The organism is Allobosea sp. MMO-172 (assembly GCF_037147855.1).
Taxonomy (GTDB): domain Bacteria; phylum Pseudomonadota; class Alphaproteobacteria; order Rhizobiales; family Beijerinckiaceae; genus Allobosea.
Genome location: NZ_JBBCUM010000010.1, coordinates 56108 through 171450, shown reverse-complemented (window position 1 = coordinate 171450; position 115343 = coordinate 56108). Strand labels below are relative to the sequence as shown.

Below are 115343 nucleotides of genomic sequence, written 5' to 3'. Positions count from 1 at the left end.
GGTGGTCTCGTCCTCGGTGACGATGCCGGGGCCGTTGATCCGGCTGCCGGCGGGCAGCGCGGTACGGTCATGGGCTTCCGCCTCAACGCGGCGGCCGAGGCCGGCATCGAAAACCGAGCGACGGCCTTGCGCCAGCGCATCGCGCGTCTGCGAAACCGGCGCCACCGGGGCGACGGCCTCCTGCGGCGTGTGGGCATTGACCGACCAGACCGTGATCTCGGCGGCGAGCCCCTTCACGGTGCGCCCGAACAGGTTGGCGTATTCGTGCTCGAAGCGCTGGAGGATGACGGCCGGGTCGGCAGCACGCGCTTCCTCAGGGGTCAGCGTGACCGGGATTTCCCAGCCCTGGCCGGCATAGCGCATATAGATCTTGTATTCGGCCTCGATCGCCCCGGACCAGCCGCAGGAGCGCACCACCCGCGTCGCTTCCTCCTCCATCTCGCCGAAGAGTTTCGTGACGCGCGCGGTGTCGAACTGGGCCAGCCGCATGAACAGCGTGCGGTTGGCCTCGAAGCTGAACGGCGCCCTGAGGAAGCCGATGGCCGAGCCGACACCGGCGCCGGGCGGCACGAGGCATCTGATGATGCCGAGCTTCTCGCAGAGGCGGCCGGCATGGAGCGGAGCCGCGCCGCCGAAGGCAATCATCGTGTATTCCGACAGGTCTTCGCCGTTCTCGACGGCGTGCACGCGCGCGGCATTGGCCATATTCTCGTCGACGACCTCCGCCACGCCCCAGGCGCTTTCCTCCGCCGCCATGCCGAGCCTGCCGCCGATCTCGGCTTCCAGCGCCCTGGCCGACTGATCGGCGAAGAGCGGGATCGTGCCGGCCGCGAAATTGTCCGGGTCGATCTTGCCGAGGATGACGTCGGCATCGGTCACGGCCGGGCGCTTGCCACCGCGGCCATAGCAGGCCGGGCCGGGCTCGGAGCCCGCGCTTTCCGGCCCGACGCGGATCTGCTTCATCGAGTCGACATGGGCGAGGCTGCCGCCGCCGGCCCCGATCTCAACCATGTCGATCACGGGGATCGAGATCGGCATGCCGGAGCCTTTCTTGAAGCGATAGGTCCGGGCGACCTCGAAGACGCGGGCGGTCTTCGGCGTGTAGTTCTTGATCAGGCAGATCTTGGCGGTGGTGCCGCCCATGTCGAAGGACAGCACCTTCTTCAGGCCGTGCCGCGCGGCGATGTCGGCAGCGAAGACCGCGCCGCCGGCCGGGCCGGATTCGACGAGGCGAACCGGGAATTCCGAGGCGCTTTCCAGCGAGATGATGCCGCCGCCGGAATGCATCAGGAAGATCGGGCAGGCCGCGCCTTCCGCCGCGAGCCGCCCCTTCAGCCGGACGAGGTAGCTCTTCATCAGCGGCTTGATATAGGCGTTGGCGATCGTCGTGTTGAAGCGCTCGTATTCCCGCATCTGGGGCGAGACTTCCGAGGAAAGCGAGACCATCGCGCCCGGCAGGCGCTCGGCCAGCACGTCGAGGATCAGGCGCTCATGCGCGTCGTTGACATAGGAATGCAGCAGCCCGACCGCGACGCTCTCGTAGCCGGCTTCGCGCAGTTCATCGACCAGGGTTTCGACGGCGGCGCGATCCAGCGGGACCAGAATCTTGCCGCGCGCATCCATGCGCTCCTTGACCGTGTAGCGCCGGTTACGCGGCAGGAGCGGCTCCGGCAGCGTCAGATTGAGATCATATTGCTCGAAACGGCTCTCGGTCCGCATCTCGATGACATCGCGGAAGCCTTCGGTGGTGATGAGCGCGGTCTTGGCGCCGCGCCGCTCGATCAGCGCATTGGTCGCCAGCGTCGTGCCGTGGATGATCTGCCCGATCGCGGAAGCGGCGATGCCGGCCTTCTCGCAGACGCGGTGCATGCCCTCGATGATCGCATCCTCGGGCGCGGCGTAAGTCGTCAGGACCTTTGTGGAGAACCGCTGCCCGCCCTGCTCGAGCACGACATCCGTGAAGGTTCCCCCGATATCGACGCCCAGGCGGGCCCCGAGAATGGACATGGCTTACGCGCCTCCGTTGTCTGAGGCGGCGAGGATGGAGCGCGGTGTCGATGTCGTCGAATTATTATTTTCTATGTAATTCGATAAGAAGGATTTATCGCCTTGGCCGACAGGCGGAAGCTCATACGGATCGCCGCGCATCACCCTGATGATGGCGCGCGGCCCTCTCGCCGGCGAGCTCGGCCGCCCGCTTCAGCAGGAAGCTGGCCGGCGTATGGGCATAGGAGGCCGTGAAGATCAGGGCGCTCGGTTTCCATTCATAGGGAAATTCCACCAGCTCCCCGGTATCGAGGAGCTTCTCGACGAGCGTGCGCGACATCGGCGCGATGCCGAGGCCATCGATGGTCATCTGCAGGCTGGCCGCGAGACTGCTCGACGGCACGATCCGGACCGGCCTCTCCCAGTTGTCGCGGAAATGCGCGGAGAGCTCGACGAAATGGCGGGTATTGCGCGCATGGGTCAGGATCGTATGCGAGGCCATCGTCGAGAGGTCGGAGCCGGTGAGCCCGAGCCGCGGCGAGGCCACCCAGAGATAAGGCACGGACCCCAGCTCGACATTGGTGATGTTGAAGTTCGAGATCGGGCCGTTCAGCAAGCACAGGTCGAGCGATCGTGAAACCAGCTCCTCGCGCAGGTTGATCGTCAGGTCGACCCGGAGCTCGACATCGACATTCGGGAAGACCTGCCTGAGATCGAGCAGATAGTCGCGCAGCCAGGTCTGGGCGATGAGCTCGGCGACGCCGAGCCTGAGGATGCCGATCTGCTGGTCGGAGCGGATCGATTGCTGGGAGAATTCCTCGGAGGCCTGCAGCACGCGCTCGGCCTGCCCCAGCAGCGAATGGCCGATCGGCGTCAGGGCGACCGAGCCGGAATCGCGATGGAACAGCCTGACGCCCAGCACGGATTCGAGCTGCGAGATGCGCACGGAGATATTGGGCTGCGTCGTGTTCAGGCGCTCGGCCGTCGCCCGGAAGCTGCCGAGCTTGGCCACCCAGACAAAGCTTTCGAGCTGCTTCAGCGTCCAGTTCGGCATTCGCCCCGCCTCTCAGACAAGCAATTTTTGGGCCGCATGGCAGTCCAATAAACAAAATCTATCGCAACAACAGATAATTTCAATTGGATGCTATCGCGATTACGCGCTCGACTGACCCTTAGCCGTCGATCGGGCTTCGGCACGGCTCGGCTCCTAAAGGCGCACGGCTTTCGCCGCAGCGCGATAAGAACGAGGGGAACCATGAACCGCAGAGCTCTGATCGCGTCCGCCGCCCTTGCCCTGAGCCTCGGGCTCGCCGCTCCCGCCTCCGCCCAGACCAGCTGGACGATGGCCTCGGGCTATCCCGAAAGCAGCTTCTTCACCCAGAACATCCGGCAGATGATCAAGGAGATCGAGGAGAAGAGCGGCGGCAAGCTCAAGATCGACCTGCGCTCGAACGACAGCCTGATCAAGCTCGACGCAGTGAAGCGCGCCGTGCAGTCCGGCCAGATCCAGATCGGCGAGATCCGTCTCGGCGTCTACGGCAACGAAGGCGCGATGTACAATCTCGACAACATCCCCGGCGTCGCCACGACCTATGACCAGGCGACCAAGCTGACCGAGGCGCAGGCGCCGTTCTTCGATGCGCTGTTCAAGAAGAACGGCATGCGCGCCATCACCTATGTCGCCTGGCCGGGCCAGGGCTTCTACACCAAGGCGCCGCTGAAGGGGCTCGCCGACCTCAAGGGCCAGAAGCTGCGCATCTATTCCAAGCAGACCCAGATCATGGGCGAGAAGCTCGGCATGGAAGCGCTGATCCTGCCCTTCGCCGAAGTGCCGCAGGCCTTCTCGACCGGCATGATCCAGTCGCTCTGGACCAGCGCGCAGACAGGCACCGACGTGCAGATCTGGGATTACGTCAAGAACTTCACCTATACCGGCACGATGCACAACAAGAACGCGATCCTCGTCAACGAGCGCGCGTTCCGCCAGCTCGACGCGGCGACGCAGAAGGTGGTGACCGAAGCCGGCGAGGCCGCGACCAAGCGCGGCTGGGAATTGTCCAAGAAGGCGGCCGAGGAGCGCGAGAGCGTGCTCAAGGGCCATGGCGTGGCCATCGCCCAGTCGCCGAAGGACATCCTCGACGCCATCGAGGTCGCCGGCAAGGGCATGGTCGCCGACTGGCTCGGCAGCGCCACGGCCGAGGAGAAAGCCGTCTACGAAACCTATCAGAAGAGCCTGAAGTAACGGCCTCCGCCTGCCACTTTTTCAAGACCCATGGCTAGCGGAGTGACCGGTGATACGCGGAGTTCTCGACAGGTTCTATGAGGCGTGCGGCTATGTCGCCGCCGCCTTCATGATCGGCATCGGGCTGGCCATCGTCGCCCAGATCGTCAGCCGCATGCGCGGCGTCACGCTCGACGCCACCGAGGCAGCCGGGTTGTGCCTGGCAGCCTCGACCTTCTTCGGCCTTGCCCACACCTTCCGGCGCGGCGGGCATGTCCGGATCAACCTGATCGTCGATCGCTTGCCGCAGCGCTGGCGGCATGGCGTCGAGATCTTCAATTGCCTGCTCGGCACGGTGGTCGTTTCGTTCCTCGCCTGGCATGTGGCGTCGCTCGCGCTGCAATCGCGCGAATTCAACGATGTCAGCCCCGGCCTGCTGGCCATGCCGTTCTGGATTCCGCAGACCGGCGTCGCCATCGGCATCGCCGCCTTGGCGATCGCCTTCATCGACGAACTCGTCTGGCTCCTGACCGGCGGCAAGCCCCGCTACGAGGCGCCCGACGAAGTCGAGCTCGACAGGCCGGTGGCATAAGGGGCGATGATGATGGATCCGATCGTTCTCGCCTCGCTGGTCCTCGCCAGTTCCCTGCTCCTGCTGCTTGCCAGCGGCGTCTGGGTCGCGCTCTCGCTCCTCACCGTCGGCATGGTGATGATGGGGCTCTTCACCACGGCGCCGATGGGCTCGCTGATCGCCTCCACGCTCTGGGATTCGAGCTGGGGCTGGGCGCTAACCTCACTGCCGCTCTTCATCTGGATGGGCGAGATCCTGTTCCGCTCGAAGCTCTCGGCCGACATGTTCCAGGGGCTGGCGCCCTGGGTGTCGCGGCTGCCGGGCCGTCTGCTCCATGTCAACGTGCTGGGCTGCGGCATCATGGCGGCGGTCGCCGGCTCCTCGGCCGTGACCTGCGCCACGATCGGCCGCATCAGCGTCCCCGAGCTGGAAAAGCGGAACTATCCGCTCAACATGACCATCGGCACGCTCGCCGGCTCCGGCACGCTCGGACTGCTGATCCCGCCCTCGATCATCATGATCGTCTATGGCGTGACGGCCGAGGTCTCGATCGCGCGCCTGTTCATCGCCGGCGTCCTGCCTGGCATCCTGTTGATGGCGCTGTTCATGGGCTACACGGCGGTCTGGAGCCTGCTCAACCCGGACAAGATGCCGCCGGCGGAGCCGCCCGTGCCGTTCCTGGAGAAGGTCTATCGCTCGCGCCGGTTGATCCCGGTGGCGCTGCTGATCGGCTCGGTGGTCGGCTCGATCTATGGCGGCATCGCCACACCGACCGAGGCCGCGACGATCGGCGTGATCGGCGCGCTGATCCTGGCCGCAGTCGGCGGCGGGTTGACGCGGGCGAGCTTCATGGACGGGCTGATGGCGGCCATGCGGACCTCCTGCATGATCTCCTTCATCATCGCCTGCGCGGCCTGCCTGACCATCGCGGTGGCCTTCGTCGACATTCCCCGCTCGCTGGCGAGTTGGGTCGATGCCATGCATCTCTCGCCCTATGCGCTGCTGGCAGTGCTGGCCGTGTTCATGCTGATCCTCGGCTGCTTCCTCGAGGGCATCTCGATCATCGTGCTGACCTCGTCGGTGATGCTGCCGATGGTGCAGGCGGCCGGGATCGACCTGCTCTGGTTCGGCATCTTCGTGGTGATCCTGATCGAGGCGGCCCAGATCACCCCGCCGGTGGGGTTCAACCTGTTCGTGCTGCAAAGCATCACGGGCAAGGACATCCTCGCCGTGACGAAGGCGGCGATCCCCTATTTCTTCGTGCTGATGCTCCTGCTGGTGCTGATCACCGTCTTCCCGCAGATCGTGACGGTGCTGCCGAAGATGATGGCCGGCTAAGCCGAGGGCGCGCGCTCAGCGATGAACGCGCGCCTCACAGCGTGTTCTTGTGGAGGCGCCCGTCCTTCATGATGACCGCGAAGTTCCTGTGCGGGTCCTCCAGCAGCTTGATGTCCTCGACCGGATTGCCCGCGACCACGAGGATATCCGCCAGGGCGCCCTCGGCCAGCACGCCGAGCTTGCCGGGATAGGGATTGCGCATGTTGGACAGGCCGAGCAGCTCGGCATTTCTCGCCGTCGCCATCTGCAGGGCTTCGGCATTGCTATACCAGTTGCTCAGATGGGTGAGCATGATGTTCTGGCGCGGGGTCAGTTCCGGGGAGAACAGGACGTCCGAGCCCCAGGCGGTCTTGATGCCGAACTTGCGGGCGAAGCCGTAGAGCTGCGGCGTGCCGACGAATATCTGCTGGGCGCGCTCGGTTCCCGGCCCGGTCTGCGAGGCGGCATCCGCCATGGTGAGGAAGGGCTGGGTGCTGAGCCAGACGCCCTTCTCGGCGATCATCCGCGCCGTGGCCTCGTCGATGAGATGGGCGTGCTCGATCGAGCTCACGCCTGCGGCCAGGGCACGGCGCACGGCACGCGTCGTGTAGGCGTGGATCGTCGCGTAGGTGTTCCAGTCCTGCGCCACGGCGACCGCGGCGCGCAGCTCGTCCTCGCTGAAGGTGAGGATGTCGAGCGGGCTGCGCGGCGACGAGACGCCGCCCCCGCCCATCAGCTTGATCTGCGACGCACCTTGCAGCAATTGCTCGCGGATGCGCATCTGCAGATCGCCGACGCTGTCGACGATCGCGGCGCCTCCGAACAGCTCGCCCTTGCTCAGCCGGCCGCCATCGCGCGGAAATTCGGTCTGCAGCCGGAGGTCACCGTGGCCGCCCGATGTGGTGATCATCGCACCGGACGGATAGATGCGCGGACCGGGGATCAGGCCGGCATCGATCGCCTGCTTGAAGGAGAAGACGGGGCCACCGAGATCGCGAACCGTGGTGAAACCGCGCAGCAGCGTGCGGTTGGCCTCGGCGGTCGACGTGGCATAGATGATGCCGGGGTCGCCGTTCAGCAGGATGGGAAGCGGCACAGCGGCGAAGATCGTATGCCAATGCGCGTCGATCAGGCCGGGAATGAGGACGCCGTTGCGGCAAGCAATGACGGTCGCGCCGGCCGGTGCAGGCGCGTTGCTGAAATCGACCGAAGCGATCCTGTTGTTCTCGACCAGTACCTGCGCGCCCTGCCGCACCGTGCCCGCCACGCTGTCGAACAAGCGCGCTTCGCGGAACAGGATCCTGGTAGGGGGCGCGGCGGTCTGCGCCGACGCCTGTCCGGGCAGCATGCCGGAGAGGGCGGCCGCTGCCGCCCCGCCGAGAAGGCCGCGCCGTGACAGCGTTTCGAGGCGGCGGGAGGCCGCGTGGAGTTCGGGATTGTGGCAGCCGCACCCGGCGCGATGAGCCAGATGGCCGTATTTCTCGCCGAGTCTCAGCATCGCTTCTCTCCCTTAGGCAGATCGCTCATCAACAGGCGAACTATACGCCTAGAACGAGCCGACGACCGAGCCGAGGATCAGAACGGCCACCAGCGAGATCACCACGCCGACGATCACGGTCATGACCATGTCCTTGTAGCTCTCGGCATGGGTCAGCTTGCTGATCTGCAGCAGCATCAGCACGGTGCCGTTATGCGGCAGCGCGTCGAGCGTGCCGGCGCTGATCACGGTGATGCGGTGCATCAGCGCGGGATCGACGCCATAGATGGCGGCAAGCTTGAGGAAGTGATCGCCGAGCGCGGCGAGCGCGATCGCCGAGCCGCCCGAGGCCGTGCCGGTCAGCGCGGCAAGCGTGTTCATCGCCACCGTCAGCGAGATCAGCGGCCCGCCCGGAAGCCCGATGACCGCGTCGCGAACCATATTGAAGGCCGGGAGGGACGCGATAATCGCGCCGAAACCGACCAGGCTCGCGATCGTCAGCATCGGCAGCGCCGCGGAATTGGCGCCCGCATCGAGGCTCTCGCGGATATTGGGCATGCGGCGGAAATTCACCGCGATGACCGTCAGGTTAGCGGCCGCCAGCGCCAGCATCACCGACCAGACGCCGCCGATCGTGTTGATCGAGGTGCTGCCCCAGGCGGGCTCGGCGAGGAAGGCGAAATTCATCCGCGGCAGCACGACGAGCGCCATCAGGAAGTTCACGACGATGACGACGACCAACGGAAGAGCCGCCAGCACGAAGGGCGGATGGTCTTCCGCGCGCTTGCCGTGATCGAGCTCGGCGGGGTCGAACTCGCCAGCGACCGTTGCCTTCTCACGCAGCTTCTCGTCGATCACGGCCGGCTCCTCGGAGACCGCCCCGAAGCCCTCACCCGCAGCGCGGGCCTTCGCTTCGGCGCGGGCGAGCCACCACAGGCCGAAGGCCAGCGTGATCAGGGAGGCGACAATGCCGATGCCGGGGGCGGCGAAGGTGGTCGTGCCGAAATACGGCATCGGGATCGCGTTATTGACCGAGGGCGTGCCCGGCAGCGCCGTCATCGTGAAGGTGAAGGCGCCGAGGCCGATGGTGGCCGGCATCAAACGGCGGGGAATGTCGGCCGCCTTGAACATCTGCTGCGCCATCGGGACGAGCACGAAGAAGGCGACGAAGACGCTGACGCCGCCATAGGTGACGATGGCCGAGGCGAGCACGACAGAGAGGATGGTCCGCTTCGTTCCCAGGCGCTCCGTCAGGTATCTGGCGATCGAGGCGATCGAGCCGCTATCGTCCATCAGCTTCCCGAACAGGCCGCCGAGCAGGAAGATCGGGAACCATTGCGCCACGAAGCGGGCAGCGCCCGGCATGAAGGTCTGCGTCCAATGCGCGAGGACGGGTTCGCCAGCCAGGATCGCCGCGGCAAGGCCGGCGATCGGGGCGACCATCAGGATGCTCCACCCGCGATAGGCGAGCCACATCAGTAATGCCAGGGCGACAAGAATGCCAATCAGTCCCACAGCCAAAACTCCTTCTCAAAAACAAGCTTCGCGCCGGCAAGGCGGCGCGGCTGAAATCGCGATGATCAATGCGCCGGCCCGGCGGTCGCGCCCGGGCCGGAGAAATAGCGTCGCCGGTTATCCTCCGGCGTGGTCGCGTCAGGCGGCAGGACCGGGATCAGGGCCTTGAAGCCCTGCGCTCCGATCAGCATCAGCCAGGTCACGAGCACGAAGGTCGAGGTCAGCACGGGCATGCCGATCGGCTTCAGGAAGATCGCTATGGAAGCCCAGAGCCAGGTCGTCACGACGATGCCGAACAGCGTGTAGAGGAAGCTGCGCCAGGTCAGGACGAGGAAGAAGCCGCCGAGCGCCATCGCGGTCAGCGCGGCGTTGTAGCCGAACAGCCCGTCGCGGATCGCGCCTTCCGGACCACCGAAGACGGCGGCGGTCGCAGCGGCCAACCCCGCCCCGATGAGCGCCATCGCGGCGCTGATGCGCGAGTTCACGGCAATGCCGAGCACGATCAGGTATCCGGCAATCCAGTTGTCCTGGAAGAAGATCTGCCCGATCGCATTGCCGATCCCCATATACCAGGTCGGCAGGATATAGACCGCCGCCTGGGCGTATTGATCCGGCGAGACCGGTTTGGCCAGCGGGCCGGCCTCGATATTCGCGAATTTCAGCACCGCGAAGAGGAAGAGCCAGCCCACGAGGACGAAGGGTGCCGTCAGCGCCGCGACCTTGTGGGGCTGGAGCAAGGCACCTATGGCCGAGAAGACCACGCTGGTCATGGCCGCAGCGAACAGGATGTAGACGAACATCGGGAAGGACGGCACGGCGCCGGTGCGGAAATTTGCGCTGGTGAAGGCGACGAGCGCGAGCCCGACCAGCGCACCGTTGAAGCCGAACAGACCGTCCGCGATCAAACCCTTGTCGGCATCGAGCAGCCGCGCAGTCAGGGTCGAGACGACCGCGCCCAGCAGGCAGATCGCGCCATAGATCCAGGAATTGAAGAAGAGCGCGCCGAGGATGATCAGCCCGGACACGGGGTTGTTCTGGAACACCACCTGCCCGATGCCGCGCAGCACATGGATGGCGAAAGCCGCGACGGCGTTCCCTTCAAGCTGTCTCGTATCCATGCGAACGCCCCTCCCCCGACAAGCCCGGTCGCATGCCCGGCCGATCATGAATCCGATCGGTCCGGGCGCTTCTATGCACGACCCCGGAGCAGACGTCCCGAGGCCGGTCGCGGCCGGCATGGCGCAGTGCCATGCCGGCCGCTTCTTCCTCAGAACAGGAAGTAGCGCTGCGCCATCGGCAGAGAACTCGCGGGCTCGCAGGTGATCAGCTCGCCATCGATCCGCACCCGATAGTTCTGGGGATCGACCTCGATCTTCGGCGTCAGCGTGTTGTGGATCATGTCCTTCTTGCGGACGCCGCGCGTGCCCTTCACCGCCACCAGCTGCTTCTGCAATTGCAGCTTGTCGCCGATCTTGTCGTCGAAGGCCACCTGCGAGACGAAGGTGACGCCGGTCTTGCCCCGCGCCCGGCCGAGGACCGCATACATCGGCCGGTAATGCACCGGCTGCGGCGTCGAGATCGAGGCATTGGGATCGCCCATAGGCGCGGTCGCGATCATGCCGCCGAGCAGCACCAGCGACGGCTTGACGCCGAAGAAGGCCGATTTCCAGAGCACCAGATCGGCGCGCTTGCCGACCTCGACCGACCCTATCTCATGGGCAAAGCCATGGGTGATCGCCGGATTGATCGTGTATTTCGCGACATAGCGCTTGCAGCGGAAATTATCGTTGCGCTCGCTGTCTTCCGGCAGCGGGCCGCGCTGGACCTTCATCTTGTGCGCGGTCTGCCAGCAACGCAGCGTCGTCTCGCCGATGCGCCCCATCGCCTGCGAATCCGACGACATCATCGAGAAGGCGCCGAGATCGTGGAGGATGTCCTCCGCCGCGATCGTCTCCTTGCGGATGCGCGACTCGGCGAAGGCGACGTCCTCCGGAATCTGCGGGCTGAGGTGGTGGCACACCATCAGCATGTCGAGATGTTCGTCGATCGTGTTGATCGTGTAGGGCCGGGTCGGATTGGTCGAGGACGGCAGGATGTTCTCCTGCCCCGCCGCGGTGATGATGTCCGGGGCGTGGCCGCCGCCCGCGCCTTCCGTATGGAAGGAGTGGATGGCACGCCCCTTCATCGCCGCGAAGGTGTCCGCAACGAAGCCGCTCTCGTTCAACGTGTCGGAATGCAGCGCGACCTGGATATCCATCTCGTCGGCGACGGTAAGGCAGTTGTCGATCGCCGCCGGAGTCGTGCCCCAGTCCTCATGCAGCTTGAGGCCGATGACGCCGGCCCGCACCTGCTCGCGCAGCGGCTCGGGCAGGCTCGCATTGCCCTTGCCGAGCAGGCCGACATTGATCGGCAGCTCCTCGATCGCCTCGAGCATGCGGTGGATGTACCAGGGGCCGGGCGTGACGGTGGTGGCGAGCGTGCCGACCGAGGGGCCGGTGCCGCCGCCGACCAGCGTGGTCGTGCCGCTGGTGAGCGCTTCCTCGGCCTGCTGCGGCGCGATGAAATGGATGTGAGTGTCGATGCCGCCGGCAGTCAGGATCTTGCCTTCGCCGGCAATGACGTCGGTGCCGGGGCCGATGACGATGTCGACGCCCGGCTGGATGTCGGGATTGCCGGCCTTGCCGATCGCGCTGATCCGCCCGTCCTTGACGCCGACATCCGCCTTAACGATGCCCCAGTGGTCGAGAATGACCACGTTGGTGAAGACGAGGTCCGCGACCTCGGCGGCGTTGCGCTGGCCCTGGCCCATGCCGTCGCGGATGACCTTGCCACCACCGAAGCTGACCTCCTCGCCATAGACGGTGCGGTCCTCCTCGATCTCGATCACGAGCTCGGTATCGGCGAGGCGGATCCGGTCGCCCTTGGTCGGCCCATAGAGGGACGCGTAGTTTTCACGGGTGATGCGCGCCATCTCAGCTCTCCAGCTTTCCCATGATCTTGGCGTTGAAACCGTAGACGACCCGGTCGCCCCCGAGAGCGACGAGCCGGACGGTCCGTGACTGGCCGGGCTCGAAGCGCACCGCCGTGCCGGCGGGAATATCGAGCCGGAAGCCGCGAGCCTTCTCGCGGTCGAAATGCAGCGCCGTGTTGGTCTCGTAGAAATGATAGTGGGAGCCGACCTGGATCGGCCGGTCACCGGAATTGGCGACGTCGATCGTCTGCCGCTCGCGTCCGGCGTTGAGCTCGATCTCGCCGTCCTCGACGAAGAATTCACCCGGGATCATGTCAGCACCTCACGGGATCGGGCTGTGGACGGTGACCAGCTTGGTCCCGTCCGGGAAGGTGGCTTCGACCTGCACGTCGTGGATCATCTCCGGGACGCCGTCCATGACGTCGTCGCGCGTCAGCAGGGTCGCGCCATAGGACATCAGGTCCGCCACGGTGCGCCCGTCGCGCGCGCCCTCCAGGATCGCCGCCGAGATATAGGCGACGGATTCCGGGTAGTTCAGCTTGACGCCTCGGGCCTTCCGCCGTTCCGCCAGCAGCGCGGCGGTAAAGAGCAGAAGCTTGTCTTTCTCACGCGGAAGCAGCTCCATCGCGTTCCCCTCCTTGCCTATCGATCGTCTCAGGTTGCCCAGATGCGGGGCGTATCGGCCGGCTTGCCTTGCCCCAGCGTCCGAAGCACATTCCATGCCCTCGCGAACAACGCCTTGCCGTCTCCGACCCGTGGCCCGAGATAGCGGCAGACCACGACGTCATCGAGCTGGCTGACGGAGAAGACCGCGCTCTCGCCGATCGCGGCCCGCACCTGCTCCGCCGCATCCTCGGAGACCGCGCCGGCATAGATCATCGTGCCCCAGGTCGGCTCGCCGGCCAACGCGAAGGGCGCCTTCATCAAGGGAGAATTGCCATGGAGCTCGAGGCGCTCGAACCAGATCGGCTTGCCCCCGCGCCTGATCTCGATGCGCTGGCTGAGCCGGCCCGTCTCGAAGCGCTCGCCGGCCGCCGGGCGCCCGAGGCACAGGAAGTCCCAGCCGACATAGGTGGCTTCCGGCGCAAGCGAGACGCGCGTCTCCATCCGTGCGTCGCCACCGTCGAAGACGATGGTTTCCTGCGGCAGGTATTCGCAGACGGCGCCTGCCCCGACATCGACCTGCGTCGACTGCGTGCCGGCACTGTACTCGCTGCGGTAGAATTTCGTCGCGCCCGGCGTCGTCAGCAGCGCCCGCGCACCGGCCTCGACATGGAAGCGCAGATCAAGCCGGTCTCCGCCAGCGACCCCGCCCGGCGGGTGCAGCAGGTAGACATGGCAGGTGCCATCCTTCTCCGGATGGAACGGGCGCTGGACGACGAGCGGACCGAGATGACGCCGGCGGACGAGCCGGGTCTTGCCGGCGCTCAGCGCGAACCAGAGTTCCAGTTCTGCCAGCCAGGAACTCGATTGCGCCGCATATTGGGCGCGCGTCAGCGGGATCGACTGGCCGGCCTCGGAAGCTGCAATGGGCACGATTGCGTTCATGGACCGCTCTTCAGTCAAACCGCTTCAAATCCACGCCGATCCAGCCCAGAATGAGAGGAAATCCGTAGCACGCACCCGAGAGGGCAGCAAACAGAAAGACTTATAGGGGAAGCGGAAAAGCCATGCCTGTGCCGCGCGTCCCAGGCTCTATACAATTTATCTCAAATCAAATCATAGGAGTTTCGTCTAAACTCTCAAATAACAGTGAGATGGATACTGGAAATACAATACCAATTGCGCCATCTCTCGAAATTATTTCATTGTCAGAGCTTGACACCGCTCACCCACCGGGATCACCGGAGGATGGACGAACCGGCCCCGACCGAAACGGAGTGCAGCATGTTGAAAGCGATCGCCGTCAGGCGGGCAACGGAAACCTCCTCCCCTGCCGGGCCGGTGCTCGGACGAGCCGTGCTCCAGCATGACGAGCGCCATCTGCGCCGGCGCATGATCGAGGCCAGCGATGGCCGCAAGATTCTGGTCGATCTCCCGGAAACGGTCGTTCTAGCCGCGGGCGATGCGCTCGCGATCGAAGGCGGCGGCGTCATCGAGATCGCGGCCGCCGACGAGCCGCTTTACGCCGTGCGGGCGCGCGACCCGCTCCATCTCACCGAACTCGCCTGGCATATCGGCAACCGCCATCTGGCCGCGGCCATCGCAACGGATCGCATCCTGATCCTGCGCGACCATGTCATCAAGGCGATGCTGCACGGCCTCGGCGCCGAGGTCGAGGAGATCGTGGCGCCGTTCAACCCGGTGCGCGGCGCCTATTCCGGCCATGGCCACAGCCATTCGCACGGCGACGCGGATCACCATCATGGTCATGATCACCACCACGATCATGGGCACCATCACGACCATGGCCACGACCATCATCACGATCACGACCATCACACGCATTCCCACGCCCATGGGAAGCACCACCATCACCATGACTGATCCCGGCGCTGCGGCGCCTTGCGCCGCCAGCGGCCTCCATCCTGCAAGGGCTTTGCGCTCATGACCTCGAAGAACGGCCCTCTCCGCGTCGGCATCGGCGGCCCCGTCGGCTCCGGCAAGACGACGCTCACGGAAAAACTCTGCAAGGCGATGCGCGACGACTATTCCATCGCCGTCATCACCAACGACATCTACACCAAGGAAGACGCGATGATCCTTGCGCGCCTTCAGGCGCTGCCGGAGGAGCGCATCGTCGGCGTCGAGACCGGCGGCTGCCCGCATACCGCGATCCGCGAGGATGCCTCGATCAACCTGCAGGCCATCGCCGAGATCAACCGCAAGATCCCCGATCTCGACATCGTCTTCATCGAGTCCGGCGGCGACAATCTGGCGGCGACCTTCTCCCCCGATCTCGCCGATCTCACGCTCTATGTCATCTCCGTCTGCCAGGGCGAGGAAATCCCCCGCAAGGGCGGCCCCGGCATCACCCGCTCGGACTTCCTCATCATCAACAAGAGCGACCTCGCCCCCTATGTGAACGTCGATATCGAGGTGATGCAGGCCGATGCCGCCCGCATGCGCGGCAAGCGCCCGTTCGGCTTCACCGATCTCTCGCGCGGCAAGGGGCTCGACGCCGTCGTCGATTTCATCGTCGAGCATGGCGGGCTGCAGGCCAGCCAGCGCCAAGAGGCGAGCCCGGCCGAGGCCTGACGCATGCAGGACGATCCAGCTGCCGATAGCGGCCGGGACGCGCTCCCGCTCCATCTGCTGCGCCTGGTCAGCCAGGGCCTGCCGGTGGGCGGGTTCTCCTATTCGCGCGGGCTCGAAGCCGCCGTCCATGCCGGCTGGGTCACCGACGAGGCGGCAGCGCGCGACTGGATCCTCGGCACGCTGCGCGCCAATGTCGCGCAGCTCGACGGCGCCCTGTTCTGGCGCATGGCAACGGCGCTGGAGATGGGCGACCGGGAGCGCTTCCATGCCATCAATGCCTGGCTCGCCGCTGGGCGCGAAAGCCGCGAGTTCCAGCGCGAGGACAGGCGGCAGGGCGAGGCGCTGCTGCGGCTCCTCGCCGATCTCGACGTCCCTGCCGCGCGTGAGGAGCAGGGACAGGCCCTGACCTATGCCGCTGCCTTCGCGCTTGCCGGCCATCACTGGCGCATCGCGCCGGAAGCCGCGCTGAAGGGCTTCCTCTGGGTCTATGTCGAGGGGCAGGTGACCGCCGCGATCAAGCTCGTCCCGCTCGGACACACGGCCGGGCAGCGCCTGCTGATCGAAGCCGCCACCGCCATCGAGGAGGCGGCCGCCCGCGCCCGCTCGCTTGGCGACGACGAGGTCGGCAACCTTGCCCCTGCGCTGGCCATGGCGAGCGCCTGGCACGAGACGCAGTACAGCCGCCTGTTTCAGTCGTGACCGGCGCCCAGCCTCGCAATTCCCGCCGGGCCGACCTATCCTGCGACGGACAGGATGCGCCGGGAGCGGGAAACAAGGTGGAACGGGTCACGATCACCATCGATGCCGAGCTTCTGGCATTCGTCGATGCGCTCAGCACGGCGCAAGGCTATGGCAGCCGCTCCGAAGCGATCCGGGACATCCTGCGCAAGGCTGCCCGCACCGAGCAGCAGGCCGACCCCGACGCGCCCTGCTTCGCGACGCTCGCCTATGTCTATGATCACGAGACGCGCGACCTCGCGCGCCGATTGACCAACCAGCAGCACGACCACCACGACCTCTCCATCGCGACGCTGCATGTCCATCTCGACCGGCACGAATGCCTGGAGGTCGCGGTTCTGCGCGGCTCGACCGGAGATGTGCGCGCCTTCGCCGACGGGGTGATCAGCCAGCGCGGCGTCCGCCACGGGCAGTTGCACCTCCTGCCGGGCGCACCTGATCGCCCGCACGACCATGGCCATGCGCATTCGCACGGACATGAGCACGACCACTGAAGCGCCGTAACTGGCGTCATTTTCGGCATAACCAGCATTTGCCATCGCGCCGCTACGACAGTATGATGTTTTTATAAAAACATCATACTGCGAGTAACCATGGCCCGGCTCCTTTTTGCTTCGCTCGCGATCGCCCTCGGCCTGGTTTCGCCGGTTCATCTCAGTGCGCAGGATCGGCCGTCTCCGCTTCGCGTCGCCGAGATCTGGGAGATCCCCACGCTGGATCCGACCCAGGACGGCACGCTGATGAAGGAAAAGGCCATGGTCACCGAGACGCTGGTGACCGGAAAGCCCGACTTCACGCTGGCACCGGGACTCGCCACCTCCTGGAAGCGCGACAGCGACACCGTCTGGGCTTTCACCTTGCGTCCCGGCATCACGTTCCATGACGGCTCGCCGCTGACGGCACAGGCCGCCGCCGCAAGCCTGACCAACGCGCTCCAGCGCAGCGGGACGGCCCGCAGCTATACCAAGATCGCGAGCCTCGCCGCGCGCGACGACCAGACCCTCGAAATCACCACCTCCGAGCCCTTCCCGGCGCTGCCGGCCGCGCTGGTCTATGCGAGTGCGGCGATCGTCTCCCCGGCCTCGCCGAAGATGGCGGACGGCACGATCGAGCGGCCGATCGGAACGGGCCCGTTCAAGGTCACGGCCTGGCAGCCGGCAGCACAGAGCTTCACGGTCGAGCGTTTCGACGGCTACTGGGGCGAGAAGCCCTCGATCCCCGCCATCACCTTCCGGGGCATCCCCGACCCGACGACGCGCTCGCTCGAACTGCAGAAGGGCAGCGTCGATTTCACCTCGGAGGTGCCCTATGGCGACCTCGACACGCTGGCGGGCAAGGGTTTCACCGTCTCGCGCAACGTGACGGCGCGCAACTATGTTCTGAATTTCGGCAGTCTGAAGGACACGCCCTTCGCCGATATCCGCGTGCGCAAGGCTCTGTCGCTCGCCATCGACCGCGACGAGATCGCGCAATATGTGCTGTTCGGCATGGGCCGCGCCGGCATCGGCGCCTTCCCCGGCACCATGGCTTTCGCCGACAAGTCCATCGCTGCTCCGAAGACAGACCTCGCCGCGGCCCGCAAGCTGCTGACAGAGGCCGGCTATGCGCCCGGCCCCGGCGGCGTCATGACGAAGGACGGCAAACCGCTCGGCTTCACGCTCTATACCTATGCGCAGCGGCCCGGCCTCGTGCCGATCGCCGGTGCCCTCCAGGCGCAATTGCGCAAGCTCGGCGTGCCCGTCGAGATCAAGGTCACGACCTTCTCCGCCATCGCCAAGGAGATGAAGCCCGGCGACGCCCGGCTCGCGGCCCTGGCTTCGGCGATGTATCCGCATCCGGATTTCTACCTGCGCCAGACCTATCACTCGGCTGGAGCCACCAATACCTGGGGCTATGCCAACCCGAAGATCGACGCGGCGCTCGCCGTGGCGATCACGACGCGGGACGAGGCCGAGCGCAAGGCGGCCTATGACCTCGTCCAGCGCATCGCCGCCGAGGAGGAGCCCTGCCTGACCATCGCCCATTACGGGGTCAACGTCGCGATGCGGCCGGGCATCACCAATTACAGCTTCAATCCGATCGCCCATGACTACATGCTCGATCCGCAGATGACGCTCGCGCGCTGAGACGCCGCGATGGGGGCTTACGTCCTGCAAAGGCTCGCGCTCGCCATCGCGACGGTGCTCGCCGCGACCTTCCTGACCTATGTGCTGCTGCGGCTCGTCCCCGGCGAGCCGGCGCAGGTGATCCTGACCCGCGTCTTCCTGCAGGATCAGACGGCGACCGTCTCGCAGCAGGATGTCGCGGCCATCGCCGATCGGTTCGGGCTCAATGCGCCGTTGATCGTGCAATATGGCCGCTGGCTTGCCGGCGCGCTGACCGGCGACCTCGGCAATTCGATCCGAACCGGGCGGCCGGTCACGCTCGAACTCGGTTGGCGGCTGTCGGCGACCGGGCTCATCGCCTTGCTGGCGACGCTTGCCTCCCTCGCCCTAACCTTCGCCACGGTCACGCTCAAGCGCTCCTTTCCAACGCGCGCTGCCGCGCGCGGTTTCGAACTCCTCGCCGTCGGCTCGATCGCGCTGCCCTCGTTCTTTCTGGGCGTCGTCCTGATCATCCTGTTCTCGCTCCGGCTCGACTGGCTGCCGGTCAGCGGCTTCGACAGCTGGGCGCATGTCGTGCTGCCGGTTGCCGTGCTGGCGCTCGGGCAGTTCGGCTTCAACGCCATCCTGCTCGACGACACGCTGAACGAGGCGCTCGGTGCGCAACACATCACGACGGCGCGCGCCAAGGGACTCGGCGACCGCGATATCCTTCTCACCCACGCGCTGCCGAACGCGCTCATTCCGCTGATCCCCTATCTCGCGCTGCAATTCGCCTTCCTGATCGGTGGCGTCGTCATCGTGGAGAGGCTGTTCTCGATCCCCGGCCTCGGCGCCTATCTCACCGACGCGCTCGACAGCCATGACGGCCCGGCCTTTCTCGGCGCGATCGGCGTGATCGCTCTCGCCGTGGCCGCCGCCAATCTCGCGGCCGATCTCATCCTCGCCCGCGTCGATCCGCGCATCCGCCTGAAACGGACCGCGCCATGATCGCTCTGCGCCGGGGCGACTGGCTCCTTCTCGCGATCGCCGCTCTGTTCGCGTTCTCGATCGCATATGGGCTGATGTTCGACCCGGTCGAAACCTCGCTGCGCAACAGCCTGCGCGCGCCCGGGTCCGATTTCCTCCTCGGTACCGACCATCTCGGGCGCGACGTGCTGGCCCGGATCGCCCATGGCTTCCTGCTCGATTTCGGCCTGTCGCTGACGATCGTCGCCCTGTCCTTCGCCATCGGCGTCAGCATCGGCATGCTCGCCGCCGAGTTCGCCGGACCGGCCGACCGGGCGCTGACCTTCGTCATGGACGTGCTGACCTCCCTGCCCCAGATCGTCATCGCGCTCATCCTCGCGACCCATCTCGGCGGCGGGGAGCTGTCGCTGATCCTCGCCCTGTCGCTGACCGGTTGGGTCAAATATGCCCGCATCGCCCGCGCCACCGCCTTCTCGCTGCGGGAGCGCGAGTTCGTGACCGCGGCGCGCGTCGCGGGCGGCGGACGACTCTATGTCCTGCGGCGCCATGTGCTGCCGCATCTGCTGCCGGTCTTCTCCGGGCTGATCGCCCTCCAGTTCGGGCACAACATCCTGAATATCGCCGCGCTCGGCTTCCTCGGCATCGGGGTCCAGCCGCCCACTCCGGAATGGGGCGCGATGATCGCGGAAGCCCGGCCTTATTTTTCGCGGGCGCCCTGGCTCGCCATCATGCCGGGCATCTACCTGTTCGCGATCACGCTATTCGCACTGATGATCGCCCGCAGCCGCTGGATTCGGGAGATGCCGGCGGCCTACAATCAGGGGACGCCCGCCACCGAAGCCCGATCATGAGCCAAGCCGAAACCGTCGTCATTCTTCACGGCCTGGCGCGCAGCAAGGCATCGCTCCTGCTGATCGAGAAGACCCTCGCGACCCTCGGCTACAACGTCGTCAACGAGACATACGACTCGACGACATGCGCAGTCGAGGACCTGCTCGACCATGTCGGGAACGCGGTCGGCGGCTGCGGCGACGCGCCGGTCCATTTCGTCACGCATTCGATGGGCGGCATCCTGCTGCGGGCCTGGCTCAAGCGGCAGCGGCCGGCCAATCTCGGGCGCGTGGTGATGCTGGCTCCGCCCAACCACGGCTCCGAACTGGTCGACGGGCTCGGCCGCCTGCCGGGCTTCGAACTGATCAATGGGCCCGCCGGCCTGCAACTCGGCACCGCACCGGACAGCTTGCCCAACTCTCTGCCGAACGCCGATTACGAGCTCGGCATCATCGCGGGCAGTCTCTCGCTCAACCCGATCCTGTCGCCGTTCTTCTCGGGGCCGAACGACGGCAAGGTGTCAGTCGAGAGCACGAAGCTGGAAGGCATGATGGACCATGTCACCCTGCCCGTGACGCACACCTTCATGATGAACAATCCGCTGGTCGTCGCGCAGGTCGTGACCTTCATCCGCACCGGGCGTTTCAACCACGGCCTGACGCTGTCCGAGCTCACCCGGGATGTCGCGGCCTATCTTCAGGAGCGGGTCGCCCGCTCCTGAAGATGTCCTCTCATCAGCCGCCGCGATTGTCGTAGGCGCCCTCGTCACCATCGCGATCATCGCTGCCGCGCTGGGCCTGATCCCAGAGATGGCGCTTCAACGCGGCCTGCGCCTCCGGCGACCAGTTCCCTGCCCCGGCCACCGCGACCCAGGCTTCGACGTAATGCTGGGGCGCATAGACATGCCCGTAACCCATCGGTGTCCGCGTCGCGAAGGCCATGTCGACGAGAAGCTGCAGGCCGGTCACGACCGGGTACCAGCGGAACTGCGGCGAGACGTCGGGGCCGCGCGTCGGCTCGAGCCAGGCAGGCTTCCGGAAGAAGCTGCGGCGGTCGAAGAAGGTCACCGCGTCGCTGGCATACTGGAGATAGACGATCCGCATCACGCCCCAGGGCGTCGCAGGCGGAACGGTCGGCCCGTTCTGGTTCATGAAGCGGACGGCGCGGCCCTCCCGGTATTCCGGCAGCCAGGCCGGCGAACCCTCGTTGCGCCGGTCGGTGATGTCGCGCCAGAAGCGGTTGCCGAAGGGCGGGCCGCTCCAGACGGCGCCGTCGATCGGATCGCCGATCAGTTCGAGCAGTTCGATCGATCGCTCCGAATTCATCGAGCCGAGGCTCAGGCCGTGCAGGTAGAGCCGTGGCCGGCTCTCCTTGGGCAGACGCGTCCAGTAGCCATAGACCTCGCTGAACAGCGCGCGTGCCGCCTCCGAGCCGTATTCCGGCTGGGCCAGCAGCGAGAGCGGGCTCGAGAGATAGGAATATTGCAGCGCGACGCTGGCGACATCGCCATCGCCGAGATGCTCGATCGGGCTGATCGCCGAGGGATCGACCCAACCGGTGCCGGTCGGCGTGATCACGACCAGGATCTTCCGGTCGAAGGCGCCCGAGCGCTTCAACTCCTCCAGCGCCAGCCGCGCGCGCGCCTGCGCCGTGCCGGCCGCACGCAGCCCGACATAGGTGCGGATCGGCTGCATCGCCGGCCGGCCCGACAGGGCGGTGATCTCGGCCGCGCTCGGGCGCGCCGCCACGAACTCGCGGCCCGCGCGCCCCAGTTCCCGCCACTTCACCAGCGAGGCCTGGCTGCCGGATTGAAGCGGGTCCGTCGGCTGCGGACTGGCCGGTTCGATCAGGGCGTCGCGTTCGCGGAAGGAGGAATCCAGCACGCGGAAGCCGACACGCACCAGGAAGCCGTTGGCGAGCGACCAGACCAGAACCGTCGTGATCGCGAGGCCGGCCACGAGCGCGACGCGACGCGGCATGAAGCCCAGCGGCCGGCGCGCCAGGAAGAGGGCCATCAGCCTGAACAGGCGCGCCAAGGTCAGCAGCACCGCGAAGGTGACGAGCGCGATCAGGCTGACCTTGAACGGATGGGCGCTCTCGATCGGCTCCATCGACATCACGCGGCGGATGGAGTTCTGCCATTCCGCCGCATTCGCGAGGAAGATGCCAGCGACCAGCAGACAGATGCCCGCGACGACGATATTGACGATGCGGCGCAGCCGCTCGTTGGGCGCGGGCATCTCCAGATAGGTCCAGAGCCAGCGCCAGGCCGTGCCGAAACCGTAGCCTGCGGCAAAGCAGACACCGCCCAGGACGCCCTGGATCAGAGCCGTGCGCGGCACGAGCGTGGGCGTGAGCGAGGCCGCGAACAGGAAGGTGCCCAGCGCCAGGCCGATGCCGGACAGGCCACGGCTCCAGCGCAGCGGCAGCAGAAGGGCTCTCGTACCGAAATTCATGATCGCACCTGCCGTCCGCCCTGCCCGCCGCTCACGCAGCGCGTAGGTTCCGGGAGACAGCTTCGGCCGGTGAAGCGGGTTCGGGCGAGGGCCCGGCAAGCACGAGGCGACATTCAGAAGCTCCAGACCATCGGAACGTAGAAAACGGACATGACGAAGAACCAGAGCATCAATGGCAACCCGAGCTTCCAGTAGCTGTTGAAGCTGTAGCCGCCCGGGCCCATCACCATCATGTTGGTTGCGGTCGCGATCGGCGTCAGGAACGCGGCCGCACCCGCCACGCACAGGCTCATCAACACCGGGCGCGGCGAGACGCCCAATCCCTCGGCGGCAGCCATGGCGATGGGGATGACCAGCATCGTCGTCGCGGTGTTGCTCATCACCTGGCCAAGGGCCGCGGTGAGAACGAAGAGGCCGGCGAGGAAGACGAGCGGCCCCGCCTCGCCCGTCAAGGTCACGAGATGGCCGGCCACGATCTTGGCCGCGCCGGACTGCACCATCGCGGTCGAAAGCGGCATCATCGCCGCGATCAGGATCACCGTCGTCCAGTTGATCGCGCGATAGGCCTGCTCCGGCGTCATGATGCGGGCGAGGAGGAGAGCTCCGGCGCTGAGCAGCCCCGCGACGGCCGGCGGCACGATCCCCGTCGCCAGCATCGCGACGAGGCAGCCCAGCACGGCCAGCGTGACGCCCGCCCCCGCACCCATCGGAACCGCCTGGCGCCGGACGAGGTCCGGCGAATTGACGACGAGCACGTCGGGATCGTCGAGATGCAGATCGAGCGCCTCCCAGCTGCCTTCGAGCAGCAAGGTGTCGCCGGCGCGCAGGTTCTCGCCCGGCTCGATATCGGCTCCCGCCCGCTGAACGGCAAGGACGACGAGATCGCCGCTATCGGTCACCATGCCCGGGAACAGGGCGCGGCCAATCAGCGCCGAGCGCGGCGGAATCACCACCTCGGCGAGGCCCGAGCGCTTGCTCAGGAGCCCTTCCTGCTCGCCCTCGCCGCGCAGGGCGAGGTGCTTTTCCGCCGCGAAGCGGGCGACGGTCTCGGCATCGCCGCGCACCAGCAGGTAGTCGCCCTCGGTGATCGCAGGCGCGCGCGACGGCGTCCCGGTTTCCCCGGCCTGCACCACGACGAGGCTGAGCCGCCCCTCCATCCCGAGATCCACGGCAGCGGGCGCGACGCCGATATAGCTGCAGCTCGGGCGTACGCGCAGCCTGAAGATGCCGTCGCGCAAACCATAGTGCTCGACCAGCGTCTGGGCGTGCTGGCTGAAATCGGCCGGCAGCCGCGCGCTGCTCTGCTGCGGCAAGAGCCGCTTGCCCAGCAGCAGGATGATCACGATCGTGCCCGCCAGCAGCGGCAAGCCGACAAGGGCGAACTCCGCGAAGGCGAAGCCCTTCAGGCCGGCATCCTCCAGCGCTTCGGAGACGAGGATGTTCTTCGGCGCGCCCGTCAGCAACAGGTTGGAGCCGGCATGGGAGGCAAAGGCGAGCGGCATCAGGAGCTGCGAGGGCGACTGGCGCAGCCGCACCGCCGCCATTACCGCCACAGGCATCAATGCCGCGATCGCGCCGCTGCCGGTGATGAGCGCGCTGAGCGAGCCGGCCGCCGCCGTCATGATGACCAGCAGGCGCGTCAGCCCGTTGCTGCCGGCCCTGGCGATCAGGTACTGGCCGGCCCAGGCAGTGATGCCGGTCCGTTCCAGGGCGGCGCTGACGATGAAGAGGCTGGCGACGAAGAGCGTCGCACGGTCGCTGAAACCGGCGAAGGCCTGGTCGAGTGTGACCACGCCCGTCGCCCAGAGCGCCAGCGCAGCCCCCATCGCGACGACGATGACCGGCAGCCTGTTCCAGCAGAACAGCACGATCGTGATGACAATGACGAGGGCAGTGCTTGCTATCGGCGTCATGGCGGGTCTCGGGCTTCGTCAGGCCCGGAGCATCAAAGCCCCGCCGAGCAGAATGGCAAGGGCGATCAGCCCAAGCCCTGCCGCCGGCCAGCGCCTAAGGTGGGTGTCGATCTCCCCGATCCGGTCCGACAGGCCGCGCATGAGCGGCTGCCCCGCCTGCGCCAGCACGACGATATCCCCTTCCGGAATCAGGCCGAGGCGACCGGGCCAGCGCCGGACCAGCAGCATCGCCGCCGCACCGAGCAGCATCGGCCAGGTTACTTTCCAGAGCGCGTCCGGCGCGACCAGAGCGGTCACGGGCTCTCCTGCAACAGCCGGATAGAGCGACCAGGGAATGATGAGCGAGGCGGCCGCCACGACCAGCCAGGGCACGAATTGCCCGAGCGGCGGCGAGGCCGTGGCGTCCTCGTCCGCATAATCGCGCAGAAGCAGCAGGAGATGCACCATCAGCAGGGTGCTGCCCGCTCCGGCCAGCGTCATCGCCGAGGCCAGCCAGCCATAGCCGAGCAGCGGCTTGGTCGCGAGCTTGGCCAGTGCGCCGCTGGTCAGAGGCATGCCGCCGAGGCTCAGCGCAAGCACGGTCATCAGCAGGAACACCAGCCGGAAGCGTCGCCCCCCGGTCGCCGCGAGGATGCCGACGCCAAGGAAAAGCGCGCCCTTCACCAGCGTGTGATGGACGGCGTAATAGGCCGCCAGATTGACCGCCTCGGGATCGGCCGTCGCGAGGCCGACGCCGAGCAGCACCGCCAGCAAGCCCATCTGGCTCACGGTCGAATAGGCGAGGACCGTCTTCGCGCGCTTCTGGGTGACGCCGACAAGTACGCCGTAATAGGCGGTGATCACGCCAGCCCCGATCAGGACGCTGCCCCAGAACGGCACCCCGGCCTCGAAGGGCAGGAAGCGGATCAGGCCGATCACGCCGGCCTTGACCAACACGCCGCTCAGCGCCGCCGAGGCCGGCGTCGGCGCGGCCGGATGCGCCAGCGGCAGCCAGACATGCAGCGGCACCAGCCCCATCTTCAGCGCGAAGCCGAGAATGAACAGGGCGACGATGCCATCACGCATCGGCGAGGCGGAGAGCTCCGCGACGACATTGCGGATCGGCGGATTGGCATCGGGATGGCCGGCCGCCAGCATCACGAGCGCGATCAGCAGCAGCGCCTCGGCCGCAAGCGCGAGCGCAACGTAGATCACGCCGGCCCGGTATGCCGGCGGGCTCTGCTCATGGATGATCAGGCCGTAGGCGGCGAGACTTGCCAGCGTGAAGAGCAGGTAGAAATTGACGACGTCACCGACGACGAAGAGGCCGAGGCTGCCCGTCAGCGTCAGGAGCCACCAGACCGCGAAACGCTGCCTGCCGGCATCGCGAGCCATGAGCGAGGCGGCGTAGGCGCCGGCCGCGCTCCACAGCAAAGCCGCGCCCGCGAGCAGGATCGCGCCGGGCGTGTCGAGCACCAGCGTCAGGCGGAAGGGCGGTGGGAAGATCGCGAAGCCGCCCTTCGGCACGAGGATTGCGGCCGCAAGCGCCGGCAAGGGGGCGAGGACCAGCAGAGCCAGGGCGCGCGCCCGGAACCAGGACGACAGGCAGCAGAGCGCCAGCCCGAGCGGCACCAGCGGTACGGCGGCAAGGAGGATGGCGGGCGCGCTCATCACAACCCCGCCATCGCCAGGCCGCTGCGGCCGATCTGCAGGAAGCCGAAGGGGCGCAGCGGCACGAAGCCGAGCAGCACGGCCGCAACCGCGAGCGCAAGCGCCGTCAATTCGAGCCGCCGTGGCACGGCACCGCGAGACGGAAGCAGGCCGGCCGGGACCGCGAGCGCCTGATTGATGACGCGGAAGACATAGCCGCCGGCAAGGAGCCCGCCGAGCAGGATCGTCACCGCGAGCCAGGGGTAGCCCTCGATCACGGCCGCGGTCAGGAGCAGGCATTTCGCGACGAAGCCTCCGCTCGGCGGAACGCCCATCAGCGACAATCCGGCCAACCCGAAAGCCGCCGCGCTGATCGGCAGCACCCGGCCGAAGCCCCCGAGATCGGCGATGCGGTCATGACCATAGACCTTGATGACGATGCCCGCCGCCAGGAACATCGCGGATTTGGCGAGCGCGTGCGAGATCAATTGAAGCGCGCCACCGGTCCAGGCGAGCGTCTCCCATGGCGGCGCGCCGGCGCCGCCGGACGCGAGCGGGAAGACGATGAAGAGATAGCCGATCTGCGCGACCGTCGAATAGGCGATCATCAGCTTCAATCGTGCCTGCCGGAGCGCCATGACACTGCAGAACAGGATCGAGGCCGCGCCGAGCACCGCGAGCAGTTGACCGGCGAGCAGCGCCATCTGCCCTGGAGCGACGTCGAGCACCAGCCGCAGAATCAGGAAGATCGGCGCCTTGATCACCAGCGCCGAGAGCACGGCGCTGGCCTGTGCCGGCGCACCGGCATGGGCGGGCGGCAGCCAGAGATGCAAGGGGAACAGTGCCGCCTTGGCCAGTAACCCGACGATCATCAGCGCCAACGCGACCGACAGCGCCGGGTCGGGCCGGCTCAGGCGCGACAGCGCCAGCAGGTCGAGCGTGCCGTACTGGCCGTAGATCAACCCGACGCCGAGCAGATAGAGCAGCGAGCCGAGGAGCGCGAACAGCAGATAGCGCAGCGCCGCGTTGACGGTCTCGGTCCGGCCGTCGAGGCAGACCAGCGGCACTGCGGCGAAGGTCAGGAGCTCCAGCGCGACATAGAGGTTGAACAGGTCCTCGCCGACGAAGACGATGTTCAGCGCGCTCCAGAGCGCGAGCAGCATCAGCCAGAAGGTCGTCTGCGCACGTTCGCTGCCTGCATGGTCGCGCAACCCGTACTGGACATGCGCGAACAGCCCGACCGCGACGACGACGAGCGCCGTCATGACCAGCATCGCGCCCGAGAGGCCGTCCGCCCGCAGCGCGATCCCCAGCGGCGGGCGCCAGCCGCCGACGACATAGGTCAGGGCCGCGCTGCTTGAGATAAGCTCGACGACGATAGCGACAGCGACGGCGAGCCCGGCCGCAAGCGTCGCCAGCGCGATCCGCACCGTGCTGCGCGGGCCGCAGGCGAGGATCGCCAGCACGGCGCAGACCGGCAGCATCACGGCCAGGACCAGCAGGAAGCCGCCCGGCGTGGTGGCGTGGAGGGTCGCGCTCACGCGTCGTCGCTCCGCGGCTCGGCGAGCCGCTTCAGCAGGGCGACTGCCAGCGCGCTCGCCGAGAAGGCGACGACGATGCCGGTGATCACCAGCGCCTGGGGCACCGGATCAGCCTCGAACCCGGCCCCGGCGCCACGCCGCGCGACCGCGCCGAAGACGAGGAAGATGCCAGCGCCAAGGATGTTGCAGCCGACGATCCGCCTGAGCAGGCCGGGCGAGGTGACGACGGCGAAGAGGCCGATGCCGACGAGCGCGGCACCGCACAGGCCGAACAGGACACCGGGTTGCAGCAGCGCCGTCATTGCGCCGGCGCCTTCCGGGCGGGGCCGGCGACCAGCATGGCCAGCGCCGCCGCGACGGAGAGGGTCAGGGCCGCCTCGATCGCCAGGATCAGCGGCTTCGCCAGCGCCTTCGGATAGGCGAGGAAGGCATCGGCGAAGGCGAAGCCGAGACAGGCGATCACCAGGAAGAGGACCGGCCCGCCCGCAAGCGCGAGCCGCAGCGACAGGCCCGCCGTCTGAGGCGGAGCGCGCAGGCCCGCCAGCATCACCAGCAGCCACATCGCCGCCAGCACGGTGCCGGCCTGGAAGGTGCCGCCCGGCGCATCGGCCCCGACCCAGAACATGTAGACGCCGATCACCATGCCGAAGGGCGGCAGGATGCGCGCGAGATAGGCGAGCGGCTCGGGAACATCGGCAGGCTTCATCGCCGGTGCGCCGCCCCAGGCATCATCGGACGCCAGCGACCAGACGCCGATCAGCGCGAGCAGCACGACGATCTTCTCCAGCAGCGTATCGAGCGCGCGATAGGCCAGCAGCACGGCCGTGACGGGGTTGCCCAGCCCGGTCGCGGGAAGCCCCTCCGCCGCCAACGGCGCGAGCGTCGGGGCAGGCGACGCGAAGCTCAGAACGGCGAGGCCGAGCCCGGCGGCAATGGCGGCGCAGCCGGCGGCGATCGCGAGCTTGCCGACGCGCGTCACCGGCTCCTCGTGCTTGCCGCGGCCACGGATGGCGGCTTCGGCCCGCAGCAGCAGGATGCCCGTCCCGCCTCCGCCGATGGCGATTTCGGTCAAGGCGACATCGGGGGCCGCGAGCCGGACCCAGACCAGCCCGAGCAGCAGCCCGAAGGCGAGGAAGGCGATGATCGCGCTGCGCTCGTCCGGCTCCCTCACGACATGGATCGCGAGCGCTAGCAGGCCGGCGACGAGCGCGCCATCGAAGAGCGGCATCATCGCTCGGCTCTGCCGCGATGGACGGCGCGCGCGAGCAACTGGCTCGCCGTCGCCGCCGAAAGCTGCGCCAAGAGCCAGATGCAGAGCAACTTCAGGCCGTCCGCGATGCTCGCCATCTGCGGCAGGAGACCAAGCACGATCAGCCCGAGCCCGAGATTGTCGGCCTTGCTGATCGCATGCAGCCGGCTCAACGTATCGGGGAAACGCAGCAGGCCGAGCGCACCGGCCACGAAGAGCAGCGTGCCCGCGCTCACCAGAACGATGGTGGCGATGTCGGCAAGGCCATTCATGGCTGCTCCTTCGCCGGATCGGGATCGGCGGCCGGCTCGGCCATGCCGAGCGCGAAGGCCACGCAGGCAAAGGCGGCGAACAGCGCAAGCAGCAGCGCGACATCGATCACGGCGGAAGAGCCGGAAGCAGCTCCCAGCAGCAGGAGCACCGCCGTGCCGCCGGTCCCGAGCAGCTGCAGCGCCATCATGCGCTCAACCAGGACGCGCGAGCGGAGCACGCGCAGCAGCGCAAAGACCGTGATCGCCAGGACGAGAAACGCGGCCGCGGCCAGGATGTCAGCCATCGCGCCACTCCGCCTGGAATATCCGGCAGAAGGCCGCCTCATCGGCTGCGACCTGCTCCGCAATCGGCTCACGCAGGTCGAGGCAATGGACCAGCAGCGTTCCATCGGCTGCGACGGCAACGGGCAGCTTGCCCGGCTGAAGGCTCATCACGGCACAGGCGGAATCGCGCGACAGGCCACCGGGAACGATCGAGCGGCAGGTGGCAAAACCCGGGCGGAGGTCGGGATCGCGCGCAAAGGCGCGACGCGCCACATCGACGCCGGCAACGACGGATTGCGGCAGGAAGCGCAGGATAAAGCGGATCAGGCCGCCGAGAGAAAGCCCGCCGCCAACCGGCCAGAGCACCGTGCTGACCCAAACCCCGGCGGCGCTTGCGGCGATGCCGACGGGCAGGTCCTTCAGCGCAGGCCCCATCAGGACCGCCCAGAGCGCCAGAAGGCACAGCCCCCGGACGAGGAGCGCCGGAAACCGCCTGTCATCGGCCACGGCCGCCCCATCCATCGCTTCCGCCCGCCTCCGGTCGATGCCTGCCAACGCTGCGGCGCAGGGTAGCCACCGCCCGAACAGGCAGCATCAGCCGGGCGTCTCACCGCTGTGCGCCACGTCCCATTCTCCCCGGAGGCAGCCGGTCAGGCCGCCGCGCCGGAACCAGCCGTGGCGCTTGTCTCCTTCGGCACCGCGCCGATCATCTCCGCCAGCCAGCGGCTCGACGGGTGCAGGGCGCAGAAGGTGATGAGGGCGATCGTGATGGGAACGCCGATGAAGGCGCCGAACACGCCCCAGAGATAGCTCCAGAAGAAGACCGAGAACAGGACGATCGGCGGCGAGATCGAGAGCGCGCTGCCGGCGACCCGCGGCTCGATATAGCTGCCGACGATGAACTGGATCAGGTTCAGGCAGGCGAAGACCGCGATGACCGCCTGCCAGGAGCCGAACTGCGTCATCGCGAACAAGGTCGGGAAGACGGTGGCGACGAGCGGGCCCATGAAGGGGACATAGTTCAGCAGGAAGGCGATGAAGCCCCATTCCTCGGCCAATGGCAGGCCGACGGTCCTGGCGAAGACCCAGACCAGCAGGCCGGTGATGACGCTCATCGCGGTGCGGACCAGCATGTAGCGGCGGATCTTGGCGGCCGTCGCGATGCTGCCGCGCAGGATCAGTTCGGCCATGTCGCGGTTGCGCATCACCTTGAGCCTGCGGCCGAAATCCTCGACCTCGAGCAGGCCGAGCAGCACATAGACCAGCACCACCAGCCAGAAGCTCATCGTGCTGTTCAGCCGGCCGCTCACGGTCTGGACGGCACGCAGCACCCAGGCCGAGCTGAAATTCTCCGACCACAGCGCCGCGACCGCGATGCCATGCCCTTCGAGCCAGAGCGTGATCTGCTCGTAGAAGGCCTGGAAGCGCGCGGCATCGCTGACGATCCAGCGGCCGACCCGGCCGAAGGCCCAGACGATCAGCGAGCCGAAGGCGAAGAAGGCGACGACCATCACGGACAGGCTCAGCGCCAGCGCCAGCAGGCGCGGCAGCAGGCCCTGCAAGGCCTTCTGCAGCGGCCAGACCAGCGCGATGATGAACAGCGCGAAGGCGACCGGCGCGAAAACCGAGCTCGCGATCGAGAGCGCGGCCACGAACAGGACAAGCGCAACGATGACCTGTGCGGCCTGGGAGGTCTTGGCGCTCGTCATAGGCTGGTCCAGCTCCGGGCATGAGGCCGCGTCGCGGCGGCGTATCTCTTCAGCGCAGGCACCCGTCAGACCCCCTTGGTGAATTCGTCGAGATCGAGCGTCGACTGTTTGCCGATCTCGTCGCGATGCGCCCGGTAGAAGGCTTCGGCGGAGCGCCTGCCCTCGTCATGGAGCATCGTGAAGAACTCCCACTCGGCATTGAGCTTCGAGGAATAGCCGAGTTCGATCATGGCGTCGCTGGTGATGCGGTGGAGGCGCATGCGCGCCCAGCGCGCGCCTTCACCCGTGCCGGAGAGCGCCTCGCGCTGCAGGAGCGCCATCATCCGCAGTTCCTTCAGCAGCACCGCGTTGAAGGAGACCTCGTTGAGACGGTTCAGGATGTCCCGCGCATTGCGCGGCGTGCCCGGCCGCTCGACCGGGTTGATCTGGACGAGAATCGTGTCGCTGGCCGTGCTCTCTTCGATCAGTGGGGTCATCGTCGGGTTGCCGGAATAGCCGCCGTCCCAATAGCTCTCGCCATCGATCTCGACCGCCTGGAACAGGGTCGGCAGGCAGGCCGAAGCCAGCAGCACCTCCGGCGTGATCTCGCCGTTCCGAAAGATGCGGTTGCGCCCCGTCCGGACATTCGTCGCGGAAATGAAGAGCTTGATCGGCCCCCTCGCGATGGCGTCGTAATCGATCGCCTCGGCGAGGATGTCCGTCAGCGGGTTCGCACCCGACGGGTTGAGGGTGTAGGGCGAGACGACGCGGGACATCATGTCCATCGCCACGAAGAGCGGCGAGGTGTCGAGCGTCCAGCGGCCGAGCAGCACATCGAGCGGCGAGCGCTGGAACGGGCTGAAGCGGGCCGCCTCGGACACCTTGCGCCAGTAGCGGTCCAGTGCCTCGCGGGCGCCTTCACGCCCGCCGAGCGCATAGCCGGAGGCCAGCACGGCGGCATTCATGGCGCCGGCCGAGGTACCCGAGATCGCCTCGATCGTCAGCCAGTCCTCTTCGAGAATCCGGCTCAGCACGCCCCAGGTATAGGCACCATGCGCACCGCCGCCCTGGAGAGCGAGATCGATGTTCAGCGGAGCGCGCGCGTCGCTGCCGCGGCTGGAGGCGGAAGGCGTCTTGCTCACCGGAATACCTCTCTCGTGGGCAAAGCCCGCCGCCTCGTGACGGCGGGCTTTGGTCGCGGCTTACGTCTTCGGGGCCTCGGTCTCGGCCGCAGCCGAGAGCGCCGCGCGCAACTGCGCCTCCTTGGTCTCGTCGAAGGAGGTCTGCATCAGCGTGCCGCCGACGCCCTTGAGATCCGCCAGCACCTTGTCGGTCGTCATCTTGCGGATGAGCAGGAACAGGCCCGCCGTGTTCGGCTGCAGGGCCTCGGCGGCATCCTTCATGAACTGGTCGTTGATGCCGATATCGCTGAACTTGCCGCCGAGCGCGCCGGACGCGGCACCCAGCGCCGTGCCGATCAGCGGGTTCAGGAAGATGAAGCCGATCAGCGTGCCCCAGAGCGCGCCGGAAGCCGCGCCCGTGGCCGTGAGGTTGAGCATCTGGTTGAGCTTCACATGGCCCTTGTCGTCCTTGACCACGACGACGGCGTCACCCAGCTCGATCAGATATTCGCGCTGCAGGGAGAGGACCTTCTGGCGGACCTCCTCGGCCTTCTGTTCCGTCGGGAAGGCGATGAAGACGAGATCACTCATGTCGATGACTCCGTACGCGTGGGTGAGAACGAACCGGCAGCCAGCCGGTCAGGCCGGAAAGCTTCCGGAATGAAGAAGGCCGGCGCTGGCCTTCCTCACGGCCGCTGCGGCGAAGCCGCGGCGGATTGCGGGCCCGGCAGCGGCCTGACGCGCTGGCCGGGATGCAGGGCCTGCACGCCGGCCGAGACGATCATCTCGCCGGGCGCCAGTCCCTGCGAGAGGATGATCTTGCTGGGATCGAAGCGCAGCACGTCGATATCGCGCAGCGAGACGGTCGACTTGGCGGGATCGACGACCCAGACCGCGGGCGAACGGCCCTGCTGGGTCAGCGCGCTCGCGGGGATGGCTATGATCGCCGCGGTCGAGATTTCGATGGTGCCGACGACCGTCGAGCCGAGCCGCATCGCCTCCGGCGGGTCCTGCAACCCGACCCGGACGGCAAAGGTCCGCGTCACCGGATCGGCCTGCGGCGCGACCTCGCGCACCGAGCCATAGGCGATCACGGTGGGCGCGTCGGCAAGCGAGACGCGGATCTTCGCATCGGCGAAGCGCGGATCGAGCAAGGTAGCGGGGACGTTGAAGACGGCATCGCGGCTGTCGTCGCGCGCGATCTGGACGAGGACCTGGCCGGGCTGGACCACCTCGCCGGGCTCGACCTGCCGGGCGGTCACGACGCCGGCGACATCCGCGCGCAATTCGGTGAAGCCGAGCCGGTCCCGTGCCAGTTCGACCTGTGCTTCCGCATTCTCAAGGGCGGCCTGCGCGGTTTCCTGTGCGCGCCGCGCCTGATCGTAGCGCGGCCGCGTGGTGAAGCCCTGCGCCATCAGGCGCTCCTGCCGCTCATAGGTGTTGCGCGCCGTGCTGACCTCGCCGCGCGCCGCCTCCAGCGCGGCCTTTGCCGCCGTCAGGGCGTTCTGCTCCAGAGCCGGCTCCAGACGGGCGATGACCTGACCGGCCTTGACCCGGTCGCCGACATTGACCGGGCGCTCCAGCACGCGCCCGCCGATGCGGAAGGCAAGCCCGACATCCTTCTTGGCCTGAACCTCGCCGCTGAGCTGGACATCGTCCGAGAACTGCCCCGCAGCGACGGTGACGACGCCGACCGGGCGCGCCTCCGCCGGCGGCGCCTGTTCGCTGCGGCAGGCGGCGAGCGCCGCTGCGATGAGCGCGAGGGCGCCCATGCGGCCGAGCGTCTTCTGCGGAATCCGCTTCGTCACGATCGCGCTCATGACAGGGCTCCTCCCGCGCTGGCCGGCCGCTTCGCCCCACTGCGCCCCGTCGCGGCGCCGAAGACGGCGACATAGAGGACGGGCAGCAGAACCAGGGTCAGCACCGTCGCGACCAGCAGGCCGCCCATGATCGCGAAAGCCATCGGCCCCCAGAACACGGTCGGCGCGATCGGGATCATGCCGAGCACGGTCGAGACCGCCGTCAGCATGATCGGCCGGAAGCGCGTGCCGGCGGCATCGATGGCAGCCTCGACGACGCCCTTGCCGGCGGCACGCTCGTCCTCGATCTGGCCGACCAGGATCACCGCATTCTTGGTGATGATGCCGATCAGCGCGAGGATGCCGAGCAGTGCGACGAAGCCCAGCGGCTTGCCCGAGAGCAGGAGCGCCCCGACGACGCCGATCAGCCCGAGCGGCGCGATGCTGAGCACGATCGCGAACAGCCTGAAGCTCCTGAGCTGCGCCATCAGCACCGTGAACATGATCAGCAGCATGACCGGGATCACGGCGATGACCGAGGCTTGCGACTTCGCGCTTTCCTCGACCGAGCCGCCGACGGCGATGCCGTAGCCGGCGGGCAGGGTCTTGCGCAGCTCGTCGATCGACGGCTGCAGCGCGTTGACGACGGCATCCGGCAGCACGCCCGGCGCCACATCGGCCGCCACCGTCAGGTTCGGCACACGGTCGCGGCGCCAGATCAGCGGCGTCTCGAGCCCGTAGCTGAAGCTCACGAATTGCGAGACCGGCACCGAGCGGCCGCTCGGCAGCGCGACCTGCATGCTGCGCAGCGTGTCGAGCGAGACGCGATCGGAATCCTGCGCCCGAACGACGACATCGACCAGATAGATGGAGTCGCGCACCTGCGTCACGACCGTGCCGGAGACGACGGTGTTGACGATCGCAGCAACGGCAGCCGAGCTCAGCCCGAGCCGGCGGGCCTCGTCCTGATCGACCCGCAGGCGCAATTCCCGCGAAGGCTCGATCCAGTCGAAGTTGATATGGCGGGCATTTGGATTGGCCGCGATGACCTGCCCGAGCCGCAGGGCGATGGAGCGCACCTCGGCCGTGTCCGGACCGCTGACGCGATACTGCACCGGCGAGCCGACCGGCGGGCCGAGTTCGAGCGGCGAGACGCGCGCGACGACGTTCGGGAACTCCTTGGCGAGCAAGGCCTCCAGCTTCGTCCGCACCCGTTCGCGCGCCGCCACGTCCTTGGCGACGATCACGGCCTGGCTGAAGAAGTCGTTCGGCAGTTGCGCGTTCAGCGGCAGGTAGAAGCGGATCGCGCCGCGGCCGATATAGGTGCTCCAGCGCTCGATATCGGGGTCACCCTTCAGCGAGGCCTCGAAGCGGTTGACGAGATCCTCGCTCGCATAAATCGAGGCGTTCTGCGGCAGCGTGAGATCGACCAGCAGCTCGGGCCGGTCGGAGGCCGGGAAGAACTGCCGCGGCACCAGCGGCAGCGCCAGGATCGAGGCCACGAACAGGCCGAGCGTCACGGCGATGGTGATCCAGCGCAGCTTGATCGCGCCGGCGAGCAGCGAACGGAAGCCGCGCTCGACCCGGCCCGGCTCCTTGCTCTGCGCCGAAGCCTTGGGCGCCTTCAGCATGGCGACGCCGAGCACGGGCGCGAACAGGACCGCGACGAACCAGGAGACGACGAGCGCGATCGTCACCACCGCGAAGAGCGAGAAGGTGTATTCGCCGGCGGAACTTGCGGCGAAGCCTATCGGCACGAAGCCGGCGATCGTCACCAGCGTGCCGGCGAACATGGCGGTCGCGTATTTCTCGAAGGCGAAGGTGGCAGCCTTCATCTTCTCCTCGCCCGCGGCAAGCCGCGTGACCATGGCGTCGGTCGTGGTCATCGCGTCGTCGACGAGCAAGGCCAGGGCGATGATGAGCGCGCCGAGCGAGATGCGCTGCATGTCGATGCCCGCAACCAGCATGCAGGCGAAGACGATGGCGAGCGTCAGCGGGATCGCGAGCGCGACGACGAGGCCCGGCCGCACGCCGAGGCTGATGAAGCTGACGACCATGATGATGCCGACAGCCTGCCAGAGCGACATCATGAAATCGTCGATCGCATGCGAGACCGTCACGGCCTGGTCGGCCACCAGATTGGGCTCGATGCCGAGCGGCAGGCCGGCGGTGACCTCGTCCATCGCCTTCTTGATGTTGCGGCCGAGCGCCAGGATATCGCCGCCCTCGCGCATGGCGATGCCGAGCCCGATCGACTCGCGGCCGTTGACGCGGAACATCGGCGTCGGCGGATCGGCCTGGCCGCGCCTGACGGTCGCGATATCGGCGAGCCGCACCATCCGGTCGCCGACCGGGAAGTTGATGTTCAGCAGGTCGGCTTCCGACTGGAAGGCGCCGGAGACGCGCACGGAGAACTTTTCGTCCTGCGTCTGGATTTCGCCCGCCGGCCGGACCACGTTCTGGGCCTGCAGGGCGGCAAGCAGGCCACCGCGATCGAGCCCGAGATTGGCGAGCTCCCGCACCGAAAACTCGATGAAGATGCGCTCGTCCTGCGCGCCGATGATCTCGATCTTCGAGACATCGGGCACGAGCAGCAGCCGCGACCGGATGGACTCGACATGGTCGCGCAATTCGCGGCTGGTAAAACCATCCGAGGTGAAGCCGTAGATGATGCCGAAGGTGTCGCCGAAGCGGTCGTTGAAGAACGGTCCGAGCGTGCCCGACGGCAGGGTGTGGCGCATGTCCGCGATCAGGTTGCGCACCCGGTACCAGGTGTCCTGCACCTGACGGCCGGGCACGTCGCCCTTGAGGTTGACGAAGATCGTGGTCACGCCGGGCCGGGTGAAGCTGCGCACGCTGTCAAGGCCGGGCGTCTCCTCGATCTGCCGTTCGAGGCGCTCCGTGACCTGGCTCAAGGTCTCTTCCATGCTGGCGCCGGGCCAGACGGCGGAGACCACCATGGTCTTGATGACGAAGGCCGGGTCCTCGTTGCGGCCGAGCCTGATGAAGGCGAAGACACCGGCGACGACCGCCACCACCATGAGATAAATGACGACCGAGCGGCTCTTCAGCGCCCATTCCGACAGATTGAAGCTCATCGCGGCTCGGCTCCGATCAGGCGCACCTTCTGACCTTCACGAAGAAGCCCGGCGCCGGCGGTGACGACGATGTCGCCCACCTGCAATCCCTTGGAGATGCTGGCGGCGGCGGGGTCGGCACTGGCCACCTCCAGCCGGCGCAGCGAAACGGTCAGCGTCTTCGGGTCGACGACCCAGGCACCGACCTTCTGGTCCTGCTGCGTCAGCGCCGTCGCAGGGATGGCGATGCCGCCGGCCCCCTCGGCACGAACCGCTCCCGAGACCGCCGCGCCCAGCCGGAAGGATGGCGCGGGATCGGTGAGCCCGACCCTGATCCTGAAGGTCCTGGTCACGGGATCGGCCTGTGGCGCGATCTCGCGGACACGGCCGGTGGCCTCCGTGCCGGCATCCCCGCTCAATGCGACCCGCACCGGCATGCCCGGCACGAGGCGGCGCACCAGATCGGCAGGTATCTCGAACACGGCGTCGCGGCCGTCGCGGCGCGCCAGCTGGACGATCATCCGGCCGGCGGCTACGACCTCGGCCGGCTCGGCGCCGACGCGGGTGACGACGCCCGGCGCGTCGGCCTTCAGCGTCGTGAAGCCGACGAGATCCTCCGCCGAACGGACGCGCGCCTGCGCGGCCTCGACCTGGGCGCGCGCCGCGGTCAAACCCTGCCGGGCGGCGTCGAAATCCGCCTGCGTGGTGATGTGCCGCTCAAGCAGATGGCTCTGCCGCTGGAACTGGTTCTCCGCCTTGCGCAGATCGCCCTCGGCAGCGGCCAGCGCCGCCTGGGTCGAGCGAAGATCGTTGAGCTCGTTCTCGGGGTCGAGCCGCGCGACGACCTCGCCCTCGCGGACATTCGCTCCCACCCCGACGAGACGTTCCGCCAGACGGCCGCCGATGCGGAAGGCCAACGCAGCCTGGTTCTGCGCCTCGACATGACCGGTGAAGCTGAGATCGGGGGCCTGGCGCGGCGGCTCGACCGTCACCGTGCGCACCGGACGAACCGGCGGAGGCGGCGCCTTGTCCTCGCTATTGCAGGACGCAACGGCCAGCGCGACCGCTGCCATGGCCAGAAGGCTGCCCGCACCGGGCAAGGCATCGCCACGCCTCATGCCGAGTCTCATGCCAAGCCTCCGGCCATTGCTGCCGCCAGCTGCGCGCCGGAGTGCCGCAAGCCTTGTCTCTGCATCGAACTCCATCCCCTGACGACCGCGGCCTTCACCTGCCCGCAGGCGCTTGCTGCACCCGCGAAATCCGGGGAACGCTAGCAATACGGGCGGGAACACGGATCAGCTCAGAATCCCAACTCTGGGCTGCTCATCTCATTTGTTGCTGCGACGACACCCCGATAGCGAGGCGCCGCAAGCCGAGGGCGACCGGCGCCAGCAGAAGCAGACCGGCCCCGGCAACCGCGGCCATCACGAGATAGATTCCCTCACCCCAACCCTCGTAAAGCCAGCCGGACAGCGCCGTCAGGACGGCCATCAGGCCGGCCCAGCTCCCGGCCAGCCAGGCCTGGGCGCTCGCCTGCATCCGGCCGGGCGCCAGCCGTGAAAGCAGGAAGATGCTGCCGAGATGGGTGACGCCGAACGTCACGCCATGCGTCAGCTGGAGGCCCACCAGCGCCGGAATGCCGGGATCCTGCGCCATGGCCGCCCAGCGCAGGATCGCCGCTGCGGCTGCCGCGACCAGCAGGCCGGCGGCACTGCCTGCCCCGCTCATCCGATAGCCGAGGCAAGCGAACAGAACGACCTCGGACAGGACCCCGAGCGACCATAACCCGCCCATCATGGGGCCGGAGACCCCGGCTGCCTGCCAGTGCAACGCACCGAATCCATAGAATGCCGCATGGCTCGCCTGCACCATTGCGGCGCCGCCGATCGCACAAGCCAGGAAAAGAGGGGGCGCCGGCCAGCGATCGCCCTGCCCCGTGCCGGCCACCTCGCCAGGCGCCACCGTCATGCAGCTCGCGGCCGCGACCGCCGTGGCGATCGCCGATGTCAGCAGCAGAACGATGATCGCAGCGGCCGAAAACCATTCAAGCGCCCAGCCGGCGATGAGATTGGCGGCCGCAAAGCCCAGCGCCCCCCAGAGACGGACACGGCCATAGGTCAGCTCGGGCCTGACAACACGGGCAAGGCGCTCCAGCGTCATCGTGTCGGCCAGCGCGATGAGCGGACCTTGCGCCAGCGCGATGGCGATCACCACGAGAAGGATCGGCCAGAAGCCGTTCGCGACGGTCAGGAGCCCCGTCCCCGCAGCGACCAGCACCGCGCACAGCGTCAGCACGACGGCGATGCGCCCGCTCCGGTCCGCGAGCGCGCCAACGGTCGGGTTCGCGACGATCCGGGTCAGCAGCGGCGCGGCAAGGACGATGCCGATCGCATCCGCGTCGAGGTCTTGCGCCTTGAGCCAGAGGGGGAAGAACGGAAGATTGACGCCCAGCTCGAAGAACAGGCAGGCATAGAGCAGCGCCAGCCGGCCCACGGGCACATCCGGCGCGACCGCCGGATGCCCGGCGGGTTCGCCTCCGGCCGAAAGCCCTGTCCTTTTCCGCAGGAACGAGCGGCTCAGCACCGCTCGGCCACGCCGGGGGCATCGGGCTCGTCGGCGAAATAGCGGACGAGGCCGCGCTCGCGCGCTTCGGTCGGACTGTAGCCGAATTCGCGCCGAAAGGCCCTGCTGAAGGTCGAGTGGTCGGAGAAGCCGACCTCGTTGCCGATGGCATGGATCGAGCGCGCGGAATGATGGGAGCTCAGCCGATAGTGAGCCTCGCGCAGACGCTCCCTGTTGATGAAATGCGCCACGCCGCCGCTGCTTTCGAACAGCCGGTAGAGCTTGGAGCGGGACATGGCCAGGAGCCGGGCCAGGCGCTCGGGTCCGAAATCAGGGGAGGCCATGTTCTGGCGCACGACGGCCCTCGCCCTGTCGATCAGCACGGAGCCCGGCAGATGCCGCGCCAGATCCTGCCCGACAGGCCGGGGCGCGACGCAGGCCGCGACGAGCGCCTTGGTCGGCACCTCGAGACTGGCCGCATGCTCGGGGGCGACGAAGGGCAGCCGCCGGACCAGCCCGTCCATATAGCCGGTCAGCAGGGGCGCGAATTCTTCGCTGACAGCAAGGCCATGGGCGTCGTCGAAGCGCTGCTCATCCGCGGGACGGCGGTCGCGCGGCAAATAGAGCGTGATGACCTCGCTGTCCTGAGCCTGCCCATCGAAGGGCAATGCCAGCGACCGGAAGCTCAGGTCCTCGCACGCCACGCCGTCAGCCGTGATCGTCCGCGCCAGCACCAGGCACCAATGGTCGAGATAGGATTTGGGGCGATGCCGCCACTGCCGGCCGGGCGCGCCCGCATAGACGACATGCGTCAGCACGAGCTCGCCGAGGTTCCAGGACGAGAACTCGGCGACAAAACCCGTCGAGACCTCTCCTGTCGGGAGAAGCTCGATCGTATCCTTGTGCAGGGAGCGCCAGGCGTCGAACTGGTCCTGCGCCCGTAGTCCCGCCGTGCGCAAATGCGGCACCGCAAACATGCTGATGCTCCTTCTCACGCCGCCCCGAGAGAAAGCCGGTATCAGATTCCCCGATCATGATGCATTTCGCGCGAAAAGCGAAATGCAGGATCGAACCCTAACACTGGATCAATTCAGGCAAAATTGACTCAGGTCAAACGATCCCGGCCGAACAATATCGATAATTTTATACTTATTCTCAAGAAGACCCCCAAGTATCTCCTTCCGCAACAGACGCCGTCAACCCTATTGCGTCGTCGCCGCATCGAAGACGCGGATCGGCGCGGTGACCAGCATCGTCGCAGCCGAACCGATCACGCCCGCTGCCGCAACCGGCGCAGGAACATCGGAATCGGTGATGACTTGCCCCTGCAGCAGGCGCCCGCCGATCAGGCGCACGGCATCGGGGCTTGCGGCGAAAAGGTCGTGGTTCAGACGATCACCGGCGCTCACGGCAGAAAGATCGATCACCGTGATCCCGGCCTGCCCGGCGAACTGGCGGCGATATTCCTCCTGCGTCGGATCGATGCCGCCGAGCCGGGTCGCGCCACGCGCGATGAACCGGGAGACCTGCAGGGCGCGATCGTGCTGCGCCGTGAACAGCGTGATCTGCGGGCGCTTCGGCCCCATATCCTCGACCTGCCGGCGAAAGACGCCGACATCGAGATCGGGCGACGCCAGGATGAGGTTGCTGATCTTGCGCGGGACGCCACCCTTCCGCAGCGCGATCTGCCTGACCGCCTCGACGGCGGGCCAGCTCCCCATCGAGTGAGCCAGGATCACCACCTCACGGACATCGGGACCGGCGACGGCGACCTCAAGCAGGTCCGCGAGATCCGAGCGCGAGTAGGAGGCGTTGTCAAAGTCCCGGCTGTAGTCGAGCAGATAGCCGCGCGAGGGCCAGGAGAAGAGGACCGGAGCCGCATCGGCGTCGGCGTCATGCGCGAGTTGCGCGAAACGGAAGACCGCGCGGTCGAACGGCGTGTTGAAGCCATGCACGAAGACAAAGACGCGCTTACTACGGCCGCTGGCCGATCTGAACCACTTGGCAAGTCGGTCTTTCGACAACGCCGTGGAGGCCGTCACCACGAAATCCCGGGCAGGATCGCCCGGCACCGATCGCGGCAGCTGAATCGTGCCGGGCTCGCGGCCCGGCGGGATCGAGACGACGATATTCTGGAAGGAAACCGTCTCGCCGCGTTCGCCGCTGAAGAGGATTCCGGGATCATCCGATGGCGCGCGCGTCGTTGCCGTCAGCATATTGACGCTGTCCGTGCCGGGAACGGCAGCCACGGGCTGCAACAATCCGCGCGGCGTCGAGGCGCAGGCCGTGAGCACAGCCGCGAGAACGACCGCAGCAAGGGACCTCACGCGGGGTCGGCACGCGCCCGCGCTGTCCCGCGGCGCGCCAGGCCGCCCGCTCATCGTCTTGAAGATTCTCATGCGGGACGAACCGTAGGTAACCGCCCTCGCGCCGACAAGTTAAGGTTCGCTGCACTGCGATGCAGGATTCGATTTTGGGACGCAGCGTCAAGGATTGAGACTCTCCGTCGACAGCCCCCTCCGCGACAAGATATTCGTCGCGCTCGCAATGGTTTTTGCCGATGCGAGAGCACAACCCCGCATAAATGAAGCGTTCACTCGAAAGAGCGATCAGCGCTTGTGAAACCCTACCGGGCAGGTCCAACGTATCGCACCATGCTCCGACGGCATGAACAACAACCACTAGACTTAAGGTTGCAGATGAAACGCAGGGCATTTCTGACCGCACTTCTCGGTGGCGTTCTGGCCGCCGTGACCGCCGAAGCCTCGCCGCGCGATGATCGACCGGCCGCCGCTTCAAGCGCGCTCGACACGCTGGGCGCCGAATTCACGCAAGGACCGCCGCAGCCGAGAGCGCCGGGCGCCGCTACGCTTCCAGCCCGCCCGGGCCAGACAAGGCCACGGCGGAAGAACTGGCACCGCTATCGCCAGCGTAACCGCCGCCCGCTGCCGCCTCCGCCCTGGCGCCGCGGGCGCTGAAAGACGAAAAGCAAATGCCGCGCCTTCAGAGGGCGCGGCATCGTAAGGGGATCGCCGCCTCAGCGCAGCGGCGGAGCGTAGAGAACGCCGCCCATGCTCCAGAGCTGGTTCAGCCCGCGCGGGATGCCGAGCTTCGAGCCGGTGCCGAGATTGCGCTCGTAGATTTCGGCATAGTTGCCGCCCGCCTTGACGGCGCGGACCGCCCAGTCGGCCTCAAGACCGAGCGCCTTGCCGAAGCCGCCTTCCGCACCGGTGAAGCGGCGCGCGTCGGGCTTCTGGGATTTGATGGCCTCGTCGAGATTGGCACTGGAGATGCCGAGTTCCTCGGCATTGACCAGAGCGAAATTGACCCATTTCACCAGAGTGAACCAGGGAAAATCGTCGCTGCGCACGACCGGCCCGAGCGGCTCCTTCGAGATCACATCCGGCAGCACGATCGCCTCGGCCGGCGTCGCGAGCCTGAGCCGCTCGCCATGCAGGGCCGACTGGTCGCGGGTCAGCACATCGCATTGCCCGGACTGGAAGGCGGAGAGCGCCTCGGCCGCGCTCGGATAGACCTTTTCCTCATAGGTCATCGAGTTGGCCTTGAAGAAATCGGCGAGGTTGAGCTGCGTCGTGGTGCCGGCCTCGACGCAGATCTTCGCCTTGTCGAGCGACAGCGCCGTATCGACCTTGAGCGCGCGCTTGGCCAGGAAACCCTGCCCGTCGTGATAGGTGATGCCGGCGAAGGCGAGGCCGAGCTCGGCCTCGCGGCCCAGCGTCCAGGTCGAGTTGCGCGCGAGAAGATCGACCTTGCCGCCCTTCAGGGCGTCGAAACGCTCGCTCGCCGAGAGCGGGGTGAAGGCGACCTTGCTCGCGTCGCCCAGCACGACCGCAGCCACGGCACGGCAGAAATCGACATCGAAGCCGCGCCAGTTGCCCTGCGCATCCTTCTCGGAGAAGCCGAGCACGCCCTCGCTGACGCCACATTGCAGCGTGCCGCGCTGCTTGACGTTCTCGAGCGTGCCGGCACCGGCGGGAAGGGCGAGCCCAAAGAGCGCGGCAAGACCAAGACCGCTGCGGCGAAACCAGGAAACCTTCGACATGTCTGTCCGTTCCTTCTGCGAGTCAGCGGTAGCGGTTACAGCGTCGCCTTGTGGCGGATAACGACCTTGGTGCCGACCGGCACGCGCTCGTAGAGATCGGCGATGTCACCATTGGCGAGCCGGAAGCAGCCAGACGAAATCGCCTGACCGATCGTCTCCGGCTGATTGGTGCCGTGGATGCGGAAGACGGTGGAGCCGAGATAGAGCGCGCGCGCGCCCATCGGGTTGCCCGGGCCGCCGGCCATGAAGCGCGGTAGATAGGGCTGGCGCTGCAGCATCTCCGGCGGCGGGCGCCAGTCCGGCCATTCCGCCTTGCGGCTGACCTGAACCTGGCCGGACCAGGTAAAACCCTCGCGGCCGACGCCGATGCCATAGCGCAGAGCGCGGCCATTGCCTTGCACCACATAGAGGAAGCGCTCGGCCGAATGGATCACCACCGTGCCCGGCGCCTCGTTCGAACGGAACAGCACCATCTGGCGGGCATAGGGCCCATCGGTGATCGTGGCTTCCTCGGTGGACACACGGCCCGGCTCGTCGCCGATATCCATGGTTTCCTGGATCGCCCCCGGCGGGCGCGGCTGCGCCCCGGCCTGCGTGGCGAAGAGCGCCGCGAAGCCGAGACCGGAGGCAAGCAGGGCGGTGCGGATGCCGTGGTTCATCTCATCGCCTCCGATCAGCCGCAGCGGCTGTAGATGAAGGTGCCGTAACGGGCATTGGCATCGGGATCGACGAAGCGCGCCACGATCTCCTTCGGCTTCACCGAGAGCAACTCGCGATCCTGCGGATCGCCGGCCGGCGCCTCGAAGCCGAGATAATTCTTGCCGCCGGGGCCGGCCTTCAGCCTGAGTTCGTAGAGCTTGGGATCATCCGCGACATGCATCATCACGCCGTCGCCAGGCCCCTTGGCGATCACATAGGGCTGCTTGCACTGGCCCCGCGCCTCGGCCTCCGTGCGCTTGCGATCCTTCTCCGTGTGGAAGGAGGCAACACCCCAGCGCCCGACCAGGGCGTCGCGCGAAACATTGGCAGGGGCCGGAGCAGACGCACCCGCCGCGCTGCCGCTCGCGACAGGCGGGAGGCTCTCGCCGCCGCCGCAGCCCGCAAGAAGAAGCGGCAGCGCCACGCTGCAGGCCATCACGCTGACGGATGGCCACCGAGCGCTGCGAGAACATGCGGGCTTGCTTGTCATCGTCCCTCCTTGCGGCCCGGTCTGCGTCGAGGCCGGACCGATTGCCTGCGGCAGTTGCAACCACCTTCCCGCTGTCCACCGGAGCCAAGCGGAACGTCCGGCATGAGAGCCGCAAATCCGGAGCTGATCAACCCCGCTTTGGAGCGACACACTCCGGTGCTCGCCCTGCAGTCGATCGCACGGGCGCGGGAGGCCGTAACGGCGAATGGAATGACGGGATGCCGGAGGCCGGCCTTGTTGCGCAGGCCTCGCCGCATGCCATCAGCGCGATGCCGGCGGTTGCGCGGGCCGCCATCTGCGCCGCGAACGGCGCGGGTCCACGCGCGGCGGACGCTCCGGCCGGGTATGCGACTGCCGACGAAGCTGCCTTTGGCGATTGTAATAGAGTTGCGGCCGCTGACTGAATTCGGCCTCGGCCCGATCGAGCGCGTTGGCCGTTTCAGGCGCCAAGGCCTCCGGATCCGCAGCCGCGGCATGGCCTGGAAGACTGGGCAGCAAGACTGCTCCGGCCAAACCGAGAAACCCCGCCAGAACCGTTCGCCTGCTCGTCATGCCATGCCCTTCCCGCTCCGGCGCATTACGGATCATGCCGTCGGGCGGCATCGCTGTGCAACACCGCCCAATGGCTGAAGCCGATATGCGATCTCAGGGGCAGCGCGCCTCGAAGACGCGGCCCTGACGGTCACGGTAGAGACAGTTGTTGGGCGTGGTCGCCCGGCCGATCACGGCGCCGGTGACGCCGCCCACGGCGGCACCGATCGCCGCGCCACGGCCGCCACCCGCAATGCCGCCGACGATGGCGCCCGTGCCGGCGCCGATCGCAGCGCCACCGAGCGTCCGCTGGTCGGCCGAGTTGGTGTTGCAGCCTGCAAGGGCCAGACCGATGGCGAGGACGGCGAATTTCAACCGCATCTTGGACATTTCCTCTCGAAGTCGACGCATTTCAGACCATGCCCGAAACCCAACCGACAACGAGACATTGTCGTCGCATTCGAGCACCTGAATCCACCCGACCCTATGCCGCGGAATCGCAAATGCATCCTCCGAGAATCCCAAAATCTGTACGCCCAATCCCAAAAGCAGGACCCACACGACCTTCAGACCCGATCGACTTGACACAGGAAGCAAAGGCGAGCGTGACTGCTTGAACGGCTTGAACAACCACCGTGTTGAACGGCTGACATCTTTCCAATTTCGTGGCCATAAACTCACTTCGACCGCCTCGATATGCCTGGAGGATTTACGCAGTGGACCGGCGATCTTTTCTACTTGGCTTGCTCGGCGTCGGATCGGGGGCTTTCGGAGCCCTGATCAACGCAGAGGCTTCCGCGGCCTCCCCGACCTGCACCGCAGGAGCCACCCCTTCCTCGCATGAAACGGTGGCGGCGCTGCCGGACGGGGTCGAGGCGGACTGGTCGCAGGGCCATCGTGGCCGACACCCGCATGGCCCGCCGCCGCATCGGCGCCGGCACGCACGCCGGCAGGTGCGGGTATGCCGCACGTTCCGGGACCGCTTCGGCCGGCGCGTCCGCCGCTGCCATTGGGCCTGGGTCTGACGCGCCCCTCTGTCGCGACGGCCGGCCTCGGCGCGTTCACGCGTTGATTCCGGCCCATCAGACGGTCCGCTTTCCGGCAGAATGCGCTAGAGGATCGGGCTGAATATCGTATTCGACCCGATCCTCTAGCGCTTTGATCTTGCATCGGCTTTGCCCGAAAATCGCGCTCCACTTTTCGGGCCGATGCGCTAGCATCGCGCCGATTGCATGGACCGGACGCGCGAATCTTGAACAGCCGCCAGATCGAAGTCTTCGCTGCCGTGATGAAGGCCGGAACCGTGTCGCGGGCGGCCGAGATCCTGGGCGTCACCCAGCCAGGCGTTAGCCGGCTGATCGCTGAGCTTGAACGGTCGCTGGGCTTCGCCCTGTTCGACCGGGTGCGCAACCGCATCGTGCCCACGCCCGAAGGACGAACCTTCTTCGCCGAGGTCGAGGCCAATTTCCGCGGCATGGACCGGCTGCGTGCCGGCGCCGCCCGCATCCGCGACTATGGCGCCGGCCAGCTGCGGGTCGCGACGCTGTCGGCGCTGAGCTCCTCGATCGTTCCCAACGCCGTGCTGCGCTTCCGCAACCTGCGCCCCGACGCGACCGTCACGCTGATGGTCCTGCCCTCCCGGGACGTGCGGGACGGCGTCGCCTCCGGCATCTACGATATCGGGCTCGCCGCCGACGAAATCGATGTCACGGGGGTCGTGCACCAGCCCTTCGTGCAGCCGCGCGCGCTCTGCGCCATGCCGCTAGGCCATCCGCTCGCGGAGCGCGAGAGCATCGGACCGCACGATCTGTCGGGCGTCGATTTCGTCGCCTATGTGCCGGAGGATCGCGCCCGCCAGCGCTTCGACATGATCATGTCGGAGGCCGGGGCGCCGCCGCCCCGCGTCGTCGTCGAGACGATCTATGCCGCGACCGTCTGCGCGCTGGTCGCGCAAGGCGTCGGCGTCGGGCTCGTCAGCCCCTATGCGATCGCAGGCCATGACCAGAGCCGGATCGTGCTGCGCCCGTTCGAGCCGGCGGTGCAGAGCCGCAGCTTCCTGATCCTGCCGCCGGACCGGCCGAAATCGCAGCTGGTGCGCGATTTCATCGACTGCCTGATGGCGGCACGCTGAAACCATAACAATCCGGCATCGAGCCATGCCATTTGGCTGATTGCCCGCTTTTCAGGGGTGATCGAGGATTTCCCGAGCGAGGGAAACCGACCATGCATGACCTGACACTTTGCGTTCACCACCCGGCCGTCAACGAGGAGGGCTATGCCTCGCTCGCCGTGCCGACGCATCGCGCCTCCACCATCGTCTATCCCGATGGCGCGAGCTTCATGGCCCGCAAATATCGCGGCTTCGACGGCTATACCTACGGCCTGCACGGCACCCCGACGACCCGCACGCTGGAAGCGCAACTGACGGTGCTGCATGATGGGACGCGCACCGTGCTCGTGCCCTCCGGGCAGGCGGCCGTGACCATCGTGATGCTGTCGGTGCTGATGCCCGGCGACAAGGTGCTGATCCCCGACCATGTCTATCCGCCGGTACGCAGCTTCTGCGCCGAATTTCTCGAACCGCGCGGCATAGCCTATGGCGTCTACGACCCGCTGATCGAGGCCGGCATCGCCGATCTGATCGACGAGACCGTCAAGCTGGTCTGGGTCGAGTCGCCCGGCTCGAACACGATGGAGGTGCAGGACGTGCCCGCCATCGCCGCGGCGGCCAAGGCCAAGGGCGCGCTCGTCGGCTGCGACAACACCTGGGCGACGCCGCTGATCTTCAAGCCGCTGGAGCACGGCGCCGATTTCGCCTGCGAGGCGCTGACCAAATATGTCGGCGGCCATTCCGACCTGCTGCTCGGCTCGGTGACGGTCCGGGACATGGGCCTGCGCCAGAAGATGAAGGAGACGCTGCGCGGTTTCGGCGTCGGCGTCTCGCCGGACGAATGCCAGCTGGCGCTGCGCGGCATCGAGACCATGGGCCTGCGCGTCGCCCATATGGGCGGGGTTTCCGAGGATTTCGCCCGCCGGCTCGTCGATCACCCCATGGTCGAGCGCGTGCTGCATCCGGCCCTGCCCTCCAGTCCCGGCCACGCGGTCTGGAAGCGCAACATGGGCCGCTCGTCCGGCCTGTTCAGCCTCGTGCTGAAGCCGGTCGACGACGACACCATGAGCGCAGCCTTGAGCGCGCTGCGCGTCTTCGCGATCGGCGCATCCTGGGGCGGCACGCGCAGCCTCGTCGCGCCGCAGGCGATCGCGCCGGATCGCACCGCTACGGCCTGGACCGCGAAAGGCCCGCTGCTGCGCATCAGCATCGGTCTCGAGGAGCCAGGCGAGCTCTGGGCCGATCTGAGCCGGCTGCTGTCGGTGCTCGGGCAAGCCTCCGCAAGCAAGGCGGCCTGACCGGAAGCAGCGCCAGAATTGCGATGACGAGGACATGGCGCGACGCCCGCGCCGTGGCGGAAGGACTTTGCCCGAAGACGGCCTCCGAAACACAAAAACGAAGGGGAATGACCATGAAGATGCTCTTCACCGGGCTGGGTGCGGCCCTCGCAGCAGCCTGCCTCACGGCACAGCCTGCGGCCGCCGATACGCTCAAGACGATCCGCGACCGCGGCAAGATCATCTGTGGCACCAGCACCGGCGTCGCCGGCTTCTCGACCCAGGATGCCAATGGCCGCTGGCAGGGCTTCGATATCGATATCTGCCGGGCGCTGGCAGTGGTGATCTTCAACGACACGGAGAAGGCCTCCTTCGTGCCGCTGACATCGAAAGATCGCCTGATCGCCCTGCAGGCGGGCGAAGTCGACGTGCTGCCGCGCACGACGACCTGGACGCTGGCGCGCAATTCCGGCCAGGGCGTCACTTTCACCGGCGTGAACTACTATGACGGCCAAGGCTTCATGGTGCCGAAGAAGCTCGGCGTCGCCAGCGCGAGCAAGCTCGACGGCGCTTCGATCTGCGTCGCGCAGGGCACAACGAGCGAACTCAACCTCGCCGATTATTTCCGCCGCACGAAGATGAAATACGAGGTCGCGGCCTTCGGGACCTCGGAGGATGCCCTGAAGGCCTATGAGTCCGGGCGCTGCGACGCCTACACCACCGACGTATCCGCGCTTTCGGCCAACCTGCTCAAGTTCCGCGATCCGAGCGAGCATCTGGTGCTGCCCGAGGTGATCTCGAAGGAGCCGCTCGGTCCGTGGGTGCGCAGCGGCGACGATACCTGGTTCAACCTCGTGCGCTGGACGCTTTTTGCCCTGATCAATGCCGAGGAGCTCGGCGTAACCAAGGCCAATGTCCGGGAGCTGGCGGAAACCTCGGCCAATCCCGAGATCCGCCGCTTCCTTGGCAAGGACGGAAAATACGGCGAGGGCCTCGGCGTCTCCAATGACTGGGCGGTGCGGATCGTCGCCGCGATCGGCAATTACGGCGAAAGCTTCGAGCGCAATCTCGGCATGAATTCGCCGATGAAGCTCCAGCGTGGCCCCAACGCACTCTGGACCGAAGGCGGGTTGCAATACTCGCCGCCCTTCCGCTGAGCGATCCGGCTCAGTGAAGAGCGGACGGGGCTGCCTCGCCCGCTCTTCAAATTCAAGGGCGGATCACGACCACATCCTTGATCCGCCGCATCTCGAAATCCGAGATCAGAATCTCAAGCTCGACCTCCCAACGGCCGGCCACCGGCAGGGTCAGGGCATCGATCCGCCAGATGCCGTCCTGCCCCAGCCGCGCGCGGCGCTCAATCGGCTCGATACCGGCCGCAGCGTTGCTGAAGCCGAGGTTGAGTTCCTTGGCCGGCAGCGGGCCGAACTCGCCGTTCATCAGGACGATCTCGACCGCGACAGGACCGGCCCGACCGGGCGTGACCGTGACATCGGCCATCGCCTGCAAGGTGTGGATATGGACGGAAGCCGGCTGCGCCTGCACCGCCAGGATCGCGCGCGGCGGCGGCGTGAAGCGCCACAGCGCCGCCAGCCCTAAGACCACGACCAGCACTGCCAATTCGACGGCGATGATGCGCGTCATGGCGCGCGCGGCCGGAAAGTCTCCGGCTTCGACCCGTCGCGTCAGGCGCCAGCGGTTGAAGCCTGCCAGCAGGAAGATGAAGGCGACGAGCGCGAGCTTGGCGAGCAGGACCCGGCCATAGGCCGTCGCGAGCAGCGCGGCCGGCGTCTCGACCTGCACCCAGGCCAGAACGACGCCGCTGAGCAGCAGCATGGCGACGACGAACGGGATGCCGGCGGAGAAGCGCCGCAGCGCCTCCTTGCCAGCCTCACCCCGCAAAGCCAGCGCCAGCGGGAACAATGCCCCGACCCAGGCGGCGATCGCGCCCGCATGCAGGCATACCGCCGGACGCATCAGCCATTGCGGAGACGCGGCGCTGGCATGGCCGCTGCTCGCGAGCGCGAGGCCGGCAAGCAACGCCGAGATGAGGCCGACGATGCCTGCGCCCCTTGCCGGCCAGCGGATGCCGACGAAGGCCAGCATCAGGGCGATGGCCGCGAGGATGACGGTCCAGAGATAGCTGGTGGCCGCAGCGGCTTTCCAGACGGCCGGCTGGAAGATGGCGCCGAGCGAAGCACCGAGCGCATCGAGCCCTTGCGCTCCGAGCGCGACCGGCAGGCAGAGCAGGCCGAGCCCCGCCATCGCGCTCGCGAAACGTCTGGCCCCACGACCGAGCGGACCGACCCATGCCCGGCTTGCGGCCGCACCGCAGCCGAGGAACAGGCCGAGATAGAGTCCGAGGCGGCTGAGCCAGACCAGAAGGCGGACCGGATTGTCGGCCTGCTCTCCGAGAGCGGGCGCCGTTCCGCCCGGCGCACCGACCGAGAAGACCAGCGCTCCGCCGACGGGATGACCATCCTCGGACACCACGCGCCAGCTCAGCGCATAGGTGCCGTTGGTGAGCGCGGCGGGAAGCTCGATCGCAACGGTGCGGTCCTTCAGAGCGAAACGGCCGAGCGCCTGCGCCCCGCCATCCGGCCCGACGAGCCGCAGCGCCAGGGGCGAGACGGGCTCGCTGAAGACCAGCTCGACCTGCTGCGGGGCGGCCGCGAGCACACTGCCATCGGCAGGCGTCGCACCGTTCAGCGCGGCATGGCTCCAGGCAAAGCGGGGCGCTCCGGCGCAAGCCAGCAGGACGAGAACGAACAGCAGGCAACGGGTTAGGTGGGCAAACATAGTACATCCTCGTGGCGGAGCGCCTGAGCGCTCCGCCACTGACCGGGTCACTTGGCAGGCGTGAGCTTCACGCCCGGAGCCGGGAACTTGTAGTCGTCGGCCGATTTGCCGGCGGCGGGGATCTCGATCCAGCGTTCGGCCGCGCCGCCTTCGCATTCCTGCACGACCGGAATATGGAGCGTGGTATCGGCCTTCAAATCCTTGGTGAGATAGCCGCGCAGCACGAACTCGTCATAGTGCTCGTCGAGCAGCCTGCCGCCGCTCCAGACCACTTCCTTGACGCCCTCGGCAGTCGGCGTGCCGTAATAGTCATAGGATTTCTCGTACTTTCCCTTGACCGTTTCGAGGGCCCAGCCGGGCTTCGGCATCGGCTTCACCGCGATGACACCCTCGGGAATCTGAACCCGGACCTTCGTGGTCGCGGCGCCCTTGCAGCCATGCGGCACGCGCAGCACCGCCTTATAGGTCGCGCCCACAGGAGCCGACTGGTTTTCGAGAGTGACATGGGCCAGCGCCGGGCCAGCCACAACGAGGCCCGCGAGGGCGAGAAGAGACTTCATGGCAATTGTCCTTGGAGTGTAAGGCCGCTCGCACGGCGGGGATGCGACAGGCGGACGGCCTGCCGAATGAGGAAGCGAGGAAGGCCGAAATCGGCGAGGGTGATGCGCCATCGCATCAGCCCTTGAGCCGGTTCGCAGCGCGACCGGCGGCCTCGCGTGCGGCGGCGAGCGCTCGGGCCCGGCGACGCAGGACGTCATCGGTCAGCGCCTGACCGGCCCGGGCGGGAGAACCGCTGTCGAAGGGCGGCTGCGGATCATATTCAAGGACGAGCTGCGCGCGCCGCGCCCACTCCTCGCCCATCAGTTGCGCGCCGAGCGCCAGGCCGAAATCGAGCCCTGCGGTGGCGCCTCCGCCCGTGACGAGCTTGCCATCGGTGACGACCCGCTCGTCGGAGCGGATCGCGCCGAAGAGCGGGAGCAGGTCACGGATGTACCAGTGGCCGGTCGCCTTGCGGCCTTGCAGGAGGCCCGCCGCCCCGAGCAGCAACGTGCCGGTGCAGACCCCGGTGACGTAGCGGGCCTTGCCACCGACCTCTCGAATGAAGGCCAGCGTTTCGGCATCGTCGAGCAGGGCGACGGTGCCGTCGAGACCGCCCGGCACGAAGAGCACGTCCACGTCGCGCGGGCAGTCCGCGAAGCTTGTCGTCGGCGTGACGGGTATGCCGAGCTCCGTCGGCACAGGCGTGCGGTCCTTCCCGACCAGATGGATTTTTCCGCCAGTGAGGTTGAAGACGCTCTGCGGCCCGACGAGGTCGATCAGGATCATCTTCGGATGGACCAGCATGGCGAAGCTCGGCGCCGGGCTTGAAGGCCCGGCCTGAGCGCGAGCCTGCTCGGCAGCGGCCAGCAGCAAGCCGGCAGCGCCCATGCCAAACGTCATGTCTCTACGATTCATCGCGTCGTTCCCTTGCTTTGAATGGGTTAGCGCGCGGCCAGCCCTGGCCGTCGCGGCTCAGCGAGACGGTGCAGCCACGGCAAGCAAGCGCGCGAGAGCGGCCTGAAGGCGGCCGATCAACGCGACGCCGACGGCGCATGCGCCGCCCGCGAGGCAAGCCTGGAGATGGGATGGCATGGCACCGGATTCCGCGCCGTCACGGCGTCGGATCAGCTCGGAAAGCCCTCACGACGGCCGGCGGCAGGCTGAAGACAGCCGTCGCGGACGCCGTGGCGCCGGACGGCGGCTCAGGCGAGAGAGGGCGGTGCGCGCGGGTTGCCGGGCGAGTGGTCGGAGACGAAGCCGACGGGCCGGTCGAGACGGCGGGCAAAGGCGACGAGATCGGCCGGCCGCTGCGACAGGATCTGGAAATCGGACTGGACCGGATCAGCCCCGGCCAGCATCGGGCAGCCAGCCGTGCAGCAGCTCATGCCGGCATGGTTCCGCGCTTTGTCATGCTCGCCGCCGGGGGCTGCATCCCCGCTCGGCGCGCAATGCGTCAGCGCGAGCGTGCGATCGAGCGAAAGCGCATTGGCATAGCTGCCGGCCGCGAAGCCCGCGAACAGGGCCTGGACCACGAGCAGATAGGCCGCGAGCACCGCGACCCAGGACCTGCCACGTGATGATGCGCGATGCTGCACGAGAACTCTCCCGCGCCAATGCATAGCCTGCGAAGCGGGACCGGGGAAGCGACAGAAGGTCACAAGGCCGCATTGCCGGGGGCGACCGCAGGCACCGCCTCTAGCCGGAGCGGCGCCGGTGGAGAGCCGCAGCGCCCCCCCTGCATCGTCATGCCGCCACGAAACTGGAAACCGGGATGCCTGCGATCCAGCGTTCGAGCGTGGCGGCGTAATCTCCCGCCGCCGCGCCGAGCGCTTCGGGCGAAAGCTTGTCCGCTTCGTAGAGAATGAAGGGATCGCTCCAGCGCAGGCCGCAACGATGGGCGGTGGCGCGCAGCGGCGCCAGCAGATCGATCATGGCGAACATGTTGCGGCCACCCAGGCGATAGGCGTCTGGGGTGTTGCCTGCCGTCGCCGCCAGCATGAGCGGCGTGCCTTCCAGCCGCCGGCCCTCGGTCTCGTAGGCGATGTAGAACATGCGGGTGAGCACCGCGTCCTGCCACGCCTTGAGCAAGGCCGGAGTGGAATACCACTGGATCGGGAACTGCAGCACGATGCGATCGGCCGCCAGCAGCCTTGCGGCCTCGCGCTCCCCGTCCCGGGCCATGTCGATGCCGTCGGGATAGAGCGCCTGCATGTCGACGGCTTCGACACCGGGCAGACCGCCCGCTGCGGCCGACAAGGCGACATTGGCCTTGGACTGCCGGAGATCGCGGTGGAACAGCAGGATGAGGGTCTTGGTCATGATCGTCTCCCGTTCTGACGCGGGGAACCATGCCGAGCGAGACGAAATCACTCCAATCGATAGATGATCTATCATATTATCATTTCCATGAATTTACGATCGCTCGATCTCAACCTGCTCGTCATCCTCGACGCCCTGCTCGACGAGGCGCATGTCAGCCGCGCCGCCGACCGGGTCAGGCTGTCGCAGCCGGCCGCCTCGGCCGCCCTGCAGCGCTGTCGTCACCTGTTCCGCGACCCGCTGCTGGAACGGGGCCGCGGCACCATGTACCTGACGCCCAAGGCGGAGGCCCTGCGCGCGCCGCTGAAATCGCTGCTCTCGGGCGTGACCGACCTGATCGACCCGCCCGACGTGCCGCTCGCCGAGATCCGCCAGACGCTGCGCATCACCACGGCCGACTATCCGGCCCTGATCGTCATCGCCCCGCTCCAGCAGGAGTTGCAGCGCGCGGCGCCTGGCATCGACCTCGTCATTCAGCCCTGGCATGGCGCGGATGCTGCCCGCATGGCCCTGGTGGACGGCGCCACCGACCTCGCGATCTCGGTCCTCCCGCCGGCCGAGGACGATCTCCATCGCGAGGAATTGCTGAGCGAGCACTATGTCGCGGCGATGCGGACCGGCCATCCCGCCGCCGGCCGTTTCGATCTCGAGAGCTGGCTCGCCTATCCGCATATCCTGGTCTCGGGGCGTGGCGATACGCGCACGCCGATCGATGCCGAGCTGGCGAGCCGCGGTGCAGCGCGGCGAGTTGGGCTCGTCGTGCCGAATTTCCAGATGGTCCCGGACCTTCTGCACGGCTCGGACATGATCGCGCTGCTGCCCTCGCGCGTGCTGGCCGAATTCGACGGGCTTGCGTCCTTCCCGCCGCCGATTCCGGTGCCGGGCTTCACGCTGCACCTGGCCTGGCACCGGCGCCGCGCGCGGGATGCCGCGCTCCGGTTCGTCGCCGCGATCCTCACCCGGTTGTTGCGGTAGTCCCGGCTCCGTTGCTGATCAGGCCGGCTTGTGAATGGCCCGCCAGATCGCCAGCGGCGTCGCCGGCATGTCGATATGGCGCACGCCATGTGGCGAGAGCGCATCGACGATCGCGTTCATCACCGATGGCAGCGAGCCGGCGCAGCCGGCCTCGCCGCAGCCCTTGGCGCCGACCGGGTTGGTGCGGGTCGGGACGCCCTCGCTGATGAAGGTGAAGAAGGGCACGTCGGCCGCGCGCGGCATCGCATAGTCCATGTAGGAGCCGGTCAGGAGCTGGCCGTTCTCGTCATAGGAGGTCATCTCGCAGAGCGCCTGGCCGATGCCCTGCACGACGCCGCCATGGAGCTGCCCCTCGACGATCATCGGGTTCACCAGCACGCCAAAATCATTGACCATGACATAGCTGGCGATCTCGACATGGCCGGTATCGGGGTCGATCTCGACCTCGGCAATATGGCAGCCATTGGGATAGGCCGAAGGCGCCGCCTTGAAGACATGATCGACATCGAGCGTCCGGGGCAGGTCATCCGGCAGCGATGCACCCGTCTGCAGCTTCCGGGCGAGTTCCATGATGCCGATCGAGCGGTCGGTTCCGGCGATGGCGAAGCGCCCGTCGGTGAATTCGATGTCGGCGGCGGCGGCCTCCAGGAAATGGGCGCTCAAGAGCCTGCCCTTCTCGATGACGCGCTCGCTTGCCTCGATGATCGCCGAGCCGCTCGCCATGATCGATTTCGAGCCGCCGGTGCCACCGCCCGCGATCAGGCGGTCGCTGTCGCCCTGCACCAGCTTGATCCTGTCGAAGGGCACGCCGAGCTGGCTGGTCAGGACCTGGGCGAAAGGCGTCCAGTGGCCCTGCCCGTAATCGAGCGTGCCGGTGACGATGGTGACCGTTCCATCCGGCTCGAAATGGATGCCACCCATCTCGTTCGTCGGCGGTGCGGTGACCTCGAGATAGCAGCCGATGCCGCGGCCGCGCAGCTTGCCGGCCTTGCGGCTGGTGCGCTCGCGCGTCCGGTAGCCCTTCCAGTCGGCCGCCTCCAGCGCCCGCGCGAACAGTGCCGGGAAGTCGCCGCTGTCATAGACCGTGCCGATCGGGGTCTGCCACGGCAGCTGCTTGGGCGCGATCAGGTTGCGTTGCCGGATGACGGCGCGGTCGATCCCCATCTCGCGGGCGGCAGTGTCGATCAGCCGCTCCATGAAATAATTGCCCTCGGGGCGCCCGGCGCCGCGATAGGCCGCGATCGGCACGGTATTGGTGACAGCGCAGCGCGTCTGCACCTCGACCAGCGGCGTGCGGTACATGCCGACGCTGTTCTTGCCGATGTTGAGCGTCGCCATCAGCGGGCCCGGCGGCGAGAGATAGCCGCCCATATTGCCGAAGCCGGTGAAGCGCGTCGCGAGGAAGCGCCCGCGCGCATCGAGGGCCAGCTCCGCGTCGAACACCATGTCACGGCCGTGGTGATCGGAAACGAAGCTTTCCGAACGCTGGTCAGCCCATTTCACCGGCTTCTTCAGGAGGCGTGCCGCGTGGAGCAGCACGACATATTCCGGAAAGACCGCCGACTTCATACCGAAGGAGCCGCCGACATGGCCGGTGATGAGGTGCATCTTCTCCTGCGGCACGCCCATCGCCGCCGCGAGATTGTTGCGCATGCCGAAGGCGCCCTGGCTCGGGGCGTGAAGCGTGTAGCGCTTCGTCTTGCGGTCATAGGTGCCGATCGCGGCTCGCGGCTCGATCGGATTGACGATGATGCGGTTGTTGACGATCCGCACCTTGGCGACATGGGCCGCCCCGGCAAAGGCGGCCGCGACCTTGCCGGCATCACCGAAATGGTAGTCGAGGATGAGATTGCCGGGCACGTCGTCGAAGAGCTGGGGCGCGTCGGCGGCAAGGGCTGCCTCGGCGGAGGTGACCGCGGGCAGGATGTCGATATCGAGCGAGACCGCCTCGGCGGCATCGCGCGCCTGCTGCACTGTCCGGGCGACGACCATGGCGACGGGATCGCCGACGAAGCGCACCTTGTCCGCCGTCAGCGCGTGCCGGACCGGCTTCCTCATCGCGGAGCCGTCACGGTTCGGCAGATCCACCACGCATTTCAGCGCGCCATAGCCCTGCCCTTCGAGGTCTTCGGCCGTGTAGATCGCGACGACGCCCTTCATCTCCCGCGCATCGGCGGTATCGATGCCGCGGATGATGCCATGCGCATGCGGGCTGCGGACGAAGGCGGCATGGAGCTGCCCGTCCAGCGCGAGATCGTCGGTATAGCGCCCCTCGCCGCGGACGAGGGTCGCATCCTCCTTGCGGGGAAGCGACTGGCCGATGCCGGCGCGTCCCGCGAGGCGATCAGGCTTGGAAACATGCATGTTCATCGCAAGGCACCACAGTCAAGTGAAGGCCGAAGCGGGGGTCCCGGGCGGATCGGCGGGAATGCCTCGACCTTTCGCGGGCGGCATCCGGCTTTCGGAGGCCTACCCGGCTGCCTGCGATCATAGGCATCCCCAAGCCCATTGGCGCCTGTTTCGTTGGCATAGCTCCATTGCGAGCCGCACGGCAGTCGGTGCAGCCATTGTCGCGAGAACGGATGCAGCGCCTCGACGCGCCCATCCAAAACATGAATGGAGAACATCCGGAGATTTAATTTCGTGAAGACCGGAGGGGCCCATACTCTGGACGAAAAGGCGCTTCGCCGGCTCCCGCCCAGCTGCGAACGCGTCCGAGGCCATTGCCCGTTTGCCGCGCCGGTCGGATGGCGGCGGGGCACCCGACGGAGCAGAACCCAGCCATGCGGACACCGGATCGGCCGGAGGGCGAAGGTGGGCATTGGGACATGGCTGCTCGTCCGGCCGGGATCGGCAGCCGGATCGCCTCGTCCCTGATCCGCTTCCCCAACTACCGGCGGCTGTGGATCTCGAACCTGTTCTTCTTCGCCGGGCTCTGGACGCAGACGCTGGTCCTGGGCTGGCTCGTCTTCGACATCACCCGCTCGGAATTCTCGGTCGCGCTGTTCACCGCGGCCCGGTTGACGCCCCTGATGCTCGGCCCGCTCAGCGGTGTTCTCTCCGACCGCTTCGACCGCGTCCGGCTGCTCTTGATCGCGGCAGGCTGGGCCTTCGCCACGATGGCGACCATCGCCACGCTGGTTTCGCTCGGAATGATCACCTATTGGGGGCTGGTGGTCGGCGGCTTCTGCATCGGGATGGCGCAATCGCCGTCCCAGCCGGCGCGCTACGCGCTCGTCTCCGAGCTCGTCGAACGCGACAGCCTCAGCAATGCCAACGCCCTCAATTCGATCGTCATGAACATGACCCAGATCGTCGGCCCTGCCCTCGGCGGCGCGATGATCGCGGCCTTCGGCCCGGCGGTGGCGCTCTGGGTCTCGGCCTTCTGGTACCTGTTCTCGTTCCTCGCCCTCTGGCGCCTGCGCGGCGCCGGGCGGCCGGGCCTGCGCCATTCCGATGAAACGCTGCTGGGCTCGCTCACCGGCGGCATGAAGGCGGTCTTCTCAAGCCGTCTCGCCAGCGCGGTGCTGCTGACCACCTTGATCTCGAACATCCTGATCTGGCCGCTCCAGGCCGCCTTCATGCCGGTCTTCGCCAAGGTTCATCTCGGCCTCGATGCCCAGGGGCTGGGCTGGCTCCTGACCTGCACCGGGATCGGCGGGCTCGTCGGGTCGCTCGCGATCGCGGCGCTCGGCGATTTCCGTTTCAAGGGCGGCATCTTCCTCCTGGGCACGGCGAGCTGCGGACTGTTATGGGCCGCCTTCGCGCTCTCCACATGGCCGCCGCTCTCCTTCGCGATCATCGCCGCCATGGGCGTCTGCGCGGCGCCCTTCGTGGTGATGCAGACCACGCTCCTGCTGATGATGACCGAGCCGCAGGTCCAGGGACGGGTGATGGGCTTGCAGGAACTCACCATCGGCGTCATGCCGCTGGCCACCGTCACCCTCGGAGCGGCGGCCGAGCGCTACGGCGTCGCGACCGTCGCGCTGGTCGACGGGCTCCTGCTCGCGGCACTCGTCGCCCTCCTGGCGGTGCGCGTGCCGGAGCTGCTGCGCTATAGCGGCAGAGCGGCCTAGAGGCAGGCAAAAGCGCAACAGCCTTTGCTCCCGGCAGGCGGGCAGAATACCCGACGCTCGCTGTCGGCGGGGCGTGAAGGCCCCGCGACCTACTCCATCGCCTTGAAGCGGTTGAGATAGGTTTCCTTGTTCGTCGCCGCCTGCGACGCCGGCAGCCTGAACTTCCAGGTCTCGGTCAGCGTCCGGTCGCCGAGCTTCAGCAGCGCCGTGAGATCGGAGGAGACCGCCGGGTTCTTGATCTTGATCCGGTAGCTCAGGCGCCAGCCCTGGATGGCGGGATTGGGCTGCAATTCGGTGCCGACGATCTCGACATTGTCGTTAGCGCCGACCACGGCCGCGGGCCGGGCGTCCTTCGGCAGCTTGCGCAGCGAGGGGCCCTTGAAGTCGATCAGGAAGGCGAGCGTGCCGTCCCCGGCGCGGATCAGGTTGGACTGGTAGAACTCGCCGCTCGAACGCATCGTCTGCCAGACATGCGAGATGTCGCCCTTCATCAGGGCCGGCTCGTCCATCGTCCAATGCATGCGATAATCGAAGCGCATCGGCTCGCCGAAGGGAGGGCGGTTATCCGGCACCCAGAGCGTGACGATGTTGTCGTTGGTCTCGTCGGCGGTCGGGATCTCGACGAGGCGGACATTGCCCTTGCCCCAGTCGTTGGTCGGCTCGATCCAGGCGCTCGGGCGCAGGTCGTAGCGATCCTTCAGATCCTCGTAGCGCGAGAAATCGCGCCCGCGCTGGAGCAGGCCGAAGCCCTTCGGGTTCTCCGCCGCGATGTCGCTGATCGTGACCATGGACGGATTGACCAGCGGGCGCCAGATCCACTCGCCATCGCCCCGGCGCACGGAAAGCCCGTTGGAATCGTGGATCGCCGGGCGGAAATTCGGCGTCGGCGAGGGCTGCTGCGGGCCGAACAGGAACATGCTGGTCAGGGGCGCGATGCCGATCGTCGTCGGCGAAGCGTCCCGCCGCAGGAAGACGCGCGACTTGACGCTGAGCACCGCGTCGGCGCCCGGCGTCAGCGTGAACTCGTAGGCGCCGGAGGCACGCACGGAGTCCATCAGCGCGTAGAAGGTCAGGTGCTTGTCCTTCGGCTTGGGACGGCGCAGCCAGAACTCGCGGAAATTGGGAAACTCCTCGGCGATCGGCAGGCCGGTATCGATCGCCAGTCCGCGCCCGGACAGGCCATAGATCTGGTTCTTGCCGATGACGCGGAAATAGCTCGCGCCGAGCACGCTCATGATCTCGTCGAGCTTGCCGGCCTGGTTGATCGGATAGACCACGCGGAAGCCGGCCCAGCCGAGCTTGCTCGTCGCGTCGCGGTCGAAATGCAGGTCGGCGAAGTCGAAGCGCCCGGAATCGTAGGGAATCTCGTGGGCGGCGCCATCGACGATCTCGCTGATCTTCACGGGCGTGTTGAACTGCATGCCCTGATGGTAGAAGGCGAGCTTGAACGGGGTCTTGTGCTCCATCCAGGCGAAGCGCTCGCGCTTCGGCTGCATCTTCTGGTAGTCGGCGAACTGCATCTTGCTGAAGACGTCGGGCAGGTTGCTGACCGGCGCGACATAGGGCGCCTCCGCCAGCGCCCTGGCCTTGGCGACCACATCGTCGAGCCCGAAGGCCGGGCGCTGCTGCGCGAAGGCCGCCGGCCCGGCGACAGCCGCCATGGCCAGCATGCCGAGCGCCAGACCGAGACGCGCCAGACCGGCCCCGTTCCGGGCCTGTCCGCACCGGTCCAGCAGCCGCATCAGCATGGGTCGGGCTGAAGAGGAAGATCGGGCCATGAGCGGGGCCCCGTCGGCGGAACGGGTCGACAAGTTCACACTAGCTCCTTAAAGGTGGGCGTCGGCGGGACGGAGCGCTCGTCCTCTGTTGACGGCGGCGCGACCCAAGCACACATGCCCATCATCGCGACGAGGGTCAAGGAATGAGCGCCGTTCTTCCCGGACCGCTCCCGCGTTCCCCGTCACCCCCGACAACCTGAGTGAACGAAATCAGCATGGATCATCAGAAGGCTGCGCCGGTCGTCGAAGGACTGGAGACGGTGTCCCCTGAGGAGGCCGCTGCCGGCCTCTCCCGCCGGCAGGCGCTCGGTGCCATGGCCTCGGCGGCCTTCGTCGCCGGAATGGCGGCACTTCCCGCCGCAGCCAAGCCGAAACAGGCCCGCGCCGCCGATCCCGCCGCGAAGAAGAAGGCCTTCGTCGACAAGCTGATCGCGCAGATGACGGTGGACGAGAAGGTCGGCCAGCTCAGGCTGATCAGCATCGGCCCCGAGATGCCGCATGCGCAGCTCATGGACGAGGTCGCGGCCGGGCGCATCGCCGGCTCCTTCAACACCGTGGTCCGGCGCGACAATCGGCCGCTCCAGGAGGCCGCCGTCAAGCGCAGCCGCCTGAAGATCCCGCTTTTCTTCGCCTATGACGTGGTCCACGGCCACCGCACCACCTTCCCGATCCCGCTCGGCCTGGCGTCGAGCTTCGACATGGCCGTGATCGAGCGGATGGCCCGCGTCTCGGCGATCGAGGCCTGCAATGACGGCGTCGACATGACCTTCGCGCCGATGGTCGACATCAGCCACGATCCGCGCTGGGGCCGCACCTCCGAGGGCTTCGGCGAAGACCCGTTCCTCGTCAGCGAATGCGCGCGGGCCAGCGTGCGCGGCTTCCAGGGCACCTCGCCCGACCAGCCCGACACCATCATGGCCGCGGTCAAGCATTTCGCGCTCTACGGGGCGGTCGAGGGCGGACGCGACTACAACACTGTCGACATGAGCCTGCTGCGCATGCACCAGGTCTATCTGCCGCCCTATCGCGCAGCGATCGAGGCCGGGGCCGGCGGCGTGATGGTCGCGCTCAACTCGATCAACGGCGTCCCGGCGACCTCCAATATCTGGCTCCTGCAGGACCTGCTGCGCAAGCAATGGGGCTTCAAGGGCGTCACCGTCAGCGACCATGGCGCGATCACGGAACTGACGCGCCACGGCGTCGCCCGCGACAACCGCGAGGCCGCCAAGCTGGCGATCCGCGCCGGCATCGACCTCAGCATGGCCGACCAGGTCTATCTCGCCGAAGTGCCCGGCCTGATCGCCTCCGGCGAGATCAAGATGGCCGAGCTCGACGCCTGCGTGCGCGAGGTGCTCGGCGCCAAATACGACATGGGCCTCTTCGCCAACCCGTTCCTGCGCATGGGCAAGCAGGAGGACGATCCCGTCGATGTGCGCTCGAACGACCGCCTGCACCGCGAGCCGGCCCGCGAGATCGCGCGCGAGTCCATCGTGCTGCTTGAGAACCGCAACCAGACCCTGCCGCTGAAGAAGCAGGGCACGATCGCGCTCGTCGGGCCGCTGGCCGATTCAGGGCTCGACATCCTCGGCAGCTGGTCGGCGCAGGGCGTCGCGGAGCAGGCCGTCACGGTCAAGGCCGGCATCGAGAAGGCGATCGGCGACAAGGCCAAGCTGCTGATCGCGCGCGGCGCCAATGTGCTCGACGACAAGAAGATCGTCGAATACCTGAACTTCCTGAACTGGGACAAGCCCGAGGTCATCCAGGACCCGCGCTCGATCGAGGCGATGATCGAGGAGGCCGTCGCGGTCGCCAACCAGTCCGACGTGGTGATCGCCGTCGTCGGCGAGGTGCGCGGCATGTCGCACGAGTCATCCAGCCGCGTCACGATCGAGATGCCGGGCTCGCAGCGCAAGCTGCTGCAGGCACTGAAGGCGACCGGCAAGCCCCTCGTCGTCGTGCTGATGAACGGCCGCCCGCTCGCCATCGGCTGGGAAAAGGACAATGCCGACGCGCTTCTGGAGACCTGGTATGCCGGCACCGAAGGCGGCAACGCCATCGCCGACATCCTGTTCGGCGACCACAATCCCGCCGGCAAGCTGCCGATCAGCTTCCCGCGCTCGGCCGGCCAGATCCCGACCTATTACAACGCGCTGCGCATCGGGCGCCCCTATACCGAGGGCAAGCCCGGCAACTACACCTCGCAATATTTCGAGGAGGAGCAGGGCGCGCTCTATCCGTTCGGCTTCGGCCGCAGCTTCAGCACGTTCACGCTGACCGACCTCAAGCTCTCGGCCGCCCGCATCAAGCGCGGCGAGAAGCTGACCGCCGAGGCGACGCTGACCAATACCGGCAGCTTCGCGGGCGCCAATGTCGTGCAGCTCTACATCGCCGACCCCTATGCCTCGATCGCGCGGCCGATCAAGGAGCTGAAGGGCTTCCAGAAGGTGGCGCTGAAGCCCGGCGAAGCCAAGGTCGTGCGCTTCGAGATCGGCCCCGACCAGCTGAAGTTCATCAACGGGGACCTCAAGGAGGTGCTCGAGAGCGGCCAGTTCGACGTGCAGCTCGGCCTCGATTCCCGCGACGTGCTGCAGCAGTCCTTCCATCTCGTGTGACCTACCGCCCCGCGGCTTGCCGCGGGGCGCATGCCGGCATGATCAGCCCTGCGACGGCTTCCAGTCCGCCGCGGGGATGGTGTTGATCATCCAGGGAATGCCGAACTTGTCGGTGAGCGAGCCGAAGCCGGGCGACCAGAAGGTCTCGCCGAACGGCATGCCGGCGCGCCCGCCCTCTGACAGCTGATCGTACCAGCGCTGGCCTTCAGCCTTGTCATTGGTGTGCAGGGTGACGTCGAAGCCGTTCTTGGGCTTGTCGACATTCGGGGCCCAGGCCGTGTCCATGTCGGCGCCCATCAGGGCCTGATCGCCGACCTCCAGCCAGCAATGCATCAGCCAGGTCTTGTACTTCTCGTCGGTGATTGGCATGCCGGGCGGGGCGTCGCCATAAGGCATGGCGGCCGTGATCTTGCCGCCGAGGACCTTGGCGTAGAACTCGAACGCCGCGCGGCATTCACCCCGGAAACTCAGGCTGGTCACGATCTTCATGGGTCGTCTCCATTGTGGCGGGAGCTTCGGCGCCCCTCGAATGGTTTGATATCAATCTATCGACACGCACGTGTCAGCATGACGAATGCCGGCCACCGCCGAACGTTCCCCACCTCCGGTCACCCTCATCCGAATCCGGCCCGCCGTCACGCCCAGCGCGTCGCCATCATCACGCCCCTTGCCTAACTGCCTACCGGCAGGTAGGTAAATGACATTGCTCCACCGGCGGGCCAGCCGCCGGGAGGCCGAGGAGGCTCAGCACGCATGCCGGTCATCGAAAGCAGGGTCGGCTCCGGGGCCGAACAGCAGCAGAAGCGGGTGGCCTATGGGGCACTGATCCAGACTTTGCGGGAGCGCCATGCGCGTGTGCTGGCCGGCGGCGGCGAGAAGCTCAGGGCCCGCCATCGCGAGCGCGGCAAGATACCGGTGCGCGAGCGCATCGATCTCCTGGTCGATCCGCTGTCCCCCTTCCTCGAACTCTCGCCGCTCGCGGCCTGGGAACTCTATGGCAACGAGGTGCCGGGCGCCGGCATCGTCACCGGCATCGGCGTGGTCGCCGACACGCCCTGCATGATCATCGCCAATGATGCGACGGTGAAGGGCGGCTCCTTCTTCCACGAGACGGTCAAGAAGCACCTGCGGGCGCAGGAGATCGCCTTCGAGAACCGCCTGCCTTGCGTCTATCTGGTCGATTGCGGCGGCGCCTTCCTGCCCGAGCAGGACCGCGTCTTCCCCGACCGCGACCATTTCGGCGGAGCCTTCCTGCAGCAATGCCGGATGTCGGCCGCCGGCCTGCCGCAGATCTCGGCGGTGTTCGGCGGCTGCACCGCCGGCGGCGCCTATATCCCGGCGCTGTCCGACGAGGTCGTGATGGTGCGCGGCACGGGCCGCATCCATCTCGGCGGGCCTCCGATCGTGAAGGCCGCGATCAACGAGATCGTCGATGGCGAGACCTTGGGCGGCGCCGAGATGCATACGCAGGTCTCGGGCGTCAGCGACTATCTCGCCGAGGACGAGCATGAGGCGATCGCCAAGCTCCGCGACATTGTCGGCGCGCTCAACTGGCCGGCGTCGCCACGCGCGCCGGCGCGGGCCGTCACGGCCCCGCTCTACGACCCCGCCGAGATCGAGGCCATCGTCGGCACCGACCTGAAGCAGCCCTTCGACGTGCGCGAGGTCATCGCCCGCATGGTCGATGGCAGCGTCTTCGACGCCTTCAAGCCGGATTTCGGCGCGACGCTGGTCACCGGCTTCGCCCATATCCACGGCCAACCGGTCGGCATCATCGCCAATAACGGCGTGCTGTTCTCCGACAGCGCGCTCAAGGGCGCGCATTTCATCGAGCTTTGCGACCAGCGCCGCATCCCGCTGCTCTTCCTGCAGAACATCACCGGCTTCATGGTCGGGACAGATGCGGAGCGCGGCGGCATTGCCAAGCACTCGGCAAAGCTCGTCTACGCCGTGTCCAACGCGCGCGTGCCGCGCTACACCGTCATCATCGGCGGCTCCTATGGCGCCGGCAATTACGGCATGTGCGGCCGGGGCTTCCAGCCGCGCTTCCTCTTCGCCTGGCCGAATGCACGGATCGCGACGATGTCGCCCGATGTCGCGGCGACGGTGGTCACCGAACTCCGGCGGTCGAGCCTGACGCGCGGCAGCGCCAACGAGGCCGATATCGAGAAGCTCGACCGCGAGACGCGCCGCCAGTTCGAGGAGCAGAGCACGCCCTATTACGCAACGGCCCGGCTCTGGGACGACGGCATCATCGAGCCGGCCCAGACCCGCGACGTCATCGGCCTGTGCCTTTCGCTCGCCGCGCGCGAGATCGACCTGCCCGGGCATCGCCCCGTCTACCGGATGTGACCTCGATGATCGGCTCTCTTCTTGTCGCCAATCGCGGCGAAATCGCCGTGCGGATCATGCGGACCTGCCGGCGCCTCGGCATCCGCACCGTCGCCGTCTTCTCCGATGCCGATCGCGACGCGCGGCATGTCGCCTTCGCCGACGAGGCCGTCCGCATCGGCCCCGCCGCCGCGCGCGACAGCTATCTGCGGGCGGAAGCCATCATGGAGGCCGCCGTGCGCAGCGGCGCGGAGGCCATTCATCCGGGCTACGGCTTCCTCTCCGAGAAGCCCGACCTGCCGCTGCTCTGCGGGCAGGCGGGGCGCATCTTCGTCGGCCCCTCCGCCGAATGCATCACCGCGATGGGGCCGAAGATCGGCTCGAAGCTGATCGCCGAGAAGGCGGGCGTGCCGAGCGTGCCGGGCTATGCCGGCGAGGACCAGTCGAATGCTGCGCTGGCCGATGCGGCGGCGCGGATCGGCTATCCCGTGATGATCAAGGCTTCGGCCGGCGGCGGGGGCAAGGGCATGCGCCGCGTCTTCGCGGCGCATGAGCTGGTGCCGGCGCTGGAGATGGCGCGCGCCGAGGCGCAGGCCGCCTTCGGCGATCCGGCGCTGCTGATCGAGAAGCTGGTGATGCGCCCGCGCCATCTCGAAGTGCAGGTGGCCGGCGACAAGCACGGCAATGTCGTGCATCTGTTCGAGCGCGACTGCTCGGTCCAGCGCAACAACCAGAAGGTTCTGGAGGAAGCGCCCGCGCCCAATCTCGCGCCTGCGATCCGCAGCAAGCTGCTGGAGCGCGGCGTCGCGCTGGCAAAGGCCATCGGCTACGACAATCTCGGCACGGTCGAGTTCATCCTGGAGGACGGCTTCGACGAGCCCTGGTTCCTCGAAATGAACACGCGCCTGCAGGTCGAGCACCCCGTCACCGAGGCGATCACCGGTTACGACCTCGTCGAATGGCAGATCCAGATCGCCGCGGGCGAGAGGCTGCCGGCCTTGCAGCCCGAGATTCGCGAGAGCGGCCATGCGATCGAGGCGCGCATCACGGCCGAGCGTGCCGACCAGGGCTTTCGGCCGGACACCGGGCGGATCGCGGGCTATGCCGAGCCGGCTTCGATCCGGGTCGACAGCGGCGTCCGGGCCGGTTCCGAGGTCACGCTGTTCTACGACTCGCTGCTCGCCAAGGCGATCGCGGCCGGGCCGGATCGCGCCGCCGCCTGCGCAAGGCTGGCGGCAGGCTTGCGCGATTTCGCCATTCTCGGCCCCGCAACCACCCTGCCCTTCCTGATCGACGCGGTCGAGCATCCGATTTTCGCCGCCGGCCAGGCGACGACACGCTTCATCGAGGACGCCTTCCCCGATGGCTGGACCGCGAGGCGGCCAAAGCAGCGGCTGGCACGCGCCGCCGCCGCCCTGCTCTGGCTGGAGCAACAGAAGGCAGCGCGCCCGCCTGTCGATGCGTGGAACAGCCTTGCTGGCTTCCGCCTGCTGGCGCCGGCCGGCGGCGCGGCGACGAGCCGCCTGATCGCCGAGGAAGAGGATGGCGCGACGAAGCTGGAGGTTCGATTGCTGCCGGATGGCCGGCGCATCGTCCTCGACCCCGACGGCGAAATCGAACTGGCCCTGCGCGGCGGTGCCGACAGCTTCGAGCTCACTTTCGAGGACCGCCTCCTGCGCGGCAGCCATGCCACGACGGAGGGGCGCGTCAGGCTGACGCTCGACGGCGAAAGCTTCGATATCGGAATCGGCAGCGAAGCGCGTCCGGCCGTGGCAGCCGGTGGCGGCGGGGCGGGCTCGGGAGCGATCCTTGCCCCGATGCCCGGCGTCGTCGCCGAAGTCCGCGTCGCGCCGGGCGACAGGGTCGAGGCCGGTCAGGTCGTCATCGTGCTGGAATCGATGAAGCTCTTCACCTCGCTTTCGGCCGGCATCGACGGCGTGGTTTCCGACGTGGCCTGCCAGCCCGGCGAGACGGTGCAGGCCGGCAAGAGGCTCGTGCTGATCGAACCGTCCTCCACCTGACAACCGGCGGAATTGCCCTCCGCCCGCAGCATGGTAAGAAAGGGTGTCTTTTTTCACTCTTTAGGACCACCTGCCGTGAGTTGGTTGCCGAGATGACGGACGCCTCCCGCCTCGAAAGGGCTGGCGCCAAGCCCAGCGGGCTGCATCTGTCGCTGGCGCGGCGTATCGCGGCACTTGCCGCAGAGCAGCGCTGGCCCGCCGGCTTCCACCTGCGCGAGATGGAGATCGCCAGGGAGTTCGAGGTCTCACGCACGCCGGTGCGTGCCGCGCTCGGCGTCCTTGCCAGCCAGGGCCTCGTCGAGAACCGCACCAACCAGGGCTTCTTCCTGTCACGCGACGGCGCCGAACTGGAGGCCGCGGAACGGTCGCTGCCGGCGGCCCAGGAGGAGGCTGTGCTGCAGGCGATCCTGCGCGACCGCGAAGCTGGGCGGCTGCCCGAGCAACTGATCGAGACGGACCTGCTCGAGGCCTATGGCATCGGCCGCAGCGGCCTGCGCAAGGTCCTCCAGCAATTGGCGGAAGACGGGCTGGTCAAGCGCCGGCGCGGCCATGGCTGGAGCTTCGTGCCCTCGCTCGCCTCGAACCAGGCCCGCGAGGAGAGCTACCGCTTTCGCCTGATCATCGAATGCATGGGCTTGCAGGAACCCGGATTCCGCGTCGACAAACATCAATTCGCCCGCAGCCGCGCGGCTCATGAAGCCTTCATCGACGACCTGCATCGCTCGCCCTCGGTCGAGCGCTTCTTCGCGATCAATGCCGGCTTCCATGCCATGCTCGCGGCCTGTTCCGGCAACCGTTTCCTGCTCCAGGCGATGGAAGCGCAGAACGCGCTGCGACGGCTGACGGAATATGCCGATTACGGCGAGCTCGAAGCCGATGCCCTACTCAAGTCCTGCCGCGAACACCTCGCCATTCTCGATGCGCTCGAACAGGGCGACATCAACTGGGCGGTGATCCTGATGCGCCAGCACCTCACCCGGCCCGCGCGCGAGGCGGCCTCGCCCGCGGAATAATACCCGTCACCGCACGCCCTTCACTCTGCTTCCGCACGTTCGCTTGACATTGTATTTTTTCTGCAAATAATTCACTTCATCATCACCCAGCAGCGAGACCGAACGTGCCCGCCACCGCCGCCCGCCCCAATGATCTCGATGCGCATTGGATGCCCTTCACCGCGAACCGCCGCTTCAAGAGCGCGCCGCGGCTCTTCGTCGGGGCGGAAGGCAATTACTATCTCTCGTCGGACGGGCGCCGGATCCTCGACGGCATGGCCGGGCTTTGGTGCGTCAATGCCGGCCACGGCCACCCGCGCATCCGCGAGGCGATCAAGGCGCAGGCCGACGGGCTCGACTACGTCTCCTGCTTCCAGATGGGACATCCGGACGCCTTCACGCTGGCGAGCCGCATGGTCGGCATGCTGCCCGACGGGCTCGACCATGTCCTGTTCTCGAATTCCGGCTCGGAAGCCGTCGATACCGCATTGAAGGTCGCGCTCGCCTATCATCGCCAGCGTGGCGAGGGGGGCCGCTACCGCCTGATCGGGCGGGCGCGCGGCTATCACGGCATGGGCTTCGGCGGCCTGTCGGTCGCCGGCATCAGCCGCCATCGCCGCGATTTCGGGCCACTTCTGCCCGGCGCCGCGCATCTGCCGCATACGCTCGACCTCGCGCGCAACGCCTTCTCGCGCGGTGAACCGGAGCATGGCGTCGAGCTCGCCGACGATCTGGAGCGGCTCGTCCAGATCCACGACGCCTCGACTATCGCCGCCGTGATCGTCGAGCCGGTCGCCGGCTCCACCGGCGTTCTGCCGCCGCCCAAGGGCTATCTCAAGCGCCTGCGCGAGATATGCGACAAGCACGGCATCCTCCTGATCTTCGACGAGGTGATCTCGGGCTTCGGGCGGCTCGGCGCCTCCTGCGCGTCGGAAGCCTTCGGCGTCACGCCCGACATGATCACCTGCGCCAAGGGCCTGACCAACGGTGCCGTGCCAATGGGCGCGACCGTCGTCGGCAAGCATATCTACGACGCCTTCATGACCGGGCCGGAAGCCGCCATCGAGCTGTTCCACGGCTTCACCTATTCCGGCCATCCGCTGGCCTGCGCCGCCGGCCTCGCGACCTTGCAGGTCTATGAGGAGGAAGGGCTCTTCGAGCGCACCCGCAAGATAGCGGATCATTGGGAACAGGCGGCGCATGCGCTGAAGGGCGCGCCGCATGTCATCGACATCCGCAATATCGGCCTCGTCGCCGCGATCGAGTTCGCGCCGCGCCCCGGCGGCCCCGGCCAGCGCAGCGCCGAATGCGCCGAAGCCTGCTACCAGGATGGCGTTCTCGTCCGGGCCGGCGCCGATCTCATCGTGCTGTCGCCGCCGCTGACGATCGAGCCCGACGAGATCGACCGGATCTTCACCAGCATCCGCAAGGCGCTCGACACGATCGCCTGAGCCATCAGGCCAGCCAGTGGCTCATTGAAGAGAGGGTGGAATGCGCAAGGGGCACGGCGAGACCATCTCCTACTACCTGATGGGCCGCACGGCGATTTCCGCCTGCCGGGCCGACCAGCGCTTCTCCTATTGCTGCTACCTGCCCGAAAGCTACGAGGAGACCGGCACGCGGCGCTATCCGCTTGCCGTTCTCGTCCATGGCAGCCTGCGCGATGCGACGAACCTGCGTGACCAGTTCATCGATTTTGCCGAGGCCAACCAATGCGTGCTGCTGGCACCGCTCTTTCCCTGCGGGATCGAGGAGCCCGGCGACACCCATAACTACAAGCGCATCCTCTACCGCGGCATCCGCTACGACGAGATCCTGCTCTCGATGATCGACGAGGTCGCCGGCCTCTATCGGCTCGAGACCGACAAGCTCTTGATGCACGGCTTCTCGGGCGGCGGCCAGTTCGTGCATCGCTTCTTCTACCTCTATCCCGAGCGGCTTTCGGCTGTGTCGATCGGCGCGCCCGGCGTCGTCACGCTGCCCGCCCCGGACAAGCCGTGGTGGCGTGGCACCGGCGACATGAAAGCGATCTTCGGGCGCGAGCCCGACCTTGCCGCGATGCGCGAGGTCGCGGTGCAAATGGTCGTCGGTGGCGACGATATCGAGACCTGGGACGTGACCGTCTCGCCGAAATCCTCGAACTGGATGGACGGGATCAACGACACCGGTGCGACGCGGGTCGAGCGCCTGCGCTCGCTCGAAACCGCCTTTCTGGAGCGCGGCATCGCCGTGCGCTTCGATACCGTGCCCGGCGTCGAGCATATCGGCTACCTCGTACACCCCCCGGTGAAGGAGTTCTTCGCCGAGGTGCTGCGCCGCAGACGGGAATAGCGACGGCGAGACCGACGATTTCTGCGGAGACACCGGAAAGCCGGGCCCGCGCGTTGAAGGAGGAGAGACATGAAGCTTGGATGGCTCGCGGCCGTCGCCGCATTCGCTTGCCTCACGCCCGCCGCAGCGCAGGAGCCGAAACCCGGCGGCGAATTGCGGGTCGCGATCTCCGGGGACATCACCAGCAGCGAGCCGGGCGTCCGCCGCAGCGGCGATGCCGATACGGTGCTGCACCATGTCGTCGAGGCGCTCGTCGCCTATCGCGAGGACCTCAGCATCGCGCCGATGCTGGCCGAGAGCTACGCGATGTCGCCGGACGGGCGCAGCTACACATTCAAGCTGCGCGACGGCATCACCTTCCATAACGGCGCGCCGATGACCTCGGCCGACGTGAAATGGAGCTGGGAGCGCATGCTCGACCCGGCGACGCGCTGGCAGTGCCGAGGCTGGTATGACGGCACGCAGGACATGAAGGTCGAGGCGATCGAGACGCCCGATCCGAAGACCGTGGTGTTCCGGCTGGCCGCTCCATCGGCGCTGTTCCTGCACTATGTTGCCAATATCCAGTGCATGACGGCGATCCTGCATCGCGACTCCGTCAATGCCAGCGGCGAATGGGTGAAGCCGATCGGTACCGGGCCTTTCGCCTTCACGGAATGGCGCAAGAACAGCTTCATTCTGCTCAGCAAATTCGCCGGCTACAAATCCCGCAGCGAGCCGACAAGCGGCTATGCCGGAGCGCGCAAGGTCTATGTCGATCAGGTGCGCTGGATGGTAGTGCCCGACGATGCGACGCGGCGCGCCGGGTTGCAGGCGCGGCAGATCGATTGGATCATCACCGATGTCGCGGATATCGCGGAGCTGCGAGCGGCCAAGGGCATCAAGGTCGCGACGGCGCAGGGCCTGAGCTGGAACGTCCTGCTGATCCAGACTCGCGACCCGCTGCTCGCCGATCCCCGCATCCGCAAGGCGCTGGCCCATGCGATCGACCTGAAGACGCTGGTCGAGAACCGCACGGACGGCCTGGGCAAGCCCAATCCATCGGCGATCCCGACGACCAGCGGCAGCCACACCGCCGTGCATGACCAAGGGTACAAGTACGACCCGGAGCTTGCCCGCAAGCTGCTCAAGGAGGCCGGCTATGACGGGCGCCCGATCAAGCTGCAGACCTCGCAGAAGCTGGTCCATCTCTACGACACCGCTATCATCCTGCAGGCGATGCTCAAGCAGGTCGGCTTCAACGTCGAGCTCGACATGCTGGAATGGGCGACGCAGCTCGACCGCTACAGCAAGGGCAATTTCCAGCTCCAATCCTTCCGCTTCACCGCGCGGTTCGAGCCGTCGCTGAACTACAAGACCTTCGTCGGCTCGAAGGACGCCGACGCCGACAGCCAGTGGGAGGACAAGCGGGCGATCGAGCTGCTGCTGGCCTCGGCGACCGAACTCGATCCCGCCAAGCGCCAGGCCATGTTCGACGAGATGCACCAGCGCATGATCGAGCAGGCGCCGATCATCAGCCTCTACAATACCCCGCTGGTCGAGGCTTCGACCGACCGCATCGCCGGCGTCGAGCTCACCAATTCCGGCAAGACGCGCGCCTGGGGTGTCTGGGTCACGAAATGAGGGCAGCCGATCGGCCTGCCCCGCAACAAGGCTGTGCCGGGAGCCCGCATGCTCCTGACGCAGCCCCGCCAGCCCATCAATCCATCTCGACCCCACGCGGCCCTTGCCGGATGAACGTTTCCGACGCCGCCGCTCTCACCTGCTCGGCCTGAGAAGCAGGACAGGCGCGTGGCGAGGGGATCGGGGGAACCGCCTTGAAGCTGCCTTTGTGGGGAAGCGCGCTCAGCGCCACGCTCCTCGTCCAGGTCGTGAGTTCGTTCGCCGGCGCCGCCATCCCGCTCCTCGGCCCGATCCTGACGCTGCGTTGGGGCCTCGCGCCCGAAAGTATCGGCTATGTCTCGGCAGTGGTCTCGGTCGGCATCTGCTGGTTCCTCGCCTGCGGCAATCCGATGCTCGACCATCATGGGCCGGTCCGCGCACTGCAGATCGGCCTTGCCTTCGTCGCGGCCGGGCTTCTGCTGCTGTCGCAACCCTTCGGCGTGATCGGCCTTGCCGGCGCATTGCTGGTGGGCTTAGGGCTCGCGCCCAATACGCCAGCCGGCAGCCAGATATTGATGCGCACGGCGCCGGCCGACCATCGGACGCTCGTGTTCTCGATCAAGCAGGCCGGCGTGCCCCTTGGCGGCGCGATCGCGGGCTTTGCCGTCGCGCCGCTGGTTCTGGGCTTCGGCTTCACCGGCGCGATCTGGGCCGTGGTCGCGGTCGTCCTGATCAGCGCGCTGGCCGTGCAACCCTTCCGCAGGAGTCTCGATGCGGAGAAGGGCAAGCAGAACCGGGCCTGGGCGCGGATGTTCCTGTCGCCCTCCTCGCTGTCGCGTTCGGCGCGGGTCCTGAGCTCACATGCCTCGCTGCCGATGCTGACGGCACTCGGCGTCTCCTTCTCGATCACGCAGGCCTGCATCACCTCCTTCACCGCGACCTATATGGTCACGCGGCACGGCCGGACGCTGGCGGAAGCCGGCCATCTCGTCGCGACGCTGCTGGTGGCCAGCACGCTCGCGCGCATCTTCTTCGGCTGGCTGGCGGATCGCATGGGCAGCGGCCTGCATCTGCTCTGCCTGCTGGCCGTGGCGGCGGGCTCCGCCATCGCCCTGTTGATCGGCACGGCCGGCACGAGCGCCTGGCTGATCTATCTCTGCATGGCCCTGGTCGGAGCGACATCGATGGGCTGGAACGGCGTCCATATGGCGGAATTGGCGCGGGTCTCGCCGCCCGCCCTCATCGGCGACGTGACATCCGGGGCAAGCCTGTTCGGCTTCGTCGGCTCGATCTGCGGGCCCTTGGCCTTCGCCGTGATCGCGAACCGGACGGGCTCCTTCGACTGGCCCTTCCTGATGGTCGCCGGCCAGCTCGCGGTGTCCGGCGCCTTTGCGCTCTGGTACCTCCGGCGCCGTCCGTCGCTCTGAGCCGAACCGGATAACATCAGGTTATGCCTGATCCCGAATAAAGCATGAGAACAATGGAGGCGGGGCCTCTAGAGCTTGTCGGTGGAGCAGGCTTCGCGGCCGTTCCTGGAGAGAACCGATCACAGGCCCAAGCAGGACATTGCCGATGCCCCGCCTCATCACCGTCGCCGCCGCACAACTGGGCCCGATCCAGCGGGCCGACAGCCGCAAGCAGGTCGTCGCGCGGATGATCGCGCTGCTGGAAAAGGCCAAGGCGCAGGGCGCGACATTCGTGGTGTTTCCTGAACTGGCGCTCACCACCTTCTTCCCGCGCTGGTACCACGAGGAGCGGGCCGAGGCGGACCAGTGGTTCGAGCGCAGCATGCCCGGGCCGGAGACGCAGCCGCTGTTCGACCGGGCGCGGGAACTCGGCCTCGCCATGAGCTTCGGCTATGCCGAACTGACCCCCGAGGGCCGGCATTTCAACAGTTCGATCCTGGTCGATCGCGGCGGCCGGATCGTCGCCAAATACCGCAAGATTCATCTGCCCGGCCATGTCGAATTCGACACCGAGCGGACCCATCAGCATCTCGAGAAGCGCTATTTCGAGCCCGGCGACCTCGGCTTCCCGGTCTGGGAATTCGAGGGCGGGCTCTTCGGCATGGCGATCTGCAACGACCGGCGCTGGCCCGAGACCTATCGCGTCATGGGCTTGCAGGGCGTCGAGATGGTCGTGCTCGGCTACAACACGCCTTCCGCCAATTCGCAGTCGCCCAACGAGACGGCGGCCGACAGGCTGTTCCACCATCGCCTCTCGGTGCAGGCCGGCGCCTACCAGAACTCGACCTGGGTCGTGGCCGTCGCCAAGGCCGGCACGGAGGATGGCCACCATCTCTTCGGCGGCACGCTGATCGCGGCGCCGGACGGCAAGATCGTCGGCGAACTCACCCATGAAGAGGACGGCGTGCTCGTCCACCCTTGCGACCTCGACGAGACCCGCTTCGGCAAGGCGACGATCTTCGACTTCGCCCGGCATCGCCGCGTCGAGCATTACGGCCTGATCACCGAACGCACCGGCGCCGGCGCGCCACTCGGCAAGCCCGAGGGCGCCTGAGCGCCCTCCTCGGCTTCAGCCGAACGGATCGAACGGAGTGGGAAAGCACCCCGTCGGCGCGATCTCGGCATAGGGACCGCGCGCCAGCAACTGCCCCTGCCCCGGCTGGGCCAGTACATGCTCGCCGTCGAAGACGAGGCGCCCACGCTGATAGGTCGCCACCGGATAGCCCTGCAGCTCCATGCCCTCATAGGGCGTGTAGTCGCTGCCATGATGCTGCATGGCATTGGTGAGGGTGACGCGCCGGTTCGGATCGAACAGCACGATATCCGCGTCGGCGCCGAGGGCGAGCGCGCCCTTGCGCGGCGCCAGCCCGAAACGCCGGGCCGGATTGGTGGCGACGAGATCGACGAAACGGCGCAGGTCGATGCGCCCCTTCGCGACACCCTCGGAATAGAGGATCGGCAGGCGCGCCGCGAGGCCGGGCACGCCGTTCGGGATCCTGTTGAAGGGCGCGGTCTCGCCATGCTGCTTCTTGCCGCGCGGATCGTCATAGCGCAGCGGCGAATGATCGGACGAGACGATATCGATGACGCCGTCGCGCAGGAACTGCCAGAGCGCCTCGCGATCGGCAGCGGAGCGCAAAGCCGGCGAGATCATGAACTTCGCACCCTCGAAGCCCGGCCGATCCATATCCGCCTCGTCGAGCACGAGATATTGCGTGCAGGTCTCGGCCCAGGCCTTCTGCCCGCGCTTCTGCGCACGCTCGACCTCCTCGCCGGATTGCCGGCCGGACACGTGGAAGATCTGGATCGGCGTATCCAGCGCCTCGGCCAGCGCGAGGATACGATGCGTCGCCTCGCGCTCCACCACCATCGGCTTGGCCCAGGCGAGATGGCGCGGCGCCGTCTGCCCGGCCACCAGCAGGGCCTGCGTGAGCCAGGTGATCAATTCGTGATGCTCGGCATGGACGCAGACCAGCGCACCGGCCCGCCGCGCCGCGGCGAGCGTCTGGAGGATCTGCGCATCGCCGAGCCGGTTGCTGTCATAGGTCATGAATATCTTGACCGAGCGATGCCCGGCCTCGACCAGCGCCGGCAATTCGCGCTCCAGCACCTCCGGAGTGGGATCGTTGACCAGCAGGTGGAAAGCGTGGTCAATCCGGGCCAGCCTCGCTTTCTCGGCATAAGTCGCGACCGCACCGGAAAGCGAGCCGCCGCGGATCTGGGGCGCATGGCAGACGACCGTCGTCGTCCCGCCCGCAGCCGCAGAGGCCGTGCCGGTGTCGAAGCCGTCGGCGATGTCGGCGCCCGAGGAAAAGGGCTGATCGAGATGGACGTGGCTATCGACGCCGCCGGGCAGGACCAGCAGGCCCCTTGCGTCGACCTCCTCCCGGCCGCGCGGCAATCCCGCACCGATCGCCGTGATGACGCCGCCGGCGATGCCGAGATCGAACGAACCGATATCGGTGGCGGTGACCGCCGTGCCGCCACGGATGACGAGGTCGAAATCGCTCATGGTCTTCCTTCCGGAACGGCCGCAGCTCGTTCTATGCGGCGGACATGGCCGTGCGATTCTGCAGGCGCGAGACCAGCCGCACGAAGGGCCAGAACATCAGGAAATAGACGATCGCCGCCGCGATCAGCGGCGTCGGGTTGTAGAGCAGGCCCTGGGCAAGCTGCGCCGAGCGCAGCAGCTCCTGCAAGGCGACGGCCGAGGCGATCGAGGTCTGCTTCACCAGCTCGACCGTGTTGCTGATCAGGTCCGGCAGCACGTTGCGCGTGCCTTGCGGCACCACGACATGGACCATGCTCTGGTACCAGCTCAGGCCGGTCGAGCGCGCGGCCTCGCGCTGGCCCTTCGGCACGGATTCGATGCCGGCGCGGAATATCTCGGCGAAATAGCTGGAGCCGTTGAGCGTCAGCGCCAGCACGGCGGCGGTGAACTCGTTGAGCTTCAGGCCGAGGAAAGGCAGGCCGAAGAAGATGAAGATCAGCAGCACCAGCGGCGGAATGGCGCGGAGCACGTCGACATAGGCGATCAGCAGGAAGCGCAGCAGCTTGTTCGGCACATCCTGCGCCATCGCGATGGCGATGCCCGAGAGAACAGAGAGCGGCACCGCGACGGCGGCCAGCGCCAGCGTCATCCAGAAGCCCTGCAGCAGCAGGGGCCAGACCTGACGGAGGACGTCGATATTGAAGAAGGTCGCGACGAGATCGTCCATCATGACCTCGGATGCGCATAGGCGCGCTCAAGCCAGCGCGTGAAGCGCACGAAGGGCAGGAACAGCACGAGGAAGAGCAAGGCACCGACGGTCAGCGCGGTCGGATTGGCGACGTTGGACTGGATGCTGGAGGTCACGTTGAGCAGCTCAGGCACGGCCACGACGGAGCCCAGCGTCGTGCCCTTGCTGATGCCGATGGCGCGGTTGGTCAAAGGCGGGATCGAGATGCGCACGACCTGCGGCAGGATGATGTAGGCCAGCGTCCGGCTGAAGCTGAGACCGGTCGAGCGGCCGGCCTCCCACTGCCCCTTCGGCACCGCGTTGATGCCGGCCCAGAAGATCTCCTCGGCAAAGGCCGAGAGCACGATCGCCAGCGCCAGCACGGTCGCGGTCATCGGCTCCAGCACGAGCCCGAAATAGGGCAGCGCGAAATAGGCCAGCACGATCAGGACGAGCTGCGGGATCGAGCGGAAGAAGTCGATATAGAAGATGATCAGCCAGTTCAGCGGCCGGATGCCGTAGAGCCTGAGAACCGCCAGCCCGAGGCCGAGCGGGATGCCGATCAGGATCGTCAGGATCGACATCTGCACGGTGATCAGGAAGCCGCGCAGGATGTCCGGCCAGAAGGCCGCCATCAGCGAGAAATCGAAGAAATAGCGGACGATCTGGTCCATGGGCGCCGTCAGCCGTGCGAGCGCATCACGAAATCGCGAATGCGCTGGTGCTGCGGGTTGACCAGGATCTCCTGCGGCGTGCCCTCGGCCAGGATCGCGCCATGGTCCATGAAGACGACGCGGTCGGCGACATCGCGGGCGAATTTCATCTCGTGGGTCACCACGATCATGGTCATGCCCATCTCCTTGGTGCGGACCATGACGTTGAGCACTTCGCCGACGAGTTCCGGATCGAGCGCCGAGGTCGGCTCGTCGAAGAGCATGACCTGCGGCTCCAGCGCCATGGCCCGCGCGATGCCGACACGCTGCTGCTGGCCACCCGAAAGCTCGGCTGGATAGGCATCGGCCTTATGGGCGAGGCCGACGACTTCGAGATGGCGGCGGGCCTTCTGCTCCGCCTCCTCCTTGCTCAGCCCCACGACCTTGCGCAGCGCCAGGGACACGTTCCCCAGCGCCGTCTTGTGCGGATAGAGATGGATGCCCTGGAAAACCATGCCGATGCCGCGGCGCAGGCGGTCGAGATCGACCTTGGGACCGGTGACCTCCTGCCCGCCGACACGGATCGTGCCCGCCGTCGGTTCCTCCAGCCGGTTGATGCAGCGCAGGCAGGTGCTCTTGCCCGAACCGGAGGAGCCGACGATCACGACGGCTTCGCCCTTGCCGACCTTGAGATCGACGCCACGCAGAACCTCGACCTGGCCGAAGCTCTTGCGCAACCCTGCGATCGACACGATCGTCTCGGGCGACGAGGCCGTCATGGCGGGCACTGGCGTCACTTGCAGGCGGCCTTGTGCGGGGTCGCGTCGTAACCCTCGAATTCCGGCGCGCCGATGCCCGGATAGACCTTGCTGCTGGAGGAATCGGCCGCCGGCTTCACGCCGAACCATTTCTCGTGAATCTTGGCCAGCGTGCCGTCGGTCTTGATGCATTCCAGCGCCGCCTCGACCTTGGCGCGGAAGGCCGCATCCTCCTTGCGGAAGGCGATGCCGAAATTGCGGCCGCCATCGAGGACATAGGCGACCTCGGCCATCGGGGTCTGGGTCGAGACGTAGCGCGAGACCGGAACGTCGGCGACATTGGCGAAGGCGCGCCCGATCATCACCGCCTGCACGGCATCGGCGTTCTTGTTGTAGCGCTGGATCGTGTAGCCGTACTTGGCCTCGTTGTCGGTCAGCCACTTGTCCGAGATCGAGCCGTTATTGACGGTCACCGCCTTGCCCTTCAGCTCCTCCAGATTGGCGATCTTGGCGCCCTTCTTGACGAGGAAGCCGAGGCCCGTCGGCATATAGGGCTCGCTGAACAGCATCTGCGCGGCGCGCTCGGTCGTGATGTTGGTCGGCGCCGGGATCATCTCGTAGCGCTTGGAGAACAGGCCGGCGAAGATCGCCGAGAAGTTCGAATCCGTCACGTCGACGCCGGGGCGCCCGAGCTGCTTCGCCAGCGCGAGCGACATGTCATAGGTGAAGCCGGTGGTCTCGCCGGTCGGCGTCTTGAAGCAGAACGGCGCGAAGCCGAGGTCGCAGGCGACCTTCAGGTTCTCGCCCTGCGGATGGTCGGCATCCTGCGCCATGGCCGGCATGGCTGCCATGGCCGCGAGCATGACGCCGGCGGCGACGGCGCGCGTCAGCTTGATCGAATTCAGCTTCATGATTCCCGCTCCCGTTATGCGTGACGGCTGCGCCGCGACCGCTGCACCCCTTTCATGCAACAATCCGGCCATGTCCGAAGGGAGCCTAACAGGGCAAAATCATGCCCAGCCAATCATTTATTGTCGGGTGGCCATAACCTGATGTTAAGCGCCGTCATCGGCGGGCAGCGGCGGCACGATGCCGCGCAGAATCTCGACGAAGGCGTTCGCCGTGCGCGACAGCGGCTCGAACCGCGGCGTCAGCAGATGCGCGCGCACCCGCGTCTTGGGCGCGAGCGGGCGCGAGACCAGCTCCGGCCAGGTTCGGCCGCGCAGCACGAACTCGTCGACGACGGCGACGCCGGCGCCCGCTCGCACCATGGCGCAGGCGACCGGCGTGAAGCGTACGACCGTGCTGATCCTGAGCGGCGCGGATTTCAGGGTGAGCGCGCGGCCCACCACGTCGCCATAGGGCGTCTGCGGCCCGAAGCCGATCAGGGGATAGGGCGCGAGATCGGCCGGGCGGACGACCCGCAACCGCGCCAGCGCATGATCGCGCGGCATGATGACCATGAGGCGCCCTTCGGTGAGCACCTCCATGTCGAGCGTCGGCTCGTCGACGGGCAGGATCGAGACGCCGAGATCAGCCCGGCCGGCAACGACCTTGGCGATGATCTCGAGGATGGTCAGCACCTCGAACTCGACGCGCAGGTCCGGGAAGCGCTCGCGCAGGCGGGCGATGGCATCCGGCACCAGCGTCTGGCCGACGCTCGGGCTCGCGACGATCCTGACCGAGCCGGTGCCGCGCTCGCGCAGCTCGTCGGCCAGCTCGTTGACCCTGACCACGCCCTGATGGACCTGATCGACCTCCTGGAAGAGGCGTCGCGCCTCCGGCGTCGGCTGCACGCGGCCGCGCACGCGCTCGAACAGGCGCAAGGCCAGACGGTCCTCGGTATAGGCCAGCAGGCGGCTGATGGCCGGTTGCGAGACCGACAGGAGACGGGCCGCGCCACTGATCGAGCCAGTGATCATGATGGCCCGGAAGACTTCGATCTGCCGGAGATTGAGGCGCATGCGAATAACATCCGATTATGGTCGGCTGCATAATAAGCATGATTCATTTCGCGCCTAGCGCTCTAAGCTCGGCGCCGCCGGCAACGACCGGTGCGAGACCGAGCGTTGCGCGAAAGCCGGGGAACCGGCCTTTCGGTTCAGCAATGCTCTCAACCAGAGCGGGACGAGGCCGGCCGATGAGACGCTTTCTGACGAGCAGGGATGTCGAGGCCGCGGTTGCCGGCGGGTCCGTCTTCGCGGCGGGCGGTGGCGGCTGGGCCGACCATGGCCGCATGCTCGGGACGGCAGCGGTCAATGCCGGCCGGCCCGAGCTCGTCACCATGGACGAGATTCCCGACGATGCGATCATCGCCACCGCCGCGGCCATCGGCGCACCCGCCGGCACGACCGAGTGGGAGATGTGGGGCATCGACTACGTCAAGGCCGTGCAATTGCTGCAGGAGGCGCTGGGAAAGCCGATCTATGGCCTGATCATCGGCCAGAACGGCATGTCGAGCACGCTGAACGCCTGGCTGCCGAGCGCGATCCTCGGGGTCAAGGTGGTCGATGCGGTCGGCGACATCCGCGCCCATCCCACCGGCGACATGGGTTCGATCGGCCTCGCCAACAGCCCGGAGGCGACGATCCAGGTCGCGGTCGGCGGCAACCGTTCCAAGAACCAGTATATCGAGCTGGTGACGCGCGGCGCGACGGCCAAGGTCTCGCCGATCCTGCGCACCGCCTCGGACATGTCGGGCGGCTTCATCGCCTCCTGCCGCAACCCGGTTTCGGCAGCCTATGTCCGCAAGAACGCCGCGCTCGGCGGCATCTCGATGGCGCTGGCGCTGGGCGAGCGCATCCTCACAGCCAAGCCGAAGGGCGGCAGCGCCGTGATCGACGCGATCTGCGACGAGACCGGCGGCTCGATCATCGCGCGCGGCACCGTCGCCAAGAAGGACGTGCGCTACACCAACGAGGCCTTCGACATCGGCACGATCCAGGTCGGCACCGGAGCAGCCGCCCGCGTCATCCATGTCATGAACGAATACATGGCGGTGACCGATCTCGACGGCGCCCGCCATGCCTGTTTCCCGGACGTGATCACCACGCTCGACACCGACGGCCAGCCGGTCAGCGCCGGCCATGTCCGCGAGGGCATGGAGCTCTCGGTGCTGCGCGTGCCCAAGAGCAAGATCCCGCTGAGCTCCAGCGTGACCGACCCCAGCGTCTATCCGATCGTCGAGAAGGCGCTCGGCATGAACTTCACCGACTATGCGCTCGGCCGCGAAGGCTGAGCGCATTCCCCGCCTACCCCCGCAGGATCAACCGGATACCCTGACATGAGCGATTTCGATCTCGTCCTTCGCGGCAATATCGTGCTGGCCGACCGGATCATCGAGGACGGCTACGTCGCCGTCAGCGGCGGCAAGGTCGGCAAGGTCGGCAAGGGCACGCCGCCTTCGGCCCGCGAGACCCAGGATTTCCGCGGCCAGTGGATCATTCCCGGCGTGATCGACGGGCAGGTCCATTCCGGCAGCCAGGCCAATCACGAGGGCATCGGCATGTGCTCGCGGGCGGCCGCCGCCGGCGGCGTCACCGTGATGGTCGACATGCCCTATGACGAGCCGGAGCCCGTCACCAGCGCCAAGCTCTTCAACGAGAAGGTCGCGGTGGTCGAGCGCGACGCCCATGTCGATGTCGCGCTCTATGCCACGATCACCATCGAGAACGGGCTGCATGCCATTCCCGGACTGGTCGAGGCAGGCGCCTGCGCCTTCAAGTTCTCGACCTTCGAGGCCAACCCGACCCGCTTCCCCCGCATCGGCGACGACACGCTCTATGAAGCCTTCAAGCTGATCGAGCCGACCGGCCTGCTCTGCGGTGTCCATAACCAGGACCAGGAGATGACCCGGCGCAATATCGCCCGGCTGATCGAGGCCGGCGATACCGGCCCGGATGCCTTCCTGCGCGCCCATACGCCGCTGATCGAGAACCTCGCCACCGCCCGCATCTACGAGATCGGCGCCGAGACGGGCGCTCGCGCCCATGCCGTCCACGTCTCGACCTCGCGCGGCTTCGAGATCTGCAACATGTACAAGCGCGCCGGCTACAAGGCGACGGTCGAGAGCTGCGTGCAGTATTTCATGCTCAATGCCGAGGAGCACGGCCCGCGCTTCGGCGCCAAGATCAAGCATTACCCGCCGATCCGCCCGAAGGCCGAGAGCGACCTGCTCTGGAGCCATCTCGCCGCCGGCCATTGCGACTTCATCTCGTCCGACCACGTCTCCTGGGGGCTGGAAAAGAAGGGCGACCCGATGATCTTCAAGAACACCTCGGGCGGGCCGGGCATCGAGACCCTGCTGCCGGCGCTCTGGACCGGCTGCGAGGAGCACGGCCTGTCGCCGACCATCGTGGTGAAGCAGCTCTGCGAGGGGCCGGCCAAGGCCTTCCTGCTCGCCGACAAGGGGCGGCTCGAAGCCGGCGCCGATGCCGACATCACCGTGCTGGAGCCCGGTCGCTTCATCCATGATCCCAGCAAGAGCCTGTCGGCCGTGAAGTGGAGCTCGATGGAGGGCCGCGAATTCCGCGTCCGCGTCGCGGCGACCTATGTGCGCGGCCAGCTCGCCTGGGACGGCAAGGAGATCCGCAACAAGGCCGGCGACGGCCGTTTCCTGCGCCCCGCGGCGTAAGCCCGATGTCGATCGATCAGGACCGGCTCTGGCGCCGCATCGAGGCCCTTTCCGGCATCACCGACCCGGAGCGCCCGTGGACGCGCCGCTCCTTCACGCCGCGCTTCCTCGAAGGGCGCGAATGGCTGGCAGCGGAGTTCCGCGAGGCCGGACTGGAAACGGAACTCGACGCCGCCGGCAACCTGATCGGCCGGCTTGCCGGCGCCGATCCGAGCCTGAAGCCGATCCTGATCGGCTCGCATTCCGACACCGTGCCCTCCGGCGGGCGCTATGACGGCATTTTGGGCGTGCTCGCCGCACTGGAAGTTGCGCAGAGCTTCAGCGAGCGCGGCGACCGCCTGCGCCATACGCTGGAGGTCGTCGATTTCCTGGCGGAGGAACCAAGCGAGTTCGGCCTCTCCTGCATCGGCAGCCGCGCGCTTGCCGGGACGCTCTCCGAGCAGCACCTCGCACTGACCCGCCCGGACGGCATGACGCTGCGCGAAGGCATCGCCTTCGTCGGCGGCCGGCCGGAGGAGCTGGCCGCGATCAAGCGGCCGGCAGATGGCATCGCCGCCTATGTCGAGGTCCATATCGAGCAGGGCCGCGTGCTGGAGAACGAGCGCATCCCGATCGGCATCGTCACCGATATCGTCGGCATCCGCCGCGAACGCATCATCGTCACCGGCCGGGCCGACCACGCCGGCGCGACGCCGATGCCGCTCAGGGCCGATGCGCTGGTCGGCGCCGCGAAGCTCGTCGAGGCCGCCTACAAGCGCGCGCTGGCGACTTCGCGCGACAACCAGCCGCTGGTTGCCACTTTCGGGCGCATCGAGATCAGCCCGAATGCGGCGAACGCCGTGCCGGGCGAGGCCGTGCTGACGCTCGAAGTCCGCTCCGGCAACGAGGCGGCCGTGAAGGCCTTCGGCGAGACGCTGGTGCGCGACCTGCGCCCTGCCCTCGAAGAATTGCGCCTCACCCTCGCGGTCGAGCCGATCAGCCATGTCGCGCCGACGGCCTGTGCGCGGGAGGTGCGCGCGGCGATCGCCAATGCCTCGACGGCGCTCGGGCTCGCCACACGCGACCTGCCGAGCGGGGCCGGCCATGACGGCGTCCACATCGCCCATATCGGCCCGGTCGGCATGATTTTCGTGCCCTGCCTGGAAGGGCGCAGCCATGCGCCGGAGGAATCGATCACTCCGGACCAGGCCGGCGACGGCGCCCGCGTTCTCGCCGAGACGGTGCGCCTGCTCGACGTGCAACTGGGCTGAACGCGATGGACTGGGCAGCGGGCGATCTCGGGGAGCGCGATCTCTACAAGCTCCTCGTCAACACGGTGCTGCCCCGGCCGATCGCGCTCGTCACCACGGTCGACGGGAAGGGCCGCGCCAATGCCGCGCCCTTCAGTTTCTTCAACGTCTTCAGCCATTCGCCGCCGCTGGTCGTGCTCGGCATCGAGGGCCGCAGCGGCACCGAGCCGCTGAAGGACACGATGCGCAATATCCGCGAGACCGGCTGCTTCGTCGTCAATCTCGTCGACCGGGCGATGGTCGCGGCGATGCAGGTCTGTGCCATCGATTTTCCCTCCGAGATCGACGAGATCGCAGCGGCCGGGCTCGACACCTTGGCGAGCGCCAAGGTCGCGGCGCCGCGGCTTGCCGCCTCGCCCGTCCAGCTCGAATGCCGCGAGACGGTCTCGCTCTCGTTCGGCAGCAAGCATCGCAATCTCGTCATCGGCGAGATCGTCCATCTCCATATCCGCGACGGCATCGTCGACGAGCGTCTCCATGTCGATATCGACAAGCTCGATCTCGTCGGCCGCCTGCACGGCGCCGACTGGTATGTCGGCTTGCGCGACCGCTTCCAGGAGCCACGCCAGACGCTGGACGGCTGGCGCGACCGGGCCCGAGCCACCATTCCCGAAGGAGAGATGTCGTGAGCGGCACGATCTACGTCATCAACCCGAACTCGACCGAGCGCGTCACGCGCGGCATCGACGAGGCGGTCGCGCCGCTGCGCATGGCCGGCGGGCCGGCGATCGAATGCCTGACGCTGGCCGACGGGCCGCCCGGCATCCAGTCGCAGCGCGATGTCGACGGGTTGATCCCCGCCCTGCTCAAGCGTGCCGCGGGCCTTGAGAACGAAGCTTCCGCCTTCGTCGTCGCCTGCTTCTCCGACCCCGGCATGCATTCCCTGCGCGAGCAGAGCACGAAGCCGGTGCTCGGCATCGCCGAAAGCGGCGTGCTGACGGCGCTGACGCTCGGCCAGCGCTTCGGCATCGTCGCCATGCTCCAGAACTCGATCCCGCGCCATCTGCGCTATCTCGGCGCCATGGGCATGATGGGCCGCTTCGCCGGCGACCTGCCGGTGAACCTCACCATTCAGGAGATGGCCGACGAGCGGGTCACGCTGGAGCGCATGATCGGCGTCGGACGGACCTTGCGCGACACCCACCATGCCGACGTGCTGGTGATGGGCTGCGCCGGCATGGCGCGCTTCCGCGAGCCGCTGGAACGGGCGCTCGGCGTGCCCGTGGTCGAGCCGACCCAAGCCGCCGTGACGATGGCGATCGGGCGCGTCAGGCTGGGCTGGGGCGGACGCCCCCTCGACGGAGGCTGAACCATGGACAATCTGGTAGCCGAACTCGCCGGGCTCCTCGACGAGGCGAATGTCCTCGTCTCCGCGCAGGACCAGGCGCCGTTCTTGACCGACTGGCTCGGCAAATATCGCGGCGCCGCGCGAGCCGTGGTGCGGCCGGGCTCGACCGAGGAGGTCGCCGCCGTGATGCGGCTCTGCGCCAGCCATGGCGTGCCGGTCGTGCCGCAGGGCGGCAATACCAGCATGTCCGGCGGCGCCACGCCGGACGCGGCGGGCGAGGCCATCGTGCTGTCGCTGACGCGGCTCAATCGCATTCGCGATATCGACCCTGTCGGCAATACGATCACCGTCGATGCCGGCGTCGTCCTTGCCAGGGTGCAGCAAGCAGTGGAGGCCGCCGGCCGGTTCTTTCCGCTGAGTCTCGGCGCCGAGGGCAGCTGCACCATCGGCGGCAATCTCGCGGCCAATGCCGGCGGCGTTGCCGTGCTGCGCTACGGCACGATGCGGGAACTCACCCTCGGCCTCGAGGTGGTGCTGGCCGACGGGCGCATCTGGGATGGGCTGACGGCCCTGCGCAAGGACAATACCGGCTACGCCCTGCGCGATCTCTTCATCGGCTCCGAGGGGACGCTCGGCATCATCACCGGCGCGGTGCTCAAGCTCTTCGCCCGGCCGCAGGCGCGCGCCACGGCCTTCGTCGCCGTGCAGGATACGGCTTCGGCCCTCTCGCTGCTCGGCGCAGTCCGCGATCGCTGCGGCGACCGCGTCACCGCCTTCGAGTTCATGACCGGCGATTGCCTCGCGTTGATCCTCCAGCATATCGCCGACGCGCGCCTGCCGCTGGCAGAGATGCCGCCCGCCGCCGTGCTGATCGAACTGTCGGATCAGGACGACGAGGCCGCGCTGAGCGAGCGGCTTGAATCAGCGCTGATCGGCGGGGTCGAGGCCGGGCTCGTCATCGATGCCGCGGTGGCGCAGGGCGGCACGCAAGCCCGAGCATTCTGGCGCATCCGCGAAGGCGTGTCCGAGGCGCTGGTACGCGCCGGCAAGGCGACCAAGCACGACGTCTCGATGCCGGTCTCGGCCATGGCCGAATTCGTCGCAGCGGCCGATGCCGCCGTCAGGGCGGCGGCGCCCAGCATCCGGCCGATCGTCTTCGGCCATCTCGGCGACGGCAACCTGCATTACAACCTGCTGCCGGGCGCGGATCAGGACCCGGCCGCTTTCGCGGCGCTCACGCCCGAACTCACACGCATCGTCCATGACGAGATCGGCCGCCGGCGCGGCTCGATCAGCGCCGAGCACGGCATCGGCCAGTTGCGCGTCGGCGAAATGCCGCGGCGCAAGGCGCCGATCGAGCTCGAGCTGATGCGCTCGCTCAAGGACCTGTTCGATCCCGCAGGGCTGCTGAACCCCGGCAAGCTCCTGCCCTTTCCACCAGCAACTGAGGACCACCATGGCTCTGCTCGATGAAACCGCCGATGGCGTCTACGTCATCGCGGTGACGCCCTTCACCGAAACCGGCGCGCTCGATCTCGACAGCACCGACCGCATGGTCGATTTCTACCTGGAGAAGGGCGCGACCGGCCTCACCGTGCTCGGCATGATGGGCGAGGCCCCGAAGCTGACGGCCGAGGAATCCCGGATCTTCGTGCGCCGTGTGCTGAAGCGAGTGGATGGCCGCGTGCCGGTCGTCGCCGGCGTCTCGGCAGCGGGCTTCGCTGCGATGGCCGAGCTCAGCGAGAGCGTGATGGGCGACGGCGCCGCCGGCGTCATGGTCGCGCCGCCCTCCAATCTGCGCACCGACGACCAGATCGTTTCCTATTACGCCATGGTGGCGGAGGCGCTGGGCGCGAAGACCCCCTTCGTGCTGCAGGATTTCCCGCTGGTGACGCAGGTGCAGATCACGCCTGCCGTCATCCTGAAGATCGTCGCCAACCATCCCTCCTGCGTCATGCTCAAGCACGAGGATTGGCCGGGGCTCGCCAAGATTTCGGCGTTGCGCGCGGCGAGCGAAAAGGGCGGCCGGCGCATCTCGATCCTCGTCGGCAATGGCGGCATGTTCCTGCCGGAGGAATTGTCACGCGGCGCCGACGGCGCCATGACCGGCTTCGCCTATCCCGAGATGATGGTCGATGTCTGGAAGGCCCATGCCGCCGGGCAGGTCGAGCGGGCGCATGATCTGTTCGACGCCTATCTGCCGCTGGCGCGCTACGAGCAGCAGCCCGGCCTCGGGCTTGCCATCCGCAAGTACACATTGGCAAAGCGCGGCGCGATCGGCTCGGCCACGCTGCGCAAGCCCGGCGGGGCGTTGTCGAAATCCGACATCGCCGATATCGAACGGCTCATCGCGCGGCAGGAGCGGCGCCTGAAGGAGATCGGCTGATGGACCTCGGACTTGTCGGAAAGCGCGCCCTGGTATTGGGCGCCAGCCGCGGGCTCGGCGCGGTGATCGCGCAGACGCTGGCGGCCGAGGGCGCGACCGTCATCGCCGCCGCGCGCAGCACCGATGTCACGGAAAGCTGGATCGCCGGCCTGCCGGCGGATCAGCGCGGCCGCGCCAGCGCCGCGAAGCTCGACCTTGCCGATATCGCCTCGGTCGATGCACTCGCGGACAGGCTGATCACTGATGGCGGCATCGACATCCTGATCGGCAATTCCGGCGGCCCGCCGCCCGGCGAGGCCCGCGACGCCAAGCGCGACGACTGGCTCAGGCATTTCGAGGGGATGGCGGCCAACCTGTTCCATCTGGCGCAGCGCCTGCTGCCCGGCATGGCGGAACGCGGCTTCGGCCGGATCGTCACCATCGCTTCGTCCGGCGTCGAGCAGCCGATCCCGCGGCTCGCTCTCTCCAACGGCATCCGCGCCGCCGTGATCGGCTGGTCGAAGACGCTGGCCTCCGAGGTTGCGGGCAGCGGCGTGACGGTCAATGTCGTGCTTCCCGGCCGGATCCATACCGAGCGCGTCGACCAGCTCGACGATGCCGCGGCGGCGCGCAGCGGCGGCAGCCGCGAGGCCGTGGCGAAAGCCTCGATCGCGACGATTCCCGCAGGGCGCTATGGCAAGCCGCAGGAATTCGCCGATGTCGTGACCTTCCTGGCCAGCGAGCGGGCGAGCTATGTGACGGGCGCGAAGATCCGCATCGATGGCGGCTTGATCAGGGGCATCTGAGCGCTGGGGCGGTCACGGCGTGATGCTGCGCCAAGCGCCGTGCCACAGACATGCGCCGCCTGCCCTGGCTTTCTCCAGAATGCACCACCCGTTTTCGGACAAGCCCCAGGACGATAGGGCGTAAAGTGGACTGAATCTGTCAGCAGGAGCCCTGCGTGCCCCGGCCCTGTTTTGTTGGCGTTTTTGTCTTTTCGCGCCCTTGAACGCAAAAACCCGCCGCTGTTGCGGCGGGTTTTTGGTTATTTGGTTGCGGGGGCTCGCAACCACCGATCCCGACATTCGTTAGTGCTGGCGATCTAACGCCTTGTGGTCGAGATGACCCGTTTCCGCGAACTGTTCCCAGGTGTGGCGCTCATCGTGGAGCTATTCGTCTTCGATATCTAAGCGGCGACCTATGTTACAGCCCAACTCCGCCTACGAGCATGTACTTGATCTCGACGAACTCATCCATGCCGTGGAGCGACCCCTCGCGGCCGAGGCCCGACTCCTTCACACCGCCGAAGGGGGCGACCTCAGTGCCGAGAATGGCGGAGTTGATGCCGACCATGCCGTATTCGAGTTCCTCCGCGACGCGGAAGGCGCGGCCGAGATCCTTCGAGTAGAAATAGGCGGCCAACCCGAAGGGCGTGTCGTTGGCCATAGTGACGACCTCGTCCTCGGTCGTGAAGCGGTAGACCGGCGCGACGGGGCCGAAGGTCTCCTCATTGGTCACCAGCATCTTCGTGGTGACGCCGGACAGCACGGTCGGCTCGTAGAACGTACGCCCCAGCGCATGGCGCTGGCCGCCGACCATCACCTTGGCACCGTTGGCGACCGCATCGGCGACATGGCGCTCGACCTTCTCGACCGCGCGCTCGTTGATCAGCGGGCCCTGCACGACGCCGACCTCGGTGCCGTCCCCGACCTTCATCTTCGCGACCTCGCCAGCGAATTTCGCGACGAACTCGTCATGGATGCCGTCCTGGACGAAGAGCCGGTTGGTGCAGACGCAAGTCTGGCCCATGTTCCGGAACTTGGCGATGATCGCGCCTTCCACCGCCTTGTCGAGATCGGCGTCGTCGAAGACGATGAAGGGGGCGTTGCCGCCAAGCTCGAGCCCGACCTTCTTCACGGTCGAGGCCGCCTGCTGCATCAGGAGCTTGCCGACCGGGGTCGAGCCGGTGAAGCCGATAAAGCGCACCGCCGGATGCGAGGTCATGACGCCGCCGATCGCCTGGGCATCGCCGGTGACGATGTTGATCACGCCCTTGGGAAAGCCCGCCCGCTCGGCGAGCGCGACCAGCGCCAGCGCGGTCAGCGGGGTGTCCGGCGCCGGCTTGACCACGAAGGTGCAGCCGGCGGCTAGGCCCGGCGCGCATTTGCGGGTGATCATCGCCGCCGGGAAGTTCCAGGGCGTGATCGCGGCGCAGACGCCGACCGGCTGCTTCTGCACGATGATGCGCGAATGCGGGAAGGGCGAGGGGATGGTCTCGCCATAGATGCGCTTGGCCTCCTCGGCATAGAACTCGACGAAGGAGGCGGCATAGGCGACCTCGCCGCGCGCCTCGCTGAGCGGCTTACCCTGCTCGGCCGTCATGATCTGCGCCAGGTCCTCCTGGTTCGCCATGATCAGCTCGAACCATTTGCGCAGGATGACGGACCGCTCCTTGGCCTGCTTCTTTGCCCAGGGCTTGAAGGCGCGTGAAGCTGCCTCGACCGCGGCAGTCGTCTCGTCGGCGCCGAAGCGCGGCACCTTCGCCAGCAAGACGCCGGTGGCGGGGTTGTCGACGATATCGACGCCCTCGCCGAGCCAGGCGCCGTCGACATAGCATTCAGCGCGCGCCAGCGACGCGTCGCGGAGCTTGAGCCCGCCGAAGACCTCGGTCATTCAAGAATTTCCTGTCTTAGGGTCGCAAGAGGATCGATCGCACCGTCGCGCGTCGCATGGCGATGCGGCCGCATCGACGCGTCGCTCCGTTGGCTGCGTCGCACGGTACCCGGCTTCGACAACACGCGGTAGCGTGGGTTCACCCGGCAATTTCAGGGCCTTCCAGGCATTCCTCCAATTGTCGGAGGAGCCCCTGGAGTTCGGCGAGGCGCTCGCTGCCATAACGCCCGGTAATCTCGCGGTAGATCGCCTCGGACTCGACGCCAGCACGCTCGATCAGATTCTGGCCAACCGGCGAGATCGAAATGATCCCGCGGCGCAGGTCCGACGGTAAATTGCTGCGTAGAATTAAGCCACGCTCGTCGAGATCTTTCAGAATCCGCGAGAGGCTGGGAGCGAGCAGAAACGTCGCCTCAGCCAATTCCGTCACCTCAAAACTCTCGCCAGAGGTCAAGGCACGCAAGACACGCCATTGCTGCTCGGTGATGCCGAAGCGCCTGAGGCTCGCGCGGAAATGACGCATCACCGCTTCGCGCGCGCGGAGGAGCGACATCGGCAGCGATTTGGAAAAATGCCGGATTCGGACCCTTGCCGAGGATGGGTCGGACCCAGATGGCATCAATTCAGTACTCTTCCGCGTTGCTTCGGACATGGACACTCCCGGACGGAGGCGGCGCGCCCTGCCGGACAAGCCCCCCACGGATCAGGCTACCACCTTCTCGGTGGCGCCGCGTCGCTGCAAGTAATCCCTGTAGTTGCTGGTCTTGAAGTTCAGGGCCTCGTCGGCTTCTTCCATCTGCACGGAGATGCCGAGCGGTCGCGACGCCGTCACGGGCGCCAGAAACGCCTTCACCGCATCGAAGGTGCGCCGGCCGGCCTCCTGCCTGTCCGCTTCGGAGCGCCCCTTGGCGATACGTAGCAGCACATGCACGAAAGCATTGTCGGGGTGACCGTCGACGATCAGGTAGGTGTTCACCGGGACGGCACGCGTACGAGCCCCGGCGAAGGGAAAGATCGTGCCGTCGCCGATGAACGCGTCCTGGACGGTCTTGAGGAGCGCCGGAACGTCGACGCCGGCTTCGAGATTGCTGGAATATTCGACCCAGATATGAGGCATGGCGGCGTGTCCGTGGTCTTCAGCGGAGGGAGGCGATGGCGGCGGCGACGCCGCAGCCGGGCGACGGAACCTTGTGGCCGAGCGCCGTCAGGCTGAGTTCGAGATAGTGAAGGTCCGTCAGGATGTCGGCTTCGCTGATCCCACCCATGGTGCCGATCCGGACGACCCGGCCGTTCAGCTTGTTGCGGGCGCCAGCGATGACGGTGTTGTAGGTCTCGTGCATGTGCTTGACGATCGGCCCTGCCGCCAGCGGCTCCGGTACGGCAGCGACGACGACGGTCTGCGAGGCCACCGCAGGATCACCGAAGGCCGGCAGGCCAAGCGCGACGCAGCCGGCGCGCAACGCGCCCGACAGGCGCTTGTGGCGCGCGAAGACCTGCGGCAACCCCTCCTCGTGGATCGCCCTGAGCGCCTCCTGCATGCCGAAGAGCAGGGAAACCGGGCAGGTGAAGGCGGTCTCGTGCTTGTCGACGGTGGCCAGCGCTTTGCGCATGTCGAGATAGAAGCGCGGACAGCGATCGTCGCGTTCGATCATGTTGCGGGCCTTCTCGCTGACGCTGGCGAAGCCGAGGCCGGGCGGGCACATCAATGCCTTTTGCGAGCCGGTGACGACGATGTCGACGCCCCATTCATCCTGCCGCAATTCCATGCCGGCGAGCCCGCTGACGGAATCGACCAGGAACAGCGTGTCGCGGTCGCGCAGCAGCCTGCCAATCGCGGCGAGGTCCGTCACCGCGCCGGTCGAACTCTCGTTATGGACCGTGATCACCGCGCGGTAATCGGCGGTCTTCAGCTTGTCCGCGACCACGGTCGGATCGGGCGCCCAGCCCCATTCGCTTTCGATGACGTCGACCTCGGCGCCGAGTTCACGCGCGATCTGGGCGTAGCGGTCGCCGAACTGGCCATGCGCCAGCGCCAGCACCTTCTCGCCCGGCGCCAGCACGTTGACGAGGCTCGCCTCCATCACGCCTGTCCCGGAGGCGCCGAAGGTCACTACCGGCGCCTTGGTGCCGAACAGCGGCTGGATCAGGCGCTGGATCTCTTCGAGAACCACGCGCATCTGGGGGCCGCGATGATTGATGATCGGGCGGGCCGTCGCCTGGCGGATGCGCTCGGGGATCGAGATCGGGCCGGGCAGGCGCAGGCGGTACGGGTAAGGGCTGGCGGGCGTCGTCGTCACGGGCTGAGGCTCCGGAAGGCTGGGCTGGGTAGGGCCGGCGGGTCACCGGTCAGTGGATGACCTGCTGGATGAACTGGCGCGCGCGCTCGGTACGGGGCGCGGCGAAGAAGGCGTCGGGCGTGCCGATCTCGGCGATCGCGCCGTCGGCCATGAAGACCACCCGGTCGGCCACGGCGCGGGCGAAGCCCATCTCATGGGTGACGCAGATCATCGTCATGCCGGTGCCGGCGAGCTCGATCATCACGTCGAGCACCTCCTTGACCATCTCGGGGTCGAGCGCCGAGGTCGGCTCGTCGAACAGCATCACGTCCGGCTCCATCGCCAGAGCACGGGCGATCGCGACGCGCTGCTGCTGCCCGCCCGAGAGCTGGTTCGGGAACTTGCGGGCCTGATGCCCGATATCGACGCGCTCCAGCAACTCCATCGCGCGCGCCTCAGCGGCGGCGCGCGGCACGCGCTTCAGCTTGATCGGCCCCAGCGTCAGATTGTCGAGGATCGACAGATGCGGGAACAGGTTGAAGCTCTGGAAGACCATGCCCACACGCTGGCGGATGGTCTCGATATTGTCGTCCTCCTGGTCGACGCGCCGGTCGCCGACCGTGATCGTGCCCTGCTCATAGGCTTCAAGGCCGTTGATGCAGCGGATCATCGTCGATTTCCCCGATCCGGAAGGTCCGCAGACGACAATGCGCTCGCCGCGTCTCACCTCCAGATCGATGTCCCTGAGGACATGGAACTGCGAATACCACTTGTTAACGCTGGCGAGCCGGATGAGGGGATTGTCCATGGCGCGTTGATCCGTTCAGGAGCGCTCGGCCCGCGCGAAGCGGGCCTCGATGGCGCGGCTGTAGCAGGAGAGGCCGAAGCTCATCAGCCAGAAGACCAGGCCGACGATGAAATAGCCTTCGGCCTGCGAGCCCGCCCAGAGCGGATCGGAGACGCCGGCCGAAACGATGTTGAGCAGGTCGAACAATCCGACCACCATTACGAGCGTCGTGTTCTTCAAAAGCGAGATCGTGGTGTTCACCACGCCCGGCACGACCTTGCGCACGGCCTGCGGCAGGATGATGTGGAGCATCGTGCGCCAGTAGCCGAAGCCGATCGCCATGGCGGCTTCGTACTGGCCCTTCGGCAGCGCCTGCAGACCGCCGCGCACGACCTCGGCCATATAAGCGGCCTCATAGAAGATAATGCCGGCGACGGCGAGCGCGAGCGGATCCGGCTTCATGCCCGAGGGCAGGAAGAACGGCAGCATCACAATCGCCATGAACAGCACGGTCAGGAACGGCACGCCGCGGCAAAGCTCGATGAAGCCGATGCAGAGCCAGCGGATCAGCGGCATCCGGCTGCGCCGCCCCAGCGCGAGGAGCACGCCGAAAGGCAGCGAGAAGGTGATACCGGAGACCGCCAGGATCAGTGTGAGCAGGAACCCGCCCCACCGGTCGCTCGGGACGACGGAAAGCCCGGCGAACCCGCCATGCAGCAACAGGAAGGTCGCGACCGGCAGGACGACCATCATGAAGAACGCGGCCCGGCCCTTCGCCGGAAGGCGCGGCACCATGAGCCAGATGAGGCCGACGACCAGCAGGGCGAAGGCGATGTTCGGCCGCCAGCGCTCGGCCGGCGGATAGAAGCCATAGACGAATTGCGGCGCCTTGGCCGAAACGAAGGCCCAGCAGGCTCCGGTTCCAGTGCAATCGGCGCGGCTGGCGCCGCGCCAGGTCGCGTCGAACAGGGCCCATGGCACGATCGCCCAGGCTATGGCGCCGAGCACCGCGGCGACCACGAGCGACAGGAACGCATCCCGCCGGGAGGCGAAGACGCGCCGCTGCAGCCAGGACGAGGCTCGGCCAAGGCGCGCGCCCGTGCCGCATGCGGCAGGCCGCGCGGGCCGGTCCGGCAATGTGGCTGCCTCGCTCACCGCTCGACGATCCGGGTCATATGGTTGAACAGGTTGATCAGCGCGCCGATGAGCAGGCTGATCGCGAGATAGACCGCCATCGTCATGGCGACGATCTCGATGGCGCGGCCGGTCTGGTTGATGCTGATGCCGGTGAAGACGCCGACGAGATCGGGATAGCCGATCGCCACCGCCAGCGAAGAGCCCTTGAGGATGTTGAGATACTGGTTCGACAGCGGCGGCAGCAGCACGCGCACGGCTTGCGGAATGACGATGAAGCGCAATGTCCACCACCAGCCGAAGCCGATCGCCGCGGCCGCTTCGCGCTGGCCCTTGTTGACGGATTCGATGCTGGCACGGACGAGTTCGCCGATGAAGGCGGCGTTGTAGATCGCCATGGCGATGACTAGCGCCGACAATTCCGGCACCAGAACCCAGCCACCCGTGAAATTGAAGCCCTTGAGCTGTGGTAGCGAGACCCCGAGCTTGGCGCCGCTCAGGCCGACGGCCAGTGCCGGCAGCAGAAGGAGAAGCGCCAACGAGGGCAGCCAGGCGTTGACGCGGCGCCCGCTGCGCTCGGCATGCCCCGTCAGACTGCGGAACAGCGCGAGCGCCGCGGCTATGGCGACCAGGATCGCCAGGGCAAGCAGACCGGGACGATCCGTCGTCAGCGCCGGAACCAGGATGCCGCGATTGGACAGATAGACGGCATCGCCGAGCGAGATCGCTGCACGCGGCGCCGGCAGGGCGCGCAGGGCGACATTGTACAGAATCAGGATATGGAGGAGCTGCGGCAGGTTCCGGACGATCTCGACATAAATCCGCGCGGCGCGCGACATCGCCCAGTTGCCGGAGAGCTGCGCGATCCCGACGGCGAAGCCGAGGATCGTCGAGAACACGATCGCGAGCCCCGTGACCAGCAGCGTGTTGGTGATGCCGATCAGGAAAACCCGCCAGTAATTGTCGCTGGCCGTATAGGGGATGAGGTGGAAGGCGATCTCGAAGCCGGCCTCCTGCCGGAGGAAGTCGAAGCCGAGCTTCAGGCCGCGCGCCGCGAGATTGTCGTTGAGGTTCCCGACCGCGACATAGGCCAGCAAAGCGAGAGCCCCGACAAGCAGTCCCTGATAGACCCAGCCCATGACGCGGCGCCGCCCGAAGACCGGACGTCTGGTCGGCACAGTTGAGGCAAGGGATGCGGTCATCGTCGGCGGCTCGTCGGGGCGGGAGAGGCCGGCTGGCGGCGCCGGCCTCGCTTCGGCATGTCAGCGCAGCAGCGGCGCGGACATCAGGCCCTTGTTGTTCCAGAGATTGTTGAGGCCGCGCTGCAGCTTGATCGGGCTCTTGTCGCCGAGATTGCGCTCGAACATCTCGCCGAAATTGCCGGAGGCCTTGATCGCATTGAGCGCCCAGGAATTGTCGAGGCCGAGCTTGACGCCGAAATCGCCGGTCGCGCCGAGCAGACGCTGGATCTCGGGCGAGCTCGAGCTCGCCTTCATCTGGTCGGCATTGGCCTTGCTGATCCCCAGCTCCTCGGCGGCGATCAGCGCGTTGAGCGTCCAGGCGACGATGTCGCGGAAGCGGCTGTCGTCCTTGCGCACGACCGGGCCGATCGGCTCCATCGAGATGAGCTCGGGCAGCACGACCCAGTCATCCGGGTTCCCCAGCTTCGAGACGGCGCCGGCAAGCGCACTGAGCACGTTGGCATAAACGTCGCAGCGGCCGGAGGCGAGGTTCTTCTCGTTCTGGTCGCGGGTATTCGCGGCGACCGGCGTGAACTTCATGTTGTTCTTGCGGAAGTAGTCGGCCAGGTTCAGCTCGTAATTCGAGCCCGCCGAGACGCAGATCGAGGCGCCCTCCAGCTCCTTCGCGCTCTTCACCCCCAGCGACTTCTTCGCCAGGAAGCCCTGGCTGTCATAGAGGTAGACGCCGGGCCATTCGACGTTCAGCTCGATGTCGCGGATGAAGGTGTGGGTCGCGGTGCGGGCGAGGAGGTCAATTCCGCCCGACTGGAGCGTAGCGAAGGCCGTCTTGATCTCGAGTGGGACGTATTTGATCTTCTCGGCATCGCCCAGGACGGCAGCCGCGACGGCGCGGCAGAAATCCACCTCGAAGCCGGACCATTTCGCGTTGCTGTCGAGCGTGCTCATGCCGGTCTGGACGCCGCTGGAGACGCCGCAATTTAGGACCCCGCGGGCCGCGATGGCCTTCTGGGTCGCGCCGCTCTCGGCCGAAGCCGCCGTCGCGGCAAGCATCAGGCAGCCGGCGGCCAGCATCCAACTGTTGCGCAGATATCCAAGCATTCGGTCCTCCCCAGGATCAGTCGCGGCGCGGACGCGACCGACAAGCCGCGCCCAGTGGGATCAACGTGACATATAACATGTTAATTATCAAGTTAATCATATCGGATCGGCCCCGGCGAGCCGGCCGCCCGCCACCTCACGCGAAGAAGCAGCTCACGGTGCCGAGCGGGCCGTAATCACCGACGATGGTGTCGCCGTGCCGCGCCTCGATCGGGCGGATGAACGAGCCCGCCAGGACGACCTGCCCGGCCTCGATATGCGCGCCGTAGCTCCCCAGCCGGTTGGCGAGCCAGGCGATCCCGCGCGCCGGCTGGTTCAGAACACCGGCGCCGAGCCCGGTTTCCTCGACCTCCCCATTTCGCGAGACGATTGCGCCGACCCAGCGCAGGTCGACCTGATCCGGCCTCATGGCGCGCCCGCCGATGACGATGCCGGCATTGGCGGCATTGTCGGACACGGTATCGACGATGGTCCGGGCCTGCCTGGTCTGCGGATCGACACGCAGGATGCGCGTGTCGAGGATTTCAAGCGCCGGCGTCACGTAGTCGGTCGCGTTCAGCACGTCGAAGACCGAGACATTCGGACCCTTCAGGTCGGACTTCATGACGAAGGCGATCTCTGCCTCGATACGCGGCTGGATGAAGCGGTCCTTTGCGATGGTGCTGCCATCCTCGAAGCGCATGTCGTCGAGCAGCACGCCAGAATCGGGCGTGTCGATATTCAGCGCATATTGCATCGCCTTGGAGGTCAGGCCGATCTTCCAGCCGATCACCTTGCGGCCGGCCGCGCGCTTCTGCTCCATCCAGGCGGCCTGGATCGCATAGGCGTCGTCCAGCGTCATCCGCGGAAAACGCAGCGACAGCAGGCCGGTCTGCCGGCCCGTTCGCTCGGCCTCGTCGAGATCGCGGGCCGCGGAGCGGATATCGTCGGGCGACAGCATGGTTCAGACCTCGTCGGCAATGGTGTTGCGCAGCAGGCCGATACCCTCGGCCTCGACCTCGACGACATCGCCGGGCTTCAGCCAAAGCGGCGGATCGAAGCGCGCGCCCGCCCCCGTCGGCGTACCGGTGATCAGGATGTCGCCCGGCACCAGCGTGGTGAAGGTCGAGACATAGGCAACGATCTTCCGGAACGAGAAGATCATCCGGCTCGTCCGGTCGCTCTGGCGGACTTCGCCATTGACCCGCGTCGTCAGCGCGATATCGGCGATCTGCGCCTCCCCGGTGAAGGGCACCAGCCAGGGACCGATCGAGCCCGAGCGATCGAAATTCTTGCCCTGCGTCACGTTGAACTTGGCGTGGCGGACCCAGTCGCGGATCGTGCCTTCATTGGCCAACGTCAGGGCCGCGACATGGTCCAGAGCATCGCGCTCGGCGATGCGGCGCCCGGCCTTGCCGATCACGATCGCGATCTCACCTTCGTAATCGAGCTGCACGCTTTCCGGCGGCCGGATCAGCGGCTGCTCATGGGCGGTGAAGGAACGCAGGAAACGCGGGAACAGCGACGGATTCGGCGGCGCCTCCTGCCCATCCTTGTATTCCGCGTTGCGGTCGGGAAAATTGACCCCGACGCAGATGATCTTCTCCGGCGAGAGAGAAGGGAGGTCGAAGTCGAGGTCTTCCAGAGCATGGTCGGCACTCAACGAAGCCGCCTCCGCTTCCAGACGCGCGAAGGCGTTCGCGAGGAGAACGGCCTGCAGGTCGGGCAGAGCACTGCCGTACCGTACGGAGAGGTCGACGACGCCGTCTCCCTTGGTGATTCCGTAGCGCTGTTCGCCGCCAAGACGAAAACTGATGAATCTTGAACTCACGCGCGGCTTCCTCATCGGCTGACCAAAACGACAATCCGACGCGGCGGAAAAACCAAAATGGATGCCGCTCGCTGAGAGGCGGCGGCCGCGCCAACATTCTATTTATCATGTTAATTAATTTTAGACCACAAGAGAGGCCCTCTCGCAAGAGGTGCGTGCGTCGTTCGCGGCGGCCATTCGTCATGCGCTGAAGCTGCGTCACGAACTGCCGTGGCTCTTGGCATCAGCGACCGATACCCTGCCGAAATCCAGTAATCCGGAGGCGCCATGTTGGCCGACGATCAGGTTTGCGGGTTCAGGTGCGACGCGAGGACCTTGAGCGCGAACTGCAGGCGGTCGAGGCGGAGATTTCTGCCACCCGCGAACGCGGCCGGGCGACCATGGATATCCTGGCGCTTGAGGACGGCGTTCGGCTCGACCAGCTGATTACGGCCCGAGACCGCGTGCAGCTGGAATTGGGCGAGGCCCGAAGTGAAGAGCGCTGTCAGCAGAAGCTCGCGAAGCGGTCACGAGCGCCGGAGCCGCCAATGCCTTCACTGTCTGATGGAACACGCGACGATGCCCGTGCCGACGTGTTCGATTACATCGAGCGGTTCTACAATGCCGTTCGCAGGCACTCGACCATCGGCTACATCAGCCCGATCGAGTTCGAAAAGAAGGTGGGATTAGCCTAAACAGCTGTCCACGAAACCGGCAGCAGGCCAAACGAAGCTCAGAGGGAACAAACCGGGACAAAAATTTAATGATTTTAGCTATAGAAATGTAATGACTACAACACCAATGAGTCATCGATTTAAATGGCGCGAGCGACGGGGTTCGAACACGTAACCTCCAGAGTGACAGGTCAGAAATTCGTGCATGGCTCTAATGGTCCGTTACACATTTCCGCGTACGAACCGGCTCATAACCAGAAATGTAATGGTTCCCTTGTGGCCTTTATTTCTCGTGGAGCCGCATCGCCAAACGATCGAACACGAAGATCGTCATTGGGAATCTCGTTCGTCATCGATCAGGATGCGCTCAGCCGCTCCGTTGAGGTCATCATATTGGCCATTGCGAAGCGACCATAGGAAGGCGGCAAGACCCGCCCCGCCCAGTAGCAATGCTAATGGGACGAGGAAAACGAGGCTGCTCATTCACCCGGCTCCTGAACCAAGAGTCTTCCAGCCGGTTGCGAGCTGGCGTTGACAGGCACGAGCGCTCGTCCTGCATCGAGGCGCAAGGCATTGGCGACGACGAGGATCGAGGACAGCGACATGGCAAGCGCCGCGATCAGCGGCGTGACATAGCCGGCGATCGCGACCGGCAGGGCGAGCGCATTATAGAGGATCGCGAGCGCGAAGTTCTGCCGCACCAGCCGGCCGGCGACCCGCGCGACGGCGACAGCGACCGGTACGGCATCGAGCCCGTCATGCAGGAAGACAAAATCCGCTGCGTTGCGGCCGATATCGGCGGCCGAGGCCGGCGCCATCGAGGCATGCGCCATGGCCAGCGCCGGAGCATCGTTGAGGCCGTCGCCGACCATCAGCACCTTGCGTCCCTCGGTCGCCAGCGCGGCGAGACGCTCAACCTTCCCGGCAGGCAGCAAACCGGCTGAGACCTCGTCGATGCCAAGCCGGCCCGCGATCGGTTGCACGGCCTCCGGACGATCGCCGGAGAGCAGCACGATGGCGAGCCCACCCCCGCGCAGGGCATCGACGGCGGCACGCGCCTGCGGGCGCAAGGTCTCGGCAAAGGCGAAGCAGGCGACGAGCGCGCCATCGCGGCTCAGCACCGTGCCGTTTTCCGGCTGGCCGCCCGCTTCCGCAAGTGCCCATTCCGCCCGCCCGAGGCGATAAAGATGGCCTTCCAGCGCGGCCTCGATTCCGAGCCCAGGATGCTCCCGAACTTCGCTCGGCGCCAGCCCCGCGTCCGGCGCCGCAGCCGCGATGGCGCGCGAGAGCGGGTGGCTCGAACGCCGCGCAATGGCCGCCGCGATGGCAAGATCGTTTGCCTGGAGCGAAGTAGGATCGACAAGTTGCGGCTGGCCATAGGTCAGCGTGCCCGTCTTGTCGAAGGCGACCGTATCGATCTCGGCGATCCGCTCGATGGCGGAGCCATCCTTCACCATGATGCCGGCCTCAAACAGGCGCCGCGAGGCCACGACCTGCACGATCGGCACCGCCAGCCCCAGCGCGCAGGGGCAGGTGATGATCAGTACGGCAATCGCGATGGTGATTGCCCGGTGCCAGTCGCCGGTGGCCATCATCCAGCCGAGGAAGGCGATCAGCGCGGTCGCATGGACGACTGGCGAATAGAGCGCCGCCGCCCGGTCGGCGATGCGCCGATAACGGGCGCGGCCACCCTCCGCCGCCTCCATCAATCGGACCATCTCGGCAAGGAACGAGCTCTCGGCCTTTGCCGTTGCGCGGATCGTCAGCGGACCGGAGAGATTGAGCGTTCCGGCCTGCACCGGCATGCCCGGCGAGACGGATCGCGGCGCGCTCTCGCCGGTGGCGATGGCGCAGTCGAGCTCGGAAGCGCCCTCCTCCACGATGCCGTCGACCGGCACACGTTCGCCGGCGGTGAGCGCGGTGCGCATGCCCGGCACGACCTCCCCCAGTGGCAGATAGTTCCGACTGCCATCGGCATCGAGCACGGTCGCGCCGCGCGGCGCCAGTCGCATCAGGCCGCGCACGGCGGCCCGCGCCTTCTCATGCATCAGGTGGTCGAGCGTGCGCCCGATCAGCAGGAAGAAGATCAGCGAGGTCGCCGCGTCGAAATAGGCATGCGGCCCGTCATGGATCGTGTCGTAGAGGCTCAGGCCAAAGGCGAGGCAGATGCCGATCGAGATCGGCACGTCCATATTGGTCCGGCCGCGCCGCAGCACCGCCCAGGCGGAAGCAAAAAAGATCCGACCCGAATAGATCAGGCAGGGCAAGGCGAGCGCGGCGGAGATCCAGTGGAAGGCCTGGCGCGTCCCGGCCTCCGCCCCCGACCAGACCGAGACAGAGAGCAACATGATATTCATGGCGCAGAAGCCGGCCACCGCCAGCGCCCGGATCAGCCGGTCGCGCTCGGGGTCCTTCCCCTCCTCCTCACTCTCGAAGAGATGGCCGGGATAGCCGAGCCCGGCGAGCGCCGCCAGCAGTTCAGGCGCCACCGCCCCACGCCATTGCACGGCAACACGGCGGGTCGAGAGATTGACCCGGACCTGCGCCACGTCCGGGAGCCGAGCAAGCCCGGTCTCGACCGCAAGGATGCAGGCGGCGCAATGCAGACCGGGCACCGAAAGGTCGCTCTGCCGCAGGCCGTTTCCGAGATCGCGGCTGGCGAGGCGGATTTGCTGCCGCGCGGCAGACGGATCTGGCGCGCCGTCCAAAGGCAGCGGTGGCGCGCAGCAGCTCACCTGAGCGCCCGGTAGCTGTGCCAGGTCGCGTGGCCAAGCAGCGGGAAGACCACGATCAGCCCGAGCAACCCGGTCGCCACCGAGACGAGGAACAGGGCGAGCACGATCGCTCCCCAGGCCAGCATCACCGGCAGGTTCCGCCAGACCATCGAGATGCTGGTCCCCATCGCGGTGAAGGCATCGACCCGCTCGTCTAGCAACATCGGGATCGCGAAGGCGCTAATGGCGAAGGAGAAAGCAGCGAACAGCCCGCCGACCACGGTGCCGACCAGCAGCATAGCCCAGCCGACCGGCGTCCCGAACAGCATTGCGGTGACCTCATGCAGGCCGGGAAACGGCCGTAGGCCGAAGAACAGCGCGTAGATGATTACGGCCGCACGCATCCAGACCAGCATCAGCAGCGACAGGATCGCGCCGGTGTACCAGACCTGTCCGCCCGAGGCCGCCTTGACGAAGATCATTCGGGAGAGACTGACCGGCTCGCCGAGCTCGATCGCGCGGCTCTTCTGATAGAGCCCGATCGCCAGGAGCGGCCCCATCACCATGAAGCCGGCCAGCGCCGGAAACAGGATGTAGTCGAGCCCGAGCCGGAACAGCCCCCAGACAATGATGGCAGAGACCGCGAAGACCGCGAGCCCATAGAGCAGGCTCGGCCCCGGCTGGCGCCAGAGGTCGCGCCAGCCTGTCCCAAGCCAAGACAGGGCAGCCCCCGCTGGCAGGTTGCGCCGCCGCTGGGCGGAGAGAGGCAGCGACATCTCCTGGCCGTTCCCGATCGCAGCCATGTGCTTCCCTCCCTCAGCAGGACGGGCGGGCAGCGCGGAACCCGCCCGCCTCACCCGCCGATTTCGCATGCGGTACGCAGTCCGGCTGCGAGCCGACCGCGACATAGACCAGATGCGCGTTGGCAAGGATCAGCCCGCCCGCCAGCCCGCCCGCCAGCACGCCGGCGAGCATGAGCCAGAAAGCCCTCCGCCCTCCGCGCCGCCGTGCGCTGCCGTCGGCCGGGGCGCTCATCGCTTCGCCTCGCCCTGCGTGCCGACATAGAGCGCCAGCAGCTTGATATCGGTCGGCGAGAGCCGGCCTTCCCAGCTCGGCATATGGCCCTGCCGCCCGCCATGGATGCTGTTCACGACCGATTGCAGGTCCCCGCCATAGATCCAGTTGGCGTCTGTCAGATCCGGCGCGCCGAGATCATGCTGGCCCTTCGCGTTTTCGCCGTGGCAGGCGACGCAGTTCGCCGCAAAGACCTCCTTGCCAGCCGGGATGCGCGCCTGCTCGGCCGCATCGAGCTTCTGGCCCGAGAGCGAGCGGACATAGGAAGCGACGGCTAGCACCTGCTCGCGCTGGAGAATGCCGTCGCGGCCGAAAGCCATCATCTGCCCCGTGCGCGTATCCTTGGCCGTGCCGTTGATGCCGACACGGATCGTCTCAGCGATCGCCTCCGGACTGCCGCCCCAGAGCCAGGAGCCCGCGGCAAGATTGGGGAAGCCCGGCCCGCCCTTCCCCTGCACGCCGTGACAGACGGCGCAATTGTCCTCGAAGAGCGTGCGACCGGTGTCGCGGACATGGCGCATCAGCTGGGGATCGGCGGCGACCTCGGCGAAGGAGGCCTTGTCGAGCTTCGCTGTCCAGCTTGCCCGCTCGGCGGCGGCATCGCGCACCTGTTCGGCCACGACCTGGCGCTGGTCGATGCCGAGCAGGCCCTTGGTATAGGTCACGCCCAGAGGCCAGGCCGGCATCAGCAGCCAGTAGCCGATCGCGAACAAGGTCGTGACCGCCAGGAAGAACAGCACAACGCGCGGAATCGGCGTATCGAGCTCCTCGATGCCGTTCCACTCATGGCCGGTCGTCACCGTCCCCGTGACCGGATCGCGCGTCGCATCTGCCATCGCTCAGTCCCCCGGCCTGTCGTCCTTGTCGAAAATGCTTCTCTTGGCCCGGTCGAAGCGTTTCCGGTTCGAAGGCCACAGGGCATAGATCAGCACGCCGGCCGCCATGGCGATGAGGTAGAACAGCCCCCAGCTCTTGGCGAAACCAACCAGCGTGTGGTGATCGACGTCCATCGTCTCATTTCCCCGCCGCAGCAGCCTGCTTATGCGCAGCGTCGGTCAGGCGGCCGAGCACCTGGAGATAGGCGACAACGGCATCCATCTCGGTCAAGCGGCCGGGCTCTCCATCGAAGGCGCGCACGTTGGTCGCCTCGCCATAGCGCTCGCTGACGCCGCCGGCATAGGCGCTATCGGGACTGGCCTGGCCATAGGCGTCCGTGCTCGCATTGGCGATCATCGCGTCGGTATAGGGCACGCCGACCGCGCGCTGCGCCTGGAGATGCCGGCCGAGATCCGCGGTCTTCAGCTCATTGCGCATCAGCCAGCCATATTTCGGCATCACCGATTGCGGCACGACATCGCGCGGGTTGATCAGATGAGCGACATGCCACGCATCGGAGTATTTGCCGCCGAGCCTAGCGATATCCGGCCCCGTGCGCTTAGAGCCCCAGAGCATCGGATGGTCGTATTTCGATTCCACCGCGAGCGAGTACGGCCCGTAGCGCTCGACCTCGTCGCGCAGCGTGCGGATCATCTGGCTATGACAGGCATAGCAGCCCTCGCGGATATAGATGTTGCGCCCGGCCAGCTCGAGCGGCGTGTAGACGCGCATGTCCGGCGCCTTCTCGACGGTCTCGCCGATGGTGAAGAGCGGCGCGATCTCGACGAAACCGCCGATCGCGGAAACTCCGATGATGGCGAGCACGAAGCCGATCGCGCTGCGTTCGAGCTTGCGGTGAAAGAACTCGCGCATCGGCTCACTCCCCCGCCTGAAGGGCTGCGCCGGCGCCGCGCAGCAACGGCAGGTCGGCATCACCGGTGCTCGCCGCGGCCTGCGAGCGAGACATGCGGATCGTCATCCAAACATTGTAGGAGGCGATGACGGCGCCGAGCAGGAATAACAGCCCGCCGACCGTCCGTGCGATGTAATAGGGGCGCATCGCGACCAGACTGTCGATGAAGGAATAGGCCAGCGTGCCGCTGTCATTGTAGGTGCGCCACATCAGGCCCTGGATGATGCCCGAGTTCCACATCGCGAAGACGTAGATGACAGTCCCCGCCAGCGCGAGCCAGAAATGGACCTCGATCAGCTTGGGCGAGTACATCCGCTCGACCTTCCACATCCACGGCACCAGCGCGTAGAGCGAGCCGAAGGTGATCATCGCCACCCAGCCGAGCGCGCCGGCATGGACATGGCCGACGGTCCAGTCGGTGTAGTGCGAGAGCGAATTGACGGCCCGGATCGCCATGAACGAGCCCTCGAAGGTCGAGAGCCCGTAGAACACGGCGGCGACCATCATGAAGCGCAAGGTCGCGTCGTCACGGACCTTGCCCCAGGCGCCGTTCAGCGTCGCCAGTGCGTTGCCGGCCGAGGCCCAGGACGGCACCAGCAGCACCACCGAGAAGGTCATGCCAAGCGTCTGCACCCATTGCGGCAGCGCCGTGTAGTGCAGGTGGTGCGAGCCCGCCCACATATACATGAAAGTGATGCCCCAGAAGCTGATGATCGACAGCCTGTAGGAGAAGATCGGTCGCCCTGCCCGCTTCGGCAGGTAGTAATACATCATCCCGAGAAAGCCGGAGGTCAGGAAGAACGCGACGGCGTTATGGCCGTACCACCACTGCGTCATTGCATCCTGCACGCCGGAGAACAGCGAATAGCTCTTCACCTCGCCGAAGGAGATCGGCACCGCCAGGTTGTTGACGATATGCAGCACCGCCACGACCAAAATGAAGGCCATGTAGTACCAGTTAGCGACGTAGATATGCGGCTCCTTCCGCCGCTGCAGCGTGCGGATATAGAGCAGGAAATAGGTGACCCAGACGACGACGAGCCAGAGATCGGCATACCATTCCGGCTCGGCATATTCCTTCGACTGGGTGACGCCCATCAGGTAGCCGCTGGCCGCCAGTACGCAGAACAAGTTGTAGCCGATCAGCACGAACCATGGGCTGAATTGATCGGGCAGGCGCGCCCGCGTCGTCCGCTGCAGGACATGGAACGAGGTCGCGATCAGCGCATTGCCGCCGAAGCCGAAGATCACGCCGGAGGTATGGACCGGCCGGATGCGGCCGAAGCTCGCCCAGCCGGCATCGAAGGTGAGATCCGGCCAGGCCAGCAGCGCCGCGACCCAGACGCCGAAGAACATGCCGACCACGGCCCAGCCGAGTGAGAGCACGATGCCGACCCGAGTTGGATCGTCGTAATAGCGCGTCAGGCGCTCGTCAGACGGCTCCGGCGCGAAATATTGCGACATGACGAGGCCGAGGCAGCCGAGTCCAAACAGCATGACGATGACGCCGTGGACGCCGAACAGGTCTTCGTTACCGGCGATCGCCATGGCGAGCCCGCATAGCGCCAGGGCGGCCGAGATTCCAATTGCGCGCTGTCGCTCCGCGACAGTGAGTGCCGCAATCATCGCTCCCCCTCTTCGTAGCCAGCGCGGGCCTGCGGCCTCAGGCTTTCAAGGTCGGTATCGCACAAAAGAAGTATTTCAGATACCTAATTTGCCGATGGCAGGGTCGGACAAAATGCCGTAGTCGGCATCTGATCGTAGCGACAGTGGGCCATATCCTCCCCCTCACTGTTTCTCGATCTCCGCGAGATAGGTCCGCACCGCCCGCTCCGGCCCGTGCCAGGAGGCACTGCCCTTGCTCTGCAATTCGGGCGCGTCCTTCCAGCCCGGCTCGATTCCGGTCATGTCCGGCAGCAGGTGGGCGATGCCCTTGTGGCAGTCGATGCAGGTCTTCTCGCCCGTCGTCAGGAAGCGGCTATGGATCTCGGCGGCGCGGCGCGTCTGCTTGGTGAAGTCCATAGCGACCGAGGAATGGCAGTTCCGGCATTCCAGTGAATCATTCGCCTTCAGCCGGGCCCATTCGTGCTTGGCGAGTTCGAGCCGCAGGTTGAGGAATTTCTCGCGCGTCGAGATCGTGCCGAAGATCTTGCCCCAGACCTCCTTGGAGGCCTGCATCTTGCGGGCGATCTTGTCGGTCCAGTTATGCGGGACGTGGCAATCCGGGCAGGTCGCGCGCACGCCCGAACGATTCGAGAAATGGATCGTCGACTGCAGCTCCTGATAGACGTTGTCGCGCATCTCGTGACAGGAGGTGCAGAACTTCTCGGTGTTGGTGACCTCCAGCGCCGTATTGAAGCCGCCCCAGAACAGCACGCCGCCGACGAAGCCGCCGAGCGTCAGAACGCCAAGCGGCAGATAGGCGCTCGGCCGGCTGATGATGCGCCAGAAGCTGACGACGACGCCCCAGCACCACAGGACGAGGGATTTGAACCTGGCCATGATCCCGCCCCGCTATGGCTTCCGGCCGATGTCTTTGGCGTCCTGGAACCGGTTCGGGACCAGGGGCGCAACATCGGTCTGCTGGACATGGCAGGCGGTGCAGAAATAGCGCCGCGGCGTCACATCCGAGAGCACCTGCCCGTCGCGGTCCTGGAAATGGGTCACGCTGATCATCGGCGCGCCCGAGCCTTCCGTGAACTCGCGCTTGTGGCAGTCCATGCAGCGATTGGTGTTGAGGGTGAGCTGGTAGCCGTCGATCGCATGCGGGATCACAGGCGGCTGCTCGGGATAGTTCCGCATGCGCCTGACGTCGTCGACGATCGGGCGACCCAGCGCCGGCACGCGTTCGAGCGCCATCGGATCGGCGGTGCCCGTGAGGCGCGGCACGATCTTCACAGGCGCCCCCTCCTGCGAGACGGCGGCACCGAAGGCGAGGACGAGGCCGGCCGCGAGGGCGGCCCCGAGGAAGGTCCGCGAGCGCATCAGCCCGAGACCGGAACGATCTTGACCGCGCATTTCTTAAAATCCGTCTGCTTGGAGATGGGATCGGTGGCGTCGAGCGTCGTCTTGTTGATGAGCTGGCTGGCGTCGAACCAGGGCACGAAGACCACGCCGGGCGGCATGCGGTTGCGCCCACGCGTCTCGACGCGGGTGCGCATCTCGCCGCGCCGCGAGATCACGGTGATCTCGGCGCCCTGGTTGAGCCCGCGCTTGCGGGCGTCCTCCGGGTGCATGAAGCAGCGCGCGCCGGGAAAGGCCTTGTACAGCTCGGGCACGCGCATGGTCATCGAGCCGGAATGCCAGTGCTCCAGCACGCGGCCGGTGACGAGCCAGAGGTCGTATTCGTTGTCGGGCGATTCCGCCGGCGGCTCGTAGGGCACGGCGATGATCCGGGCCTTGCCGTCCTTGTTGCCGTAGAACTCGACGCCCTTGCCCGGCTTCACATAGGGGTCGAGCCCCTCGCGATAGCGCCAGAGCGTCTCCTTGCCGTCGACCACCGGCCAGCGCAGGCCGCGCACCTGATGGTAGAGGTCGTAAGGCCCGAGATCATGACCATGGCCGCGGCCGAAGGCGGCATATTCCTCGAACAGCCCCTTCTGCGCGTAGAAGCCGAAATGCTTGGCTTCGACATTGTCGTATTCGGGATCGATCTCGCTTGCGGCGAACTTGTCGACATTGCCGTTGCGGTAGAGCACGTCGAAGAGCGTCTTGCCCTTGTAGTTCGGGTTGGCGTCGAGGATTTCCGCCGGCCAGACCTCGTCGGTGGTGAAGCGCTTCGAGAACTCCATGAGCTGCCAGAGGTCGGAGCGCGCCTCGCCCGGCGCCTGCACCAGTTGGTGCCAGACATGGGTGCGCCGCTCGGCATTGCCGTAGGCGCCCTCCTTCTCGACCCACATTGCGGCGGGCAGGATCAGGTCGGCGGCCATTGCCGTCACCGTCGGATAGGCGTCGGAGACGACGATGAAATTGTCGGGGTTGCGATAGCCCGGATAGGCCTCGTTGGTGTTGTTCGGCGAGGCCTGCAGGTTGTTGTTGACCTGGATCCAGTAGAAATTGAGCTTGCCGTCCTTGAGCATCCGGTCCTGCTCGACGGCATGATAACCGGGCTTTTCCGGGATGACCCCGTGCGGGACGCGCCAGATCTCCTCGGCATGCTTGCGGTGCTCGGGATTGGTCACCGTCATGTCGGCCGGCAGGCGATGGGCGAAAGTACCGACCTCGCGCGCCGTGCCGCAGGCCGAGGGCTGGCCGGTGAGCGAGAACGGGCTGTTGCCCGGCTCGGAGATCTTCCCCGTCAGCAGATGCAGGTTGTAGACGAGCTGGTTCGCCCAGACGCCGCGCACATGCTGGTTGAAGCCCATCGTCCAGAACGAGGTGACCTTGCGCTTGGGGTCGGCATAGAGCTCGGCGAGCTGCTGCAGGAAGCCGGGCTCGACCCCGGTAAGGGCCGAGACCTTCTCAAGCGTGTAGTCCTTCACGAAGGCGGCATAGGCCTCGAAATCGATGGGCGTCGTCGCGGTGACATCCTCCGCCTTGCGCGCCTTGACCTCGCGCGGATCGTCGGGCCGCAGGCCGTAGCCGATCTCGGTCGCCCCCTTCACGAAGGTCGTGTGCTTGCCGACGAAATCCTTGTTCACCCGGCCGGTCGTGATGATGTGGTTGGCGATGTAGTTGAGGATCGCGAGGTCCGTGCCCGGCTTGAACACGATCGGGATGTCGGCGAGGTCGGAGCTGCGGTGGGTGTAGGTCGAGAGCACCGCGACCTTCACATGCGGCTGGCCGAGCCGGCGGTCGGTCACCCGGGTCCACAGGATCGGGTGCATCTCCGCCATGTTCGAGCCCCAGAGCACGAAGGCGTCGGCATGCTCGAAATCGTCGTAGCAGCCCATCGGCTCGTCCATGCCGAAGGTGCGCATGAAGGCGTAGGCGGCCGAAGCCATGCAGTGGCGGGCGTTAGGGTCGAGATTGTTGGAGCGGAAGCCGGCCCGCATCAATTTGGTCGCGGCGTAGCCTTCGAAGATCGTCCACTGGCCGGAGCCGAACATGCCGAGCGCGGTCGGCCCCTTGGCCTTGAGCGTCGCCTTGGCCTTGGCGGCCATGGTGTCGAAGGCCTCCGCCCAGGAGACCGGCGTGAACTCGCCGTCCTTGGCATAGACGCCGTTCTTCTTGCGCAGCAGCGGCTGGGTCAGCCGGTCGTTGCCGTACATGATCTTGGAGAGGAAATAGCCCTTGATGCAGTTGAGGCCGCGATTGACGTCGGCCTTCATGTCGCCATGGGTGGCGATGACCTTGCCTTCCTTGACGCCGACCATGACGCCGCAGCCGGTGCCGCAGAAGCGGCACGGCGCCTTCGACCATTTGATCTGCAGACTGTCAACGCCGCCGGTCACCGGCTGGGCTTCGGCCGGAACGCTCATATTGGCGGCAAGCGCGGCGACGCCGGCCGCCTGCGCCTTCAGCATCTCGCGACGGGACAGGGTCATGGGATCACTCCGGGGTCGTCGAGGGTTTCAAGGTCTTCGATCTGCTCGAACACCATGTTGGCCGAGAGCACGCCGTCGATCAGGCTGATGGCGGCCAGCCGGTCGCCGATCACGCCGGTGCTGGAGCCTTCCAGCACGATCACGATCTTGCCGTTCTCGACCCTATGAATCTCGGTCTCGGGAAGCTCTGCGATGCGGGCGAGCACAGCCTCGACCTGCGCCGGCAGGGCCGAGACGACGGCGCTCGAAATATGATGGAAGCGCGGGCGGGATCGCTCAGCCATGAGCGGCCTCCAGCGGTAGCATGCTGACAGCGACGGCCTGCGCCGGACAGGCGGCGACACAGGCACCGCAGCCGCTGCATCGGTCCGTTGCCAGTTCCGGCAAGGCCGGACCGCCGAGCCGAGCCCGGAAGCGGATCGCGCTTTCCGGGCATGCATCGCCGCAACTCTGGCAGACGATGCCGCGCTTGGCGAAGCAATCCGCGCCGATGACGGCCCGATGCTCGAAGGCCGGAATGGCCCTGTCGAAGACCGGCTCCGGGCAAGCCTCGGCACAGGCGCCGCAGAAGCTGCATTCGTTTCGCGAGAAATCGAGGGCGGGCCGCCCCGACTCGTCGAGCGCGATGATCCCCTGCGGACAGGCGGGCACGCAGGCCCCGCACCCAGTACAGGCGGCCGCGACGGAAGCCGCGCGGGCCCAGGGCGGGCGCGGCCTGTCGGGCAATGAAAGGCGCCGGCCTGTCAGGAAATTACGGCGCCCGCGATCGATGGCGGAGCGTTCCATCGCCCGGCCTCAATGCGGCGGCCCGGGCGGGCCCAGGATGATCTGGGACATCCACACCAGGAAGCCGTATCCGCCGACGACGCCCACGGCAACGATCGGCCAAATCAGCACGGCCAGCGTCAGGAAAGCCAGTAATTCGGCCCGTTTCGTCGGCCGCTCCGGAGCGGCTTCCGGGCCACTCGCCCCCGCAGTCTCCGTCGCCATCTCTTTTCCTTCTCCAAGACGGCCGATCACGTATCGCGCCGTCGCCAGATTAGAGATCGAGGAAGGAGAATAAGCAGCTCTGCGCCGCTGTACAGCCTCACAAGTGCTGACACGCCCGATTTGTGAGCTGAGTTTGATGTAGCGCAAACTGAACCGTTCGAATCCTTCGAAACCGCGGCGCACCTCTCCCGCCACGATCTGTGCTGCGGTAGCCTGCCCGACAGACGAGCGACGCAAAGCTCTTCCTAGCGCAGCTTTCGACCGCCGAGTTTGCTGCAGCGCAAACATGCCTGATGCTGGATCGACTAGCTGAGATCACGGGCAGCGTTCCGAAACACGGAAAGCCCGCCTTGGTTGCCCTCGGCATCCGGCCGCCCCTGGCGATTCCGGACATCCCCTTAACGCGGTCATGACATTCGCTCCCCAGAATCTGAGAAGGTTGCCGATCTTTGCGGCGCTGTCCGATGCCGAGCGACGTGCCATCGCGTCAGCGGCGTCATTGCAGCATCTTGCGAGAGGCGAGCGCGCGTTTTCCGAAGGAGCGCCGGTCGGCGAGTTCTTCCTGATCCTGTCCGGGCATGTGAAGCTCTCGCGGGCCAGTAGGCACCGCGGCGGCGTCATCCTGCGGATCGCTCACCCGGGCGAGCCTTTCGGGCCCGCTGGCGGAACGCAAGGTAGCCGGCAGACCACCACCGCTATCGCCCAGCGCGACTGCCTGCTCGCCGTCTGGCCCATCGAGACCTGGAACCGGTTCCTGCACGACATGCCGGGCCTTGCGATCGGGCTGTTGGGGGTTCTAGAGCGCCGCCTGGCCGTCACTCAGGACAGGCTCATCGAGATAGCCTCTCTCGATGTTCCCCGCCGCATCGCCCATCTCGTCCTGCGCCTGATTGATCAGGCCGGCCGGCAGGACGGCGACGGCGTGCGGATCGATTTCCCGATCACACGGCAGGACATCGCCGCTCTCACAGGAACGACCCTGCACAGCGCATCTCGCATCCTTACGCTGTGGGAGCGGCAGCGCATCATCGGCGGCGGCCGGCGGGAACTGCTGGTCCGGAACGTGCCGGCGCTGGTCGACCTCGCCACGGCCCGCGCAGCCGACCGGGACGCCCGCTGATCGGCGAAGCCACGCGACACGCCCCTCGGATCGACGGCCTCGAGACGTCGGCGGATTGTTTGCCGAAGCGCAAAGAGGTCTGCCCCCGCGCCCGATAAGACCGGTCATCCCCGTCTGAGTGGCGGGTCCAGAGCCGGCGCTGCCGGCGCCGCCTCCCGCAGGCGCAACGGAAGGGTGAACGCATGGCCGAACGTCTGACAAAGGCGGGAGCCCGAAATGTCTTCTACGGCGGATCGATTTTCTTCTTCGCCATATTCGTCGGGCTCACCGCCCATAGCCACTGGTTCATGCGGACGCAGTCGACCGACGAGTCCACGCTCTCCCCGGCCGTCGCCCGCGGCAAGCATGTCTGGGAGCGCAACTCCTGCATCAACTGCCACACGCTGCTCGGCGAGGGCGCCTATTTCGCCCCCGAGCTCGGCAATGTCTGGAAGCGCTATGGCGGCGACAAGGACGCGGCCGGTGCACGCGAGAGCCTGAAGGCCTGGATGGCGGCCCAGCCGACCAGGATCGAGGGCCGGCGCCAGATGCCACAGTTCAACTTGACCGAGCAGGAACTCAACGATCTCGCCGATTTCCTGGAATGGACGAGCCGGATCAAGACCCAGAACTGGCCGCCCAACGATGCCGGCTGAGACATCGCGACAGGAGAGAGCCATGCCAGGCTACAATACGATGAAATATCAGACCCAGAGCGTCGCGATGCTCTATTTCTACGGCGCGCTCGCGCTGTTTGTCGCGCAGGTCGCCTTCGGGGTTGTGGCGGGGCTGATCTATGTCCTGCCCAACACACTGTCCGTCATCCTACCCTTCAACATCGTGCGGATGATCCATACCAACGCGCTGGTGGTCTGGCTGCTGCTAGGCTTCATGGGCGCGACCTATTACCTCCTGCCGGAGGAGGCGCAGACCGAACTCTACAGCCGCAAGATTGCGGTGGTGCAGTTCTGGCTGTTCTTCATCGCGGCGGCGATTGCGGTTGTCGGCTATCTCTTTCGCATCCATGAAGGGCGGGAGTTCCTCGAACAGCCCTTCGTGATCAAGATCGGCATCGTCGTCGTCGTGCTGATGTTCCTGTTCAACATCACCATGACCTCGCTGAAGGGCCGCAAGACCACGGTCACCAACATCCTGCTCTTCGGCCTGTGGGGTCTGGCGCTCTTCTTCCTCTTCGCCTTTTACAACCCGGCCAATCTCGCCCTCGACAAGATGTACTGGTGGTACGTCATCCATCTCTGGGTCGAGGGCGTCTGGGAGCTGATCATGGCCTCGGTCCTGGCCTTCCTGATGATCAAGCTCAACGGCGTCGACCGCGAGGTCGTCGAGAAATGGCTCTATGTCATCGTCGGGCTCGCGCTGTTCTCCGGCATCCTCGGAACCGGCCACCACTATTATTGGATCGGCGCGCCCGGATACTGGCAGTGGATCGGCTCGCTGTTCTCGACGCTGGAGGTCGCGCCCTTCTTCACCATGGTGATCTTCACCGTGCAGATGACCTGGAAGGCTGGCCGCAACCATCCCAACAAGGCCGCCCTGCTCTGGTCGATCGGCTGCTCGGTGATGGCCTTCTTCGGTGCCGGCGTCTGGGGCTTCCTGCACACGCTCTCTTCGGTGAACTACTACACCCACGGCACGCAAGTCACCGCCGCCCATGGCCATCTCGCCTTCTTCGGCGCCTATGTGATGCTGAACCTCGCGATGATGGCCTACGCCATCCCTGAGTTGAAGGGCCGCGCTCCCTACAACCAGTGGCTCTCGATCGCGAGCTTCTGGATGATGTGCACGGCGATGTCGGTTATGACCTTCGCACTAACCTTCGCCGGCGTCGTCCAGGTCCATCTCCAGCGCGTGCTC

105 protein-coding genes and 1 pseudogene (2 of these 106 running past the window's edge) are annotated in these 115343 nt (G+C 67.0%); 37 read left to right on the top strand and 69 right to left on the bottom strand.

Features of this window, described 5'->3' with window-relative positions:
* Together WFK61_RS16455 and WFK61_RS16450 are read right to left on the bottom strand one after the other, a co-directional pair.
* Positions 1-2007, bottom strand: partial view of a hydantoinase/oxoprolinase family protein gene (locus tag WFK61_RS16455; RefSeq protein ID WP_336813164.1) — the 5' portion only. It extends 120 nt beyond the left edge of the window; only the first 2007 of its 2127 coding nucleotides appear in the window; the start codon lies at positions 2005-2007; the stop codon falls past the left edge of the window.
* Between the two features lie 121 nt (positions 2008-2128).
* A complete protein-coding gene (locus WFK61_RS16450; RefSeq protein WP_336813163.1) occupies positions 2129-3040 on the bottom strand; it encodes a LysR family transcriptional regulator in 912 nt (303 codons plus the stop codon).
* A 201-nt stretch (positions 3041-3241) separates the two neighbouring features.
* Here WFK61_RS16450 and WFK61_RS16445 point away from each other — a divergent pair, with 201 nt between their 5' ends.
* From WFK61_RS16445 to WFK61_RS16435, 3 genes are read left to right on the top strand one after another with little or no spacing between them, the layout of a single operon-like run.
* The gene (locus WFK61_RS16445) at positions 3242-4228 is read left to right on the top strand and encodes a TRAP transporter substrate-binding protein (RefSeq protein ID WP_336813162.1); all 987 of its coding nucleotides are present in this window, start codon (positions 3242-3244) and stop codon (positions 4226-4228) included.
* A 49-nt stretch (positions 4229-4277) separates the two neighbouring features.
* Complete coding sequence (locus WFK61_RS16440; RefSeq protein ID WP_336813161.1) at positions 4278-4799, top strand: TRAP transporter small permease; 522 nt, start codon at positions 4278-4280, stop codon at positions 4797-4799.
* Positions 4800-4811: 12 nt separating this feature from the next.
* On the top strand, positions 4812-6116 hold the full coding sequence (locus tag WFK61_RS16435; protein ID WP_336813160.1) for a TRAP transporter large permease: 1305 nt from the start codon (positions 4812-4814) through the stop codon (positions 6114-6116).
* Between the two features lie 34 nt (positions 6117-6150).
* Here WFK61_RS16435 and WFK61_RS16430 read toward each other — a convergent pair whose 3' ends face one another.
* The 7 genes from WFK61_RS16430 to WFK61_RS16400 all read right to left on the bottom strand — a co-directional run bounded on the left by WFK61_RS16430 (position 6151) and on the right by WFK61_RS16400 (position 13606).
* Positions 6151-7593, bottom strand: a complete 1443-nt coding sequence (locus WFK61_RS16430; RefSeq protein WP_336813159.1) for a metal-dependent hydrolase family protein — start codon at positions 7591-7593, stop codon at positions 6151-6153.
* A gap of 48 nt (positions 7594-7641) precedes the next feature.
* The gene (locus WFK61_RS16425) at positions 7642-9087 is read right to left on the bottom strand and encodes a GntP family permease (protein WP_336813158.1); all 1446 of its coding nucleotides are present in this window, start codon (positions 9085-9087) and stop codon (positions 7642-7644) included.
* Between the two features lie 65 nt (positions 9088-9152).
* Positions 9153-10205: an urea transporter gene (locus tag WFK61_RS16420; RefSeq protein ID WP_336813157.1), complete on the bottom strand. Its 1053-nt coding sequence runs from the start codon at positions 10203-10205 to the stop codon at positions 9153-9155.
* Between the two features lie 149 nt (positions 10206-10354).
* Positions 10355-12058: an urease subunit alpha gene (gene ureC, locus WFK61_RS16415; protein WP_336813156.1), complete on the bottom strand. Its 1704-nt coding sequence runs from the start codon at positions 12056-12058 to the stop codon at positions 10355-10357.
* Between the two features lies 1 nt (position 12059).
* Positions 12060-12371, bottom strand: coding sequence for an urease subunit beta (locus WFK61_RS16410; protein ID WP_336813155.1), 312 nt, complete (start codon positions 12369-12371; stop codon positions 12060-12062).
* A gap of 9 nt (positions 12372-12380) precedes the next feature.
* Positions 12381-12683, bottom strand: a complete 303-nt coding sequence (ureA, locus tag WFK61_RS16405) for an urease subunit gamma (RefSeq protein WP_336813154.1) — start codon at positions 12681-12683, stop codon at positions 12381-12383.
* 29 nt (positions 12684-12712) lie between these two features.
* Positions 12713-13606: an urease accessory protein UreD gene (locus tag WFK61_RS16400; RefSeq protein WP_336813153.1), complete on the bottom strand. Its 894-nt coding sequence runs from the start codon at positions 13604-13606 to the stop codon at positions 12713-12715.
* A gap of 339 nt (positions 13607-13945) precedes the next feature.
* Between WFK61_RS16400 and WFK61_RS16395 the strand changes: the two genes are divergently transcribed.
* The 8 genes from WFK61_RS16395 (at position 13946) to WFK61_RS16360 (ending at position 20617) form a co-directional block, all read left to right on the top strand.
* Entirely contained in the window at positions 13946-14545 is a 600-nt protein-coding gene (locus WFK61_RS16395; RefSeq protein ID WP_336813152.1) for an urease accessory protein UreE, read from the top strand.
* 60 nt (positions 14546-14605) lie between these two features.
* Complete coding sequence (gene ureG, locus WFK61_RS16390) at positions 14606-15256, top strand: urease accessory protein UreG (RefSeq protein ID WP_336813151.1); 651 nt, start codon at positions 14606-14608, stop codon at positions 15254-15256.
* Between the two features lie 3 nt (positions 15257-15259).
* Positions 15260-15955, top strand: coding sequence for an urease accessory protein UreF (locus tag WFK61_RS16385; protein WP_336813150.1), 696 nt, complete (start codon positions 15260-15262; stop codon positions 15953-15955).
* 77 nt (positions 15956-16032) lie between these two features.
* Positions 16033-16488, top strand: coding sequence for a nickel-responsive transcriptional regulator NikR (gene nikR / locus WFK61_RS16380; RefSeq protein ID WP_336813149.1), 456 nt, complete (start codon positions 16033-16035; stop codon positions 16486-16488).
* A 99-nt stretch (positions 16489-16587) separates the two neighbouring features.
* On the top strand, positions 16588-18120 hold the full coding sequence (locus WFK61_RS16375; protein ID WP_336813148.1) for an ABC transporter substrate-binding protein: 1533 nt from the start codon (positions 16588-16590) through the stop codon (positions 18118-18120).
* Positions 18121-18129: 9 nt separating this feature from the next.
* Positions 18130-19086, top strand: coding sequence for an ABC transporter permease (locus WFK61_RS16370; protein ID WP_336813147.1), 957 nt, complete (start codon positions 18130-18132; stop codon positions 19084-19086).
* Complete coding sequence (locus WFK61_RS16365; RefSeq protein ID WP_336813146.1) at positions 19083-19916, top strand: ABC transporter permease; 834 nt, start codon at positions 19083-19085, stop codon at positions 19914-19916. Before WFK61_RS16370 ends, WFK61_RS16365 begins: the two co-directional genes overlap by 4 nt.
* Complete coding sequence (locus WFK61_RS16360) at positions 19913-20617, top strand: esterase/lipase family protein (RefSeq protein ID WP_336813145.1); 705 nt, start codon at positions 19913-19915, stop codon at positions 20615-20617. Before WFK61_RS16365 ends, WFK61_RS16360 begins: the two co-directional genes overlap by 4 nt.
* Before the next feature lie 13 nt (positions 20618-20630).
* Here the strand turns inward: WFK61_RS16360 and WFK61_RS16355 are convergent, their stop codons facing one another.
* The 22 genes from WFK61_RS16355 to WFK61_RS16250 all read right to left on the bottom strand — a co-directional run bounded on the left by WFK61_RS16355 (position 20631) and on the right by WFK61_RS16250 (position 45631).
* Positions 20631-22352 (bottom strand): alpha/beta hydrolase, encoded by a 1722-nt coding sequence (locus tag WFK61_RS16355; RefSeq protein ID WP_336813144.1) that lies wholly within the window; start codon positions 22350-22352, stop codon positions 20631-20633.
* Positions 22353-22465: 113 nt separating this feature from the next.
* Complete coding sequence (locus tag WFK61_RS16350; protein ID WP_336813143.1) at positions 22466-24265, bottom strand: SLC13 family permease; 1800 nt, start codon at positions 24263-24265, stop codon at positions 22466-22468.
* 18 nt (positions 24266-24283) lie between these two features.
* The gene (locus WFK61_RS16345; protein WP_336813142.1) at positions 24284-25915 is read right to left on the bottom strand and encodes a complex I subunit 5 family protein; all 1632 of its coding nucleotides are present in this window, start codon (positions 25913-25915) and stop codon (positions 24284-24286) included.
* The gene (locus tag WFK61_RS16340; protein ID WP_336813141.1) at positions 25915-27435 is read right to left on the bottom strand and encodes a complex I subunit 5 family protein; all 1521 of its coding nucleotides are present in this window, start codon (positions 27433-27435) and stop codon (positions 25915-25917) included. Before WFK61_RS16340 ends, WFK61_RS16345 begins: the two co-directional genes overlap by 1 nt.
* On the bottom strand, positions 27432-27737 hold the full coding sequence (locus WFK61_RS16335) for an NADH-quinone oxidoreductase subunit K (protein ID WP_310094338.1): 306 nt from the start codon (positions 27735-27737) through the stop codon (positions 27432-27434). Before WFK61_RS16335 ends, WFK61_RS16340 begins: the two co-directional genes overlap by 4 nt.
* A complete protein-coding gene (locus WFK61_RS16330; RefSeq protein WP_336813140.1) occupies positions 27734-28666 on the bottom strand; it encodes a hydrogenase subunit MbhD domain-containing protein in 933 nt (310 codons plus the stop codon). Before WFK61_RS16330 ends, WFK61_RS16335 begins: the two co-directional genes overlap by 4 nt.
* A complete protein-coding gene (locus WFK61_RS16325; protein WP_336813139.1) occupies positions 28663-28956 on the bottom strand; it encodes a monovalent cation/H(+) antiporter subunit G in 294 nt (97 codons plus the stop codon). The genes WFK61_RS16330 and WFK61_RS16325 overlap by 4 nt, the downstream gene beginning before the upstream one ends.
* Positions 28953-29240 carry an MrpF/PhaF family protein gene (locus WFK61_RS16320; protein WP_336813138.1) on the bottom strand — a complete coding sequence of 96 codons (288 nt, stop codon included), beginning with the start codon at positions 29238-29240 and terminating at the stop codon, positions 28953-28955. The genes WFK61_RS16325 and WFK61_RS16320 overlap by 4 nt, the downstream gene beginning before the upstream one ends.
* A complete protein-coding gene (locus tag WFK61_RS16315; protein WP_336813137.1) occupies positions 29233-29727 on the bottom strand; it encodes a Na+/H+ antiporter subunit E in 495 nt (164 codons plus the stop codon). The genes WFK61_RS16320 and WFK61_RS16315 overlap by 8 nt, the downstream gene beginning before the upstream one ends.
* A gap of 143 nt (positions 29728-29870) precedes the next feature.
* The gene (locus WFK61_RS16310; protein ID WP_336813136.1) at positions 29871-30929 is read right to left on the bottom strand and encodes an AI-2E family transporter; all 1059 of its coding nucleotides are present in this window, start codon (positions 30927-30929) and stop codon (positions 29871-29873) included.
* Positions 30930-30994: 65 nt separating this feature from the next.
* Complete coding sequence (locus tag WFK61_RS16305; RefSeq protein WP_336813135.1) at positions 30995-32050, bottom strand: patatin-like phospholipase family protein; 1056 nt, start codon at positions 32048-32050, stop codon at positions 30995-30997.
* Positions 32051-32110: 60 nt separating this feature from the next.
* Positions 32111-32620 (bottom strand): DUF1269 domain-containing protein, encoded by a 510-nt coding sequence (locus WFK61_RS16300; RefSeq protein WP_336813134.1) that lies wholly within the window; start codon positions 32618-32620, stop codon positions 32111-32113.
* Between the two features lie 95 nt (positions 32621-32715).
* On the bottom strand, positions 32716-33849 hold the full coding sequence (locus tag WFK61_RS16295; RefSeq protein ID WP_336813133.1) for an efflux RND transporter periplasmic adaptor subunit: 1134 nt from the start codon (positions 33847-33849) through the stop codon (positions 32716-32718).
* Positions 33846-36926, bottom strand: a complete 3081-nt coding sequence (locus WFK61_RS16290; RefSeq protein WP_336813132.1) for an efflux RND transporter permease subunit — start codon at positions 36924-36926, stop codon at positions 33846-33848. The genes WFK61_RS16295 and WFK61_RS16290 overlap by 4 nt, the downstream gene beginning before the upstream one ends.
* A complete protein-coding gene (locus tag WFK61_RS16285) occupies positions 36923-38035 on the bottom strand; it encodes an efflux RND transporter periplasmic adaptor subunit (RefSeq protein ID WP_336813131.1) in 1113 nt (370 codons plus the stop codon). The genes WFK61_RS16290 and WFK61_RS16285 overlap by 4 nt, the downstream gene beginning before the upstream one ends.
* Positions 38036-38228: 193 nt before the next feature.
* Positions 38229-39398: an MFS transporter gene (locus WFK61_RS16280; RefSeq protein ID WP_336813130.1), complete on the bottom strand. Its 1170-nt coding sequence runs from the start codon at positions 39396-39398 to the stop codon at positions 38229-38231.
* An 83-nt stretch (positions 39399-39481) separates the two neighbouring features.
* On the bottom strand, positions 39482-40444 hold the full coding sequence (locus WFK61_RS16275) for a helix-turn-helix domain-containing protein (RefSeq protein WP_336813129.1): 963 nt from the start codon (positions 40442-40444) through the stop codon (positions 39482-39484).
* 225 nt (positions 40445-40669) lie between these two features.
* The gene (locus WFK61_RS16270; protein ID WP_336813128.1) at positions 40670-41716 is read right to left on the bottom strand and encodes an alpha/beta hydrolase; all 1047 of its coding nucleotides are present in this window, start codon (positions 41714-41716) and stop codon (positions 40670-40672) included.
* Between the two features lie 788 nt (positions 41717-42504).
* Positions 42505-43530, bottom strand: coding sequence for an amino acid ABC transporter substrate-binding protein (locus WFK61_RS16265; RefSeq protein WP_336813127.1), 1026 nt, complete (start codon positions 43528-43530; stop codon positions 42505-42507).
* Between the two features lie 35 nt (positions 43531-43565).
* Positions 43566-44189, bottom strand: coding sequence for a L,D-transpeptidase (locus WFK61_RS16260; protein WP_336813126.1), 624 nt, complete (start codon positions 44187-44189; stop codon positions 43566-43568).
* Between the two features lie 14 nt (positions 44190-44203).
* The gene (locus WFK61_RS16255) at positions 44204-44665 is read right to left on the bottom strand and encodes a hypothetical protein (RefSeq protein ID WP_336813125.1); all 462 of its coding nucleotides are present in this window, start codon (positions 44663-44665) and stop codon (positions 44204-44206) included.
* 699 nt (positions 44666-45364) lie between these two features.
* On the bottom strand, positions 45365-45631 hold the full coding sequence (locus WFK61_RS16250; protein ID WP_336813124.1) for a YMGG-like glycine zipper-containing protein: 267 nt from the start codon (positions 45629-45631) through the stop codon (positions 45365-45367).
* 871 nt (positions 45632-46502) lie between these two features.
* On the opposite strand from WFK61_RS16250, the gene WFK61_RS16245 reads away from it, so the two are divergent.
* The 3 genes from WFK61_RS16245 (at position 46503) to WFK61_RS16235 (ending at position 49794) form a co-directional block, all read left to right on the top strand.
* Positions 46503-47381, top strand: coding sequence for a LysR substrate-binding domain-containing protein (locus tag WFK61_RS16245; protein ID WP_336813123.1), 879 nt, complete (start codon positions 46503-46505; stop codon positions 47379-47381).
* A gap of 92 nt (positions 47382-47473) precedes the next feature.
* Positions 47474-48658: a trans-sulfuration enzyme family protein gene (locus WFK61_RS16240; protein WP_336813122.1), complete on the top strand. Its 1185-nt coding sequence runs from the start codon at positions 47474-47476 to the stop codon at positions 48656-48658.
* A 113-nt stretch (positions 48659-48771) separates the two neighbouring features.
* Positions 48772-49794 (top strand): amino acid ABC transporter substrate-binding protein, encoded by a 1023-nt coding sequence (locus tag WFK61_RS16235; RefSeq protein WP_336813208.1) that lies wholly within the window; start codon positions 48772-48774, stop codon positions 49792-49794.
* 52 nt (positions 49795-49846) lie between these two features.
* Here the strand turns inward: WFK61_RS16235 and WFK61_RS16230 are convergent, their stop codons facing one another.
* The 5 genes from WFK61_RS16230 to WFK61_RS16210 form a co-directional block, all read right to left on the bottom strand.
* A complete protein-coding gene (locus WFK61_RS16230) occupies positions 49847-51436 on the bottom strand; it encodes a copper resistance CopC/CopD family protein (RefSeq protein WP_336813121.1) in 1590 nt (529 codons plus the stop codon).
* 47 nt (positions 51437-51483) lie between these two features.
* Positions 51484-51996 (bottom strand): YcnI family copper-binding membrane protein, encoded by a 513-nt coding sequence (locus WFK61_RS16225; protein ID WP_336813120.1) that lies wholly within the window; start codon positions 51994-51996, stop codon positions 51484-51486.
* A 115-nt stretch (positions 51997-52111) separates the two neighbouring features.
* Positions 52112-52891 (bottom strand): DJ-1/PfpI family protein, encoded by a 780-nt coding sequence (locus WFK61_RS16220; RefSeq protein WP_336813119.1) that lies wholly within the window; start codon positions 52889-52891, stop codon positions 52112-52114.
* A 287-nt stretch (positions 52892-53178) separates the two neighbouring features.
* Positions 53179-53571: a hypothetical protein gene (locus WFK61_RS16215; protein ID WP_336813118.1), complete on the bottom strand. Its 393-nt coding sequence runs from the start codon at positions 53569-53571 to the stop codon at positions 53179-53181.
* A 148-nt stretch (positions 53572-53719) separates the two neighbouring features.
* Positions 53720-54295 (bottom strand): NAD(P)H-dependent oxidoreductase, encoded by a 576-nt coding sequence (locus tag WFK61_RS16210; protein ID WP_336813117.1) that lies wholly within the window; start codon positions 54293-54295, stop codon positions 53720-53722.
* 87 nt (positions 54296-54382) lie between these two features.
* Here WFK61_RS16210 and WFK61_RS16205 point away from each other — a divergent pair, with 87 nt between their 5' ends.
* Positions 54383-55270 carry a LysR family transcriptional regulator gene (locus WFK61_RS16205; protein WP_336813116.1) on the top strand — a complete coding sequence of 296 codons (888 nt, stop codon included), beginning with the start codon at positions 54383-54385 and terminating at the stop codon, positions 55268-55270.
* A gap of 18 nt (positions 55271-55288) precedes the next feature.
* Here the strand turns inward: WFK61_RS16205 and WFK61_RS16200 are convergent, their stop codons facing one another.
* Complete coding sequence (locus WFK61_RS16200) at positions 55289-57640, bottom strand: xanthine dehydrogenase family protein molybdopterin-binding subunit (RefSeq protein ID WP_336813115.1); 2352 nt, start codon at positions 57638-57640, stop codon at positions 55289-55291.
* 458 nt (positions 57641-58098) lie between these two features.
* Here WFK61_RS16200 and WFK61_RS16195 point away from each other — a divergent pair, with 458 nt between their 5' ends.
* Positions 58099-59346 (top strand): MFS transporter, encoded by a 1248-nt coding sequence (locus WFK61_RS16195; protein ID WP_336813114.1) that lies wholly within the window; start codon positions 58099-58101, stop codon positions 59344-59346.
* Positions 59347-59435: 89 nt separating this feature from the next.
* Here WFK61_RS16195 and WFK61_RS16190 read toward each other — a convergent pair whose 3' ends face one another.
* On the bottom strand, positions 59436-61088 hold the full coding sequence (locus tag WFK61_RS16190; RefSeq protein WP_336813113.1) for a glucan biosynthesis protein G: 1653 nt from the start codon (positions 61086-61088) through the stop codon (positions 59436-59438).
* 251 nt (positions 61089-61339) lie between these two features.
* Between WFK61_RS16190 and bglX the strand changes: the two genes are divergently transcribed.
* Positions 61340-63736: a beta-glucosidase BglX gene (gene bglX, locus WFK61_RS16185; RefSeq protein ID WP_336813112.1), complete on the top strand. Its 2397-nt coding sequence runs from the start codon at positions 61340-61342 to the stop codon at positions 63734-63736.
* A gap of 42 nt (positions 63737-63778) precedes the next feature.
* Here bglX and WFK61_RS16180 read toward each other — a convergent pair whose 3' ends face one another.
* On the bottom strand, positions 63779-64225 hold the full coding sequence (locus WFK61_RS16180; protein WP_336813111.1) for a VOC family protein: 447 nt from the start codon (positions 64223-64225) through the stop codon (positions 63779-63781).
* 264 nt (positions 64226-64489) lie between these two features.
* Here WFK61_RS16180 and WFK61_RS16175 point away from each other — a divergent pair, with 264 nt between their 5' ends.
* From WFK61_RS16175 to WFK61_RS16140, 8 genes are all read left to right on the top strand, one after another.
* Positions 64490-66088, top strand: coding sequence for an acyl-CoA carboxylase subunit beta (locus WFK61_RS16175; protein ID WP_336813110.1), 1599 nt, complete (start codon positions 64490-64492; stop codon positions 66086-66088).
* 5 nt (positions 66089-66093) lie between these two features.
* Positions 66094-68088, top strand: a complete 1995-nt coding sequence (locus WFK61_RS16170; protein WP_336813109.1) for an acetyl/propionyl/methylcrotonyl-CoA carboxylase subunit alpha — start codon at positions 66094-66096, stop codon at positions 68086-68088.
* Between the two features lie 92 nt (positions 68089-68180).
* Entirely contained in the window at positions 68181-69101 is a 921-nt protein-coding gene (locus WFK61_RS16165) for a GntR family transcriptional regulator (protein WP_336813108.1), read from the top strand.
* Positions 69102-69205: 104 nt separating this feature from the next.
* Entirely contained in the window at positions 69206-70531 is a 1326-nt protein-coding gene (aptA, locus tag WFK61_RS16160) for an omega-aminotransferase AptA (protein WP_465246944.1), read from the top strand.
* Between the two features lie 40 nt (positions 70532-70571).
* On the top strand, positions 70572-71411 hold the full coding sequence (locus WFK61_RS16155) for an alpha/beta hydrolase (RefSeq protein ID WP_336813107.1): 840 nt from the start codon (positions 70572-70574) through the stop codon (positions 71409-71411).
* A 69-nt stretch (positions 71412-71480) separates the two neighbouring features.
* Positions 71481-73034: an ABC transporter substrate-binding protein gene (locus WFK61_RS16150; RefSeq protein ID WP_336813106.1), complete on the top strand. Its 1554-nt coding sequence runs from the start codon at positions 71481-71483 to the stop codon at positions 73032-73034.
* 194 nt (positions 73035-73228) lie between these two features.
* Positions 73229-74440: an MFS transporter gene (locus WFK61_RS16145; RefSeq protein WP_336813105.1), complete on the top strand. Its 1212-nt coding sequence runs from the start codon at positions 73229-73231 to the stop codon at positions 74438-74440.
* Positions 74441-74585: 145 nt separating this feature from the next.
* Positions 74586-75533 (top strand): N-carbamoyl-D-amino-acid hydrolase, encoded by a 948-nt coding sequence (locus tag WFK61_RS16140; protein ID WP_336813104.1) that lies wholly within the window; start codon positions 74586-74588, stop codon positions 75531-75533.
* A 15-nt stretch (positions 75534-75548) separates the two neighbouring features.
* On the opposite strand, the gene hydA is transcribed toward WFK61_RS16140, so the two are convergent.
* The 6 genes from hydA to WFK61_RS16110 form a co-directional block, all read right to left on the bottom strand.
* Complete coding sequence (hydA, locus tag WFK61_RS16135; RefSeq protein WP_336813103.1) at positions 75549-76991, bottom strand: dihydropyrimidinase; 1443 nt, start codon at positions 76989-76991, stop codon at positions 75549-75551.
* A gap of 31 nt (positions 76992-77022) precedes the next feature.
* Positions 77023-77700 (bottom strand): amino acid ABC transporter permease, encoded by a 678-nt coding sequence (locus WFK61_RS16130; RefSeq protein WP_336813102.1) that lies wholly within the window; start codon positions 77698-77700, stop codon positions 77023-77025.
* The gene (locus WFK61_RS16125; protein ID WP_336813101.1) at positions 77697-78371 is read right to left on the bottom strand and encodes an amino acid ABC transporter permease; all 675 of its coding nucleotides are present in this window, start codon (positions 78369-78371) and stop codon (positions 77697-77699) included. The genes WFK61_RS16130 and WFK61_RS16125 overlap by 4 nt, the downstream gene beginning before the upstream one ends.
* A gap of 8 nt (positions 78372-78379) precedes the next feature.
* Positions 78380-79129, bottom strand: a complete 750-nt coding sequence (locus tag WFK61_RS16120) for an amino acid ABC transporter ATP-binding protein (RefSeq protein WP_336813100.1) — start codon at positions 79127-79129, stop codon at positions 78380-78382.
* A gap of 14 nt (positions 79130-79143) precedes the next feature.
* A complete protein-coding gene (locus WFK61_RS16115; protein ID WP_336813099.1) occupies positions 79144-80019 on the bottom strand; it encodes a substrate-binding periplasmic protein in 876 nt (291 codons plus the stop codon).
* A 144-nt stretch (positions 80020-80163) separates the two neighbouring features.
* Positions 80164-81072: a LysR family transcriptional regulator gene (locus tag WFK61_RS16110; protein ID WP_336813098.1), complete on the bottom strand. Its 909-nt coding sequence runs from the start codon at positions 81070-81072 to the stop codon at positions 80164-80166.
* A 176-nt stretch (positions 81073-81248) separates the two neighbouring features.
* Between WFK61_RS16110 and WFK61_RS16105 the strand changes: the two genes are divergently transcribed.
* Genes WFK61_RS16105 through WFK61_RS16070 form a run of 8 tightly spaced genes read left to right on the top strand, consistent with a single transcriptional unit; the run spans position 81249 to position 89489 of the window.
* Entirely contained in the window at positions 81249-82346 is a 1098-nt protein-coding gene (locus WFK61_RS16105) for a DUF917 domain-containing protein (protein ID WP_336813097.1), read from the top strand.
* A 45-nt stretch (positions 82347-82391) separates the two neighbouring features.
* Entirely contained in the window at positions 82392-83741 is a 1350-nt protein-coding gene (locus WFK61_RS16100) for a dihydroorotase (protein WP_336813096.1), read from the top strand.
* Positions 83742-83746: 5 nt separating this feature from the next.
* Entirely contained in the window at positions 83747-84991 is a 1245-nt protein-coding gene (locus WFK61_RS16095) for a Zn-dependent hydrolase (RefSeq protein ID WP_336813095.1), read from the top strand.
* Positions 84992-84996: 5 nt separating this feature from the next.
* Entirely contained in the window at positions 84997-85659 is a 663-nt protein-coding gene (locus WFK61_RS16090; RefSeq protein ID WP_336813094.1) for a flavin reductase family protein, read from the top strand.
* Positions 85656-86339, top strand: coding sequence for an aspartate/glutamate racemase family protein (locus tag WFK61_RS16085; protein ID WP_336813093.1), 684 nt, complete (start codon positions 85656-85658; stop codon positions 86337-86339). The genes WFK61_RS16090 and WFK61_RS16085 overlap by 4 nt, the downstream gene beginning before the upstream one ends.
* Positions 86340-86342: 3 nt before the next feature.
* Positions 86343-87791 carry an FAD-binding oxidoreductase gene (locus WFK61_RS16080; protein WP_336813092.1) on the top strand — a complete coding sequence of 483 codons (1449 nt, stop codon included), beginning with the start codon at positions 86343-86345 and terminating at the stop codon, positions 87789-87791.
* Complete coding sequence (locus WFK61_RS16075; RefSeq protein ID WP_336813091.1) at positions 87775-88704, top strand: dihydrodipicolinate synthase family protein; 930 nt, start codon at positions 87775-87777, stop codon at positions 88702-88704. Before WFK61_RS16080 ends, WFK61_RS16075 begins: the two co-directional genes overlap by 17 nt.
* Positions 88704-89489 carry an SDR family oxidoreductase gene (locus WFK61_RS16070; RefSeq protein WP_336813090.1) on the top strand — a complete coding sequence of 262 codons (786 nt, stop codon included), beginning with the start codon at positions 88704-88706 and terminating at the stop codon, positions 89487-89489. The genes WFK61_RS16075 and WFK61_RS16070 overlap by 1 nt, the downstream gene beginning before the upstream one ends.
* A gap of 397 nt (positions 89490-89886) precedes the next feature.
* Here the strand turns inward: WFK61_RS16070 and WFK61_RS16065 are convergent, their stop codons facing one another.
* The 10 genes from WFK61_RS16065 to WFK61_RS16020 form a co-directional block, all read right to left on the bottom strand.
* On the bottom strand, positions 89887-91356 hold the full coding sequence (locus tag WFK61_RS16065; protein WP_336813089.1) for an NAD-dependent succinate-semialdehyde dehydrogenase: 1470 nt from the start codon (positions 91354-91356) through the stop codon (positions 89887-89889).
* Positions 91357-91495: 139 nt separating this feature from the next.
* On the bottom strand, positions 91496-92008 hold the full coding sequence (hpaR, locus tag WFK61_RS16060) for a homoprotocatechuate degradation operon regulator HpaR (RefSeq protein ID WP_336813088.1): 513 nt from the start codon (positions 92006-92008) through the stop codon (positions 91496-91498).
* A 51-nt stretch (positions 92009-92059) separates the two neighbouring features.
* Positions 92060-92473: a 5-carboxymethyl-2-hydroxymuconate Delta-isomerase gene (locus tag WFK61_RS16055; protein ID WP_336813087.1), complete on the bottom strand. Its 414-nt coding sequence runs from the start codon at positions 92471-92473 to the stop codon at positions 92060-92062.
* A gap of 19 nt (positions 92474-92492) precedes the next feature.
* Positions 92493-93653, bottom strand: a complete 1161-nt coding sequence (locus WFK61_RS16050; protein ID WP_336813086.1) for a pyridoxal-phosphate-dependent aminotransferase family protein — start codon at positions 93651-93653, stop codon at positions 92493-92495.
* Positions 93654-93702: 49 nt separating this feature from the next.
* Positions 93703-94440, bottom strand: coding sequence for an amino acid ABC transporter ATP-binding protein (locus tag WFK61_RS16045; RefSeq protein ID WP_336813085.1), 738 nt, complete (start codon positions 94438-94440; stop codon positions 93703-93705).
* Positions 94441-94455: 15 nt separating this feature from the next.
* A complete protein-coding gene (locus WFK61_RS16040; RefSeq protein ID WP_336813084.1) occupies positions 94456-95574 on the bottom strand; it encodes an amino acid ABC transporter permease in 1119 nt (372 codons plus the stop codon).
* Positions 95571-96755, bottom strand: coding sequence for an amino acid ABC transporter permease (locus tag WFK61_RS16035; RefSeq protein ID WP_336813083.1), 1185 nt, complete (start codon positions 96753-96755; stop codon positions 95571-95573). Before WFK61_RS16035 ends, WFK61_RS16040 begins: the two co-directional genes overlap by 4 nt.
* 60 nt (positions 96756-96815) lie before the next feature.
* Positions 96816-97853 carry an amino acid ABC transporter substrate-binding protein gene (locus WFK61_RS16030; protein ID WP_336813082.1) on the bottom strand — a complete coding sequence of 346 codons (1038 nt, stop codon included), beginning with the start codon at positions 97851-97853 and terminating at the stop codon, positions 96816-96818.
* A 136-nt stretch (positions 97854-97989) separates the two neighbouring features.
* Entirely contained in the window at positions 97990-98793 is an 804-nt protein-coding gene (hpaH, locus tag WFK61_RS16025; protein WP_336813081.1) for a 2-oxo-hept-4-ene-1,7-dioate hydratase, read from the bottom strand.
* A 3-nt stretch (positions 98794-98796) separates the two neighbouring features.
* The gene (locus tag WFK61_RS16020) at positions 98797-99678 is read right to left on the bottom strand and encodes a fumarylacetoacetate hydrolase family protein (protein WP_336813080.1); all 882 of its coding nucleotides are present in this window, start codon (positions 99676-99678) and stop codon (positions 98797-98799) included.
* Between the two features lie 533 nt (positions 99679-100211).
* On the opposite strand from WFK61_RS16020, the pseudogene WFK61_RS16015 reads away from it, so the two are divergent.
* Positions 100212-100337: pseudogene (locus WFK61_RS16015) on the top strand (IS3 family transposase); the annotation flags it as partial.
* Between the two features lie 309 nt (positions 100338-100646).
* On the opposite strand, the gene ccoS reads toward WFK61_RS16015, so the two are convergent.
* The 14 genes from ccoS to napE form a co-directional block, all read right to left on the bottom strand.
* Positions 100647-100799, bottom strand: a complete 153-nt coding sequence (gene ccoS / locus WFK61_RS16010; protein WP_336813079.1) for a cbb3-type cytochrome oxidase assembly protein CcoS — start codon at positions 100797-100799, stop codon at positions 100647-100649.
* Positions 100796-103051 (bottom strand): heavy metal translocating P-type ATPase, encoded by a 2256-nt coding sequence (locus WFK61_RS16005; protein ID WP_336813078.1) that lies wholly within the window; start codon positions 103049-103051, stop codon positions 100796-100798. Before WFK61_RS16005 ends, ccoS begins: the two co-directional genes overlap by 4 nt.
* Positions 103048-103833 (bottom strand): DUF2189 domain-containing protein, encoded by a 786-nt coding sequence (locus tag WFK61_RS16000; protein ID WP_336813077.1) that lies wholly within the window; start codon positions 103831-103833, stop codon positions 103048-103050. The genes WFK61_RS16005 and WFK61_RS16000 overlap by 4 nt, the downstream gene beginning before the upstream one ends.
* Before the next feature lie 13 nt (positions 103834-103846).
* Complete coding sequence (locus tag WFK61_RS15995) at positions 103847-104065, bottom strand: hypothetical protein (protein ID WP_336813211.1); 219 nt, start codon at positions 104063-104065, stop codon at positions 103847-103849.
* Positions 104062-104940, bottom strand: a complete 879-nt coding sequence (gene ccoP / locus WFK61_RS15990; protein WP_336813076.1) for a cytochrome-c oxidase, cbb3-type subunit III — start codon at positions 104938-104940, stop codon at positions 104062-104064. The genes WFK61_RS15995 and ccoP overlap by 4 nt, the downstream gene beginning before the upstream one ends.
* 3 nt (positions 104941-104943) lie before the next feature.
* Positions 104944-105114, bottom strand: coding sequence for a cbb3-type cytochrome c oxidase subunit 3 (locus WFK61_RS15985; protein ID WP_336813075.1), 171 nt, complete (start codon positions 105112-105114; stop codon positions 104944-104946).
* A 4-nt stretch (positions 105115-105118) separates the two neighbouring features.
* Positions 105119-105853 carry a cytochrome-c oxidase, cbb3-type subunit II gene (gene ccoO / locus WFK61_RS15980; RefSeq protein ID WP_336813074.1) on the bottom strand — a complete coding sequence of 245 codons (735 nt, stop codon included), beginning with the start codon at positions 105851-105853 and terminating at the stop codon, positions 105119-105121.
* Between the two features lie 4 nt (positions 105854-105857).
* Positions 105858-107519, bottom strand: coding sequence for a cytochrome-c oxidase, cbb3-type subunit I (gene ccoN, locus WFK61_RS15975; RefSeq protein ID WP_336813073.1), 1662 nt, complete (start codon positions 107517-107519; stop codon positions 105858-105860).
* A 162-nt stretch (positions 107520-107681) separates the two neighbouring features.
* Complete coding sequence (locus WFK61_RS15970) at positions 107682-108395, bottom strand: cytochrome c3 family protein (protein WP_336813072.1); 714 nt, start codon at positions 108393-108395, stop codon at positions 107682-107684.
* A 12-nt stretch (positions 108396-108407) separates the two neighbouring features.
* Positions 108408-108911 carry a nitrate reductase cytochrome c-type subunit gene (locus WFK61_RS15965; protein WP_173048778.1) on the bottom strand — a complete coding sequence of 168 codons (504 nt, stop codon included), beginning with the start codon at positions 108909-108911 and terminating at the stop codon, positions 108408-108410.
* Positions 108878-111379 carry a periplasmic nitrate reductase subunit alpha gene (gene napA / locus WFK61_RS15960; RefSeq protein WP_336813071.1) on the bottom strand — a complete coding sequence of 834 codons (2502 nt, stop codon included), beginning with the start codon at positions 111377-111379 and terminating at the stop codon, positions 108878-108880. The genes WFK61_RS15965 and napA overlap by 34 nt, the downstream gene beginning before the upstream one ends.
* Positions 111376-111663 (bottom strand): chaperone NapD, encoded by a 288-nt coding sequence (locus WFK61_RS15955; RefSeq protein WP_336813070.1) that lies wholly within the window; start codon positions 111661-111663, stop codon positions 111376-111378. The genes napA and WFK61_RS15955 overlap by 4 nt, the downstream gene beginning before the upstream one ends.
* Positions 111656-112165 carry a ferredoxin-type protein NapF gene (gene napF, locus WFK61_RS15950; protein WP_336813069.1) on the bottom strand — a complete coding sequence of 170 codons (510 nt, stop codon included), beginning with the start codon at positions 112163-112165 and terminating at the stop codon, positions 111656-111658. The genes WFK61_RS15955 and napF overlap by 8 nt, the downstream gene beginning before the upstream one ends.
* A 9-nt stretch (positions 112166-112174) precedes the next feature.
* On the bottom strand, positions 112175-112369 hold the full coding sequence (gene napE / locus WFK61_RS15945) for a periplasmic nitrate reductase, NapE protein (protein WP_173049803.1): 195 nt from the start codon (positions 112367-112369) through the stop codon (positions 112175-112177).
* A 439-nt stretch (positions 112370-112808) separates the two neighbouring features.
* On the opposite strand from napE, the gene WFK61_RS15940 reads away from it, so the two are divergent.
* The 3 genes from WFK61_RS15940 to WFK61_RS15930 form a co-directional block, all read left to right on the top strand.
* A complete protein-coding gene (locus WFK61_RS15940) occupies positions 112809-113489 on the top strand; it encodes a Crp/Fnr family transcriptional regulator (RefSeq protein WP_336813068.1) in 681 nt (226 codons plus the stop codon).
* Positions 113490-113671: 182 nt separating this feature from the next.
* Entirely contained in the window at positions 113672-114124 is a 453-nt protein-coding gene (locus WFK61_RS15935; protein ID WP_336813067.1) for a c-type cytochrome, read from the top strand.
* A 40-nt stretch (positions 114125-114164) separates the two neighbouring features.
* Positions 114165-115343, top strand: partial view of a cbb3-type cytochrome c oxidase subunit I gene (locus tag WFK61_RS15930; protein WP_336813206.1) — the 5' portion only. It continues 168 nt past the right edge of the window; 1179 of the gene's 1347 nt are visible here — the first part of the coding sequence; the start codon lies at positions 114165-114167; the stop codon falls past the right edge of the window.

Excerpts from the sequence above, each read along its gene's own strand:
- WFK61_RS16450 (WP_336813163.1), bottom strand. The coding sequence starts at position 3,040 with ATGCCGAACTGGACGCTGAAGCAGCTCGAAAGCTTTGTCTGGGTGGCC.
- WFK61_RS16445 (WP_336813162.1), top strand. The coding sequence starts at position 3,242 with ATGAACCGCAGAGCTCTGATCGCGTCCGCCGCCCTTGCCCTGAGCCTC.
- WFK61_RS16435 (WP_336813160.1), top strand. The coding sequence starts at position 4,812 with ATGGATCCGATCGTTCTCGCCTCGCTGGTCCTCGCCAGTTCCCTGCTC.
- WFK61_RS16430 (WP_336813159.1), bottom strand. The coding sequence starts at position 7,593 with ATGCTGAGACTCGGCGAGAAATACGGCCATCTGGCTCATCGCGCCGGG.
- WFK61_RS16420 (WP_336813157.1), bottom strand. The coding sequence starts at position 10,205 with ATGGATACGAGACAGCTTGAAGGGAACGCCGTCGCGGCTTTCGCCATC.
- ureC (WP_336813156.1), bottom strand. The coding sequence starts at position 12,058 with ATGGCGCGCATCACCCGTGAAAACTACGCGTCCCTCTATGGGCCGACC.
- WFK61_RS16410 (WP_336813155.1), bottom strand. The coding sequence starts at position 12,371 with ATGATCCCGGGTGAATTCTTCGTCGAGGACGGCGAGATCGAGCTCAAC.
- ureA (WP_336813154.1), bottom strand. The coding sequence starts at position 12,683 with ATGGAGCTGCTTCCGCGTGAGAAAGACAAGCTTCTGCTCTTTACCGCC.
- WFK61_RS16400 (WP_336813153.1), bottom strand. The coding sequence starts at position 13,606 with ATGAACGCAATCGTGCCCATTGCAGCTTCCGAGGCCGGCCAGTCGATC.
- WFK61_RS16395 (WP_336813152.1), top strand. The coding sequence starts at position 13,946 with ATGTTGAAAGCGATCGCCGTCAGGCGGGCAACGGAAACCTCCTCCCCT.
- ureG (WP_336813151.1), top strand. The coding sequence starts at position 14,606 with ATGACCTCGAAGAACGGCCCTCTCCGCGTCGGCATCGGCGGCCCCGTC.
- WFK61_RS16385 (WP_336813150.1), top strand. The coding sequence starts at position 15,260 with ATGCAGGACGATCCAGCTGCCGATAGCGGCCGGGACGCGCTCCCGCTC.
- WFK61_RS16375 (WP_336813148.1), top strand. The coding sequence starts at position 16,588 with ATGGCCCGGCTCCTTTTTGCTTCGCTCGCGATCGCCCTCGGCCTGGTT.
- WFK61_RS16370 (WP_336813147.1), top strand. The coding sequence starts at position 18,130 with ATGGGGGCTTACGTCCTGCAAAGGCTCGCGCTCGCCATCGCGACGGTG.
- WFK61_RS16365 (WP_336813146.1), top strand. The coding sequence starts at position 19,083 with ATGATCGCTCTGCGCCGGGGCGACTGGCTCCTTCTCGCGATCGCCGCT.
- WFK61_RS16360 (WP_336813145.1), top strand. The coding sequence starts at position 19,913 with ATGAGCCAAGCCGAAACCGTCGTCATTCTTCACGGCCTGGCGCGCAGC.
- WFK61_RS16355 (WP_336813144.1), bottom strand. The coding sequence starts at position 22,352 with ATGAATTTCGGTACGAGAGCCCTTCTGCTGCCGCTGCGCTGGAGCCGT.
- WFK61_RS16350 (WP_336813143.1), bottom strand. The coding sequence starts at position 24,265 with ATGACGCCGATAGCAAGCACTGCCCTCGTCATTGTCATCACGATCGTG.
- WFK61_RS16345 (WP_336813142.1), bottom strand. The coding sequence starts at position 25,915 with ATGAGCGCGCCCGCCATCCTCCTTGCCGCCGTACCGCTGGTGCCGCTC.
- WFK61_RS16335 (WP_310094338.1), bottom strand. The coding sequence starts at position 27,737 with ATGACGGCGCTGCTGCAACCCGGTGTCCTGTTCGGCCTGTGCGGTGCC.
- WFK61_RS16330 (WP_336813140.1), bottom strand. The coding sequence starts at position 28,666 with ATGATGCCGCTCTTCGATGGCGCGCTCGTCGCCGGCCTGCTAGCGCTC.
- WFK61_RS16325 (WP_336813139.1), bottom strand. The coding sequence starts at position 28,956 with ATGAATGGCCTTGCCGACATCGCCACCATCGTTCTGGTGAGCGCGGGC.
- WFK61_RS16320 (WP_336813138.1), bottom strand. The coding sequence starts at position 29,240 with ATGGCTGACATCCTGGCCGCGGCCGCGTTTCTCGTCCTGGCGATCACG.
- WFK61_RS16310 (WP_336813136.1), bottom strand. The coding sequence starts at position 30,929 with ATGACGAGCGCCAAGACCTCCCAGGCCGCACAGGTCATCGTTGCGCTT.
- WFK61_RS16300 (WP_336813134.1), bottom strand. The coding sequence starts at position 32,620 with ATGAGTGATCTCGTCTTCATCGCCTTCCCGACGGAACAGAAGGCCGAG.
- WFK61_RS16295 (WP_336813133.1), bottom strand. The coding sequence starts at position 33,849 with ATGAGCGCGATCGTGACGAAGCGGATTCCGCAGAAGACGCTCGGCCGC.
- WFK61_RS16290 (WP_336813132.1), bottom strand. The coding sequence starts at position 36,926 with ATGAGCTTCAATCTGTCGGAATGGGCGCTGAAGAGCCGCTCGGTCGTC.
- WFK61_RS16285 (WP_336813131.1), bottom strand. The coding sequence starts at position 38,035 with ATGAGACTCGGCATGAGGCGTGGCGATGCCTTGCCCGGTGCGGGCAGC.
- WFK61_RS16275 (WP_336813129.1), bottom strand. The coding sequence starts at position 40,444 with ATGTTTGCGGTGCCGCATTTGCGCACGGCGGGACTACGGGCGCAGGAC.
- WFK61_RS16265 (WP_336813127.1), bottom strand. The coding sequence starts at position 43,530 with ATGTCGAAGGTTTCCTGGTTTCGCCGCAGCGGTCTTGGTCTTGCCGCG.
- WFK61_RS16260 (WP_336813126.1), bottom strand. The coding sequence starts at position 44,189 with ATGAACCACGGCATCCGCACCGCCCTGCTTGCCTCCGGTCTCGGCTTC.
- WFK61_RS16255 (WP_336813125.1), bottom strand. The coding sequence starts at position 44,665 with ATGGCCTGCAGCGTGGCGCTGCCGCTTCTTCTTGCGGGCTGCGGCGGC.
- WFK61_RS16250 (WP_336813124.1), bottom strand. The coding sequence starts at position 45,631 with ATGCGGTTGAAATTCGCCGTCCTCGCCATCGGTCTGGCCCTTGCAGGC.
- WFK61_RS16240 (WP_336813122.1), top strand. The coding sequence starts at position 47,474 with ATGCATGACCTGACACTTTGCGTTCACCACCCGGCCGTCAACGAGGAG.
- WFK61_RS16235 (WP_336813208.1), top strand. The coding sequence starts at position 48,772 with ATGAAGATGCTCTTCACCGGGCTGGGTGCGGCCCTCGCAGCAGCCTGC.
- WFK61_RS16230 (WP_336813121.1), bottom strand. The coding sequence starts at position 51,436 with ATGTTTGCCCACCTAACCCGTTGCCTGCTGTTCGTTCTCGTCCTGCTG.
- WFK61_RS16225 (WP_336813120.1), bottom strand. The coding sequence starts at position 51,996 with ATGAAGTCTCTTCTCGCCCTCGCGGGCCTCGTTGTGGCTGGCCCGGCG.
- WFK61_RS16220 (WP_336813119.1), bottom strand. The coding sequence starts at position 52,891 with ATGAATCGTAGAGACATGACGTTTGGCATGGGCGCTGCCGGCTTGCTG.
- WFK61_RS16210 (WP_336813117.1), bottom strand. The coding sequence starts at position 54,295 with ATGACCAAGACCCTCATCCTGCTGTTCCACCGCGATCTCCGGCAGTCC.
- WFK61_RS16205 (WP_336813116.1), top strand. The coding sequence starts at position 54,383 with ATGAATTTACGATCGCTCGATCTCAACCTGCTCGTCATCCTCGACGCC.
- WFK61_RS16200 (WP_336813115.1), bottom strand. The coding sequence starts at position 57,640 with ATGAACATGCATGTTTCCAAGCCTGATCGCCTCGCGGGACGCGCCGGC.
- WFK61_RS16195 (WP_336813114.1), top strand. The coding sequence starts at position 58,099 with ATGGCTGCTCGTCCGGCCGGGATCGGCAGCCGGATCGCCTCGTCCCTG.
- WFK61_RS16190 (WP_336813113.1), bottom strand. The coding sequence starts at position 61,088 with ATGCGGCTGCTGGACCGGTGCGGACAGGCCCGGAACGGGGCCGGTCTG.
- bglX (WP_336813112.1), top strand. The coding sequence starts at position 61,340 with ATGGATCATCAGAAGGCTGCGCCGGTCGTCGAAGGACTGGAGACGGTG.
- WFK61_RS16180 (WP_336813111.1), bottom strand. The coding sequence starts at position 64,225 with ATGAAGATCGTGACCAGCCTGAGTTTCCGGGGTGAATGCCGCGCGGCG.
- WFK61_RS16175 (WP_336813110.1), top strand. The coding sequence starts at position 64,490 with ATGCCGGTCATCGAAAGCAGGGTCGGCTCCGGGGCCGAACAGCAGCAG.
- WFK61_RS16170 (WP_336813109.1), top strand. The coding sequence starts at position 66,094 with ATGATCGGCTCTCTTCTTGTCGCCAATCGCGGCGAAATCGCCGTGCGG.
- WFK61_RS16165 (WP_336813108.1), top strand. The coding sequence starts at position 68,181 with ATGACGGACGCCTCCCGCCTCGAAAGGGCTGGCGCCAAGCCCAGCGGG.
- WFK61_RS16155 (WP_336813107.1), top strand. The coding sequence starts at position 70,572 with ATGCGCAAGGGGCACGGCGAGACCATCTCCTACTACCTGATGGGCCGC.
- WFK61_RS16150 (WP_336813106.1), top strand. The coding sequence starts at position 71,481 with ATGAAGCTTGGATGGCTCGCGGCCGTCGCCGCATTCGCTTGCCTCACG.
- WFK61_RS16140 (WP_336813104.1), top strand. The coding sequence starts at position 74,586 with ATGCCCCGCCTCATCACCGTCGCCGCCGCACAACTGGGCCCGATCCAG.
- hydA (WP_336813103.1), bottom strand. The coding sequence starts at position 76,991 with ATGAGCGATTTCGACCTCGTCATCCGTGGCGGCACGGCGGTCACCGCC.
- WFK61_RS16130 (WP_336813102.1), bottom strand. The coding sequence starts at position 77,700 with ATGATGGACGATCTCGTCGCGACCTTCTTCAATATCGACGTCCTCCGT.
- WFK61_RS16125 (WP_336813101.1), bottom strand. The coding sequence starts at position 78,371 with ATGGACCAGATCGTCCGCTATTTCTTCGATTTCTCGCTGATGGCGGCC.
- WFK61_RS16120 (WP_336813100.1), bottom strand. The coding sequence starts at position 79,129 with ATGACGGCCTCGTCGCCCGAGACGATCGTGTCGATCGCAGGGTTGCGC.
- WFK61_RS16115 (WP_336813099.1), bottom strand. The coding sequence starts at position 80,019 with ATGAAGCTGAATTCGATCAAGCTGACGCGCGCCGTCGCCGCCGGCGTC.
- WFK61_RS16110 (WP_336813098.1), bottom strand. The coding sequence starts at position 81,072 with ATGCGCCTCAATCTCCGGCAGATCGAAGTCTTCCGGGCCATCATGATC.
- WFK61_RS16105 (WP_336813097.1), top strand. The coding sequence starts at position 81,249 with ATGAGACGCTTTCTGACGAGCAGGGATGTCGAGGCCGCGGTTGCCGGC.
- WFK61_RS16100 (WP_336813096.1), top strand. The coding sequence starts at position 82,392 with ATGAGCGATTTCGATCTCGTCCTTCGCGGCAATATCGTGCTGGCCGAC.
- WFK61_RS16095 (WP_336813095.1), top strand. The coding sequence starts at position 83,747 with ATGTCGATCGATCAGGACCGGCTCTGGCGCCGCATCGAGGCCCTTTCC.
- WFK61_RS16090 (WP_336813094.1), top strand. The coding sequence starts at position 84,997 with ATGGACTGGGCAGCGGGCGATCTCGGGGAGCGCGATCTCTACAAGCTC.
- WFK61_RS16080 (WP_336813092.1), top strand. The coding sequence starts at position 86,343 with ATGGACAATCTGGTAGCCGAACTCGCCGGGCTCCTCGACGAGGCGAAT.
- WFK61_RS16075 (WP_336813091.1), top strand. The coding sequence starts at position 87,775 with ATGGCTCTGCTCGATGAAACCGCCGATGGCGTCTACGTCATCGCGGTG.
- WFK61_RS16070 (WP_336813090.1), top strand. The coding sequence starts at position 88,704 with ATGGACCTCGGACTTGTCGGAAAGCGCGCCCTGGTATTGGGCGCCAGC.
- WFK61_RS16065 (WP_336813089.1), bottom strand. The coding sequence starts at position 91,356 with ATGACCGAGGTCTTCGGCGGGCTCAAGCTCCGCGACGCGTCGCTGGCG.
- hpaR (WP_336813088.1), bottom strand. The coding sequence starts at position 92,008 with ATGTCCGAAGCAACGCGGAAGAGTACTGAATTGATGCCATCTGGGTCC.
- WFK61_RS16055 (WP_336813087.1), bottom strand. The coding sequence starts at position 92,473 with ATGCCTCATATCTGGGTCGAATATTCCAGCAATCTCGAAGCCGGCGTC.
- WFK61_RS16045 (WP_336813085.1), bottom strand. The coding sequence starts at position 94,440 with ATGGACAATCCCCTCATCCGGCTCGCCAGCGTTAACAAGTGGTATTCG.
- WFK61_RS16035 (WP_336813083.1), bottom strand. The coding sequence starts at position 96,755 with ATGACCGCATCCCTTGCCTCAACTGTGCCGACCAGACGTCCGGTCTTC.
- WFK61_RS16030 (WP_336813082.1), bottom strand. The coding sequence starts at position 97,853 with ATGCTTGGATATCTGCGCAACAGTTGGATGCTGGCCGCCGGCTGCCTG.
- hpaH (WP_336813081.1), bottom strand. The coding sequence starts at position 98,793 with ATGCTGTCGCCCGACGATATCCGCTCCGCGGCCCGCGATCTCGACGAG.
- WFK61_RS16020 (WP_336813080.1), bottom strand. The coding sequence starts at position 99,678 with ATGAGGAAGCCGCGCGTGAGTTCAAGATTCATCAGTTTTCGTCTTGGC.
- ccoS (WP_336813079.1), bottom strand. The coding sequence starts at position 100,799 with ATGAGCAGCCTCGTTTTCCTCGTCCCATTAGCATTGCTACTGGGCGGG.
- WFK61_RS16000 (WP_336813077.1), bottom strand. The coding sequence starts at position 103,833 with ATGGCTGCGATCGGGAACGGCCAGGAGATGTCGCTGCCTCTCTCCGCC.
- WFK61_RS15995 (WP_336813211.1), bottom strand. The coding sequence starts at position 104,065 with ATGAGCGCCCCGGCCGACGGCAGCGCACGGCGGCGCGGAGGGCGGAGG.
- ccoP (WP_336813076.1), bottom strand. The coding sequence starts at position 104,940 with ATGGCAGATGCGACGCGCGATCCGGTCACGGGGACGGTGACGACCGGC.
- WFK61_RS15985 (WP_336813075.1), bottom strand. The coding sequence starts at position 105,114 with ATGGACGTCGATCACCACACGCTGGTTGGTTTCGCCAAGAGCTGGGGG.
- ccoO (WP_336813074.1), bottom strand. The coding sequence starts at position 105,853 with ATGCGCGAGTTCTTTCACCGCAAGCTCGAACGCAGCGCGATCGGCTTC.
- ccoN (WP_336813073.1), bottom strand. The coding sequence starts at position 107,519 with ATGATTGCGGCACTCACTGTCGCGGAGCGACAGCGCGCAATTGGAATC.
- WFK61_RS15970 (WP_336813072.1), bottom strand. The coding sequence starts at position 108,395 with ATGGCCAGGTTCAAATCCCTCGTCCTGTGGTGCTGGGGCGTCGTCGTC.
- WFK61_RS15965 (WP_173048778.1), bottom strand. The coding sequence starts at position 108,911 with ATGCGCGGTCAAGATCGTTCCGGTCTCGGGCTGATGCGCTCGCGGACC.
- napA (WP_336813071.1), bottom strand. The coding sequence starts at position 111,379 with ATGACCCTGTCCCGTCGCGAGATGCTGAAGGCGCAGGCGGCCGGCGTC.
- WFK61_RS15955 (WP_336813070.1), bottom strand. The coding sequence starts at position 111,663 with ATGGCTGAGCGATCCCGCCCGCGCTTCCATCATATTTCGAGCGCCGTC.
- napF (WP_336813069.1), bottom strand. The coding sequence starts at position 112,165 with ATGGAACGCTCCGCCATCGATCGCGGGCGCCGTAATTTCCTGACAGGC.
- napE (WP_173049803.1), bottom strand. The coding sequence starts at position 112,369 with ATGGCGACGGAGACTGCGGGGGCGAGTGGCCCGGAAGCCGCTCCGGAG.
- WFK61_RS15935 (WP_336813067.1), top strand. The coding sequence starts at position 113,672 with ATGGCCGAACGTCTGACAAAGGCGGGAGCCCGAAATGTCTTCTACGGC.